This is a genomic window from Thalassoroseus sp., assembly GCF_984380535.1.
In genome coordinates this window covers 230686-346028 of sequence record NZ_CFHRBF010000006.1, presented here as the reverse complement: position 1 = coordinate 346028, position 115343 = coordinate 230686, and the positions used below count along the sequence as shown (strand labels likewise).

Sequence of the window (115343 nt, the reverse complement as noted above, 5' to 3'; positions counted from 1 at the left end):
GGCGATTGCCCTCAACTTTTACAACAACCACCTCACGATCGACGTCGACCAGGGAGACGACCTGGAAGGTTAGGACATTCGATCGCCCCGTGCGTTTCCCCCAATCCCACACCCGGACTGAACCGTCTGGAACACCGATATGAACGCCCCCGACATTATTTATCTCCTGCTGATGATCGCGTGGCTGTTGCCGCTCGTGGGCTTCGCAATTGAAGTCTTCGGCGGTTATTGGCCGGGAGCGAGGAAACGTCGGACGGCCGCCAAGATCGCGGTCGGTTGCATCGCGACCGGGTTTGTTGTCAGCGTGGCCGCGCTTGTGATCTGGGGAAATCACACTGGCTGGCAAGTATTCGCTGCCGCTGATCATGGCGAACATCACGCCGCTCATGAAGATGGCGAAGCAGAGGACCATCACGATAAAGAAGCAGGGCACGAGGAACACGATCACGCTCCGGCCGTCGCTGAGAAAGCCGACGCCCATACTTACGCTGATCCGCATGAGCCGATTACAGGTGTCATGTACACACTTGCGAAGTTCGGTTCGCTGACACTCGCGATGGAATACTACATCGACAGCCTCACGCTGCTGATGTTCGTCATGGTCACGCTGATCGCGACCTGCATTCACGTGTTCGCCATTGGCTACATGAGTGATGAACTGACCGACGAATACGTCGATCATCACGCGCACATGAAGGACGGTCACCACGTCCATCGCCCGGGCCGCTTCTACCGCTTCTTCAGTTATTTGTCGCTGTTCTGTTTCTCGATGCTAGGCATCGTGATCGCTGGCAACATCTTCCAGGTGTTCATCTTCTGGGAGTTAGTCGGAATTAGCAGTTACTTGTTGATCGGCTTCTACGTGGAACGCAAGACCGCGAACGTGGCGGCGAATAAAGCGTTCATCATGAACCGCGTCGGCGACTTTGGATTCTTGATCGGCCTCATGGTCGTGTGGACGTACTTTGGCACATTCAGTTTCGGCGGATTGAAGGATGCCGAAACCGAGAAAGCGTCCCCCGGAGTCTTCGCCATGGTGCGAGACGCGGACGGCGGATTGACAGTCGAAAAAGACGACGCTGGCAATTCAGTCGTTGTTCTGCACGACGATGTCGCCGGAGAAGAGGGCGAACACCGCACAATTCCTTATTGGTTACTGGTGGTTGTTGGTCTTGGCATCTTTGGCGGTTGCGTCGGTAAGAGTGCTCAGTTCCCATTGCAAACTTGGTTGCCGGATGCGATGGAAGGACCGACCCCGGTCTCCGCCCTTGTGCACTCTGCCACGATGGTCGCCGCCGGGGTCTATCTGGCTGGGCGATTTTTCCCCATGTTCACAGCCGAAGTCCTGTTGGTGATTGCCTACGTAGGCTGCATCACACTGTTTCTGGCCGCCACCATTGCGATCGTTGCGACCGACATCAAACGCGTGCTGGCCTATTCGACCATTAGTCAACTCGGTTACATGATGCTCGCCATCGGATTGGCCGGTTGGGGTGCTGGGCTGTTCCACCTGATTACTCACGCCTTCTTCAAGTCGCTCATGTTCTTGTGTTCGGGGAGCGTGATTGTCGCCTGTCATCACGAACAGGAAATGACGCAGATGGGTGGACTGCGGAAGAAAATGCCCATCACTGCTTACGCGATGCTGATTGGTGTCATTGCGATCGCCGGATTAGCGATCCCGCCGTCTTTGTTCACCGTCATGGGGAATCCGATTGCCTTGTCCGGGTTCCACTCGAAAGACGCCATCGTCGCGACCGCACTAGCCCATACACAACTCAACCCCGTTCACTTCTTGTTGTTCTTGGTCCCGTTGGTCACCGCAGGAATCACGGCATTCTACATGTTCCGCTTGTGGTTTATGACCTTTGCCGGCAAACCGCGAAATCACCATGTTTACGACCACGCACACGAGAACCCTTGGATCATGACAGGGCCACTCGTTGTCCTCTCTGTGTTCGCGGCGTTCTGTGCGATCGGCGGGGAAAGTGGTCCGCTGTATCAATTGATTGCCGGTAGCGAACCAGCAGGTGTCCACGCTGGTCTTGAGAGTGCAGGCCGATTCGGCCAAGTCAATCTCCCGGGTCATGAAGTCATTCATTCGGTACATGCTCAAGCCGGAACATATGCGTTGATTTCCGCTGTCGCGGGTGCGGTTCTTGCTTACCTCCTCTATGGTTGGGGAATCGTCAATCCGGGTGAAATCAAACGCCAGTTGGCGGGGTTGCATCACTTCCTCGTCGAGAAATGGCAGTTCGATCGCCTCTATGATGTTCTCTTCGTCCAACCGGTGCACGTGATCGCCCGAGGAATTGCTTGGATCGATCGCACGATCATCGACGGAATTCTGCACGGTGTGGCACGAGCTGCACTCGCTGTCGCGCGGTGGGATCGCTGGTTCGATGAGAAAGCAGTCGATGGATTGGTCAATGTCGTCGGTGACACCACTCACGCAGTCGGCCAGTCATTCCGTCATGTGCAAACCGGTCGACTGCGGCAATATGTGATGTTTATCGCTGTCGGTGTGTTGGCGTTGTTCGTCCTGATGTTCGCGATGTACCCGGCTTAAGTTCTCCCCAGAGGATTCAGTCCGCAACTGCCGTCATTCAGACAATTCACAGATTAGACAACGGAACCGAAAAGTCATGGGAATTGATTTCCTTTTAGCCACCATCATCTTCTTGCCGACGATTGGTGCCATTCTCCTGTGTCTGCATGATCGAGAATCCGAAGGCACAATGCGGACCACCGCGTTGACGTTCACGATTCTCACATTCGGTGCTACGTTGCTGCTGCTGGCGGGATATTACGATCCCTCCGACCCTGGCATGCAACCCGTCGTCAAAAGCGGTGAGGACATCGTTCAACGTGGTGTGTCCTACGAATGGATCGCCAGTTGGAATATCTACTTCCGCTTGGGATACGACGGCATCAGCATGCCACTGGTGTTGTTGACGAGTTTTATCAGTGTGCTGGGCATGCTGGCATCGTGGAGCATCAAGAAACACGTTCGCGGATACCTGATCCTGTATTTGTTGCTGGAAACAGGGATGCTTGGGGTCTTTCTCGCCCTCGACTTCTTCCTGTTCTATGTGTTTTGGGAAGTCATGCTGTTGCCGATGTACTTTCTCATTGGCATCTGGGGTGGTACTCGCAAGGAATATGCTGCGATCAAGTTTTTCCTCTACACGCTAGCTGGTAGCGTGTTGATGTTGATCGCGATGTTGATGTTCTACTTCGGTTCCGATCAGAACTTTAACCTGATGGAATTGGCCGCGATGGCGGAACAAGCGAAGCCGGATACAATCTTCGCCAACCCGACGCTGCAAGTCACTGCGTTTATCTTGCTATTTATCGGTTTTGCGATCAAAGTTCCGACTTTTCCGTTCCACACCTGGTTGCCTGATGCCCACGTCGAGGCTCCCACGCCAATCAGTATGATTCTGGCCGGTGTGCTTTTGAAAATGGGTGGCTACGGGCTGCTACGAATCGCCTTCCCACTCTGTCCGTACGGAACGCAGGCGGCCGCGTGGACGTTGGTTTTCATCGGTGCGTTTAGCATCATCTACGGTGCATTTGCGGCAATGGCGCAAACCGACTTCAAACGTCTGGTTGCCTATAGTTCCGTCAGTCACATGGGTTATGTGATTGTCGGGATGGCCATTTGGAAGATTAACGAATCGACCGGTGCGACCGAGAACATGAACTTCTGGCACATGGGTATCAACGGTGCCATGTTCCAGATGATTGCCCACGGGATTTCGTCGGCCGGGATGTTCTTTATGGTCGGTGTGCTCTATGACCGGGTTCATCACCGCAACTTGAACGAGTTCGGTGGTATTGCGGGCATTATGCCGCTCTATAGCGGTCTCGCAGCCGGGTTGTTCTTCGCAGGGCTTGGTCTGCCTGGTCTATGCGGTTTTATTGGTGAGGTCTTCGTGACGCTCAGCAGTTGGAGTTACGCTCCCGGGTTGGCGGTCGTCGTAGCCTCGGGTGTGATTCTCACGGCTGGGTACATTTTGTGGACGCTGCAACGAGTCCTGCTTGGTCCAGAATACTTGGGGCCACATCGAGAAGCCTTGGTGCCGATGAATCGCCGTGAGATCTTTGTGGCTGGCGTTCTCTTGATCAGTGCCATCGTTCTCGGTGTTTGTCCTTTCCTGATGTTCGACATGATGGAAGGCTCGACCGACCAACTTGCCGAGTCGATGGCGAAGGGCTATCAAGCCGCGTTGCAATATGTCGAAGAAGCCGCCACTGCAATGACCGAATAGTCTGGTACAGGCTGACCGATTGATTTGATGAGTACTTCCTTCGAGTTGCTGTCGTGAGTTCGCGAACAACTCGGTTTCCCACACGCGGAATATTATTCGATGAGCTTTTCGGAACTGATCGATCGACTCGTATCAAATACGGTGGATCACTCGCTGGGCCTATTCGCTCCCGAGTTGATCCTCTGTGCGACTGTGGTACTTTTGCTGCTCGCTCGATTGATCGATCTTGATCGAAAGTTGCCAAGTTACTGGGTTGCGATGTCCGGCGTACTTGTGGCGTTCGCAGTCGCGTTGCTCAACTTTTGGCATTCACCGGGAACGGGGCAGACGGAACTTTTTACGGGGCTGTTGGTTCACGATCAGTTCACGCTTTTCTTCCGGTTGTTTTTACTGCTGTTCCTGGTGCTGGTGATTTCACTCACCGTTCTGAGTGGTCTTCCTGACAATGAAGACGGTCCAGATTTCTACACGCTACTGATCGGTTCTACGATCGGCATGATGCTGATGGTCGAAGCCAATCACCTACTGATTTTGTTCCTCGGCGTTGAAATGACGAGTGTGCCGAGCTACGCGATGGTCGGTTTTCTGAAAGGACGTCGTCAGAGCAGCGAAGCATCGCTCAAATATGTTGTCTATGGTGCCGGGGCGGCGGGCGTGATGCTCTACGGTTTGAGCCTGCTCGGCGGGATGCTGGGAACCGCGAACCTTCCCGAAATGGCAGCACGTTTCGCATTGGTTATCGATAGCGATGCCACCATGGGCTCACCAGAGTTACGAACTTTGGCGTTGGGCATCTTGATGGTGGTCGTTGGTTTGTCATTCAAACTTTCGCTCGTCCCGTTTCACTTTTGGTGTCCCGATGCCTTCGAAGGAGCCGCCGCGGAAGTGGCAGGATTCCTGTCGATCGCCTCAAAGGCGGCAGCGTTCGCTCTGTTGGTTCGATTCTGCTTAGTGTTTGTCGGGACCGAAACGAGTGCGTTGGGAACTCTGACGCTTGCCTTGGGAATCGGTCTCGGTGTCATCGCGATTGTGACGACAACCTTCGGCAACTTGGCGGCGTATTCGCAAACGAACGTCAAACGATTACTGGCCTATTCGACGATTGCCCACGCAGGTTACATGTTGATGGCCGTTTCGGCGATGCTCGTTGTGCTCTACGGAAACAAGGCAGATGCAACGTTCGAGGCCACTCGGGCTATCGGTGGGCTGCTGTTTTACTTGGTTGTCTACCTGTTTATGAATCTTGGGGCTTTCGCAGTTGTTGCCTTGATTCGGAACCAGATCTTTAGTGAAGAAATCGAAGACTATCGTGGTCTGGCGTGGGAAGCACCGGCCTTATGCGTTTGCATGTTGATCTGCTTCTTCAGCCTGGTCGGCCTGCCACCGATGGGTGGCTTCTTCGGGAAGTGGTACATCTTTGCATCACTCTACAAAGCCGGTTCTGTGCACTGGTCGATGTGGGTGTTGCTCGTGGTCGGTGGATTGAACACCGTGTTTAGCCTGTTCTACTACCTGCGGGTGTTGAAGGCCATGTTCATCGAAGCCCGTCCGTCACACGCTCGCTCGGCAAAGGTTCAATCGTTTTCCTCTCCCGTTTTCTATGTCGGCATGGTAACCGCACCGGTGATCTTGCTCGGCACAATCGGTTGGTTGATGGATGGCCTGAGTAACAAAGTCCGCGAAGTCGCCGGTGTCCTGTTCTAAATTCTGCGGCAACGGGCAATATCGCTCGTCTTAGTTTCACTCTGCTGAAATGGAATTGCTGTTCATGGCCAATTCGGAACTTTACGCTCACGTCAACCGCTTACTGATCGATTTGAATCGAAGCCTGTTGCAATACGTCGGCGAGTGTTATCCTTGGACGGCCAAAAACGCGGAGCAGGAACGGGCCATTGTCGCGGATTTAGTCATTCGTCAGCGTCACCAGATTCAGCAACTTGCCGAGTATCTTCGGAGCGTCGATTGGCCCACTGATTTCGGCAGCTATCCAACTGAATACACGAACCTGCACTATGTCGCACTCGACTACCTGCTGAGCCAACTTTTGGAAAGCGAAGTCGCGCTGCTCAACCAAACCAATCAGGTGTTGGCCCAAGCGCAGTCTGATCCCGAGTTGGCACAACTTCTCGGTCGAGTGCATGCTGAAGAACAAGCGATGGTCGCCGAGATTCGCCGACTGGCTTCAAAATCGTCGACCGCATCTTGGATTCGATCCAGTTGAGTTCCGAAAGTTAGCTTGAAACTCAATGATTGAACCAATTCAGTTGATCGACACACACGCCCACCTTGATGCCGACGCCTTTGCGAAGGATTTGGACGAAGTCATCGATCGTGCAGCTAGCGTCGGTGTCGTGCAAATCCTCACGATCGGCATCAATCTAGAGACGAGTCGCAATGCTTACCGTTTAGCGGAGCGTTTTCCAGATGTCTTTGCAGTCGTTGGGATTCAACCCAACTATGTCAGCGCTGCCAAGCCAAGCGATCTCGACGAAATCGCTGAGATGTGCGCTTCACCAAATGTCGTGGGAATCGGTGAAACCGGGCTTGATCGATACTGGGACTATGCACCGATCGATCTCCAACGGGAGTACTTTCGGAAGCATTTGGAATTGTCGGCGACCATGAATTTGCCTTTTGTCGTGCATTGTCGGGAAGCAGAAGACGACGTCGTCGAAGTGCTTCAAAGCTTTGCAGGTGGCAATTCTCTTCAGGGGCTAATGCATTCGTTTTGCGGAAATCAGCAGACAGCAGACGCCTGTCTAAACCTGGGTCTACATTTCTCGTTCTCCGGCATGTTGACGTACAAGAAGAATCGCGAACTGAGGGAAGTCGCCGCCAGCATTCCTCGTGACCGGCTGCTGATCGAGACCGATGCTCCGTATCTCGTTCCCACGCCGAAACGCGGAAAAGAGAAGCGGAACGAACCCGCCTACGTCACTCACACGTGCGAAGTTCTTGCCGAGACGCATGGAACATCACTGTGGGAGATGGCGGAGCAAACCACGGTCAATGCGCGATCGTTGTTCAAACTTCCGGCGATGTAACCCGTCTGGAGTCTGTCGCAGTCCTCGTTCTACTGAAACTGTCGGAACTTCCAGATTCCGACACTGAAGAACGCCACTGCGTACAGCACAAGGACACCGCAACACTGCGCGACAAGGGCTTGGTTGGCTGTCGCTTGTGTCAAGATATTGTCGTAGGCAATCAGCGCCCATCCGTGAGGTGTGAACAGGCTGACGATTTGCATTTCCGGCGACAGCCAATCGCGTGGCAGGAAGCAACCACTCAGGCTCGCCAGGAGAATCACAAAGGCCGTCGCATACGCAGAGACTTGCGAATCGCTACGAACGAGCGTGGCAATCATCAGCCCCAAAGCCGTCGCCGACAGCGAGGTCGTTAACAAGATCGGCAGAATCAACAGCGGTTGCGGTCCCCACGACATATTGAACAGTAGACGACCGAACATGAACAGCAAGAGTGTCTGAATAATCGAGAGCAGAAAGAACGGCAGAGTCTTGCCTAGTAAAACTTGGATCGGCGAGACCGGCGCCAGTCGCAGTCGACGCAATGTGCCCAATTCTCGCTCGTCGAGAAACGACCGAGCCATAATGTTCACGAGGAAGAACACAAACATCACCGTAAAACCTGGCACGATCTCATCGTAAATTCGACTGGAATCTGAATCGACAGGCTCGAGTTCTTCCGGCGGGAGGCGTTCGATGAGTGGCTCGTTCAGTTCGGCTTTGAGCTCATCACAGGGCAACTGACCGCTGATGACTCCGCCTCTCTCGCAGATCGCATATCCCGCGGTTTCTGCCCGTACAATGTCCCACACAAACTGTTCGATCAAAGAGTGTCGGCTGGAATTTTCGGCGTCGCTCGTCAATGTGATGTCCATACGAGCAAGTTGTTCCGCGGGCGTGGCGGAATCGACTCCCAGAAAAACGCTGGTTTCCACGTCCATCATTTTGGTGTAGAAGTTGGGGCCGAAGACAATCACCATAGCCGCCTTTTCGTCGGCATCGTTTTTAAGTCCTTTCGAGAGCCGCTCGATTGCTTCGGGATCATCCTCCGGGATCAGTCGCACGCCTTCACGTTTCTGGAATGAATTGACAATCTTGCTGACGATATTTCGAGCCTGGTGCTGAGCCTGAGCATCGCGTTCGTCATCGTCATAGATGGTTTCAATCGAGTCGTAGTCCACCTGATCGCTGTAAGCGACCGTGAGCATTTGATTCTTGTTCTGCCATCCGAGCATTTTTCCGGTCGTCAACCCGATAATCGTAATGAAGATCATCGGGAAAACCAGCAGCACGACCAATGCCCGCCGATCCTGCATCAGCAGATGAATATCTTTGCGAGCGATGTGCCAAACCATGATTTGTCGACTTTTCAGGTAGCGAGAGAATCGGAAATTTGATGAGTGGAGGGTCTTTCGGGACGCGATTTCCAAGAATAGCACGCGTTCCGAAGCGGGTAACCAGAGTTAATCGCGAAGTCGTCGCCCGGTGAGATCCAAAAACAACCGTTCCAAATTCGGGTCTTGAGTTTCAACCGCGCGTAACGGGATTTTGTGATGGTTGAGCGACCGCGTGATTTCTAGCAGCGTATCGTTAAGCCGTTCGTTTTCCCGCGAGACGACTAAAGTCATCTCCCCGTCATCGCCGGAGCTTGTGTCCACCACCTCGGCGAGTTGCTGAAGTTCGTGTGGGATGTGACTATCGATGGGAAGTATTCGAAAGCACAAATCCGCACTCATCCGAGAGAGAAGTTGTCGAAGGGTGTCGCAAGCGAGAAGTTTGCCTTGATCGACAATGGCAACTCGGTCGCACAGGGCCTGCACCTCTTCCATGTAATGGCTGGCGTAAATAACCGCGACGCCTTCGTCACGCAATTGGCGTATGCAGTCGAGCAGGTGAGCACGTGACTGGGGGTCCACCCCCACAGTCGGTTCGTCGAGAATGAGCAGCTGCGGCTGATGGAGCAGGGCGATTCCGAAATTCAGCCGACGTTTCATCCCGCCAGAGAATTCGTGCGATTTGCTATCAGCACGGCCCGTCAAACCTGTCCGTTCCAATGCCGACGCGATTCGGCGTTCTAACTCGGCACCTTTGAGACCGTACAACTTCCCGAAAAAGGTAAGATTCTCACGTGCGGTGAGTTCGGGATAGACAGCCAAGTCTTGGGGAACGACTCCCAGGGTCGCACGAAGTTCACGGGCTTCGGGAACCAACGGTTGACCGTTCAGGCGGACCTCGCCCCCATCGGGCAGGAGGAGACCTGCGATCATCATCATTGTGGTGGACTTCCCGGCACCGTTTGGCCCGAGCAGTCCGAAGATCTCACCGGCATCGACATGAAAACAAATGTCGTCGACGGCCAGCAGATCCCCGTATCGCTTCTGCAGATGTGACACTTCCAAAAGGTGCATCGATTCGCCTTCAAAGACTTGAGTTGGCAGGCATTCTAGAGCGTGCGACGTGAATCTGTCGAGACGGCGGCAGGCTTTGCCAATGCTTTTGTCAGCGTTCGTCTGCACCGAAGAGAAGCACCCGTGACGCTTTCTTCAGCATGCCATCCGTTATACCGGACAATACTGATCATTAAAATGGAAACACGAGTGTTGATTCTAAGATGAACAAAGCCAATCACTTCTAGCGAATCGCTGGGAGACCTTCGCGGCCTGAACTTCCTTTTGGCACGGGTTCTGCACATGCCGAAGTTTCGTGATATCTCGCGATATCCTCAAGACGCATCACGATTCGTCGATTTCAAAAATGGCACCGGAAAAACCGACAAACTCGCAGGTTCCTCGGATGATCGACGTCGCTCGTCGTGCCGGCGTTTCACGGATGGCCGTCTCGGCGGTGTTGATGGGCACTGGCGAAGGGCGAATTCGCGTGTCCGCCGCAACGGCAGCCCGTATTCGTGCCGCCGCTGACGAAGTTGGCTACCGCCCGAACCGAGCCGCCCAACAATTGGCAGGCAAGAAAAGCGGTGTGGTGGCCGTGATTGCACGGGACTGGAAGAACTTCCTCACCCAAAAAGCCTTGGCCTGGATGCAGACGTTCGCGGAGTCATACGAACTGCGTGTGCTGGCAGTTCGAGCATACCCGGAAACCGACGCGATCTACCGCACGTTGGAAGAACATCGCAGCGGTTGGATTGATGGCATCATCTACCTTGCCCACGAGAACGAATCGCAGTGGGCAGAGTTGAAGGATCGACTCCCAGGCACAGCGTGCTTCGTGACTGCCGTCGGGTCATTGGCGATCGAGGGGATTCCGCGGGTATCGAACAACGTGCAAATCGGGGCAGCACAAAGCCTGAGACATTTGCACGAGCGAGGATGTCAACGACCGATTTTCGTCACGGAACAACTCAAACTACGTTCCGTTCCCGCCCGGCTTGATGCCTATTTCAGGACAGCGAAGGAATTGGGCATCGAGTTCGGCACCGATCAAGTTGTGGTGTCCACTCGGAACTGGTTGGTGGACGACCCGAATTTCTATCCGCATTTCGATGAGTTGGCCCGCGAGCTGATCGCCAATCGACAGGCAGACTCCATTCTTTGCGATACCGACTTTACGGCCGTCGGACTGCTCAAGGCAATTCGCCGGTTAGGGCTCCATGCCCATTCGAATTGTGCCGTCATCGGCTGGGGAAACTTACAGTTCTCCGCGTTGACGGATCCCGCCCTGACTACTGTCAGCTATGACCTGCCAACTTTGCTCGAACGAGCCATGAGTTACCTCAGAAGCCTGATCGACCAAACCCCTTTGGATTGCGACTCCAGCGACGTCGCCACGGAACTTGTAATCCGCGAGTCCGCCTAATTATTTCCCCTATTCGAAGCTGCGCTCACCAGCAGGATGTCTATTCTATTCGGAGTTTTTTCATGGTAACTAACAGACGACACGGATTTACCTTGATCGAGTTGTTGGTGGTGATCGCCATCATCGCGATTCTCATCGCATTGCTGCTTCCAGCGGTTCAACAGGCTCGCGAAGCGGCTCGACGGACCCAGTGCAAGAACAATTTGAAGCAGTTGGGTATCGCTCTACATAACTACCACGATACATACCAAACATTTCCCCCCGGCAATTTGGATCCCAATGCCAACGACGAACGTGCCGCCAGTTGGCTGACGCGAATTCTATCCAATATGGAGCAGGGTGCTGCCGCCGGCCAGATTACTTACAACGACACCGACTGGACGATGCAGTCGGACCGTTTGAATCGCAACTGGGCAGTCACGAATTCCTTGCGAGTCGCCAGCTTGAACTGTCCCTCGAGCCCGCTGCCAACCACACGGACTCAAAGTACCAATAGTTCGACTCAAGGACTGGGAGCCCCACCGGAAATCGAATATCAACTCGTGAATTACGTGGGAATCAACGGATCGTACAATCGTGGCGGGACATCATCATGTTGTCCGACCCCATCGTCTTGGACGGGTTATGCTCGCTCGAATTACAACGGGATGATTGTTCCCGACAACTCCAAGGGTAAAGCAACTCGCATTGCGGACGTGACCGATGGAACAAGCAACACGGTGATGGTGGGTGAACAGTCCGACTATTACATTGCCGACGATGGAACCAAACAGGATCTTCGTGCATGTCGTCATGATGGTGGACCTTGGTCGGGCGGAGCGGGAGGCGATACCGGATGGTGGCTCAACATGACCGCCATTCGTTACGACATCAACGCCAGTCGAATCGACAGCGGTTTCGGTCACAAACAGCCGTACCACCGTCATACGCTCATCAATTCGGCCCATCCCGGCGGAGCGCAAATGTTGTTGGGCGATGGTTCGGTCCGCTTCTTTTCCGAAAACATGAACCGGCCCACTCTCGAAGCATACGCAGACCGGGCCGACGGTACCGTTATCAACGAGTTGTAACGATAACGCTTGGCATGCATTCCCTCCAACCGCAGCCAGCCTCTCGCCGGCTGCATTTTTTCCCCAAGGATTTTCCATGAAGAACACCATCTATTCTTTGTCAGCGACCTGGCTACTTATGACCGTGCTAGGTTGTGGTGGCGGTGCCAGCGATCAACCGGACGTCTACGAAGTGCAAGGCACCGTGACGCAAGACGGCAAACCAGTTGTCGGAGCCCGCATCGAGTTCATTCCGCAAGAAGGTCGACCATCGCAAGCCACCACGAACGACGCTGGGGAATTCACGCTGAGTTATCTCGACGGGGTGAACGGCGCAGTTGCGGGGACACACACTGTGCGAGTCAATCCAAACCCAATCACAACGGCGGACGCCGGCGGTGGTGAGGAAGTTGCAGTATCCGCTCCGCCAGAACCCGTATTGTTCAACAACCCCGACCCGGTCGAGGTGAAACCCGACGGCGAAAACACGTTCGACTTCGACATCTCCAGTTGGCCGAAGCAACGCGGATAAGTAGTTTCGACGGCAAAACTTGGAATCCATCAATAAACGTTGAAAAGTTCTTGAGCAATCGACCAAACGACGATATGGTGTAAGGACGTCTCTAAAACAGCACGCGCTCCTACGATCGTCACTCTTGCTTCCCAAGAGCGTTATGTATTCTACGATCCGTTGCGGTTACGCTTGGCGAACCAACACATCGCATATCCCGCTGATGACCTCTTCCAACGAGGTACAGCGGGATTTTTTGCGTTTCGCCGGATCGAGTTTGCCCTTTGAGAAAAGCGTTTCAATCGATTGCTATATTTCTCCGTCCGAGAAAGGGTCATGGCATGTTACGGGTTCGACGTCTTGGATTCACACTCATTGAGTTGCTGGTCGTGATCGCCATCATTGCGATTCTGATCGCGTTGCTATTGCCCGCGGTCCAAAATGCTCGAGAAGCGGCTCGCCGATCTCAGTGTCGCAACAACCTGAAACAGTTGGGGTTGGCGTTGCACAACTATCACGATGTGTACCTCAAATTTCCGAGTGCGTCGCAGTCCTCGGCTACGTTCGGCCCGTCACCATTTGTTGCGATTTTGTCGTACCTCGAACAGAACGCGATCGCAGATGCCTACCAGTCAGGTGGCCACTCAGGAGCGAGCGGTTCCGGGAACGATGTGATCACCATTCACCTCAATGTCTATCACTGCCCGTCCGACCCGAATGACCGACGAGACACAGTCGTCGGCTGGACGAACTACCACAGCAACCATGGGACTTGGGTAAACATCAGCGGCTGGGATGGGGCGTTTGCGCCGAATTTCTCGGCTGGCGGTGCCTCGTCGCCAGGTTTCCTGGGGCTTCGAGACATGACCGATGGTACCACGAACACAGCCGTCTTCGCTGAGGTTGCGAACGGGCCAGCCGGTGGCCCAATGCGACCAGTGACCGATTGCTTCGAGTTTGGAACCGAGTCTTCCGCGACATTGCCAGCAGCTCGGAGTGCGTTTCTTGCCCGAGACTGGAAAACCGCTTCGTCCGCAGGCGGTTGGAATCCGGATTGGCGTTGGCGGGGTTATCCTTGGCGTGAAGGTTCGATTTGGCGAACCGGCTACAACCACTTACTGCCTCCGAATAGTCCCTGTTGGCGCCCCAATGGGGATTGGTGGCAACTCGTGACGCCCGCCAGTAGTTGGCACTCGGGAATTGCAAACGTCGCAATGGGGGACGGATCGGTCCGTGGAGTTTCCGAATCGATCGACGGCCTGGTATGGGAAGCTGCTGGCTCACGTCAAGGCGGAGAAATCTTGGTATTGGAATAGCCAATGTGCCCCAAGTGGCCAATAGCCCACACACAAGCGAATCTGGCGAGTGACAGCTAATACGTAAGTTCTTAGAACCAGAACAAGTTCCAAGGTGACCGATGAGACCAAAATTGCCGTCCCGGCTTCTCGCAGTTACGGCGGTGGTACTGCAGTGCGTGACAATTTTCGCCTGCGGGTGTGGGTCCGAACCGCCCGCTCCGACTCAAGAAGCCATCGACCAAGAACTTCAGCAACTCAATCAGCATCGCGAACGGGAGTGGAACAACCAATAGCAAAGCCGCAGCAGTTTGAAACGGTTGGTCCTTAAAGGTTGTTCCAACCCACGAACACGGTCTGCGCTGCTGCCATCGAGGCCACGGCGCAGACACCAACACGGATATTATCGTTCAGCCGAGACGGAATCGATTCCGCAATGGCAGCCAAAATTGCGGCGGACCCGACGACGGCGTAAGCGGTTGCAAAGTCGATTTCGCGGTACTCGTTGGCTTCGACATTGAACCAAGTCTCCCCCCAATACCACAACGCACCGAAGAACGAGCCGAGTAGAACAAAACAGATCAGCCCACTCCACGATTTTTCTGCATTCCAAGGCAGCCGCCACCCTCCCAACAGTTTTCCTCCCAAGGTCGCGCTGCCGTCTCCGAATGCCAAGATTCCGAGCACTGCCATACCGATTTGCGGAGCCTGAGGGAACATTACAAACGCGGCGAACACGCTCAGAACATACCCCAATACGGCAGCGCCCCGTGCGTTATCACCACTCCTTTGGATATGGTGATAACGGATAAAGATGTGTAGCGACAATCCGGCCGCCACCAAGAGAATGATACTCGTCGCAAGCCACGATAGCGGGTCACGGTGAGGAATCAGCCAAAGCATCGGTGGAAGGAAGCCCGGCGACATATGCCATAATCGACGCCGCCACTCATACGGTTCCAATCGCGAAAGGAACGTTGTCGGTTGATTTCTGGTTGTTTCGAGCACACTCGAATCGGCATTTCGCGATGTCATGTCCGCCCGTCTCGCATACGATCCACAAGTTGATTCATATATCCCAAGCCTTCCAATCACACTAATTTAATAGAAACCAAGATCCGTCGAAAGTTCACCAAGTACATGCAATTCTGGTCAATTGCTTTGCAAAAACGCCGTTTACGCGGGCTCGAAGGCCGTCGGACGCCCCCCGCAAGACGTCTGGTGAATTTGAACAGATCTTGACATTGATATTGCCTCCATGCAAAAAGATGTGATAATGCAAGTAGCTTACCCCACCGGCGGAATTTGCGGAGAATTCCGTTCGCCATGCTGAATTCTGCTAGCTCGGCATGGGTTTGCGTAATTCGTTTTCTCACAATTTGATTCATGGCCATGGACGGTCGTTATTCACCTCACTTTTCAATCGGTTTTGTTTTTTCACCGATCGGGTCGTTGAGGAATTTAATTCTGCGCGGAGGTTACTTCCGCCGCGTTGACCATCAAACCCGATCTACTGCCGGGCACGCGCACATCCCTGGCGGGAGGGTTCGATAGCCGAGGAGCCTAATCATGGGAACTGGTCGCGACTTACTCAATCGTTTCGCTGAGCGTCAAGACGCCGACGCTTATCGCCAAGAGCACTGGCAAGGGAGCTTCGACGAATATCTCGATATCGTCAAAGCCCGACCCAAAGTCGCTCGGACCGCCTACCAACGTTTGTACGACATGATTATGTCGTACGGCTCCTACACGGCAGAAGGTAGTCGCAAGCGAGAGGATTTGATCCGGTTCCGCTTCTTCGACGACCCCGAACGCGGCGGTCGTGATGCCATTTTCGGCCTGACCCGCACACTCATGGAACTGACGAACGTCTTCAAAAGTGCCGCTCTGAAATACGGCACGGAACGACGTGTTATTCTGCTTCACGGACCGGTCGGTTCGTCGAAAAGCACAATTGCCCGGCTGCTGAAGAAGGGGATGGAACACTACACCTACACCGACGAAGGGGCGATTTACACCTTCGGTTGGCAACAAGACGACGGTTCCATTCTTTGGGACCCCATGCACGGCGAACCACTGCAATTGGTGCCGGAGAAGTATCGTGAAGAACTCTGTTCGGTGCTCAACGAAGGCTTAGACGAAGCCGATCCGAACTATCACAAAGTGGAAATTACCGGCGAAGTCTGCCCGCTCTCACGGTACATCTTCCAGGAGAAACTCGAGCAATACGACGGCGACTGGACGAAGGTCGTCGGCGATGTCGTGATCAAGCGGTTCTTCTTCAACGAACAAGACCGCATCGGCATAGGTACGTTCCAACCCAAAGACGAGAAGAATCAAGATTCCACGGAACTCACCGGCGATATCAACTATCGAAAAATCGCCGAGTACGGCAGCGATTCCGACCCGCGTGCATTTAACTTCGACGGGGAATTCAACGTTTCGAACCGGGGAATCATCGAGTTCATCGAAGTGCTCAAGCTCGATGTCGCCTTCTTGTACGATTTGTTGGGAGCCTCGCAAGAACACAAAATCAAGCCGAAGAAATTCGCACAGACGGACATCGATACCGTTATTCTCGGCCACACCAACGAACCGGAATATCGAAAGCTACAAAGCAACGAGTTCATGGAAGCGTTGCGTGACCGGACGATCAAAATTGACGTGCCCTATGTAACCAAACTGTCCGACGAAATCCGAATTTACGAAAAGGACTACAACGCCGAACGCGTTCGGGGCAAACATATCGCACCGCACACGCTCGAAGTGGCAGCGATGTGGGCGGTGCTCACACGGCTTGAGCAATCGAACAATGCCGGGCTGACTCTGCTCCAGAAAATGAAGCTGTATAACGGCAAAACACTGCCCGGCTTCACACAGGACAATGTCACACAACTCAAACGCGAAGCCCGCAATGAAGGGCTCATTGGCATTAGTCCGCGGTATGTACAAGACAAGATTTCCAATGCACTTGTCGTGAACACTAACAGCACCTGCATCAATCCGTTCATGGTGTTGAATGAACTCAGCGAAGGCTTGAAACACCATTCGCTGATCCAGAACGAAGATCTTCGCGAGCACTACAATCACCTGATCAGTGTCGTCAAAGAAGAATACACCGACATGGTCAAGAACGAGGTGCAGCGAGCGATTGCCGCCGATGAGGAAGCCCTCACCCGACTGTGTGGCAACTACATCGAGAATGTCAAAGCCTATACCCAACGGGAGAAGGTCAAGAACAAATTCACCGGTGAAGACGAAGAACCGGACGAACGCTTGATGCGGTCGATCGAAGAGCGGATCGATATTCCGGAAACTCGCAAAGACGACTTCCGTCGGGAGATTATGAATTACATCGGAGCATTGATGCTCGACGGTCGCACGTTCAACTACCGCACCAATGAACGACTGCAGAAAGCCCTTGAAATGAAACTTTTCGAGGATCAGAAAGACACCATCAAACTGACTAGCCTTGTGTCGAACGTCGTCGACGCCGACACGCAGGAGAAAATCGACATCGTGAAAAGCCGACTCGTTCGCGACTTCGGCTACAACGATGAATCGGCGACAGATGTGCTGCAATATGTTGCCAGCATCTTCGCCCGAGGAGACGCTAAGAACGAATAGACTTAACTCGCGGCCAGCGACAATCGGTTTTCCGAATCACCCGGCCGTCATTCGCGGTCGGGTTGTTTTCTAGAGTAGCACCAATGACTTCAACCACAGACACCCAACTGAATCCGGTCGAGACGCGACCATCCCAGCGGGGCGAACCCACTTGGGAGTTGGCCGAACTCTACCCGAAACAAGGCGATTGGACCGAAGACGCATACTTAGCCCTCGACACCAACCGGTTGATCGAACTGTCACAAGGCTGTCTGGTGTTCCTGCCCATGCCCACAATCTTTCATCAGCTCATCGTCGAATTCCTGTACGCGAGTTTGAAGGCTTTCGTTGTCGAAAGAAACGTCGGGCGGGTGTTTTTCGCACCACTACGCGTTCGCATGTGGCCGGGGGAAATTCGAGAACCGGATGTTGTCTTTCTTCGGCCAGATCGCATTGTGAATGTGCATCGTCCGCCACGAGGTGCCGATCTGGTGATGGAGGTCGTAAGTCCTGGTGATCAAAACAGCGAACGAGATTGGGAAACGAAGCGTCAAGTCTATGCGGAAGCACGTCTTCCGGAATACTGGATTGTCGATCCGCAACGTCGAGTGATTTCCGTGCAGAAGTTGGTCGGCGATACCTACGAAGAACACGGCGAGTATCGACCAGGACAAATAGCCGAGTCGGTCACTTTAGACGGATTCCAAATCGCAGTTTCCGACGTTTTCGCAGCTGGCGAAATTGAACAGAGCGGGGCAGAGGACTCATGAGTCGTAGTATCGACCGAGATCAAAAACGGTTCAACGAAATCGTGCGAGGACGCGTGCGGAAGAATCTCCGTAAATACGTCACGCACGGCGAGATGATCGGTCGCAAAGGCCGGGAGTTGGTTTCGATTCCTGTTCCCAACATTGAGATTCCTCACTTCCAGCACGGACAAAAAGGTTCGGGCGGTGTCGCTCAGGGTGATGGCGAAGTCGGTCAACCGATCGGCAAAGGACAAGACGACGCTGACGGTCAAGGTCAAGCTGGAAACGAACCGGGTCGGCACATTCGCGAAGTCGAAATCACACTCGATGAACTTGCTGAGATGCTGAGTGCCGAGTTGGAACTACCGAATATTCAACCCAAAGGCAAAGACACCGTTAAAAGTCGGAAGGACCGTTACTCCAGTATTCGCCAAACCGGTCCGGATTCGCTCCGGCATTTCAAGCGAACATTCAAACGCGCACTTAAGCGGCAAATCTCGACGGGCAGTTATAACCCGATGGATCCTCGCGTCATCATCGAGCGGGACGACGAACGCTTCCGCAGTTGGAAGACGATCGAAGAACCACAGGCGAATGCGGCGATCATCTACATGATGGATGTCTCGGGCAGCATGACCGACGAGCAAAAAGAGATCGTGCGAATTGAATCCTTCTGGATCGATACTTGGCTGAAGAAACAATACGACGGCGTTGAGCGTCGCTACATTATTCACGATGCGGTCGCTCGCGAAGTCGACGAGGAAACGTTCTACCGCACCCGCGAGTCCGGCGGCACACGAATTAGTTCTGCCTACCGTGGGGCGACGAAAATCATCGAACGCGACTTCCCGCCTGCCGATTGGAACATCTACTGTTTTCATTTTTCCGACGGCGACAACTGGGGCGAAGACAGCGAGAGTTGTCTCGACATCCTTAAGACTGCGTTGTTGCCGATTTGCAATTTGTTCTGCTACGGGCAAGTCGAAAGCCCTTATGGTTCCGGTGATTTCATTCGGGACCTCAACCGCATTCAAGACAATTACGAAAACCTCATTCTGTCAGAAATCGAAAACAAAGACGCCATCTACGATTCCATCAAAGACTTCCTCGGAACCGGACGGTAACGACGGTTCATCGCAGACTGGCAAACGACATCCTTTTGAACATCAACCTCAAACCAATTTGGAAATGAGGATCGAGGATAGCAAATCCATGAGAGGTTAAGGTTAGCGATCCTCGACTGCAGCATACGGTTGTCAGTATTCGCAACATGATCAACTTCGGACATTGAAAACGCGTGCGTTATGCCCATTAGCACACATCGCCCACTTCCGCCGGAAATCAAAGTGATCCAAGACGACTTGGAAGCGAAAGCGGCAGAGTACGGACTCGACTTCTTCGAAACCATCTTCGAAATGGTGGACTACGAAGAGATGAGCATGCTCGCGGCTTACGGGGGATTTCCGCTGCGATATCCGCATTGGCGGTTTGGGGCTCAGTACGACGAGTTGATGAAGTCGTACTCGTACGGGTTGTCGAAGATCTACGAAATGGTGATCAACACGGATCCGTGTTATGCCTACTTGCTCACCGCGAACGAACTGCTCGATCAAAAACTCGTCATCGCTCACGTTTACGGCCACTGCGATTTCTTCAAGAACAATGCTTGGTTCAGCCAGACGAATCGGCGAATGCTCGATCAAATGGCGAATCACGCAGCTCGCATCAATCGGTATGTGGATCGCTTCGGCTATGAACGCGTCGAAGAATTCATCGACGCCTGTCTGTCGGTCGAGGATTTGATCGATCCGCATAGCATGTACATCAAACGGCAAAACGGAAACAACCGATCGGCGAAACGGAACGGTGATGCGGAATCGTCTGATGGCGGAATGCGATTCCCGTCAAAAGGCTACATGGATTCATTTATCAACCCGCCTGACGTGCTCGCTGCCGAAGTGGAAAGCCAGCGTCAAGAAGCCGAGCGGAAGGAAAAAAGCCGGTCATTTCCTGAACAACCACAGCGGGACGTCTTGCAGTTCATCCTTCAGAATGGTGCGTTGAAAGATTGGCAACACGATATCTTGTCGATCATTCGCGATGAAGCTTACTACTTCGCCCCGCAAGGCATGACGAAGATCATGAACGAAGGCTGGGCCAGTTACTGGCACACCACCATCATGACTCAACATGCCCTGACGGATGCGGAAATTGTATCCTACGCCGATCACCACTCCGGCACCGTTGCGACGCAACCGAATCGGCTGAACCCGTACAAACTCGGTCTGGAACTGCTCCGGGATATCGAGGAACGTTGGAACAAAGGTCAGTTCGGCCCCGAGTGGGACAACTGCGACGATCTGCACAAAAAAGACACCTGGGACCGTCAATTGGGACTCGGACGAGAGAAAATTTTCGAAGTCCGACGGATTCATAACGACACGACGTTCATCGATACATTCCTGACACCGGAGTTCTGCGCGGAACACAAGATGTTCTCGTTCGCCTATAATGACTCGAGCGAGTACTACGAAATTGCCTCGCGAGAGTTCTATGCGATCAAGCAACAGTTACTGCACAGTTTGACGAATCACGGTCGCCCGTTCATCTACGTGATCGACGGCAACTACCGTAATCGCGGCGAACTATTCCTAGAACATGAGTACGCCGGCAGCCCGTTAAAAATGGACTACGCACGTGACACTTTGATCAATCTCGAGAAACTCTGGCTTCGTCCGGTGCATATCGCCACGGTCATTGACGATACACCGTCAGTGATTTCTTGGGACGGTCGCTCGCATGAGATCAAACCACGTCGTAAAGCCTCTTAGAGCGATCTTCCAGAAGGAGGACATGGAATATGAGTTTTACACCATCCATCGACGATGCGTTGAACGGATTACCGACCGGTACCGGTTCGCAGTCCGTCTCGATCTCCCATAGCAATCCTTCGGCCGACTTTACGTTGACGCTCTCTGCGATCGACATGCTAAGTTGCTCGCTGCGGTCGATCCGTGCCGATGTTCCTAGCGTTGCATCGGCGGGTTCGACTCAGCTGAAAGATTGGGCCGACGCCTTGAGTTCACGTTTGACGTACTTGCTGGAAGATATCGGCCCGGTTGAGTTCGACGCGAATGCGGGTCAAGCGTTGCTCCGGTCGACGAAACCGAGTGACGATGGAACGACGAAACGATATTACGAACTGATCCTGTCGGCCACGCAGGATGGATCGTTCGAGTTCGCCCGGTATGAGTCTGTCACGGGACAACCAGGACGAAATCCGGTCGATATGCAACTCACCCGCGAAGTCGTGAGTCGCTTGCTGAAAGACCTTGTCGATACGATCCCATAAGAAGTTGGCACACCGACGAATCCCAAAAAACCGGGCCATGATTCGCACATGGCCCGGTTTTTTGTTTGATCGATAACAGTGAATTTTTATCGCTGTTGATTCAAGCTGCGTTGCAATAGCTCGAAATTCGACTTCAGTTGCTGGAACTCGGCTATCGTGTACTGGGTAATTCCGTTCGTCCGTTGCAAGGCTCGTTCGAGGCGTTGCCAAGATTCCCCGGCCGCGCGCGAGGCGTTACGCACCAAGTCAGATCTGACGTTGTGGTCATTGATTCGGTCGGCAAGTTGACCGGCTTCGCGTTCAAAGTCTTCCGCGAGATCGATGATGCCACCGCGTTGCTGACGAAGGTCATAGCGAAACTCTTCGGACAACTCCGCGGAATCGCCTTTGATCTTGCCTGCCAATTCGAGAATCTGCTGCCTGGTCGTAAGGATCGGCGTTTCCAATCGCAGTTCACGATGTAGCGCGGCATCGAGTTGCGACAACTGCCCCTCGGCGTCACGGACACGTCGATTGACTCGCGTACCACGAACGGCCTCGGAGAACCCGTGAAGATTCCGATCGAAGTTTTCGTATTCACGAACCAAAAGCCGAAGGTGATTTCCGTTGTCAACCAAACGCTGTAGTGACTGGGCGGAACTCAGGGTCCGTTCACACTGACGAAGAAGCTCGGCCATGCCGCGTCCGCGTTCACGGCGAAGATCATCGCGAAGTTGGTCAAGCGTCCGAACAATCGAGTTGAGCAACAAAGCAGCCCGTGGACGATCATAACCGTGCCGGGGAGCACCGTCTGCCATATTCAGCATCCGATGCAAATCCTCGTCGGCTTCGGAAGCCCGTTCGATCGCTCGTGCCAATCGCTCGTCCACGCGATCCGAACGCTGCAAGTCATGCACCACATGATGCCAACTTTCATCGAAGGCAGCATATCTTTGCTGAATTTCCGGAATCGCTGTCCGTCGGTCGAACTGCTTCTCGAGATCCCGGGCTTGCTCGTGAACGCGGTGGATGTCGTCACTTAGCGGATGATCGATTCGTGAGAACCGATCGTCAACTTCCTCTAAGCCTTCCCGAAGTTCGCGGGCGATTTTCTCCGCTTGCGAGTAATCTTCGCGTTCCCAACGGCCTAACCGAGGACCGTCCTGTTCGCTGCGTTGAATCTGCATGCGAACGGTTTCGCCCGTGGGAAGTTGCACATCGTAATATCCCGGTGCGGCCGTCGCGTCCTCCACAACGAACCGGCGACCATCGTAGGAATCTCGTGGCTCGACGGAATGTGACTGGTATTCATTCTGACGCTGTCGATACCAGTCACGTTCTCGCGACAAGTACTGTTGTCGATTCCGTTGCAAATTGCGGTAATAATCTTCCCAGTTCCCCGACTGCGCTTGTGCCGACTCAAGACAGGTGACTGCAAGAACTGTAGTAATCGCAAGCCGCGTGGGTGAAAAAGTAAGTGGTTTGAGCATATTTGATTTCCATCGCGTGTGGAGTGAATCCCAAATGTGAATCAAGAGTGTTAGCCCATCTCCACTATATGCGGATCTCAAGAATTTCGGAGTCATATTTTCCGAATTCTTCCACGCTCCAGATCAATCCGACACGACAACGGTCAGGAATCGGCAAGCGGCACGTCCAAGTCCCGGACGTCCAGCAACGCCCGATAGGGCAGGTTCTTCCCGCCGAACGTTTCCGCACCACCTTGCAATCGGTCGACCACCCCGACGACTTGAACGACTTCACAACCGAACTCTTGAATTCGTTCGACCGAGAGCAGGGCACTTCCGCCGGTGGTCACGACATCGTCCACGATGACGACCCGTTCGCCGGGTGTCACCGGGCCTTCGACATAGCGTTTTGTGCCATGCCCTTTGGCTTCTTTGCGGACGAGGAACCCTTTTAAATCGCGGCCGCGAACCGAAGCCATTGCGATGACGGCTCCGATGATCGGGTCGGCACCAATCGACATCCCGCCGATGGCGTCGTACTCGACGTCGGACAGAAGATCCAAGAGTCCCTCGGCCACAAGTCGCAGTCCGTGAGCTTCGAGTGTGACTTGTTTGCCGTCGAGGTAGTAATTCGATTTCTGTCCGGATGCGAGTGTGAACTCACCAAACTTCAGGGCTTGGTTCTTAAAGGCTTCGATCAGTTGTTGTTCGTCGTATCCGCTCATCAATATGGCTCCAAGTGGTGTCGTTTTCAGGCGTGACACACGAACCATACAAGAAACGTGCGGAAAAGAAAAAGCCCCGAGGAAATCCCCGGGGCAGTGTTTTTCAGATTGTCGAGCTTCGGACGATCAGGCGGCGGCAGAATCGTTACCGGGGAACAGGCGTTGTTCTCCGCGGATCATTTCTGGCGTGACCACATACTTTCGTCCCGGTTCTTGATCGGGAAGTTCGTACATGATTTCGAACATCGCGTCTTCAACGACACTTCGCAGGCCGCGAGCACCGGTTTCTTTGTTCTTTGCAATCTTGGCGATCTCGGCGAGCGCCCCTTCGGTGAATTCGACCGTCGCGTTCTCCATTTCGAAGAACTTCTCGAATTGTTTCACCAAGGCATTCTTTGGCTCGGTCAAAATGCGAACGAGATCGGGAACACCCAGCGGTTGCAACGAACTGAGTACAGGCAGACGTCCGACCAATTCCGGAATCAAACCGAACTCGAGAACATCGTCGACGGAGGCGTCTTTGAGAAGCGAACCTTCGCGTTTGCGTTCTTCCCGACGGGCGTCGGTCGCACCACCGAAACCGATGGACTTATTGCCCAACCGTTTAGCGATAATATCTTCGATTCCCACGAACGTCCCGCCACAGATGAACAGAATGTTGGTGGTATCAATTTGGATGTATTGTTGCTCGGGATGCTTTCGGCCACCTTGGGGAGGCACATTGGCCACGGTGCCTTCGAGCATTTTGAGCAACGCCTGTTGCACACCTTCGCCAGAGACGTCCCGCGTGATGCTGACGTTCTGACTGGTCTTGCCGATCTTGTCGATCTCGTCGATGAACAAGATGCCGCGTTGAGCCGCTTCGATATCGAAGTCAGCCGCGTGCAACAATTTGAGGAGCAAGTTTTCCACGTCTTCGCCGACATAACCCGCTTCGGTAAGCGTAGTCGCATCGCCGATCGCAAAGGGAACCTGCAGCATCTTGGCGAGAGTCCGAGCCATCAACGTTTTGCCGCAACCCGTGGGGCCAATCAGCAAAATGTTCGACTTGTCCATCTCAACATCGCTGTCCATATTCTCTTTGAGAATCAACCGCTTGTAGTGGTTGTGGACAGCGACCGCCAAGGTTTTCTTGGTATGGGTCTGACCAATCACGTATTCGTCAAGATAAGTGACGATTTCGCGTGGCGTGGGGACATTGGTGAAGAGTTGCTTCGAAGTACCACGCCGTCGTCGTTCTTGGTCGAGAATTGACTGGCACAGCTCGATGCATTCACCACAGATGTAGACGTCTTCGGGGCCTTCGACAAGAGGGCCAACGTCACGGTAACTTTTCCGACAGAAAGAGCAGTTTGCATTTTTCTTGCCGGTTGAACCACGCTTGGTGGGTCCGAAATCTTTACTGGAGGCCATATTCTTCCTTCATCGCAGCCGATCGCATTCGGGGGATCAAGTCCTCTCCATTCCTTGTTTGCCTCCATGCAAACCTAATTGTACGGCATCGGAGCGGACATGCCGCCACCGATCCCTTTCAGCGAGGTGGATTTCGTTAAAAACCCGCTCGCTTGCAGGGGTATTCGACAAGGTCACCGTAACGAGTCGTCATCGTTAGAGTTTTCCAGGTCGTCGCCTGCCTCCTCGTCCGCAACATCCGATTCGGCGGAAACTGCCGATTCCGACGTTCCATCCGCCTGCTCAGGCGGGTGGGGCGCGGACGATGAGCCGTCCAGTCTTTCGACCAACCGACCCTTGATGGATCGGTATTCTTCGTCCGTCAATTTACCTTCTCGTCGCAATTCACGGATTTGTGTGAGCATTGAATGAGGGTTCGTGTCAGAATCCGCATCATCCCTGAATCGGGATCGGATCCAAAACATGACCATAATGCCGAGCGAGATAACCGCGCCCAATCCGAGCAATTGCCAAAGTGAATCGAAAAACTCCTCATAGAGCTGATCTAAACTTCGTCCACCGCGTCCTGGCATAACTCTGGTTTCGATGAAATCTGGGAAATGTGCTCCCCACCAATTATCACCAATCCTTCGCATGCCGGCAAGTTGCGGCTGAAAATTGAGGCGTTGCATACGGCGTGCCAGAAAGATCAAACAATCGAATCTGTGCAAGGCTCAACCGTGGTTTTCCCAGGAAAAACACCAGATAATAAATTTCCATTGTCATATTTTGCCAGAAAGCGTTTCGAAATGTGGTGCAGGTCTTGCTCTGTTTTCAACGACACGTTGTAAAAACGACAACGAAATCATTCCGCAATACGCGTCATTCTCATGCAGTTTCCAAGAACACGAATTTGACCTCGCCCTGATTGCCGATCTAAACTATAGATACCCCTGAAATTTTCGCCCGCCGAATCCACACGACAAATCGGCTTGGGTTTATCCACAAATCCCTCTCTCGCGCTTTCATCACGAGGACTATTTTTCGCCTATGTAAAGGAGATGTGTATGAAACCGGTGCTAGCTGACGCCGAAACGTTGCGAAACCTGTTTGCCGGGTTGGTCGAAGACACGTTCCAAGTCGAATTGGGAGTGGCCGACCCCACGCTGACAGACTATCTTTCCAACCTTCTCGTGCGATTTGTAAGATGCGACGCGATCTACCGCATCCGTAATGCCACCGGTCAACGTCTCTATGAAGTGGCGGAAATGCTGCTTGAAGCCGAGGAACGCGAAGCTCGGCCGCAGCACGAAATTCATCGGCACGTGGGCGATTTTACGCTGTTCTGGGCAGGCGTGTTTCCCGAAGCGCTGCGGCGAATGCAAAGCAGCGAACACAAAGATCATCTCCTCGACTACTGCCAGCAGGGTAAACGCGCTTACTATCTGGCCAGTACCTGCAAGGAAGAACCGTTCCGCAGTCAGTCGGAAGTCTTGCGACGACTCAGCGAGGAATTCGAACTCTGCAGTTTCGGGCTTAATCGCGTGCGAAACGAATGGGAGAAAATGCCGCAGACGTTGCAATCCCCGGAGAGGAACTAGCAAACCATCGGCAGTTTCCGTCCGCAGGAATCTTTGGAGATCCGTTAATCCCGTTTCGGCGTTGGTCCCAGTAGTTCGCTCACAGGAGATTTGACGGATGAAGAAAACTGGGATTTGCCCGAAGTGTGATGGTTCAAACGTCATCGCGGATGCGAAAGTGCTTGATCGTGGTGAGTCGCATTTGCAGTACCATCTAACCATTGCCACCTTTCGCAATCCCGATGCTTGGATCATGAAAGGGCAGCAATCCACGAAAGTGTCCGCATGGGTATGTGGAGACTGCGGATTCATTGAGTTCTACGCGGAACGTCCGCTAGACTTAGTGGTACCGTGAACCGCGTCATTGTGATGTAATTGCGGAGCCCGAATCGCCATCCAGTTCAAACGTATTAGCGTTCAAATTGTCTATTCGAACGGAAAGAGATGACACCAACGAATCAGTCGCAATCCTTCCGCCATCCGCTGGGTTTGCCTGCAGGCAGTGTGCGGGCCGCGTTGACATTGATGGTTGTTGCCTTCATCGTTTATCAAACGGCCACTAAACACGAAGTCGGCTTGTTGTGGTCGGAAACGTTGATGATCGTGCTGGCTCACTACTTCACATCGCGACGGTTCGTGGAGTTGCCGAAGGAAGTCAAAGAAGACTTGATCGCACGTGGTGTCTACCCACACGACGAGCAACCGCTCTATCTGCCACGTCATACGATCCGTAGTGTGATCATTGTGGCGTTCGTCGGACTCGCGATTTATCTCTTCCAAAATGGACGCCTGCTTGAGCGACAATCGATCGCCATCGTCGGCACGGTCGGTGCGTATTTTCTGGGTTTGCTCGTCAATGCGATCGTGCGGTGGTGGCGAGGCGATAAACGCGGAGCCGGTTGGTGGGAAGACACCAAAGCCGTTATCACGCTGCTCATTGTGGGAATCACGGTCGTTATCGAACTCACCGGCCTGAGCACGGCACTCCCGATTAAACCTGAAGACCTGCAGAACGCGACGCTCGGTCTAATTCTGTTCTACTTCGGTTCGCGTTGAGACTTCTCGGCTCGTTTCTGTTTGTACGCGTCGACGAAACTGGCTGGATCGTCATCGAATGCCTGTTTGCACCCTGTGCAGCACACGTAATACGTGTCGCCTTGATAGCTCACTTTGATCGTGCCCAAACCGCCAGTCACGATACACTCCGGCCCGCTTGGTCCGGCGGCAAGTCGGGTGCCCTTGCGTGTATAGCCGACCTCTGCAACTCGCGTCGTGAAACTTTGCCCCGGCGTTTGCGTCTCGAACAAGGCCAACATCCGCTTTTCATTCAACGCTCGGAACGAAACTCGATAAACAAGTTCGTCTTCGACCGGTGACTCCATCACCAACTCATCGTCCGAGAGTTTTCCCACATAGGTTCGTTTAGCGTTGTTGGGCAACGAAACCATGAGACGGTACGTTTGCCCCTTCGCGTCCCAAGTCAGTCGGGCGGATTCGACGAGTTTCCCCTTAGAGACATTCCACACCAGGGCGGGTTCGGGATCGAAGTCCCAAACCCATTCTGCGGTCTCTAACCAAGCTCCGCGACGAGAACCACGTTGCGGTTGCCCGACACCCCGCCATTCACCGACCCAGTCGTTGAACTTGGCGAGTGCGTCCTTCGCGGCCGATGCCTCAGCTGGCGTTTTCTTGGCTGGTGGCGCGTCGGCAAAGAGCCCCATCGAACTCAATGAGACGGACAATATAAGCACAACGCAGCCGGTGAACACAAAACGCATCGGGCATCGACCTTTTCAAAACATACTTGCTCACGGTCTCTAATCAGTTTAACCCCGCTGCATCGGAATCAGACCGCTTCAGTGAGATCTCGGAACAGTTTTAGAAGTTTTTGCGTGATTGGCCCAGGTTCGCCGTTGCCGATAGTTCGGCCGTCGAGACCGACAACCGGAATCACTTCCGCCGCCGTTCCGGTGAGGAAACACTCGTCAGCCACGAAGATATCGTGACGTGTCATTTCCGTCTCTTCGACGGTGATACCGGCCTTCCGCGCAAGTTCGATGACCGAGTTCCGAGTTACACCCTCGAGAATACCGGCACTCGTTGGTGGCGTGATGAGGACACCTCGTTTGACGATAAAAATGTTGTCACCCGTACACTCGGCGACCTCACCCTTATGGTTCAGCATCAATGCTTCGAGTGTGCCAGCGTCGATCGCCTCGATCTTAGCGAGAATGTTGTTCAGGTAGTTCAGCGACTTAATCCGCGGACTCAATGCCCCCGGATGATTGCGAATCGTGCTCGCTGTGACGAGTTGCAAGCCGTTCTCGTAAAGTTCTTTCGGGTAGAGCGAAATCGTATCCGCGATGATGATGACTTGCGGATTGCTCGTTCGCCGAATATCCAACCCGAGCGAACCAGCACCTCGCGTGATCACCAATCGCACGTAACCGTCAGTAATCTCGTTCGCCTTCACCGTCTCTTCGGTGGCGTTCGACAACTCCACAGGCGTCATCGGGATCTCTAACCGAATCGCCTTGGCGGACTCGTACACACGTTCGATGTGTTCGTCCAGCAGGAACACCTTCCCGCCATACACCCGAATCCCCTCAAACACGCCATCGCCGTAAAGCAGGCCATGATCGTAGACGCTAACTTTCGCGTCGTCCTTCGGAAAGAGTTGGCCGTTGATGTAGACCTGATTCGGCATTGGAGTGGACCAGTCGGTATCGTAGGGTGCGTCGCGACGCACCGTCAAAAATTAATCTGTCAGTGGTGCGTCGCGACGCACCCTACATTCCCTTATTGCTGTCGAAGAGTGTCAACAGTTCGACGACGTGCCCATCAAAGTCTTTCACGACAGCTCGACGGCCCCATTCGGAATCACTCGGCTGAGAAACGACCGTCACGCCGTTCGTTTGCAGCGATGAAACCAAATCATCGACGCGATCGACTTGGAATCCCAGACGGACACTCGTTGTTGGCATTTGGTTCTGTCCCAGAGGATAGATTTCGAGCGTCAACCCGTCTACCGTGGCAGCAAAATGTTCCGGCCCGTGTCCGTGAGATTCCCGGACGAACTCTAGCCCCAGCGTCTGGTAGAACTCCATCGCCTTCTGAATGTCTGCCGACCGGATCACGAGCAGATTCAGACAGGGCATTGGTTTTGCCTTTTGTTTCGCACGGGTCGCGGCGAAAGTCCATCAACTGCCCGCCGGTGGGTCCAAGCGAGTTTGGAGGAACTTGAAATACCGTTTTGGCTCGTCATCGAAAATTTCGCGACCAGCCCCCATATAGGCACGAGTCAACTCGTCGGCGGCTTTATCGAGGTCGTTCAACTCGAATAGGCATTGCCCAAGTCGCAGATGCAGGAACGGGTTTCCAATCGCATCGGGGCAGTGCATTGCCAGGGAGAGATTATCGCGACCGGCTTCGAAATCCCCGCCGAGGTAATTCGCATCGCCGATGGCCGCAAGAATCCAGGTGGCGGCTTCGTAATCGGTTTGCGGTTCGGGAAGCAAGTCCCAGGCTTGCCAGTACTGTTCCAAGGCGGCGATGTATTCATCGTCGCCCGCGAAGTCATCACCGGCTTCGCACAACGATTGAATTTGCGCTAGAACATCACTTGCCAATTCCGTCATGTTGATGACTCGCTGACGGAAACATATTCCGCGTGTTTCAAAAATACTCCCGGATGGAATCGAACCATCGACACCCGCTTTATAAGAACGGCGCTCTCACCACTGAGCTACGGGAGCGTGTGTTTGCTCGCCGTGGCTGCATATTCGATGGTGGATGTTCTTGCGGATCATGGTTCAAGCCGTTCCGTTCTTCAGCGATTCCAACTGCCCTTCGCGAAGCCTCACGATGCGGTGAGCTTGCTTGGCGATGGCGTCGTCGTGGGTGACCATAATGATAGTCAGGCCGTTTTGCTCGTTCAAGCCGGACAATAGCCCCATGATTTCCTGACCGGTGCTGGAATCCAAGTTGCCGGTGGGTTCGTCGGCCAACAACACCTGCGGCTGCCCGACGAGTGCCCGCGCGATGGCCGCTCGCTGCATTTCACCACCCGACAGTTTGGACGGCTTGTGTTTCGTGCGGTGTTCCAGCCCGACTTTCTTGATGATGTCGGCCGCTTGCTCGCGGAACTGTTTGCGTTTCTTCCAGTAGTCCCACAGGGAATGTCGAATCATCAGCGGAGCGAGGACATTCTCCTCCAGCGTGAGTTCCGGCATGAGGTGGTAGAACTGAAAGATAAATCCGAACACGCGATTGCGAATCGCATCTCGGGCTTTGGTCGAGAGGTCATCAATGCGTTGGCCATCAAGTCGGACCTCACCGATATCCGGCGTGTCGAGCAACCCCAGCAAGTGGAGCAAGGTACTCTTGCCGGAACCCGACTGACCGACGATCGACACAAACTCGCCACGCTTCACGGACACGTCCACGCCTTGCAGCACTGGCACGGGGCGAGCGGCGTTCTTGTAGGTTTTTTCCAGCGTGATCGCCGCCAAGTGAGGCGTGGATTTCTGCTCCGTCGCCGACAACTCGCAGCTGTCGGTGTGCGGATCGGTGGAAAAATTCTCGGATCGGGCTGACATCGTTGGTGTCGTCATTCTCGGCCTCCCTTGCCGATGAACTGGGAATGGGCACTGTCTCAATGGATGGCGACTTCGTGTTCGTCACCGAGTGTTATTCGTAACGCAGGGCTTCCACTGGTCGCAACCGTGACGCCCGCCGAGCCGGCAACACACTGGCAAGAACGGCAATCGTCATCGCACCCAACGCGACCCAAACCACCATCATGGGGTTCACGAGCGTGGGGATTTCCGGGAAGTAGTAAATCGTTTCATCGAAGACTTTCCGACCGGTCAGTTTGGTTAGCCAGTCTTCGATGGTGTTGATGTTGTCCACAAACAGCAGCCCGATCACCACACCGACACCACTCCCGACGATACCCAGTGCCAAACCGTATGACAGGAAGATCGTCATCACCCCTTGAGAACCGGCTCCGAGAGCTTTAAGGATGCCGATGTCGCGGGTTTTCTCGACGACGATCATGAAGAAGATCGCCAAAATCCCGAAACCGGCAACCGCAATGATGAGGAACAACAATACATTGAGAATGGCCGATTCGATTTCCACAGCGGCCAATAGCGGCCCTTGTTTTTGTTCCCAGGTTTTGACCGTGAACACACCTGGCGGAAACGCAGCCTTCAACCGGGCGACAACTTCGTCCGCGTTGTTGAAGTCGTTCAGGCGAATTTGAATCGATGTGATCGAACGCACGACAGGCTTCACTTCATTCGCACTGACCGTGAGCGTTCCTTGTTCCCGCTGAGCCGGATCAAGCTTCACCTTGACCATTCCGGTCGCGGGATCATGTTTCTCGATCACGCCGGAGAGTTGACGACCGACCGAGCCAATCAACACGGTCTGACCGATGTCCAACCGAGAATCCGGGGTGGGATAGACCATGCCTCGGATTTTCTGAAGATATTCCAGGTTGCAGAAAATCAGGTTCGAGTCGTATTCGCTCATCCCGCTTTTGAACACATCACAGATCGTGGCATTGAAATGCCGTACTTCCGGCGGACGGCCAGCGGACACGGTGCCGATTTTCACATCGTCACCAGGCTGGACCATCATCACGGTTTCGACATGGCCGTCACCTTTCTCATCGTAAGGAAAACTGACGAGACCAATGCCGACGTACAACCGACCATCTAGCGGAGCGAACGGATCATGATCGGGGTCTGATTCCGTCGGGCTGGTTGGAAACGGGTTTTCGGTGGCACCCGGTGTCGATGCGAATGGATCAGCGGGGAGCGTTTCTTCGGATGTTGCGAACACCGGCAGATCGTTCGGTTTGGCGGCGACCGCTGGTCCCGGTGTCGTCGATTCCTCAAACGGCGGCGGTTCCGTGGTGGCGAACGGGGGTGGTTCAACCGGTTCGGGCACGACGTTTGGACTCACCATTGGCATCGGCGTTTCGGCGTTAAACATCGCCAGCATTTCTTTTTCGCGAGCGAGCCATTGTCGCCGATAATCAGCGGCTTCGTTGGTCAGTTCCCAATTGGGAGCCTCGTCTTGGCCTCGCAACGGCGCCCGCACGACCTCGCCGTGTTGCCGGAGTTCGTTGTAGCTATCGAGATAATCCTTCAGCGGCCCGACCGACGCTTTGCCTTCCGGACGAATACCAATGAGCGTGACCGGTCGCGTGATGTACTGGCCGGAGTACGGAAAGGTCAGCATCCCGTAGACTTCGACAGTCGCAGTCATCCCGGCGATATGATCACCCGCGACGTCGCGAATCTGCTCCATCTGCGCTTCCGCATCGGGGACACCGTCGAGGCTAGTCGTTTCGACGATCACGTCGGCGAGCAGTCCGTGAATGCGGTCGCGCATCTCCGAACTAAAACCGGCCATCACGCTGTTGACGACTATCATCGTCGCCACCCCAAGCATCACGCTAATAATGCACGCCAGCGCAATGTAACGTGTGCGGAGATATCGCAGGCAAAGCAAAATCTTGTACATAGGGACGTCCTTGTCCGGGTCGTTCTGTTATTGATTCACGAATGTTGCGTTATGTTCAGAGTCCAAACACGCTCTACGCAACAGCTAAATCCTGATTGATCTCGTTGTAAATATCAGCCCCAGTAGGGCGAACTTCTGCAACCTCATAACCGGCTGTTTGGACATCAGCAATTGCGGAGAGAATTGCCACCTTTAGTGACTCGGCTTCCCGGGCAAATCCGACGATGACCACTCCGCAAGAGATGCCCGGCATCGCATCGTCACACCCGGCTTCATAAAGTTCATTCGCCCAGTCATCAAAGTGCGTACCACTGGTGTCCGCGAGAATGTCATCGCAATTCTTCAAAATCAGATCAAAATAGTAGGTCTCGTTCATTTGGTCACGACTCATTTGCCTCATCAGTGCCGGATTTTGGTTTCAAGTGCGGACAAGCATCGACAACCCTTCGAATAAGTCGAGCGTGATTCTCCGGAACACGAGGCGTGGAATAAATGCTTTGCAAGCAACCACCACGCTCATGCAATGGGCAGCGTAGCCGCCCCCAAACATGACCGCGGGATGAGCAAAACACTTCCCACCCATTTAACTCCGCATACACTAACGCAGCTTCAATCTCCTTATTAGGATGTCGCGATCTCGGCATACGTTTAATATTTTACACTTCTGGTCGTAACAGTGGGAAGTAAATCACGTCACGGATGGATTGGCTGTTGGTCAGCAGCATCACTAACCGATCGATGCCAATTCCCAATCCGCCCGCGGGAGGCATTCCCACTTTGAGGGCCTTGATGAAATCGGTGTCCATCTTGGCCATTGAGTCTTCTTCGGAAAGCCCTTCGAGTTGCGTGCGGAACAGCTCTTCCTGCAACCGAGGGTCGTTCAATTCGGTGTAGGCGTTTGCGACTTCCATGCCCTGGATATACAGCTCGAACCGCTCGGCGATGTTGGGATCGTCGGCTTTGCGTTTCGTCAGCGGGCAGATGCTCGCGGGGTAGTCGATCACGAACACCGGGCCGATGAGATTGTCTTCCACGGTCGCTTCGAAAACTTCCTGCACGATCACGTCGGGATGGACTTCAGTCGTTTCGATGCGGTTCAAAAAGTCCTTGGTGATTTTGCCGGACTTCGCCAACTCGACCGCTTTCGCACGGACGGCGTCGGTGTCGCTCATTGCACAACCGGCGTACTCGGCGAAAAGATCTGCGTATTTCTTGCGGGGCCAAGGTGACGTCAAATCGATCGTCGTCTCTTCCCAGGGCAGGGTGACTTGATCGGAATCTGTGTTCTCACACACCGCCCGAGCAGCATCGACGATGATGGCTTCGGTGAGGTCCATCATCGTTTCATAGTTGCCGTAGGCTTGGTAGATCTCGATCATCGTGAATTCGGGATTATGCGTGCGGTCGATCCCTTCGTTGCGGAAGACCCGGCCGATTTCGTAAACCCGTTCCACACCACCGACCATCAGACGTTTGAGGTGAATCTCCAACGCGATCCGTAGGAACAACTCCATATCGAGCGCATTATGATGCGTCTTGAATGGTCGAGCGGCGGCTCCCCCGGCAATGCCATGAAGGACCGGCGTTTCGACTTCGACAAACCGATGCTTCCGAAGCGTTTGCCGGACGGAATCGAGAATCGCCGACCGTCGCAGCATCTTGTCGCGGACGCCATCGGTGTAGATCAAATCGATCTCGCGATGCCGCAGCAGCAACTCGACATCTTCGACGCCGTGATATTTCTCCGGCGGTTGGGCGAGTGATTTACACAAGATGGTCAGGTTCTCGACCATCACGGAAATTTCGCCCGTGTCCGTCCGCTTGAGTTTCCCGTCGATACCAATCAAATCGCCGAGATCGAGTTGGCCCATGAGTTCCCATTGCTCTTCGGACAAATCGCCGCGAGAGAATAGAAGCTGAATCTGGCCGGAGTAGTCGGCAATATCATAGAATCGCAGCTTGCCCGCCTTGCGACGCAACATGATCCGCCCCGCGACACGAGTCGTCTCGCCGATCTGGCCCGGTTCCGATGGGGCGTTCTGGCGAGCTTGGGCGATTTCAATGTGGTCGTCGAAGCGGCTGCCAAAGGGATCTTTGCCGAGTTCGACGATGCGGTCGAGCTTTTTCAGCCGTTCCTTTTCAAAGCGATCGGGTTTGCCGGACATTGGAAGCGGTCTTCGTAACAAAACTTGAGTCAATCTTGGAAGTTTGCGGAATAATCGAAGAATTTCCTCGCTCCGTCAATGGCAAAGCCGAACCGCAGAGCATTTCGTCCGGTCCAAGAACGCATTCCAACGACGAAAACCATCCGAAAGAATCATCAAATGTCGACTGAAACTGATTGGCTGGACGATGCCCCTTGGCGATCGCTCCGTGAACAGTGGCTATTGCCGGAGGACGTCAGTTACCTGAATCATGGTTCATTTGGGCCGTCGCCGAAACCGGTCCGTGACGCGAGACAAAAGTGGTGCGATGCCCTCGAACGCGAACCGATGGATTTTTTTCTGCGACAGTCGGAAGACGAATTGGCGGCTGCTCGCGAGTCATTGGGAAGATTCATCGGCGCGTCGGCGAAGGAATTGGTTTTCGTCGACAATGCCACGTTCGGTATGAACATTGTTGCAGCCCAGGTGGAGCTTGCCCCAGGCGATGAAGTCGTCCTGACTGACCATGAATACGGCGCGGTGTTCCGCATTTGGCGGGACATCTGTCAGGCGAGCGGAGCAGAGTTGAAGGTGGCTCGGCTGCCATTTCCGCTGACCGATCCGACAGAAATCGTGGACGCGGTTGCAGATACGCTTACGGATCGCACGAAAATGTTGGTGGTCAGTCATGTGACATCCGCAACGGCCACGAACTTTCCGGTCGAAACAATCTGCAAGTTGGCCCGGCAACGGGGCGTGCGGATTTGCGTGGATGGGCCGCACGCAATCGCCATGGTGCCGCTCGACTTGAACGCCCTGGGTTGCGATTACTATGTGGCAAGCTGTCACAAATGGTTGTCGGCCCCGTTCGGCACGGGTTTTCTGTACGTGGCCAAGCGTCACACGCAGAAGGTGCAGCCGGTTGTGCGGAGTTGGGGCGGCAGTTTGGCGGGCATTCCGACCGGCTGGCAGGACGAATTCCAATGGATCGGCACCCGAGACCCGAGCGGTTTTCTCGCGGTTCCGGCAGCGATCGCGTTTCTCGAAGAAATCGGTCTTGAGAAATTCCGTCAGCGAACACACGCACTCGCACGATATGCGCGGCAGAAGATCGAAGCGTTCACTGGCTTACCGACTTTTCTGCCTGATTCGATTGAGTGGTACGGATCGATGATTTCGCTGCCGATCCCTCCCTCGAACGATCCCGATGTGGGCGGCGTGTTACGTGATCCGTTGCAAACAGCACTCTGGGAACGCGAACGCATCGAAGTCCCGGTGTTCCATTGGCACGAACGACGTTTTATCCGCGTTTCTTGTCATCTATATACGTCGACCCGCGAAATTGATCGCCTTGTCGAATGTCTGCAGCAACATTTACCGGAGTTCTCGACAGGATTTAACGTTTGACCTCCGGCGTGTTCGTAGTTCGGAAAAGTCGGATTCCCGCAGGCGGGGACTTCCGATACACTCGACGGTTCCGCCCGCTCGAGAATTAAGCTTCTATGTGGACGCCGACACAGATCGATCACCAAACCGACTGGACCGAACCGCAACAGACCAGTCATCCGCCTGCTTTCGGCCGGACTACGCCCGCATCGGGTTCGTTCCGTTCGATGGCCGAGGCCGTGCTGTGTCTGGTGATCGCGGTGATCCTGTTTCGATCCTTCTTGGTCGAAGGTTACATGATCTCGACGGGTTCGATGGCTCCGAGTTTGTTGGGTTTCCACAAACGTGTCGTTTGCCCGAGTTGCCAACACGAGTTTGCGTATGGGGTGCCGTGGAACAAGGAACTCCAATCTGGTCTGCCGGAGGATGCGAAAGGCCAAGACATTGCAGGCACAATTCCCGCCGATCCGCTGATGTGCGTTTGTCCGAACTGCGGGCAGAATCGGATCGATATCGCGCGGGTTCCCCGTAACCAGGGTGACCAACTGTTGGTGCACAAGCATGCCTACGTCATCCGCGATCCGCAGCGGTGGGATGTCGCGGTGTTCCGAAACCCGTACGAGACCACTCAGGCCTACGTCAAACGAATTGCCGGGCTGCCAGGCGAGACCATGACGATCTACGGTGGCGACGTGTACGCTGACGGGTTGCTCTGTCGCAAGGATATCGAAGCTCAACGGGCGCTGCGTTTACTCGTGTACGACGACCGCTCTCGACCGACCGACGAAACATGGAAGCCCCGCTGGATCGCAGATGATGGTTGGAAGGACCACGGAAGTTCATTCGAAGCTCTCGATCGATCCCCGACGACACGTGACCCGTCTGAATCGTCCACGAACGCCGGTTGGTCGTGGGTGACGTATCGTCACTGGCTTCGTGCTGGTGGAAGTCATCAAACTTCCGTGCCGTTGCCGATTTCTCAGCATCAGATTCAGCTGGATGAGAACTTTGTCCCCGTCCGCCGGGATGCCGATACGCGTGAACTGACATGCGTTGGTGTGATGCCGGACGATGTCCTCGTCCGATTGTTGGACCTGTCCACCGATTTGGAGTTTCAGGCGGCGGTTGCTGAGTTATACGAGAAATCGCACATTGCACCGATCACCGATCTCTACGGCTACAACCCAATCGAGTACCGCTCTCGTGAAATCGCCGTCCGCGACATCATGTTGACGGCGACTTTGAATTTGGGGCGTCCGAATGGTGGTCAACTCGGTCAATTTGCTGTGGAAATGACGGACGGTGACCGACGATGGCGATTGCTGATCGATTCACTCGTACGGGAGACGCAACTCTGGGAGATCGATATCCGTACCGGTGAGCCGGTGACGCAGTTGCGGAAATCAACACTTCCCGCTGGCGACCTGATGAAACCGATCGAATTGGAAATGTCGCTCTTCGATCGGCAAATTACGGTCGCATTGAACGGAGCCCTGCCGTTTGCATCTGTCCCGTTGAATGAACTTCCCGATGAGACACCACCGCCGCTAAAAGCGGTACGCTTCGGAGCGAACGGACTCAATGCCCGAGTTGCCGATTTGGTGCTCTATCGTGACGTCTATTATACGCACCGCGATACCGATCGGCCGTGTCGACTTGGCGAAGCCGAGTATTTCATGCTAGGCGACAACAGCCCGATCTCACTCGACAGCCGTCGCTGGCCCAACGGTGCGGTCCCGGAACGTCTCTTCCTTGGCAAGCCAGTAGTGGTTCATTTGCCCTCGAAGCAGGTGGAGTTCCATCTCTTCGGGCGAACACAGACGATCCGCGTACCGGACTTCTCACGGATTCGGCCAATTCGTTGACCCGGTCTCCCCAAGTTCACAAGTCCGGTCATTTTCCGCAACTTGTGTGGGAGAAATGCTTTACCAATCGGACGTTCAGTTAGATTTTCTGGGGAATCCGTATTGACCGGTTTGGGGAAACGCCGTATTGTTCCGCCCGCATCGGACGGGGGAAACCCCGGGCGACGCACTATCACTCTTGGGTAAATTCCTTTGCCGAAGTGGTGATTTCTCTACCAACTTCGAGATCGCAGAATCGACACTTCAACGCTTCAATGAAGTGAAAAAGTGGCGTGGGTTGTCACGGATGACGACCGACCATTCGATGATCTACGTTTCGGAGACGGTAGGATGACCACTCCACGAGTCGTCATCGGGAGCGAACTGTCCGCAAGGATGCAGACGGTTCGGTAACCTCCCTCGCTGCCAAATATTGGTCGCGAACATTCATTTGAATCGCCCCCGGAAGCAGATGATGTCCTCCGCCCCCCTGGGACTCGCTGCTTCCGGGTTTCTTTTTGCGCGGTTATAACGATCAGATCGGCTGAGGAAATTTAGGAAGTTTTGGCAAGGCAGGCAAACCGATAGTGTTTGAGTGGGTGACTCCACACAGTTTCACCCTAACACACGCTCGCTCGTATTGCCCTTGCCGAGAGATCCATGCCGGACATCCTGATCGTCGATGACTCGAAGTTCGATCGTGAGTACGCTGCAGAAATCCTGATGATGCAGTTGGACCGTCGATGCGTGTTTGCGCACGATGGCGTCGCTGCACTCGAGCGGATTCGGACACGGCAATTCGATTTAGTTGTCACAGACATGCAGATGCCCCGTATGAACGGGCTCGAACTTCTGCGTGAGCTTCAAAAAGAACACCCGCACATACCGGTCATCGTGATCACATCGCGGGGGAACGAAGAAATCGCCGTCGAAGCCCTCCACTGCGGTGCATCGAGCTACATTCCGAAACGTCAGCTCAGTGCCCGTCTGGCGGAAACGGTCGATGAAGTTCTCCGAAGTAGTCAAAGTGATCGATTGCTGCAGTCCCTCCTCGGAAATCGGCGTTCCGAGGAAGTCACGCTTCAGCTTCAAAACAATTGCGACTTAGTGGGCAGCACGGTGCGGTTTCTGGTCGACAGTGCCGAGCAATTTGGCATTGTCGAAGGCTCGGAAATTGTGCGGGTGTCGGTGGCATTAGAGGAAGCTTTGGTGAATGCCATCGTGCATGGCAATTTGGAAGTCAGTTCCGAACTTCGCGAGCGAGCTGACGACTCCTTCGAACAACTGATCCGCCAACGACGACTGACGCCGCCATACTGTGATCGCCAAGTCTCCGTAACTGCAACCTACGGGAAGAACGCGGTCAGTTACCTGATCGAAGACGAGGGTCCCGGTTTCGATGTCGCGGCATTGCCCGATCCCACTGATACCGAGAATCTTTTGAAGTGCAGCGGACGCGGCATCATGCTCATTCGCGCGTTCATGGACGAAGTCTCATTCAGCGAGAACGGCTCAAGCGTACGAATGGTGAAGTATGCATCAGCGGACAATGTCCCGAAAAGATCGCAGACTGCCATCGCGGGCTGAACGGCGACCTCGTTTCCCAGAACATAACCTCAAAGACGTTGCTTCCCGACAATTTTCCACCGCGAGCACCGAGGACCGCGGTTCCGTCTAGGAGAGACCAACACACTGCCCGAGTTTCTACGAGTCTGATGCATGATCGGCTACCTTCATAACATGACTCGTCGATTGTCGGGGTTCGAACACCGAATCGGTCGAACACCTCGGTGGCTGCTTCTTCCGCAAACGATGAGCGTTGCCGCGGCGACATCGTTAGCCATGTACGCATCCGCGATCCCGCAACAGGCGACTTGGTTCGCATCCGCCGGGGTCGCAACTCTGCTAACCGCAGCCACTTGGCGACTCCGCACACTGGCCCATTCTTGGCATGCATTAGTTGTCGGACGTCACGCACTGCGAGCGGAATTCTGTCGGCGAGAAGTTTCTGAAGCTCGCCAGCAACTTTCGTTCGAACAGCAAACCAATCAATGGCTACGTCGGCTCGCAAACTGTGAGACATTCAATCAAGCCTTGATTGAAGTCATGCGGCAACTCATTCCATCGACAGGGGACGGATTTGTAGCGTGGTTAGACTGCACCGCACAACCAACCGAAGTGACGCATTGTCGTGGACTCTCCTCGGATTCCAAACGGCGAATGCGTTTCGATCATGATTGGCAGACGCAAACCATCCACAATGGAGCGTGTATATTACAAGGCCACCAACTTCGCGAGAACGCACTCTACGATGCACTCACTCGCGAAGACCGGCGTAACATCGAAGCCGTCTATTTGTTCGAACTCACCACGCCTCACGGTCGCGGCGTATTAATCTCCTCCCGACTGTTACCATTCGAGAATCCATTCAAAACCACTCGCGATATCGTATTCGGACTTCAACGCCGGGCGATCGAGGCCGAACAACTCGAAGCTATACCATTTGAAGCCTCGCAAACCGAAACACCGAATCACCGCACGCATTCTCAAGTCGAAACACCACTCGATTTGCTCGAAGATTTCATCGACGAGCTTCGCGAAATGACCAGCGTCGATCGTGTCGCGTTGATCGTGGGAAATTTTACGCATTCGAATCAATTGCTCTCGGTGGCGACGTCATCGCGTGATCTTCCTCCGAACGTGCACGCCGAATGGACCCGAACGGAGCAAAAGATATGTCGCAGCGTCAACACGACCAACCAGTCTGGTGACACTCGCAAAAGCACTGGCGAGATCGTCTCGGTGGACTCGGCCGGTCTGCAGAAAATCGGCATTAACATACTCATTGGCCACGCTTGGTTAGTCCCGATTCGCTACGAAGACCAACAGTTCGGCGTGCTATGTCTGACAAACCAAAGCAAGCGATCGCTGTCCGAAACTCAGCAGCGGTGGGCCATCGGCTGTGCGACGTGCATAGCGGGACTATTCAACGGACTCCGAAAACAATCGGTCTCACAACCTCCAACCGAGCATCTCGAAGATTCGAAACCAGACTCTTCATACCCAACACCCATTGATTCAGTCGATGAACTGGCGGTCCTCAGTCACGAGATTCGCAACCCGATGAACGGCGTACTGGCGATGGTCCGCTTGGCATTGCAGACGGACCTCACCGCGGAACAACGCGAGTATCTCGACATTGTCCGCATTTCCTCGGAATCTCTCTTGGAAACCGTCAACGGCGTTCTTGAACACGCGACTGACTCGGATCATCCGCCCACAACGTCGGAGGTCAATCTCGATCAACTCCTCAGCGAAGTGTTGAAGACGTTTGCCGCCAAGGCAGCGGAGAAGGGCATTGAACTCATTGGGCATCGTCCGCCAAATGTGCCTGACACGATTTCGATCGACAGGCGACGACTACGACAAATCTTAATCAACCTGGTCGCGAACTCCGTAAAATTCACTGAGTCCGGCGAAGTGTTGCTTACGATTGCTGAAGCGGAACGACACGACGACCCTGGTATGCGATTCATCGTCCGAGACACCGGCGTCGGGATCCCATTGGAAAAACAGCAGCAAATCTTTGAACCCTTCGTGCAAGCCGAAGACGACACAAAAGCTCGTTTCGGAGGCACCGGATTGGGATTGGCTGTGTCACGCGATTTGGTTCGAGAGCTAGGTGGCGAAATTCGTCTTCAAAGCCAACTCGGTCAAGGCACCACCTTCGAGTTTTCGGTCCGCATGGCTGAAACAGTATGTCAGCCGCCATCGGCAATTTCTCCACGTGGCTCTGTCGCTCTACGAGTCGGCAACAAAACGCTTGACCGCTGTCTAGCACAGTCCTTGGAAGCCGACGGTTGGAGTTTGACATCACAATTCAACGAGCCCTGCACATGGGAGATTTCCGACGAATCGGACGCCAGTCGTCCGGCCATCACCCGCGCTGAAAATCGTCTCGTATTGCGAAGTCCGAACTCGGCTGCGTCAAAGTCAGAACACCCCGCAACGATCGTGCTCCTCAAACCAGTTCTACCGGCGGTCATCGTCGAAGCCCTTCGGAAAACTGCTCATCCAGAACGGCCAGCAGTCTGCTCTTCCGTGGTGTCAGACTCAATAGCGAAGCAAAACTTGCGAGTTCTCATTGCGGATGACGACCGGGTCAACCAGCACGTGAACCGCGCCATTCTCGAACGGTTGGCAACAACAGTCGACACTGTCGAAAGCGGGGAAACAGCAGTCTTGGCTTTCATGCAAGACGAATACGATGTGGTCGTACTTGATCGAAAAATGCAGGGGATTGACGGATTCGAAACTGCTCGCAAACTTCGGAGTTATGAAGAGCAAACAACACGAACACCCGCCATCATCGTGCTGCTATCCGGTTTCATCGGCCCTCATGAACAATCTCTCGCAAGCACTGTCGGGATTGATGAGTGTCTCGTCAAACCGCTAGATGAATCCCGAATCGCGGCGATCCTGACCACGCGAAGTCCAGTCATCGCCGATAACGATCAGCGTTCTGTCGAACCACCGACGTCTGGACCAAAAGGTCTTACACCGAAGTTAGCACAATTACTGCAAGCCAAGTTTTTGGAGGATTGGCCCGAGCTCAAAGATGCCGTCGAAAACCAAGATTTCCCTCGTTGGGAAGCCAAAGCCCATTCGCTCAAGGGTGCAGTCACGTGCATTCAATGGGACGCTCTAGAAGTCCTGCTTCATAGTCTCGAAATGCAAGCTCGCGTTGAAAACCCTGAAATCCCAACGTCTCAGATCGAAGAAATTGACCAGCTAATTTTGGCTTTCATCGAACCCCAAGCGGAACCGGCGACTCCATCGTCTTCTCATTAAAATGAATCCTAGCTCCCCAAAATGAGATGACCTCGCAAAAGGTTAAATTCTCGAGCGCCCGGCAAGGCGGTTGAATACCGCATTGCCTCTCGAGGGCGTTCCACGCCGCATGAAACCGGTTGAACATCAAAGTGCGTGTGTCAACTGGTCGGTCCGTTTCTATGCGGGCTTAGCAAGCAGCGACTAGTCCGTCAAATATTCGTTGCTATTCCTGAGATTCTCCAGAGCATCGCTATGTGTGTCACGTGCCGATCGACGCGTTTTCATTTCACTGCAAGAAGTAAAATGTCTTAAACGCTGCATCTTGTGAGTTGAAGTACGCATTAAGTCGTTTTTTGAGAATCTTGCTGCATTGCGAGAAAACTCGCGCTTCGTGTCATTCGACTTGTCGCCTTAGAACATACAGCATGAATCATGCATTGGTTCGGTCGGCGATTGTCGGGAAACCTACGATGCTAGTCGGTCTCAATACTAAGAGTTGCCTGGCTATCTTGTAGTTCGAATGACTAGTTCGCCGGGCCTATAGGTGGTTCCTCTCTCCATCTAGTGGTTTCTGCTGTAACTCGTTTTGATCACAGATAGAACGATGGCAGCATCGAATTCCGATCGTCATTGTCTTCTCCTCAGCTTCCAACTGTCACAGGAGAGAATCCGATGTCCCGGAGTTGCAAACGCGGGTTTACGCTCATTGAACTCTTAGTCGTCATCGCGATCATTGCAATTCTGATTGCCCTGTTGCTGCCGGCTGTTCAGAAGGCTCGCGAAGCGGCTTGGCGGACACAATGCAAAAACAACTTGAAGCAACTTGGGCTAGCAATGCACAACTATCATGACGTGCATAAGATGTTCCCCCCAGGTTACCGGTTCATGCCAAATTCGCCGATCGAGGCGATGGGCACGCCAAATGTCTCATTGTTGCCATTTCTCGAGCAAGCGAATCTTCAGAAACTTGCCGATGCGGAAATCCCCTGGTATTTGCAAACTCCCTCGACAGCGCAAACGATCGTGCCGGTCTTCGTTTGCCCGTCGGATGTTGCGGCGAATCCCACAGCGTATCCCTGGATCGCGGCGATGGGAGTACCTGTGGGAGATACGTTTGCAAACTCGTCATACGCTTACAGTTTTGGCTACCGCGATGCATTCAGCTTTAGTGCTGGGTTTAACGCTCCGCCGACCACGCCGGAGTCGGGGGTCTTTGCGTTTCATTCCCGCACCCGGCTGGCGTCAGTTACCGACGGAAGTAGCAATACATTTGCGATCGGCGAAGCGGCATCCGGCTTTCGAATTTGTGAAGGAATCGGATGTGACACCCCGGTCACCGGGCCAAATGGCGAAAGCGGATCGGCTCATGGTTGGCTAGTCGGTGGAGCCGGAGCCGAGCCGTTCTACGCGACTGGCCTCCGTTACACCGGTCATGCCGCTAGTACTGTCGAGCGAATGAATAAGAGACCTGTTACTGATTCCTACGCGGGCATTTCGGGATCACAGGCTTTCGACAATAGAGCAAGTTGGGAAGGCGGTCCGCATTGGATGAGCCATTTCCGCAGCTATCACGATGGCGGTTGTCACTTTCTGTTTTGCGACGGATCGGTCAATTTCCTCAGCGAAAACATCGACATGGCAACATACCGGAATCTCTCATGCATGCAAGACGGCCAGGTCGTTGGCGAATACTAAGTAGTCCACTTCGTGTCGGCGTGAATATGTAAGTGGGAACCGTGAGCGACGTCAGACAGGCTAATCCGTTCGAGCAAATTCAATCGCTGTGTCGGGACTTTCGACGACAGCTCAAAAACGGTGCGTCGATAACGATCGAAGACTACCTGGAACGCATCGAACCACCATCGCGGGAGATGCTGTTTCTGAACCTATTGCATGTCGAGATCGAGTTTCGACGACGACAAGGTGAGCAAGCGACGTCGGATCAATACGCCAAGCGGTTTCCTGAGATGATGGGACTCGTCCGCCAGGCATTTTTCGAATCGACAATTTTGTCGATGAGTTCGCACGTCGATACACCCGCGGACAAAAAGACCGTTCTCAACGGAATGCCCGCCGCTCGCAAATTGGGCGACTATGAACTCCTGCGAGAACTCGGACGGGGTGGCTTTGGAGTTGTCTATGAAGCTCGGCATTTGCAACGTCATGATCTGGTAGCATTAAAAACTTTGCCGACACTGATGGATGGCCAACCGCAGCCGCTCGAAGATGCCGGGCGGCTCCACCGATTCCGACGTGAGTTTCGTTCGCTTTCGGAGATCAATCACCCGAACCTTGTGGGCATGCAGTCGCTGGAAGTTGAAGGTCGGCAATGGTTCTTCACGATGGACCTCATCCGAGGCACCGACTTTATCACGTATGTCAGACCTCAAGGGGAGTTGGAAGAAAGTCGCCTGCGTCATGCGATGACTCAATTGGTAACGGGCGTGTTGGCACTTCACCGTAACTACATTATCCATCGTGATCTCAAACCTTCGAATGTGATGGTCGATGAGGACGGTCGGGTCGTGGTGCTCGATTTTGGGCTTGTACTCGAGCAACAACATACGTCGTTGGCCGAGACGGAAGATGGCATCGCCGGCAGTCCTGCGTATATGTCGCCTGAGCAGGCCATGTCGAACACCGCGACAGCCACCTCCGACTGGTACTCCGTTGGAGTTATGTTGTACGAGGCGTTGACCGGCAAAGTTCCGTTCTCGGGAAGCGTATTGAAGGTTTTGCAGGACAAGCAGCGGGACCCCGCACCGTCATTGCCTCGCGACGGAAACTTGCCCGACGATCTTTGTGACCTGTGTGAAGCCTTGCTGGCAACAAACCCCGAAGATCGCCCCGATCCTGCCGAGATTGCCCGTTCGGTGGCATATGCCGATGTGGCTACCAACTCTGTGTCTCCGACTCGTACGCATGGTTTAATCGGTCGCGAAACCCACCTGACAGAACTTCGAACCGCACTGACCGAGTTCAACGATAGTGGTCAGCCGATTGCAGTCTTTGTCAACGGACGCTCTGGGGAAGGCAAAACGTCGCTATGCGAAGCGTTCTTGGGACAAGTCCGCCTACAGTCGCAATATGCGCTACTGACCGGTCGTTGCTATGACCGCGATTCCGTGCCCTTCAAAGCGTTGGACACCGTCATTGATGCAATCTGTGGATATCTCAATGGCCTGCCCTCGGAGACCGTCAGCTCAGTCCTCCCACGCGATGTTCAAGCGCTGCAACATACATTCCCGGTCTTTGGTCGAGTGAAGGAGATTCGTGCCCTTCGATCAGGCAATTTCGATGAACTCGATGACCATGAAGTGCGGAATCGAGCGTTCCTGGCGATGCGAGAATTGCTGGGTAGAATCAGCGATCGACAACCCGTGATTCTGTTCGTCGACGATCTCCAATGGGGAGATACCGACAGTGCTGAAGTTTTGATGCAAATTCTGCGTGGCCCTAATCTACCGCGTGTGTATTTTTTAGGCACCTATCGAACGGATGAGGCAGACGATAGTCGATTCCTCAAGGCATGGCAGACAATCGCCAAGCAACAGCAAATTGTGGTGGATACGCGGTCGCTCAGTGTGGGTCCGTTGACGGCTGACGAATGTCGACAACTCATGATCGAGATGCTAGAGACCGACACGGAGGTCGTCCGCCGCCGAGCTGTGGAGTTCTTCAGCCAGACGGCCGGGAACGCGTTCTTGTTCATCGAACTGGTGGGCTGTTTCGATCCCGAAGCGGATTCGTTCCATCAGATTCCCGTCAATCAGATCATCGACAACAAACTCCGGGATTTGCCACCGGAAGCGACAATACTCTTACAACTGATCAGCGTTTCCGGACAAGCGTTGCAAACGAGTGAGGTTGCTATAGCGGCAGGTCTCGATGCCGTTCCCATGGCCACGCTAACACGAATGCGGAATGCCCGGTTAATTCGCTTCGTGGGAGACGAGACCACCCCAGTCGTCGATACCTATCACGATCGAATCCGGGAAACGGTGTTGGCTGAACTCGACAAGATACGTGAAGTCGAACAGCACCGTTTGCTAGGTCAAGCCATCGAACAGTTACATGGCGGATTGACGGAAGAGCAGGTTACGACCATCGAGCAGGGCAACTTCGAACTGAACGACGACGCAGCCCTGACACGTCTATTTGACTTGTCGTTTCATTTCTCCATGGCAAACGATTCGCGGAAGGGATTTGCATATAGTGTTCTCGCCGCTGAGCAGGCGCGTCGACAGATGTCATTGGAAGGTGCCTTGCCGAAGTACGAGGCGGCGCACACGCATTTTGGTCATGCCAGTCAGTCGGCTCAGTATCAACTGTTACTGCGACTTGGCGAGACGCTCAGACTTCTCGGCCACTATGCTAAGGCTGAAGAGACATTGTCCGCCGCGTTGCCACTAGCGAGAGACGTGGTCGAACGTGGTGCAGTTGAGAATGTGCAAGCGGAAGCTTGTCGTCAGGCGGGGCGCTACGAAGAGAGCGCCAAACGTTTCGCAACGAGTCTGCGGTCGATGGGAGTTGTTGTACCAACTTCGATGCCGGGGCTGATTTTCGGGATCGCGAAACAAGCGACGATTCAGGGGTACCACTCACTAAGAGGATACCCACGACCAAACAGCAAACCGGCGGATCGGCGTGAACGACTCATCACAAAGTTGCTAACGGGTTATTTCACGTCCGTGTGGTTCCGGAGTACGCCTAGTGTGCTCTGGACAAATCTTGCTTCCTTAAATCGTGCCGAGCGGTTCGCGCCTTCTCGTGAACTCATCCTAGCCCAGAGCGTACACGCGGCAATCTGCTTCGTCACGAAATTCGAAACGCGTGGTCGTCGTTATCTGGATCGTGTCTCCACAGCAACCAGCGACGATGATTTCGGCACACGTTTGCTCCACCACTTCCATGCGTCAGTCGGTCACTATACCTGTACGCGATTCGTTGAAACACAACAACATGCCGATCAGGGACTGGCTATCCTCGAACGGAGTGGCGACGTCTGGCGAGGATTACTGCTGCGACTTCATTCTCTACTAGCTGAATTTCGACTAGGCAATTTGGAATCGGCTCTCACTGGCGCTCTTGATGGTTTCGCGGAAAGTGTACGTCTGGGTGATCCCAATACTGCTCACGACTACATCAACTTAGTAGCGATGATCACGGACGGACGGTTTCGCTTTGAGGAAATGAACTCCGCGTTAACGCCGATTCCCGACAACTTCCAGGCAACGAATCAAAAACTGCAAGCCGAAGCCCGTTGGCATTTACATCATGGCCGCATCGAAGAAGGGTACCGAATCGCTGAAGAAGCTTTTCAGTTGATGAAGAGGAACGTCGTGATCAACCACATCACGAATCCAAACTTTCCGTTGATTCTCAAAGCTATCCGACTCTACGCGGATGAGATTCAATCGACAGACCCTGCGGCGGCCCAGGCGGAATTGAAGAAAGGTTACCGTCGGGCCAAGTGGGCTAGTCGTATCACCCGCGGCGGGGCAGATCACGCCGCCACGTTACGCGAACTCGCCGTCTATCACGAACAACGTGGCCGGGTCCGCAAAGCGATCAAAATCCTACGGCGGAGTTATGAGATCGCTGAACAGTACGGGATGAAAGTCGAAGCAATCGAGTCACGTTGTCTTCACACACGCTTGAGTGCCGAATGTGGTCTGGCTACGCAGGCTGAGTGCGACAAGGCTGCTGAAGCATTATCGCAACTACGCTCGCAACTCGATGAATCGTTCAAGACACAACCCTTTTTACGCGATGTGTAACCACTCCAATTCCAACTCAGTGGCAACGAGTTTCGACCGGCCTAGATCAAGACACTCTTACAAAAGTTCTTTGTTACCACCGATTGCGACCCTACGTGCATTCGGTTTTCGGGAGCCCCCTTAAACGGGGCTTGTCTCAAATCATCAACGAATCGTAGTCCGACGAATCCGCTTATGAACGACCTCGAACGGAACAACAGTTTTGAGCAAATCCAGACGATTTGTCGGGACTTTCGGCGAAAGCTGAAAAGCGGTATGCCCAAGCGGATCGAGGATTATCTCGATCGAGTTTACGAACCCTCCCGCGAAATGCTGTTTCAAAATCTGTTGCACGTTGAGATCGAGTTTCGTCGGCGAGGGGGCGAACAACCGGAGTCGAATGAGTACGTCGCTCGGTTTCCGGATCTCACACGACTCGTTCGTCAGGCGTTTTTCGAATCGACAATGATGTCGATGAGTCCGGAAGTTGAAACTCCCGCGGACGAAAGGACGATCCTTTACGGAATGCCCGCCGCACGCAAGTTGGGTGATTACGAATTGTTGCGGGAACTCGGTCGCGGCGGGTTCGGCGTGGTGTACGAAGCCCGACATTTGCAACGTGGCGATGTCGTCGCGATCAAAACTTTGCCCACGCAATTCGACGGTCAAACCCATCCGCTCGACGACGCCGAACGTCTGCATCGTTTTCGCCGGGAATTTCGATCACTCTCGGAGATCAATCATCCGAACTTAGTCGGAATGCAGTCGCTGGAGGTCGATGGACGACAGTGGTTCTTCACCATGGACCTCATTCAAGGCGTCGATTTTCTCGAATATGTTCGACCGCAAGGCGTGCTCGACGAAACACGGCTGCGGGAATCGCTGGTCCAACTCGTTACGGGAATCCTCGCGTTGCATCGCCAGGAGATCGTACACCGCGACCTCAAACCCAGCAATGTGTTTGTCTCCGCCAATGGGCTAGTGACGATTATGGACTTCGGGCTGGTCGCGGAACTTCAACTGCGAGCCGACCAAACGATTTCCATGTACTCGAAGCAATTCGCCGGGACGCCACGTTATGTCGCTCCTGAGCAAACACTCGGGGTACGTTCCACCGCGTCTGACTGGTACGCCCTGGGCGTGATGCTATATGAAGCCTTGACGGGTGAGGCTCCGTTTACAGGTTCGCACGTCGACCTGATTCTGAAAAAAAGAACCGAGGACGCGCCTCAACTTTGCGAGCGCGAAGACATCCCGAAGGATCTCGCGGAATTAGTCGATCAACTGCTGCTACGATTGCCCGAAGATCGCCCCGAAGACGACGAGCTTGCCGCACGTTTGGGAATCGCGTTGGACGCGCAGACGCGAGAACCCATCGATAGTAATCTTTCCAGTCTCTCCGGCCATTCCGGATTTCTACTCGTTGGCCGAGAGTCTCAACTAGCGAGATTGGAACAGACGCGACGAGAACTTCTTCAGACGCGGCAATCGTTCGTCGTCTTCATCAAAGGTCGTAGTGGTGAAGGGAAGACGTCCCTGGCAGAAAAGTTCCTGAGAAATCCCCGGCTTAGTGATGACCTGCTTGTGCTGTCCGGGCGTTGCTACGATCGCGAGTCGGTGCCGTTTAAAGCAATCGACTGCCTCATCGATGCGTTGGTGGCCTATCTCCGCACGCGACCGACTGATGAAGTGCATCCGCTGCTACCAGACGACATTGTAATGTTGGCTCAGTTGTTTCCTGAACTGCGACGGGTCGAAGTCATTGCCGCCCATCCGACTTTCAATCTGGCCGGGATCGACAGCCGGCAAATTCGCTTCCGCGCGTTCGCCGCACTTCGCGAGTTGTTGATCTCGATTGGTCAATCGACACCATTGATCTTATTCGTAGACGATCTGCAATGGGGGGACGCGGACAGTGCGTCGGTGATGGCGGAATTGCTTAAACCGCCCGGTGCTCCTGCGGTGATGTTTCTGGGCACCTACCGCAGCGATGAAGCCGAATCGAGTCCGTTCCTCACAACGTGGCAGCGGAACCGACCGGAGGTGCAGGAGTCGACCGTCGAAGTGACGCCGCTGTCACAAGACGAATGCACGGCGTTGTTCGCTGCACGTTTGGGGGTGACTGATGAATCTTTGCGACAGCATGCGGCGAAACTTTATCAGGCCGCACAGGGGAACCCTTACTTTCTGGAACAACTGCTCGAAGGCTTCGACCAGGAGACAGGGGAATTCCAGTCGATCCCACTGCAGGACGTTATTTCACGTCGACTCGGTCGACTTCCGCAGGATGCTATGCCTCTGTTGGAAGCGATTGCGATCGCCGGACAGGCGGTGCGGATGGATGAAGTTGCCCACGTCGCTGGTGGGCTTGATCCGGCGTTCGCGACGATCATGCACATGCGAAGCGAACGCCTGGTGAGGTTGATTGGCTCCGAAAACCAGCAACTCGTCGACACGTATCATGACAAGATCCGCGAAACGGTGCTGATGGCAATGGAGCCGCAACGGCATCGTGACTTGCACTTACTGTTTGGCGACTACCTGGAACAAACCGAGAAGCTGACCGCAGCACGAGTGCTTGAACGCTTGAATGTCGATCCTGTCGATGACGAGACCACCGAAACCATTGCATCCGATCGCATCGTGGATCTTGCCTACCACTTCCACGCAGCCGGAGATTCCAGGGCTTTCGCGTATCAATTTCTGGCGGGGGAGTTAGCCTACCGCGCTTACTCCACAGAAGAAGCATTGGAGTTTCTCAAAACCGCGCAATCATTGCTGCCAGTCGATGCAAGCGACGCCCTGCGTTACCGCCTGCTCGACCGTCTGGGCAATACCCTAATCCGACTGAAGTCATTTGCGGATGGGCTGAATCTGTTGCATCAGACGATTGAATTAACGCCTTCAAACCTTTCTCGGGCGCATACGTATTTTCGAATGGGTTTGGCTACGGCAACAATCGCCAAATACCGCAAGTCGCTCGAGTATTTCGACCAGGCCCTTGCGGAAATCGGTGCCTACAGACGGCAGGGACTCAGGGCAATGATGACCATCCCTTTCATGGCCGCGCGAGTTTTTCTGTTTCCGCACCGTCGCTGGTCGCATTCACCTCCGACCCCGAAGCAGAAACAAAGAGCAATGGAGCAGCGGATCCATTTTCAGCTTGTGAATCTGCTGTTCGAATCGTCGCCCATGGGACAATACTACTCCATGTTTCGACTCGCGCGGTTGGCTGCTGACTCGGGGAATCAGGAACTCCATGCCGAAGGGTCAATCGAGCTTGCAGGATTTCTATTCATTGCTGGACTACCACGGTTTGGGAAGTGGCAAGTCCGAAAGGTGGACCTTTCGTTGCTGGCTCGAAATTCTCTGGAGAGCCGGGGAGAGTGCAGTAAACTGCGTGGGCTCTATTACAACGCAATTGGAGAATTACAGCAGGCTAGAGGCGACTTTGAAGAATCGTACTCGGTTCTCTCGAAAGTCGGTTTGCATTGGCAAGCATCATTCGCGATTCATTTGGCTCGTCACGTGCTTCAAATTGCTGGCACCTCGACCGAGGAAGCGGATGCCGCCCGTGCGGTAATTTCTCTCGGTGAAACAACCGGGGACGCCAGAGGCCAATGTTGGGGGCACTACGATCTCGCTAGCGGATTAGCCCGAGCTGGACAAATCAAAGCCGCGAAACAGCGGATCGATAAGGCTCGTGTTTTGATGTCCGAATGCGAGGCATCGGCGAGTACCGAGACGATCTTTCTAGCGACCGAAGCCTACGTATTGCTGCAGGCCTCGGAATATGAATCGGCCCGAGCGGCTGCGGAGAACTCGTGGCGATTGACCAAACGCTTGATGCTCTTTATGGAATACAACCTGTTTAGCCTACCAGTCTTGATCGCGAGTATCACCGGGCCGGAATGGGTCAGAACGCCGGCCACTGAAAAACGGGTTTTGAAACGGCTTATGCGAGCATCGTGGACGCCGATGGCAATGCATCCGAATCTGAAACCGCACATTTATCGAGCCCATGGAAGAGCACTATGGACGCTCGGCAAACATCGCAAAGCCATCCGTAGCTTTCAAAGGGCCATTGAACATGCGGAAAGAATCGGTGCCGACCACGACCGGGCCCGCTGCTTGCTCGATCTAGCGGCCGTCCAAGAGGACGAGCGGAACGAAAGACGTCAGACAGCGATTGAACTGCTCAAGAAACAAGAGTCTGTCCTCCCCTGGGCCGAGCGTTGGCTTTTGGGAGATCACTTCGACGAAAAGTGCGTGGCTCCACCACCATAGATTCCGCCGGACGAAGTGGGATCCGTTGCGTATTTACAACTTCCGACAGGTCATGATCAAATGCTGTTTCCAATCTGCACGCAAAAAGGGTACAACTGTTTCATGCCTCCGCTAGTCGTGGCAACCCGTCCGCCAACATTTGCACGCTTGACTGGCGTGGAAAACTCTGATGAGGCGGAACCTTGTTGCGGGAGAATCAGTTTAACGACCTCCCTCAACTCGCGTCGCCGACATCGGTGGCAGACGGATTTTCCGCAGTCGTTTGGCCGAATGAATCGTCGACATGCAACACGCCGATGTGGCAGAACTGATCGACCGTGTCCGGATGGGCGACGAGGATGCGCGAGAGCAATTGTTCGGGCTGTGTCGAGTTCAACTCAGGCAGTGGGCGACAGCGGTTTTCGCCGGTCAATTAGGGCCAGTCTGGGATCTGTCCGACGCGGTTCAGGAGTCGCTCGCCGAAGCCAGCCGCGACTTCGCAGCGTACCGCGGTCGCAACGAGAACGAACTGTTTGCGTGGCTCCGGCAGATTCTTCATCACACAATCATGGATCGCCTACGTCATCAAAGTCGGCAGAAACGACATGGCGGTCCGCTCCAATCACTCGATCTCAGCCACGCTTTTGGTACGTCTCTGAAGGATATCGTCCCCGATGCCGGCTCGTCGATCAGTCATCGCATCATTCGCGACGAACAAACCGAGACACTCAGCCAGATGATCAATCATCTCCCCGAGGATCAAGCGACAGTTGTACGGCTCCGCCACCTGCAGGGGCTCTCCGTTGACGAAATTTCCGCGCAGCTCAATCGCTCGGCACCGTCGGTGGCTGGACTATTGATTCGGGCAATGCGGCGGTTGCGGGAATTGATGGCCAACCAGGATTCTTGACCGATGCTCGATTCATTCGCCCCAGACGATCGCTCTCACCGACTTGAACAGGCGGTTCTTGAATGGTTGCGAGCCGAAGATCGAGGCGAACCGCTGGAGCCGGCACAACTCCTCTCGACCTATTCCGATGTCGCCGACGAGTTGCAGGATTACTTCACAACGCTCGAGGCCTTAGGCAGATCAGGCAGTCGCTCGACCCGATTTCCCAAGCGCAACGGAAATGACAGCACAGTTGACGATCTGCGGGTGCAAGGGCCGGCAAATTGTCCCGTTCCACCGACTGTGGATCTCCAGCTCGCGCCCGATACTCTGGCTCCGGAATTCGACTTGCTGGAAGTAATCGCCTGCGGCGGAATGGGGGCGGTCTACAAGGCCCGTCGGGTTTCCCTCGACCGTATCGTTGCTTTGAAAGTGGTCCTGTTAGGAGACTGGGCCGCGGCTGACCATCGGGATCGATTTCAAATCGAGGCACGGGCGTTGGCCAAATTGCGACATCCCGCAATCGTCACGGTCTACGGAGCAGGGGAGTTGAATGGGCGGCCGTATCTCGAGATGGAGTTTGTCGAAGGCCGGACTTTGCAGGTAGTCATCGACGACGGCCCGTTGGAGGCCCGACAAGCGGCGGACATTCTGGCCAAGGTCGCGGTTGGTATTCAAGTGGCGCACGACAACGATGTGCTGCATCGCGACCTTAAGCCGTCAAATGTTCTTCTCGACAAGCGAGATCAACCGCACGTCGCCGACTTCGGTCTGGCGAAGATTTTAAGTGAACGCGACGACCTGACCCTCACTGGCCAAGTCATTGGCACTCCCAGTTATCTGTCGCCCGAACAAGCAAGTGGTTCCCGCGAGGTAGGCCCAGCAACCGACATTTACGGTTTAGGAGCAATTCTCTATGCCGCAATTACGGGACGACCACCGTTTCGGACTGCAAGCACCGCTCAGACACTGCGGCTCGTCCACGAGATGGAACCGCCCGATCCACGTTTGCTCAACCCTGCCGTGCCATGTGACCTGGCCGTAATTTGCCTGAAATGTCTTCGCAAAGAACCGCGTGCCCGTTACGCATCGGCCGCCGAGGTCGCCCAGGACTTGCGACGGTTTCTTGACGGCACACCAATCCAAGCGCGCCCCGTCGGACGACTCGAACGCACTTTGCGATGGACGTACCGGAATCAGCTGCTCGCGACGATTCTGGCCTTGCTAAGTCTCTGTATTGTTGTCGGCGTCGTGGGGCTTCTCGTCCATGTGAATACAATCGACGATCTCAATTCGCGATTGTCGAACCGAAACGACAAACTCAAATCCGCACTCAACACGGCTGAATCCTTGCGACAACGGGAACAATCGACTGCCGATCGCATGCGACAATTGAGCTACGCCGCCGACATGCGGCTAGCGGTCGAAGCCCGGCAGCGAAACGACATCCGACAGGTCGCCGATTTGCTCGACAATCACAAACCGCAAGCCGGGAGCCGCGACGTGCGGTGTTTCTTGTGGCGATACCTAAGCCGCGTAACGCCGCAACCGTTACAAACTTTTGGCCGATTTGACCGGCCGAACTACTATGCCCAGTGGTCACCCGATGGTCGACGGTTTGCAGTCTGCGGGGCAGACGGTTTCGTGCGTTTTTTTGACCCGAGAACGGGAAAAATGATCATCGAAACAGACAGTCAGCAGAAAGAAGTCAACTCCGTCGCCTTCCATCCGGAATTACCCATTCTGGCCACTGCCGGGGATGACGGTACGGTTCGGTTGTGGAAGTTGCCGGACTTCGACCTCACCGGTTCAACTGTGGGGTTAATCGAGGACGGCACGCTGGAGGTCTTTGACGGACGCCCCGTGTACGGCGTCGCATTCACCCCGGATGGGCAAACACTAGCGGCATGTGGAGACAATCCAGACGTCCAGATTTGGGACGTCAACACCCGGACTTGCCGCCGTGTGCTCAGTGGACATCACGTCCGAAGGGTGGAAGCATTGGCGATTTCCCCGGACGGTCGCTGGCTCGTGACGGTCGGGTGGGACCGCTCTTTCGTCATTTGGAACTTGGAAACGCAATCAGTCCAGCTACAACGAATAGTCGGTCCATACCCTCTAACGTGCGTTGCGTTTCTCAGTGATGGAGAGCATTTCCTCGTCGGTGCGGTCGACGGAAGCGTTCGGATGTGGGACTTAACGCAGGCCCGACAGCGAGCCCGTTTTGACCGACCCGACGGAATTCAACAAGTCGCCAACGTCGACCAAAACCATATGCTCATCAGTGACCGTGGCGGAACGGTGTGCCTGCTGAAGTGCACGACTGGGGACGAAGCAGGGGGAATTGATGTCGTCACCGCCTGGCAAGCAGACAGCGAGCGCATTTATGGACTAGCGGCGGAACCCAGCGGCGAAACTTTCATCACGGCATCGAGGTCCGGTCGAGTGAATCGATGGATCACTCACCACGTCGAGCCTGCGGTCATACGTCTGGGCGGTCAGTCGGAATGGTACATGAGCCGGAATTTTCCTAGCAAAAGCCTCAACAACGGAAGAATCCTCATCTGCTCGTCAAGCAAACTGGTCCGCCACCATCTGACAACTCAGCATTCAGAGAATGTGCTTTCAACCGACAATGGCGTACTTGTCTCCTGCGATGCCCGACCCGACGAAAGCTTAGTTGTCGTTGCGGAACATCCAAATCTCGTGCATGTAGTAGCTAAAGGCCAAGAAGTCCACACAATCTTGGCAGGTGACGCCAACGACGAAATCCGAGCGATACGGCTCATGCCCGCTTCCGATACCGCCGTCATCCAACGCAGACATGGTGCTCTCCAAACACTGGATCTCCACACGAGTGATTTGCAAAATCGCTTCTCCCCATGCGATGCGCTTTCGTCAATGTCAGGTGCTGACTGCATGTGGATCGCCGAGAAACAGACAAACTCACTCGTCGCTATCGACTGTCAAACCTGGAGGCCGATTCGTCGCATCCATGCCCATCGAGATACGATCTTCGCCGTCGTCGAATCACCGGACGGCAGTCGGGTGGCCGCCACGGGAGCCGATCGCAGCCTCTCCCTTTGGGACACCACAAACGGAGAATTGTTGCACCGCTTCGAATCGATGCCGACAACGCCTACAGCTTTGGGGTGGTCGCCGGACGGCTTGACAGTCGCCGCTTGCACCGAAGGAGGCACAGTCCACCTGTTCCAGGCCGCAACGCTGCGAGACATGGGACAGGTGTATCAAACGGAAAGCCCGTTGACTCAAGTGACGTTTGCACCGGACAATCAATGGATGTCGGTCGTCGATGATCAAATGCGAATTCACGTATTCGAAGGGCAGCGGACCGATCGAGAATCCATACCTCCAGAATGAATGTTGGCGAATCTTCGGTACCGCTCATGCCAGGGTTCGCGACCAGACCAGCGAGCTTGCACTGCCCACGATCTCGCGTCCCTCCTAAGCAGAACGTTCCGTTGAATCCTGTCTCACGCACGCAACACTTTGTATGTAGACTCTGGTTCCCGTCCAGAAATCCGCCTTACTATTCGTCCTGTATCAAGATAGATCGAACGGTCCTTGCGTAACGAACTTGGTAGCGTTGTCAGTCCATAGACGAGGCCGTCTCTGGTGTAGACGCATCCACGTTACCGTCGAACAGGGCACGTTAACACGATTACTTGACCGGACGCCAAATCGGACTTGAAGGAATTTAATGGTCTCGTAACCACGAACTCCGGACTGGATTGACTGCAAAACCGCAGAAAGTTACGATTTCCGCTGAGCCGTCATCAGCGAATGACAGGTCCGGAGAGGTGGCAGAGCGGCCGAATGCACTGGTCTTGAAAACCAGCGTCGGGCAACCGACCGGGGGTTCGAATCCCCCCCTCTCCGCTTGATGCTCGAACTTGATGCCGCTCGCAAGTCAAGGAATCAGAGGCACTTGCGAGCGGCTTTCGATCTTATGGGTTTTGCGTCTCCGGATTGGCACTATTGACCAAAACGGAACACACGTGAATCCGGCAAGTTTTTCGGCAAGAAATCGGAACGAGCATCATCGGTGCCCGTCGCCTTGGCCTTCTGCGGCTCGCTGTGGTCATCTGACGGCCGGACGTCGGGAACCGCACCGATGGCCGATGCGAGGTCGTACATCGTCGCGTGAGTGTACCGCATCGACATCGCGGCCGTTGTGTGACGTGCGAGGTACATTACCTCTCGCGTCTTGGCACCGGAGTTTGCCAGCCGAGTACAGAACGTGTGCCGCAACGCGTGGAAGTCGATCTTCCCGGCATCGGTGCGGAACGGAATCCCGGCCGCTTCCAGGTCAAATTTGATGAGCTTATTCCCGTAGCTGTTTTCTGCCCACCGGCCCGGCCACAACCGATCATCGGCTTCGAATTATTCAATCCACTTCCGCAGCTCGGCGTGCAAGGTTGGATGCAATGGAAGCACCGCACCGCGACGAGCTTTCTCATCGGCCGCCTTGATGGTCACCGTGGGGACTTCGCCGGATAGATCGAAATTCTTCGGTGTCAGTGCGGCGAGTTCCGATGCCCGCAAGCCGATGTAGGTCGCGGTGAGGTAGAGCATCGCACGTGATCGACCGTCTAAGTTGTACCGAGCCGGCCCTGATGCCGCCGTGATGATCAACTTTTGCAATTCGGCGTCGGTCAACGCTCGGCGTTCGTCCTTATCGGTCACTTTCACGCGGCGAATGTTCCGGCCCGCATTCTCGGTTGCCCGGTCTGAATCGACCTTCCACTTGCAAAACTGTTTGATCGCTTGCACGTAGAAGTTGTGCGTTTGGTGACGTTAGTGTTCCTAATAGTTATCTCCGATTCGATTTTGGATAGTTTGAATCTATAGTCGCAACTCACGATGAGCTGCCGAGACAGTTTCTCACTAGAACTGTTTGCAAGCCAAAGTATGACTATTTCACGGCCTTGTGTTTGCGCAGTAACTGGGTGATCTTTGGTCGTTGTGCTTGAATCCGCTCAAGATCAATTTTGACGCCAATTGCACGACCAAGCCCCGTGTAGAAGCTTGCGAGTTCTTCGCTCCATTCGCCGGAGACGGAATCGATCGCACTATCGCCACGGTCGTTCTTTTGATGCGGTGAAGCTCCCTGTTCAAGTAGGAGTTCGACAATTTCCGTATGACACATGAAGGCCGCGACGTGCAGGGGCGTGTTGCCATCTTGGTTGGTGGCAGCGACGTTGGCTCCGCGGTCGAGGAGGTATTTCACGATCTCGATGTTGCCACGCAGGGCGGCTCCGCTCAGTGGTATCGAGCCACTCGCACCACGACCGTTGACCGGTGGTGAACTGCCGAAACCGGCGCTTGCTCGATCGAGAGCTTTCTTTACCTTTTCGACATCGCCACTAGCGATCGCCTGGGAAAGAGCTGCGCGATGATCGACTTGTGCGTCTGCGAACGACCGTCTCAATTTGGAGGCAGCGTCCGCGTCAGCCGTCACGTGGAATATAAAATCATTGCTGAACATGCCATGCTTTGTTTGAACCTGCAGCGTGTGCATTCCATTGGCTGGCAACGTGGCTAGGTCGATGATCACTTCCTCGTTTTCATCGTCATCGCCGTAGGCCACACTACCTTCAACGCGACGTCCATCGACATAGACTGCTGCGTCTTCCTCAAAGTTTCGACCGCTGACCGACATGCTCAAATTGCCTTCGTGGAGGATCGGAAATTCTTGGTGGCCGCGTTGTTTCTCAATTGGGCCGAGCGTCCACAACGCGGGTTGCGGGTGTTTGATGTCGGCCAATTCACCGTGTCGACCGGTGAATGTTCCCACGAATTGGCCTTGCTTCGCCAGCTCTACGAGTTCTGTGCGTGAGTAGTCGGCACGGTCTCGGCTGGCCGAACGACGACGACGTTTTCCTGAGTCATCCGGTTTGGCAATGTATGAGCCGCCGTTGAAATTCTCGTCGAACTGCAACGCCACTGTGTTTGACTCACCCTCTTTGATGAAGACACCGTCCGCCTCCAAGACGATTCCTCCCTCGCTGGCTGACAGTTCCAACGCGTCCAGCAGATCGACGGTGAGTTCATCGTCGACGGTCGTCTCGGAGAGCGTCACCTGCCTTGCGAATGAGCCGGAGAAACCGGTGCTGCCTTCGACGACCATATTCCAGACGGGGTTAAATCGGCGACGGCCTCCCCACGAGAAACGCCAGATTTTCTCTTCGGATTGTCCACGCTGAGCCACGTCGCGATAAAATGGGAACTCGATGATATTGAGTCGCCCTTGGGGCAGGATAAGGAAGCGGTCGTAAGCGCCGCGCCACGTCGGTGCTTCCATGCCGGTTCCGGGAGTGTTCGTGCTGACGAAGAACGGCATGCGGTGACAATCGCCACAAACATTGGCCGCCGTTTTCGACGGGTCGAGATCCCCTTCGATGTGGAATAGCTTGTAACCTTCCTTCGCGCGGTCGGTCAGGACGTTGTCGTAGGCGCGTCGTTGTGCGGGAGGGAAGGACACACTCAAGAGATACGTCGCCAAGTCGTCTCGCTCCGCGGCTGTAAATCCGCCGGGTTTGCCTTCGTCGTTGACGGTTTCATCGCCGTGCGTCAAGAGGATTTCGGCCATGCTGATGTCGACCAAATGCCGTGTGCTCGTGCGTTGATCGTAGGCGTCGGCAACCGGCTCGATGGCCTCGTAAATGTGGGCCGTGTTGTTGCCGCCGTAGGGGTCGCCGAGGACGCCATCCCAGTGAAACGGGGCCGTATCGCGTAAGCCACGCACCGGCATCGTTGAACGCGGCATGATTTGATCGCCGCCGGTGGCAATCGGCGTTTGCAGAACCCACAGCAATTGATCGGTGTTGTTGTCCGGATGGCAACTTTCACAGGAGAACGTGCCGGTCGAAGACGCATCGGCGTCGTTAAACCAGGTCCGACCGAGTTTGACTTGCGGATGAGTGGGGTCCTCGAGTTTCACAAACCCGGCAACTGTTGGCTTGGTCGCGTCTGTCACATCGACCACGGAAACCGTGTTCGCTACTGCGTTGTAGACCCACGCTTGATTCAAGGTGCCGTTGACGGAGTTCTGTAGAGCGACGCCTCGGGGAACGGCACCGACCGCAACGCGGCCCAGCACTTCGCCACTGGCGGCATCGACCGTCATTAGCTTGTCTGAACCCGCTGCGGTCGCCACGATCACGGAGTCATCGGCACTCACCTGGATCGCATAGGGCGTCGCCAACGCCATGCCTTTTTCGGGATGTGCCGGTGGCAACGGTTCCAGGTCGATGAACTGCGGCTTCTCGGCCGATCCGTCCTTGAAGTCGATTCGCGTAATCTGATTCAGAAACGCTCGGTTCTCCAACTCCTTCATGCCGTGCTTCTTGGTGCCCGCACGACCGTTGGCATCATTGCGTGCATCGGTCTGAGCAATGAAGACGTTGCCTTGCGAGTCGACTGTGATCCCATAAAGCAGTGTGCCCAGCGTGTCGACCGATTCGACAAGTTTGTCCGTCGTCGTGTCGAAAACAAACAAGTCCCGATCCGGGACATCCGGATGTTTGACGATGTCGGTGACATGCCCTAGCGAGAGCACATTGTTGACCGCAATCGAATGTTGCCAAGCGTCGAACGTGACGAGTTCGCCATCGATAGCGTCACGCGAGCCGCCGGAAAGTTGCGTCTTGTTGTTGGACTCGAAGGGGATGACGTAAAGACGATCGCCTTGAACTGCAATCGCTCGCGGGTCTTGGGCGGGAATCCGCAGTCGCTTGGTGATTTTCCGCGAAGCCACATCAACAACAGCGATCTGGTTCTCGGAAGACAGGGCCACGTAGGCTTTTTCGTTTCCGGCAAATGCGATCCCGACCGGTTCATCGAACGTCGTCGCCTTCGTCTGCGGGTCGAACTCTTGAATCGTTGCGATGACGTTCTGGTATGTGGGACTGCCGGGATCATTGTCGATTACGCTGACCGAATCGGAAACGTGGTTCGACACCCAAACTTCTTTGCCATCGGGACGGATGGCGATGCTGACGGGATCAATGCCGACAGGGATGCGAGTGTGAATTTTTTGCGACTCGGCATTGATCACATCGACCGTATCCGCCGGCGTGTTCACGACAAAGACGAAGTCGCCGCTAATCCCGATCGGAGACGCATGCGGGCTGGCGAAGGTGGGATGCCCGACCTCAAGCGGCTCACGCGGCGAAGTTTCCGTTGCGACCGTTTCCGCGGAGGCCAACTCTGTTCGGCTAGGCGGGAATACAAAGTCAAACCCGATGCAAATTACGATTCCAACGACAATAAGAAGGTAACCCGATCTGAACATCGTGATGTCCTCGATTGATAAAGACTGCTCCGGTTGCGTCCACAGCAACGAATGCGACTTGACGCAACAGCTAGTGTACGAATCGAATTCGAAGACTTCAGTCGGGAACGTGTATTGTTTTGTCGCAAATTGTAGAGGGTAGTTAAACGAGTGATTGTTGATTGACGCCCGGCCTCAAGGTGTGTTGTCGACTGGAAGGCGGATTTGAAATCTCGCTCCACCGAGCGGGCTCGTATCGACGTCTACATGACCGTCCAGACGACGACAGATACGCCGGACGATTGCCAGCCCCAAACCAGAACCGGGGTGCTTGTCATTAGCGATTCGTTGGAACGGCTCGAAGACGGTTTCGCGATTGCATTCCGGGATACCGACACCATCGTCATCGACCGTGACGGTCACTTGCTGATCCTGCACCGACAAGCGAATGTCGACTTGAGACTTGGCGTACTTCGCTGCATTGCTCACCAAATTATCAATCGCATGCAGGAGATCCGACCGGTGTGACATCAATTGAACGTCTGGGGATGAAGCTGTAAAGCGGAAATCGATTCCATGACTCAGCGGTGCGTGGAGTGCGATCGTTTCATTGATCAAACCGTTGATAGAGACAGATTCCTTGACTATTGCTTCGGTTCCTTCACCTAGCCGCATGTAATCCAGCAATTCACCCACCAGATTGTCCAGCTTGTCCGTCGCCTCATCGATAGAGTCGATTCGCAACTCTCGCTTTTCGTCATCGTCCGATGAGCGGACGAGTTCGGTCGCAAACTTGATTCGGGCTAACGGGGTCCGCAACTCATGTGAAACAGCTTGCAACAGTTCCTTTTGTGACCGAAGGAGTGTTTCGACGCGGTCGGCCATTTTGTTGAAGGCCCCAACGATCGGTATGGTCTGCCGGGGATTCTTCTCATCAATGCGAGCCGTCAAATCGCCATCAGCGATTGCGAGGGCAGTTCGCTCGACCGTGCGGAATTGGCGGGCAATGGGTCTGAGCAAAAATGCGATGGCGGCGGCTGCCAGCAGAAAAACACTGCCTAAACCAACCAGCAAATCTCGTTGACTCGGGCTGACGAATTGGGGCAATGGACCGAGTTCGACCAACCACGGGGTGTCGGGGATCGCGACGAGCATGCGGTCAAAGTAGAGGACCGACTCGCCTTGGTCGATCCGGGCTGACGTTTCGGGCGACATCGGTCGATCGGCTCTGAGAACGACATTCACCGGATAGGCAAACCGCGACCGCACTTCGGCGATCGTCTTTTCAAACCCTTCCTCACCCCCCGCGATGATGTCGTCTCGGGCAGACAACGCGCCTCCACTAAGGGCGTCTTCGACGACCGAGACATTGGCGGCTTCGGTTGTCCCCTGAAAGACGTACGCCTGAATCAACCAAGCCACGAACAGAACGGCAATGATGCCCAGATAAAAATGGATGAAGAGTCGCGTCATTTCGGCTTGGCCATCAGGTAACCGACTCCCCGGATCGATTTGATCCGTGTCGGTTGAGTGGGGTCGTCGTGAAGCTTGCGTCGCAATCGGGAAATCCGCAGGTCGATCGACCGATCAAATCCATCGTAAGGAATCTCCAGCAACTCGATGTAGACATCCTTGCGTTCGACGATGGTTCCCGCACGCTGGGCCAGATACAACAGCAGGTCATACTCCGCAGTCGTCATCTCGATGGTTTCACCCGCGAGCAACACAGTCCGACTGGAGGGCTCAATCCGTAGGTCTCCCACAATAACGTCATCCTCACACGTCTCTTCGGTTGTGTTCGCAGCCAGTGCGTTGCTTTTTCTGAGGTGAACTTTCAACCGCGCCAGCAACGCTCTGGGACGAACTGGCTTGGCCATGAAGTCGTCCGCACCGACTTCCAAGGCAATGACTTCGTCGATTTCTTCTCCACGAGCGGTCAGTACGATGACGGGCCCATCGAATTGCGGACGAATTGACCGGCACACCTCGAATCCATCGGCTCCAGGCAAACCGATATCGAGGACAAGCGCGTCGAAAGACTCTTGCCTTATCAAATCGATCGCCGCTTTGCCGTTCTCCTCGATCGTGACTTCAAAACCGTGTTCCATCAAGAAGTCACGGACCATTGAGGCCAAAGGTGCATCGTCTTCAACGATGAGCACGTGGTGATTCATGGAGTCCATCGTATCTGAATCCGATTTCGATTGCTGCTTCGTAGAAGCTGACGTCTCGCTTGCCAAATTGAGAAAGCGACTTTCGACGATACCAATCATTTCCCGATAAACTTGCGATAGGCTTCGATCGCGTCGTCGCCCCATACAGCCTGGTTGAGTCGCTGTGCGAATTCTGGGTCTGTCGCACCGGTGTTGAAGACGACAGCGGTCGCACCGTAATCGAAGTGGCGTTGCAGATACTCACGCATCGATGTGCCACCCGGTCCGAAGCCGGTCGGGGTTGCTTCGGTACTCGCCCAAGGTGGGTTGTCATGAGCGGAGAGGGCCTCGTAGAGAACGCCAAAGTCATGCTGCAATGGGCCGACGGGGTATGTTGTCCAACCGGGACGACAGGACTCAGCAAATGCAATCGAGATGGGAGCGTTCGTAAACTCTACGCCCGGTGAACCGACGACTCCCGCTCCCGCCGCCACATGGCTATACATTTTGTTCGAAGGCACGCCTCCCTTCGCAAGATGCCGCGCCCAAAGCGAGATATAATCCTGATTCACTTTGGCCAACGCCGTAGCGAAGTCTTTGGGCGGATTGTCCTCGCTGTAGCCGAGGTTCGTCAACGCGTTGTAACCAAGACGCTTTCGAGGCACTCCGTCTTGGTCCATCTTCTCAGCGATCCGAGGATTGACCTTCCCGATGACGGCGTAGTTCGGCAATGCGGGCTCGGCGCCGACAGTCACTCCGGCAAAGAGATGCGGTTTGCCGGCGTCCGCAAGTTTCTTTAAGCCAGCGGCAATCGGCGGGCCGATGACCTGCTCCGCAAGCCGCGACACTTCCTGGCGGACAGTCGGACTGTTGTAGCAAATCACCGGAGACATCTGCTCGGGGCGCCCCCAGTCACGATAGCGATGCGGATGCGGCGTGCCGTCCCAATCCATCCACTCCACGTTCTGCACGTTGTCGGGATCATAGCCCGGTCGGTCTTTATCATGAAAGTTCCACAGATCGGGGCGGTTCTCCCATTCCAGATTTTCGACTGTGATGTAGACGGCAACGTCGTGCTTCAATGCGATCTTAATCGCGCCGTCCACCGCCCGCTCGATGATATTCGGGCTGGCTTGGTCGCTGAAAAGATGTTCGGGATCGAATCGCCACGCGGGTATTATCAGGTGAAAACCCCAGTTGCGTTTCGCGGGATCGTTAACCGGACCGAGTTGCTGTTTTGTCCTCACAATCCCTTTTTCGAACGCCTCAATGTTCCCGCCGTGTAAGTGCCCGGCTTCCGGGACGGGCAGCACCAGATACTGGGTTTCGTTCGTCTGCCTGCGAAACTTCTGGAGTCGCTTGGCGACTTGTGGGTCCGTTCCGGTTTCAAGGACACTCAATGCTCGCTCGATTAATTCCTCCGCGTGGGTAAACTGACCCGCTTTCATCAGCGGCTCGAAGTCCCGCATGATTTCACTGACCCGATGCCACCGCTGAGCGTGTAACTGAAATCGCTCCGTTTTTTGCCGAAGCGACTTGGGTGGCCGCTCCTGTGCCGATAACAACGACGCCGAACCGAAGAGAACGGCAAGGCAGACAGCGATCATCAAAACCACGTGCCTGCCCACAGGGAGCACGCTGCGGTGGCCACCTTGCCGAATCCGCAATGGAGTAACCCTGAAAGCCGATGCTTCAGTGGCAATCACATCGGAGGCCCATCGCGCCGATTTTGTACTTCTCACGAATTCATCCCTGTTGTTTTGTCTTGGCTTGAACACGCCGGGCTAACCGAGCAGCTTCGATCACACGTAGCTTGTGGGTTCCGCGTGCGATCTGTTCGTGCTCGTCATGGGCGATGAGTTGGAACGTCATCAATGGTCCGTCCACATAAATCACTTTTGCACTGCACACGACCTGTGCGCCGATAGGTGTCGCCGCAAGATGCTCGACATTCACAACGACGCCGACTGTGCTTTCGCCCGGTTCCAACTGCGGCAAGACGGCGTTGCGGGCCGCGTGTTCCAGAAACCAAATGAGCCACGGCGTCGACAGGATCTGCGGCATTACCTCATCAGCGAAATCAATCGCGTGCTGCTGGGCAACGACAAAACGTTCTTCACCAACCGTGCCGATTTTCATTGAGCCTTGCATATCGCTATTGCCCGTCAAAGAACTTGATCCCACCAGCACGCACCGGAGTTGGCAACACGCACAATCGTCGACAATCCTGTTGAATTCCTCGCCAGTAGATCATGGTCGTTTGGACTCCATTTGCTTTCTGAAACCAGCGAGTTTTGCGTCGTTGTCGAACAGGAACTCCTGCTGAGCACGGTAGGCCGCGGCTCGTTGGTCGGTTAGATTCTTGTAGGCAAGGTCACGTTTGATTATTTCGCGTTGCTGGGCACGACGCTTGTTGAACGCTTCATCGCTGACGAATAATTGCGGGTACGTCTTTTCCAAACGCTGCTGTGCTTCGTCGCGAGCGGCGACCAGTTTCAAATACTCGGGATCGTGCTCGTGTCGCCTGCGGAGCTGTTCCAGTTCCCGCCGACGCCGACTATCAGGCAAGTCCGCCGAACCGGGTTGCTGAGCGAACAACCAGGCATCGATGGCACGGTCAGCCCGATGAGTCGCAAACAGCAGTTCTTTGTAATGCGGATCGTCTTGAAGCAATTTATTCCGCAAGCTAAGAATTTCTTGGTGAAATTCCTTGTGCGTCTGAAATGCGGCGGGAAACTGTTTCTTTAACTGCTCGTCGAGATGATCGACTCGTTCGACCAATTCGCGATACTCAGTGGATCGTTGATAAAACCATTCGTGTGCGTTGCTTTTCTGAATGTCGAATTGTTCGGTCAACGATTTCCGGACGGGGTACTTACCGGATGTTTCGAGGATGTGTTTGAGGTTTCCTGCCTGAGTCGAATGAGGACGCGCAGTCAGAATCTGGATGTTGTCGAATGCGGCGGGGTGTTCGTCGACCTGAAACGCGAAATACGTTCGTTCCTTATCCAGAATCGGATGTTTCGCATACGCAAGGTGCTCCCGATCGACATGCGCAACGAGTTGATTACCGATGAACTCGACGGTCATCGTGTACCAGCGGTTCGGATCAAAGTCGTATGCGCATTCGCCGTGACGATAGGAAAAGTACGGTCCTGAAGAGTCTTTCGCGGTCTGCACAAAAAAGTGATCGGGATGAATATGGATGACTGCGTTGTAGTGCCCGTTGCTGCCGGTGACGAGTCGAAGGTCTTGAGACTTTTGCATCCGGAAGTCGAAACGAATCACGACGTCGCGATATGCGGCATCCCGAAGAAAAATGCGAGTCGTGTTCGTTCCGTGTTCGCCCCGTTTCAGAATTCCATCCGCCACGGACCAATCGGCATTGAACCACCAACGCTGGCTGGCTCGATTCGAAGAAAAATGATCTGCGAAATCCAGTTGACGTGTCTCAGTCAATAGCGGCGGTGACGGTTGTGGGGCGTTGACAGAGACTCGCCAGTCCGCCAGCTTTTGTTTCAGTGTTCGCACGACTCTCGGGTGTTGAGCAGCAACGTTATGTTGCTCGGAAGGATCATCGGCGAGTGCATAAAGTTCTTCGTGGCCGTCGTCAAAGAACTCGATCAGCTTCCAATGGCCATCACGAATCGCCCCGGATGAAACGCCACCTAGAAAATGCGGTTGATCGAGCGGGTAATGCCAATAGAGGGAATCGCGATCAATGGCAATCGAAGGATTCCGCCAGGTTTTGAGTGTCGACACTCCATCGATTTTCTGTTGAGGCGATGTCTCGATGCCAGCGGCTTCGAGCAACGTCGGGAAAAAATCGATATTCATCGTTGGCTGTTCACAAACGGCTTCGGTCGGAACACCCGCTGGCCAACGGACAATCATCGGGACTCGAATTCCGCCTTCATACAGTTGACTCTTTCCACCACGCAATGGCATGTTCGAAGTGACATTCGTCTCGCCGCCGTTGTCGCTCGTGAAGATGACGATTGTGTTGTCCGTCAGACCATGTTCATCAAGCTTTTCCATAATCCGACCGACCCCCTCATCAATGCTCTCTAACATCGCAGCCAGATGCGGATTGTGATCACCGGCCCAATGGTGCAGTGGATCGCCAACAAGCCCGTGATCCTGACACAGATAACACTGTGTTCGGGTACTTTTCCCAGGTACATGTTTGCGGCGATACTTCTCGACAAGTTCGGGGCGACCATTGAGAATTGTGTGTGGCGCGTAATGGCTGAGGTACAAGAAGAATGGTTGATCCTTGTTTCTCTCAATGAAATCAACGGCTTCAAGATTCAGGCGATCGGTGAGAAATTTCTCGTCTCCCAGGCGTTTCTCAGGAATATCAAGCCAGCGAATCGATTGGTCGCGAAAGACATAGGGCCAGAAGTTCGCTCCGTTGCCCACTCCTTTGACCTCACTGGCGATGTTCCAGTCGAAGCCATGGTCCGTGGGGCGAATTTCGTATTCGGCGTCATGATGACGGTAACCGGTTAAATGCCATTTGCCGATCATTCCGGTCTGGTATCCCGCACTGTGAAGCATCTCCGCGAGTGTCGTGTATTCGGTTGACAACGCGTTCGCAGAATTCGGTCGCAAGTAATCCACAATGCCGACCCGAGCCGGATACTGCCCGGTCAAGAATGCAGCTCGATACGGGGAGCAGACCGGAGCCGCAGCATAAGCTTGCGTGAACCGCATTCCCTGCGAGGCGAGGCGATCGAGATGCGGCGTTTCGTTGAATTGGTTGCCGTAACAACCGAGTTCCGCCCAACCGAGATCATCCGCGAGCACGAATACAATGTTCGGTGGTTCGACGGCAGACACAGGCACATCGAAGGCCGTGGCAATGAGAACCGCGATGTGAAGGACAGTCTGATTCCAGAATCGAAAGACGTTCACGATTTGTTCTCCAAGAACTTCAGTTACATCATCTCTTCAATCGCACCAGTCCAACCGTGTTCTTCACCGAAGACCTTTAAGTCGATTGTGTCGTCGTAGTCGAAGCAGTTGTCAAACTATGATCAATTGCTCGCCGAACTACATAAGATTGTACGATGACAATGCAGTTAGTGGTCCTTGATGTTTGGTTTTTTCGTCGGAATGAGCGTGTCTATTACTCACTCGATTCGATGCAGTAGAGATGCCGGGCCCCACGCAAGAACAGAGACTTTCCAACGAGTGCGGCCGAGGCATCAAAGCGTTCATCCAAAGAGTTGGTCGCGATCGGTTCGAACTGACGGGAGCGTCTGAGAACGAGCGTTGTACCATTTCTCCCGACAACATAAACCCGCTTGGCGGCACCCACCGGTGAGGCATAGATGTTCGAGACGCTGTCAAGTCTCTTGGGACCGAACTGAACCTCGCCTGTCTTGGAATCGAGGCACCGGAGGATTCCCTGATTCGATTGATTGAAGTAGAGCAGACCGTCGTAGAGCAGGGGGGAAGGCACATACGGGGTGCCACGATCCATCGTCCAAAGCAGTTTCTCAGAACCGGAAATGTCACCGGTTTCCGTGAGTGGAATCGCCAGGGCTGCGTGTCCCTGGTAGCCGCTCATGCAAATGACATAGTCCCCCTCGATGACAGGACAGGGAGTGACGTTGCCGGTGAGACCACCGCATTGCCAGATGATCTCACCGGTGTCGAGGTCATAGCTGCGAACGAAATCGGAAGCGGCTGTGATGACTTGCGTCTTGCCACTGTGTTCAACAATGAGCGGAGTGGCCCAGGCATTGTCTTCGTCGCGGTCTTTGCGCCATTTTGTCTCGCCCGTGTTGGCATCGAGGACTTCAATCGCCCCCTGATGACGCTGATCGCGGACAATGACAAGCCGATCCTCATGCAGGACCGGGGAACATCCTTCGCCAAGACTTGAGCCGACACGAACCTCACCCAGGTCACGTTCCCAAAGTCTATGTCCCTGGAGGTCATAACAGAACAGTCCGGCCGACCCGAACCAGCAGTACAATTTTTTGCCATCGGTCGTGGGAGATGCGGAGGCAAAATTGTTGTCGTGATGAGCACCTTCGTGTGGGATCTTTGTAGTTGCGACATCTCGCCAGATCTCTTTCCCCGTTTCTCGATCAAGGCAAATGACAACAAACGCATGAACCTGATTGGGCCGCTTGATGTCAAAAAAGTTCGTCTTGGGTTGATCCTGAGGGTCCGGAATGGATGTGTCTTTTTTGTCCGTCTGGATTGCCGTCAGAACGAAAACTTTGTCTTCCCAGATGATCGGGGTTGATGTCCCTTGACCGTCGATGGCAACCTTCCACTTGATGTTCTCGGATTCGCTCCAGGTCACCGGCGGATCGGCTGTGTGGGAGACACCAGTCGCAAGCGGGCCACGCCATTGATGCCAGTTCGTCTCGAACTTGTCAGCAGCGACGCAGACCTGCTGACAGAACACGGATAGGAACACACTCGTCAAAAGTCTTGATTTCATGGATAAATACCTAGCTCGCAATGGCTACGACAAATTCAAGTGATTCGAAAAATGCTACGAAACGTCGAGCGTTCCTGTGCTTATGCCGAACTCGTGTGTTTCGATGCCTATGCCTAGCAAATTGATGAAGAGATTACGGAGCGGAGAGTTATCGTTCTTATTGTATTGCCGAACGACGGGAGAGCCATGGGGCAATCGGGAGTCATCAAAATTCAAAGCGACATGAATGATCTGTGGATCTTCGGCACCGGCCCCATTCAATGGGGATCACTACCCGATGGCATCGAATGGACTGGCGGCACATTCTCTTGAGAAATTGACTTTGCATTTACGAAGATCGGAGACTTGACGAAAGTCAACCTAATACGCGGCGGGACTGTGATACTGTCCCTGCTCTTTCTCACAATCGGCACTGTTAAACTCCCAAGCCTGGAGTGGGCCGCTGCTATGTCCGAACACGAGGTTCCGAATGTCATCCGGAATTTAGGGAGTTTGATGCAACTCGTTGGAGCCGGTTTGCTCCTCGGGACTCGGACTACGATTCCCGGCGTGCTCTTGCTCGCTACCGGTACCTACGGCACGCTGCTGACTTATTGGATTCTCGGACATCCGTTCCCTGTTGGGTTTGCTAGCTTCGTCTTTACTTTTCTCGGACTCCTCGCGTGGGACCGGTTTCACAAAGTTCGCCACTCAAGACGTTTCCTGTTCGCAATAGATGAGTTCGCCGAACGCGAATTAGCGGCGTAGCTGTCTTGGGACGTGACGACATTCCCGCCTTGCCGATCGCCGGTTTGATCTGGACACCCAATGACGACACGCGAATTGAGATCGCCGCCCCGCGTCCACGGTTTTCTCGTCGCATCATTGCCAACGGCACAGGACTGTTCGCCGGAGAAAACTGGATCTACGTAGCGGGTGAATTCGGCGGTGGCACCTGAGTGATCGAACGCGACTCGGGTCGAGACGTTGAAGTCACTCTCCGCGATTTCCAATTGCTGGTCGCCTGGGAAAACAAAGCGACTCATCAACCGGATTGGCAAATTGAAGCTGGCTACGTTTTCGGCCGAGAAATCGAATACGAAAGCAACACCCCAAACATCGAACCGGCGGACATCTTGCTATTAAGCGCCGGCCTCAGCTTTTAAACTCGGTCAAGGCGACCCTCTGATTCTCATTCATTCAATCGCTGATAATTGACAAGTCAAAACCGTTTCAAGGCCAGTTGATGATCGCGAACATGGCAGCGAGTTATACGAAGCCGTGGAACAGATAACTATGGTGTTCGTATCGCATTGGAATTCAGAGCTTGCCAGTCAATGGCTGCATCAGACGAACTTCGTAACAATCGTTGGACGAACAACGGCACAGCTGTCATGCTACTTGCAGAGCTATGTCTCCACCTGGACCTGTTAAGGCCAACGCGGTCGGCGTCGGAGATAATTCATTGCGAGGAGAGAACCGAAGATGAGCTTTCGGCAATCGTGCGGACTGTTGACTGGGCTACTTTGCGTCATTGGAGTTGGTGGTGCCGATGATGTGCTGGCAGGGCATTCGTTGGTATTGTCCATTATTGATGCCGAATCCGAGGAGCCACTGGCTGCTCGCATTTATCTGACGGCAAAAGATGGGACGCCCTCCTATTTTGAATCGGCTGATCCGGCGGGCACTGCAGTCAGGTACGAGAAGCAAAGCTGGATCAATGCGGACGCAGTCGAATATCACACGACGGTTTCCGCGCATTCCTGCAAGACAACTCTCGAACCCGGTTCTTATTCGCTCACCGTCGAAAGGGGAAAAAACTACTTTCCGGTTCAACAGGCGATCACGGTCAAAGATGCGGACATCACGCACACGGTGAAGTTGAAGCGGTGGATCGATTTGGTGGAACGCGGTTGGTACTCCGGAGACATACACATCCATCGAACGGTGGACGATCTTCGCAATATCGTGCTCGCCGAGGATTTGAACGTCGTCTTCCCGCTCACATCTTGGGTCACGAATTCGGACAGTCCTCCGGCGACTGGTGACATACCCAACCAACTCGTGAAAGTCGATCCAACTCATGTGATTTGGCCACGAAACACCGAGTATGAGATCTTTCGAGTCAACAAGCAGCGACATACACTCGGCGCGTTGTTCGTCCTGAGACACGATGACACGCTCAAGAAGACGGTGCCGCCCTGGCGACCTGTCATCGAATCTGCCCGAGCGGCCAAGCCGTCCGTCCTGTTTGACATGGACAAACTCGATTGGCGGTTTGCAATGGTGCTACCCGTGCTCGCTCCGGATTCACTGTATGAACTGTCGAATAACCATCTGTGGCGAACGGAGTTCGCGTTTACAGATTGGAATACCGCAGCACCGCCGTACATGCTCCCGCCATACGGGACAGCAAGCGGGGGGGAGCGGCAATGGCTCGACTATACGTTGGGAATGTATTCGACATTGCTCAATTGTGGTTTCCGACTGCCCCCGTCTGCCGGAACCGCCAACGGCGTGCATCCCGTGCCTGCCGGGTTTGGGCGTGTCTATGTCCATCAGCCAGACGGATTTAATTACCAGAAGTGGATTCAAGGGCTTCAGGCCGGACGATCCTTTGTTACAACAGGTCCGATGCTTCTAGCGACGGCGGACTCACGCGATCCGGGACACGAGTTTCGCTTGACGACAACCGACACAAACACGCTTGAGATTGCCGTCGAAATGGAGATCACCTCCGAGACGCCGCTCTCCTATGGAGAGATCGTTATCAACGGGCAACCGAAACATTTACTTCGGCCGCAGAACCAGCCGACTCCGGCCGGAGCGTATCGGTCCAAAATCAGTCAATCGATCAAACCGACCGAGTCCGGCTGGTTTGCGGTGCGAGTTTTCGAAGAACGTGACGGCGGGCGAATTCGTTTCGCGCAGACTGCTCCCTGGTATGTGGTCGTGGATGACCAGCCGGTTCGTCTACGGCATGAGGAGCAACGCTATCTCATCCGTCGGATGCAAGACGAGATTCAACGAAGCCAAGGAATCGTCTCCGCGGAAGGGATGGCGGAATATCGTGAAGCTCTCCACTTCTACCAATCGTTGCCGTTTCAAGATGATTCCGAATCCGTTCGACGCACAGCCCGTCAGTTATCGGAGGAGAATCGAGAACGGTGGTTGAAAAATATGATTGTCCACCATCGCTTTACCCCTGAGGAAGTTCGTGCCGCGACGGGCCTTTCCATTGCTGATGCAAACGCGGTCATTCAGGAATACCAGGACCAGATACAGAAAGAGACAGAGGAGCCGCCCTCGATTCGGATCCTCCCGTATCCCGGGGGACGGCATCCGCGTCGTGGTTTTCTCGACGGGGCGATCCATCCACAACGTGAGACGAAGGTCAGCATCTTCCCTCCTTGGAAGAACGGTGGCTACATCGTTGTCGACGTCCCCGAAGCAATCTTTTCCAACCTCGGCCTGACGTATCTAGCCCATACCCATATTCCGACCCTTTGGTCCGCTGCCGGGATCGAACTGCCTCCGCTGGAATGGCATGAGCACGATGGGGCACTTGATTGCGAACGAACTCTTCCGAATGGAATCAAATTTTCGAGTTCCGTTTCCGCAGGCGTGCGAGCCGTCGACATGAACATGACGCTGACCAATGGGACATCGAAACCTTTGAGCGGATTGCGATCGCAGGTCTGTGTTATGCTCAAAGGGACACCGGGATTCAACAACCAACAGTCGCACGACAAAATCGTTAGAAAACCCTTTATCGCCATTCGCTCGGAAACCGACGATCGATGGATCATCACGGCATGGACACCTTGTAATCGCGTGTGGGCAAATCCACCAGTGCCTTGTGTCCACTCCGATCCTGTCTTTCCGGATTGCCCTCCGGGTGAAACGGTGAGTGTTCGCGGAAAAATGTGGTTTTACGAGGGCAACGACATCGAACAGGAGATCAGTCGATTGACTAAAACGTGGGGCCGCTGAGCAGCGAATTTCCGAGATCCACGGCTCCCATCCGATGCGAAACTCGCTCATTCTGGATCGCTGTCCGCGGGAACATCCTGCGTTTTGAGCAAGACTTTTCTCGGCACATAGTAATTGACATGCCCCAAGAGCATCTCATCGTCGGTATGTGGTCCTCAGGTCACCGTCTCCGATGGATCGGGATTGGCGAGATTTCCGCTGCTGTTGTCGAACCTTCCGGTCACAGCAATCTGTGAGCACAGCGATCTGAGAGCCTTTGAGAACCAGAATCGGTTCGACAGGCCGGTATTCCAACTGCCAGTTGAAATCATCGTGCGGCACATTCAGAAGCGTTTCCCGCTGTCCATCTTTATGGATGAGCCCATAGCGAACGGGAGACGCACGCAACACTACCGAATTCGAATAAGCTCTCGCCTTGAATCGACTGTCCTAATTCAATGTCATATGGGCGACGACCGACGATGACATCGGCTACGTGCAAACGGGATAGGCCCCGTTGCGCCCGGAAAGTTTCGACTGGAACAAACTCGTTCCGGGACGGACAAGTGCGGTGGACTACCTGGGCGATGTGCCTTTCGAGGGGCATCTGCAGGTCGAGAATCCGATCACCGGCTTTCTGCAGAACTGCAATGTAGCTGCGAATGTCGTCACACCAGGATTGACGTTCACGGCGGACGACTTTCCACCGGAGGTGCTGTTCGCACACTACGGAGAGAATCGAGCACGCAGAGCGCGCTTGGAGCCAATCGGCCCAGGCATGCCAGGTGGGAATGCGACGATGGGTTGAGCGGGGAGCGGTTTGGCCGGATTCTTGCCGCTGCTGGTTGATCCGCCGCCCCCATGACTCCTAGACACCGAATCGTGTGGCTGTGGTTCGCTGTGGTATCTGATGGTCGAACGTCGGGAACCGCTCCGATTGCCAATGCGAGGTCATACATTGTCGCGCGGGTGTACCGCATCGACATTATGGCCGTTATGTGATGAGTGAGGTCCATGACCTCTCGCGTCGTCGCACCGGAGTTTGCCAGCCGCGTACAGAACGTGTGCCACAATGCGTGGAAGTCGATCTTCCCGGTATCGATGCGGAAGGGAATTTCGGCCGCTTCCAAGTCGAATCTGATTAATTTGTTCCCGTAGCGGTACTCTGCCCACCGGCCCGGCTATCGGATGGGTGAGCATCTTTTGGCCAACCATGAACACGGGCGGGTTCTCGCCGATCGTGAGTCCGTAGGCAGTTCTCTGGAAGCAGCCGTCGGGTGCCATTCTTTTAGGAAATTGAGCCGAGCATGGAGAGCCAGACATTGCCGCAGTTTGTCGTTAATCAACTGCGGGTTACTGACGGTTGACAGACTTGCGTTGATCAGTCAACACGGACCTAGGGGAGAGCGTTACAATTGAACTCGTCGGTTATTTCCGGTGGTTGCATCCCAAAAGTAGAGGTCTTCGGCTTCGCCTGCGGTGAAGGCACTGTCGACAAGCCGGGCGAGTTGTTCGAAGTCGTTTCCGTTGATAATCGTTGGATCGACCACGTTGTCGACGAGTTGCGGTAAGGCTTGCGGACCGAAATCGGTCAGAGCGGTGCGATCGTTTCCGGTGGTTGGGTCCCAGAGGAAGACATCATCCAAGCCATCGCCATTGAGGTCGACGACTTGCACCATGCGATCGTCGGAGTCGTTGAAGATCGATTGCGACGCGGGGTTGCCGGTTGTGATGCTTGCGACTCCACTTTCGATACCTGGTGTGATCGTCGAAAACTCGATGCGGCGGTTGGCTCCGGTAGTTAGATTGAGGAAGAAGAGTTCATCCGAGCCGCCGTCGACGAACTGGCCAACGTAGACCTCTTGGAAATCGTTGCCGTTGATCTCGGTCATGTCGACGACATCGGTTTGAAAGTTGTTCAATACAGTGTTGCTGCCGACGGTGACGGTCTCGAAATGCATCAAGCGGTTGCGACCGTTTGCCGAGTTCCAGAAGAAGATGTCGTCCGGGCCGGCTCCATCGAAGTTGCCGACGACTGCAGCGGGGAAGTCGTTGCCGTTGATGGCTGTTGGAGGCACGACGTTGGTCTCGAAACTCGTGCCGACGTTCCCGGTGCCGCCGGTGAAGTGCACCAGCCGGTTCTCACCGGTTGTCGGGTTCCAGAAGAACAGATCGCTGGAGCCGTTTTCGTCGAAGTCGCCCACGAGCATTTCCGGATAGGCACCGCCATTGATCGCGGTCGGATCGAGTGGGTTGTTTTGGATGCTACCGTCTGCAAAGACGATTCGGTTGGCTCCGGTTGTCGGATTCGAGAAGAACAAATCATTCTGCACATCGCTCGCCGTCGGCGTGCCATCGAAGTTGCCGCTGGCGAGGAGTTCAAAGTCGCCGTTGATCTGAATCGGTGAGACGGGTTGTTCTTCAAAGGCGGCAAGATCGGCAGTGAGGTCGTCGTTGATGATCGTGCCGGTTGCCGAGGCGTCGGCCAATGTCACGTTCAGACCGGAGGCTTGCACATTCGCGAGGTTGACCAGGAACGTTTCATCCTCTTCGAAGTCGATGTCGCCAAAGACTTCAACCGTCAGCGTCTGAGTTTCCCCGTCCATGCCGGAGAATTCGAGTGTACCGCTTGTGGCGATGTAATCGCCGGCGTTGACGGTAGCCGAATCGTCCGCTGTGCTAAAATCGACCATCACGGACGTCGCAACCTCGTTGGTAAGTGTGACGGTGAAGGTCACCAATTGCGACGCTGCAGTACGTTCGATGACGGTCACATCGCCGATGGAAATCGTCGCCGCGTCGTCGTTGGTGATCGTGCCGCTACCCTGATCGTCGGCGATGGTCACGTCGCGACCGTTGGCTTGCACGTTGGAAAGATCGACGAAGAACTGCTCATCGAGTTCAGTGATGTCGTCGGCGGTGATGTCGACGGTGAGTGTGGCGGACGTCATCCCGGCGGCAATCATTGCCGTGCCGGAGTTGGCGGCGAAGTCGTTGCCGTCAGCGGTGTCGTTTGCGGTGGCGAAGTCGACGGTTACGTCGGTATCGACCGGTCCCGAGAGCGAGACGGTGAATGTCATCGTACCGGCGTCTTCGTCCTGTATGACGTCGTCGATGGAAATCGTGGCTGTGTCGTCGTTGGTGATCGTGCCGATGCCCTGGCTGTCGGCGAACGTTACGTCGCGACCGCTGGCTTGGACATTGGAAAGATCGACGAAGAACTGCTCATCGAGTTCAGTGATTTCGTCGGCGGTGATGTCGACGGTGAATGTGGTCGAGGTCATTCCGGCGGTGATCGTGACGGCGTCGGAGTTGGCGGTGAAGTCGTTGCCGTCAGCGGTGTCGTTTGCGGTGGCGAAGTCGACGGTCACGTCGGTATCAACTTCTCCGGAGAGCGAAACGGTGAATGTCATCGTGCCGGCGTCTTCGTTCTGTGTGACGTCGTCGATGGAAATCGTGGCCGTGTCGTCGTTGGTGATCGTGCCGATGCCCTGGCTGTCGGTGATGGTGACGTCGCGACCGCTGGCTTGGACGTTGGAAAGATTGACGAAGAATTGCTCGTTGAGTTCGACGATGCTGTCGGTAGTGACGTCAATGGTGAATGTGCCAAAGGTCATTCCAAGCGGAATCGTCGCCGTGCCGGAGGTGGTCGTGTAGTCGCTGCCGTCTGTGGTGTCGTTTGCGACGGCGAAGTCGACGGTCACGTCAGTATCGACTGGTCCGGAGAGAAAGAGGGTAAATGTCATCGCGCCGGAGTCTTCGTCTTGTGTCACATCGTCAATTGTGATCGTGGCAGGATCGACGAAACCGGAGGTTTGGGAACCCACCCGGACGATTCCGCCGCCTTCCTTCAAAAAGGGACCGAAGAAGTTGCCGTTGACATCGTCGACGACGACGTCTTGCAGGATGGTATTCGCTTCAAGTCCGAACACACTGTTGAGGGAATTGATTTCACCGTTGACACCGTTTGTGCCATCGCCGAACGTGACCGCCCCCGCGTTCGTTAGCATCCCATTGTCCCAGGAGCGACTTGCAACCACGTAGTTGCCGTTAGACAAGGCCTCTACACCGGCAGAACCAATTAAGTCATCGGACGTCGTCCCGACGAGGCTATTGGCAGTGGAGACAGGTCCGCTGATGCCGGTCATGCCGTTGCCGAATGTGACCGCCCCCGCATCTTCTGCGGCTCCGTTGTCCCAGCGTGTGCTGATAACCACGTAGTTGCCGTTCGCCAGGGCCGTCACACCATTGCGACCGACGTTGTCAAAGGGCATGGTCCCGACGAGGCTATTGGCGGCGGAGACTGCCCCACTGATACCGGTCGTGCCGTCGGCGAATGTCACTGCCCCCGCGTTTTCCGTGGCCCCGTTATCCCAGTCGCGGCTGATGACTACGTAGTTGCCGTTCGTCAAGGCCGTCACACCTTCGTCACCGACGAAGTCTTCGGTCGTCGTCCCGACGAGGCTATTGGCGGCAGAGACGGCCCCACTAATGCCATTCATGCCGTCACCGAATGTCACCGCACCCGCGTCGATGGTGGCCCCGTTGTTCCATCTTGAACTTCCGACCACGTAGTTGCCGTTGGTCAGGGTCTGCACGCCATTGATACCGATACGGTCTTCAGCCACGGTTCCGACGAGGCTATTGACGGCGGAGACGGTCCCGCTAACGCCGGTTAAACCGTCGCCGAATGTCACTGCCCCCACGTTCATCACGCTACCGTTGTCCCATAACGCACTTGCGACCACGTAGTTGCCGTTGGTCAGGGCCGTCACGCCACCGCCACCGACAAAACTGTCAGCGGTGGTCCCGACGAGGCTGTTGGCGGCGGAGACGGCCCCGCTGATGCCATTGGTCCCATCGCCAAATGTCACCGCACCTGCGTTGCTTGCAGCCCCGTTACTCCACGATATACTTCTGACCACATAATTGCCGTTCGTCAGGGCCGTCACACCACTAAGGCCGACTAAGTCATTAGTCGTGGTCCCCACAAGGCTGTTGGCGGCGGAGACGGCCCCGAGCAATCCCACCGATCCATCAACGAACGTCACCGCGCCCGCGTCGATGGCGGCTCCGTTGTCCCAATTTGGGCTTTTGACCACGTAATTGCCGTTCGCCAAGGCCGTCACACCCTCAAGGCCGACGGAGTCGTTAGCCGTAGTCCCCACGAGGCTGTTGGCGGCGGTGACGGCTCCGCTCGTCCCGCCGAGCCCATCACCGAGCGTCACCGCACCCAATCTCGTCCCGGTCCCGTTGGTCCAATTTGGACTCGAAACCACATAGTTGCCGGTCGCCAGGGCTGTCGCAGATAACAAACCGACATTGTCACTGTTCGAAGTTCCGACGAGGCTGTTAGTGTCGGAGACAGCGCCGCTAATACCGTTCGTTCCGTTGCCGAAGGTCACCGCCCCGGCGTCGGTGACGGTCCCGTTGTCCCAAAAGGCACTCCTGACCACGTAGTTGCCGTTCACCAGAGCCGTCACACCAAATGAACCGACTTCGTCAAAGGTTGTGGTCCCGACGAGGCTGTTGGCGGCAGATACGAACCCGCTGACCCCGTTGGTTCCGTCGCCAAATGTGACCGCGCCCACATTCTGTGTGGCCCCGTTATCCCAACTTGGACTGTTGACAACATAATTGCCATTGGCCAGAGCTGTCACACCGAATGATCCGACAAAGTCATTGGATGAAATCCCGACAAGGCTGTTGGCGTCGGAGACAAAACCGCTGACGCCGCTGACGCCATCGCCGAACGTCACCGCCCCCACGTTTGAAGCCGCCCCCCTGTCCCATGATGTACTTATAATTACATAGTTGCCGTTCTCGAGGGCCGTTACCCCATTGGATCCAATTCGGTCGAAGTCGTTGACACCGAACAGAGAACTGATGAGCGAACCGTCCTCACCATCGAACAGATAGACGGCCCCCGCGTCGATCCCACCACTGGTATCGTCACCTGGAGAAGTAATCACGACATTGCCGGTACTCAGAACGACAATGGTGTCACCGAAATCGTTGCCATCCGCGGGATTCGGGTCCACGAACTCCGGAAATGCCGCCGCCAGCAATGTGCGATCTTCGAGGACTTCCACGGCCAACGGAACGGCCGTGCGTGATCGGCGTCGTTCTTACGGCTTCCAGGACATGCGATTGTGAAGCAACTCGCGGACACGCGTCGCCAGGGAATTGTTCAGCTGAGTGATTCGTGTCATGGGGTGCCAGATTCGCATAACGACGACGTCTTTCAATGATCAAGTGAATTCAAAATCGTCTGTCGATGAGTCGGCTTGCTCAACGCCTGGTTGAAATAACACAGACATTTCGCCGATCAGCACGATCCGAAATGCTGACACGAAACGATTCGACAGACCTACGAGTGGGTGAGTTGAAAAGCGAGCGGAAACCTCAAACATTCGAGAACTGAATGGTCGAGAATTGAGCCCAGGTTTCCTATCCGACGGTGCGAGCGGAAATTCGCAACACCGCAAAAATTGACTAGTTTGCCCATTGTGCAGGCGACGGTAGGCAAAAACAAGCACAAAGATACACGGTCCACTCAAAGGACGGTTTGGACCGCGTCAAGCCAGACTCGAACCCGTCGACGGAGGGCCCCCAAACATTCCGAAGACGAACCCCTCGAAATTTGCCAAGCAATGTGCGTCGCCAATCATGGAGTACACATTGCATCGCTGTCAGAGAGAATCGGCCACGCCTCGACCACACTTTGCAATGCCGGCGTTCTGGTTCCGTGATAGTCAAGCGATTGTCGCAACTTTCCGTATCACACCGGTGCAATTGCAGGAGTGGATCGCGGGCCATCTGTCTCCGTTGCTCGAATCTACCGATTGCCTGTTGACGTGGTGGCGGAGTAATTCGCTTCGAGCGTTCCGCTAAGGCGGTGTGATTGTGTCCGTCGGGTTTCTTCCACACGCACAGTTGAGACGTTCGGAACGATGATCGTCGATCGTAGGACTTAGTCTTTGATCTGGCACATTGGCAGCTTTTCTTTCAGCTGTTCGACACCGTTCTGTGTGACCTTTGTCTGACGCAGATCGAGTTTTTTCAACTGTTCCAGCGATGACAGTTGCTCAATTCCTGCATCAGTGATGGCGGTTTTCGAAAGGTCTAACTCTTTCAGGTTGGTGAGTGTGCTGAGGTGTTTCAGTCCGGCGTCGGTGATGTCAGTGTCGTACAGCCAAAGACGTTCCAGTTCGGACCAATCTGTTAGCGTAGCTAGCACGGCATCGGTGGTGTTCGTACGGTTGAGAGACAGCAAACGCACTCCCGAGAGCTGAGAAAGTTGTTCCCATGCTTTGTTGTTCAATCTGTTATTGCTTAGGTCCAACTTCTGGAGATGGGGTAGGTTGGAAAGGAGCGTCAGAGTCTCATCGTTGACCCGACCTGTGGAAAGGGTCACGGCGATTGCTTGATCGTCGTCTCCCATCCCGACGAATGCCTTATGTTGTCGCAATGTCTTGATGGCTTCCTTTTCGTCAATACGATTTTCCACGGTGATGGCGATGTTAAATGGCGAGGAGACCGTGTTGTTGAGAGAGACGAAATCGATACTGCCAATTTTGACGTCTGGATTCGGGTTTTCCCAACTGCGTACAAACAATCGCAACTTAACACGTTGACCTCGGAAGTCTTTCGAAGCGTCGTTGACGCCGGTCCATGCGGTCTCGGCACGTGTGGCCAGTGAGGTATCAGCAAGTTGCCACCAATCACGAAGGTCCTCGCCATACACAATGGGAATTTGCTTTGAGGTTTCGTCCTCGTAGTTTACGGTGTAGTGTCCGAGGACGGTCCCGTCGGCTACGCCCGGAGACCCCCAGCCGGTTCCATGAAGAAAATGGATGTGCGTTGCCTTCTTGCCGACTGGTATTCCTTCGACAGCCTCCGGCCATTCAGGGGCTCGCTTGCCGGCCAATTGAATCATGCCATCGCCGACATGAAACGGAATCTCCGCGAACGTCTGCTTTCCTCGCGGTAACGGTTTGAGATTATTGCCCTCGTATCCGTGGAAGTCTTCAGACAACTCCTGATTTGTCCGCTTGGCAAGATCAACGAAGTGGAACTGTCCTTTATTCTTGGCGGTTATTTCGCGTGCCTTGGAATCGTCAGCTGATGTCTGGATCGGGGCGAAGAACGTCAGCATTGCTAACACAACGAAGTTGACACCGGCGACATGTTTCAAGGAAAGACAGGCCATGTTCGTTCTCCTTTCGTGGGACGAGAGCAACGACTAGATGATCGAACGGCCTACGATAGCAACAAATCGGTTGTGACTGTCGAACGAGGAACCTCGTGCCGTTCGCATCGTTTCGCTGGTCGCAACATTCCGGACACAACATCGAGTCAGGAATAGAGGCGACAGATAGGCGAATAGCCACCTAAACAGATCATCCCTAAAGTTTTCTAAGCTGTCCAGCGACTTCGTCTAAGAGAATGGACGGCGTTGTGCTCGTCACATGAGCCGCGTGACTCGGAAGAAACAACTAGCAGCACCCGTATGCCGGTCAGCGGTGACCGAGTTGGTTAGCAACCCCTCAAACTCTGCGCGACTTATCTGTGTGATCGTTCGTCATACAAGAGATGCAGTTTTCTGCAGACTTTGCATGTGACTTTGTTCTCCATCTAGCGTGGTCTGGAAGGCGAATTTTGATAGGTGCTGGGCGGCTGCGTGTTCGTTCTTGAGTGAAACTTCCCGTCCGCGAAAAAATACCTAAGAGTAAGTGGCTGAGCCTCGCGGATCAGGAAGAAACATGGCGAGTCGGCTGACCTGCTGATCTCGCACTGCACTCGCAGTCTGCCCACCGTCCCGGAAACCGCTATCCATTTCCTCTCACCGAATCTTTCTCTCCGTCAAGTTTTGCCAAATGTGGTGTAAGTCAATCCTGTTGAAACGCAACACGAGCCAGTCGTGCGCACCGACCGAACGTGGGTGCATCGTTATTCCGTTTTATCACGATCTATCCGGGACAAATCTGCTGCTAGCGTTTAACAGAGGGTGAGTTCCGTCGGCGTTTCTTCAGTTCCTTTTTCGCTCTCAATGACAATTATCACAAACAAAGCTCAGGGCTCCTACCAGTAATGTTTCTTACCCATTGGCTGAACTTTTTGCGTCGTCCCATCAGTCGGAAATCGGTTGTGCCAAATCGCCGTCGCGTTCCGGTCCAACCGATGACATCGCAAACCGAGCAATTAGAAATTCGACAACTGTTAACGAGTGACCCCTTACTCATCACAGTTGACTTGGCTGACGATTCGACGAACGGCAACACTGACGAAGGTGATATCTCGCTTCGTGAAGCGATTCAACTAGCGAACGATAATCCCGGCGAAGATCGCATCGAGTTTGCGGAGTCGCTAAGAGGTTCGACGATCATCATTGATGACGGCGAACTATTAATTAGCGATGACGTAACCATTGTCGGTCTTGGTGCAGACGAACTGACGATCAGTGGTGCAAACGCAAACCGAGTTTTTCGCGTCGACAATGCGAATGTCTTGTTCGCACACTTTAGCGTTGCTGATGGATATGCACGCGGCGGCGATGGCGGAGACAGTGAGTTCGGTGGTGGCGGTGGCGGCGGTACCGGAATGGGCGGGGGAGTCTTCGTCAATTCCGGTTCCAATGTCGTCGTTCAAAACATGATCTTCCTGAATAACCAGGCCGTTGGTGGTGACGGCGGCGATAGCGGCGTGCCGGGTGCTGGCAACGACGGTGGAAGTGGTGGAGACAGTTCCCTCAACGAGCTCGGAGCCAACACTGAAACCGACGCAACCAACTTCGGCACGGGTGGCGGTGGTGGGAACGGTTCCGCTGATGGCACGACCTCGACCAATGGTGGTGCAGGGCTTGTCGGTGGCGGTGGCGGCGGGGGTGGCGGTTCGACCGGACTCGGCGGACTGCGTGGCACCATCGGCACCACGTTCGACTATGACGAAGGCGACGAACCATACGGAGTTGGAATTGGTGGGGATGCCAATGATGGGACCATTGGTGGGGATTCCGATTCGCTAACGATCACCTCGGCTCCAGCCGCAAGTGGTGGCGGTGGGGGCGGTGGTGCCGGCTTAGGCGGGGCGATCTTCGTTCGAGATGGTGGTGGCTTGTCGGTTGTCGACACGCACTTCGCACGCAACTGGGCGGTCGGCGGACAAGCCGGTCGTCACTCGACGGGAATTGGTGCCGGTGTTGGGGGGGCGATCTTCGCGATGGATGGCGTTGTCGTCGACGCGGTTGGCATTACGTTCGGAAACGGTTCCGATCAAGCCAACTTGCAAAGTACCAACCAAACGCATGCATCAAACCCCAACACTCAGGCATTCCAGTACGATACTTCGACGGCAATCTCAAATAGTGCCGTCTACGGACAGTTCATCGATGAACTGCCAGAGACCAGTCTGATCACTGACGTCGAATCGCCGACTTACTTGGGGCGGCCGTACTTGAATTTTGGGGTTGTCGGTCAGAAGTATTCCGACGGCAACGAGAACGGCACGTCGGTAACCGGAGTGCACACTCTCCTCGAACGCGTGGGTCGTGTGGGTATCCGCGAAGAAGTCTCGGAGTTCAAAGGGATCGCAGTAACTGGCGTCGATGATGCCAACGGTCTGTGGTACGCCCTCGTGGATGGCGAACGCCAACTCGTGTCGTCCTCATCGACAATCGACCTCAATGAACTGCTTGGTGTTCCCGCGATTTTGAAGACGGACTACACACACTTCCGCTTCGAAGCCGTCGTTACCGATTCGCAATTGTCTTACGAAACTGGCGTCCGTTGGGTCAGTGGTAGCACGATCCGCGTTTACATCAACACGCACTTCGGAACGACGATTGGTAACGTCCTGAATTCGCTCGAATCGTTCACGAATATCTATGACTATTTCGCGATGCAAATCGTTCCCGGCCAGTTGAGCGAGTTCGCGGACTCGGCGGACGTCGACGCATTCTTGGCAACCGAGTTGACCGAGGGAGTTGCATCAACGAGCTTCACGCGAGCGGTTTCGCCTAGCAACGCGTTGCTACTAAGTGGCACTGACGAACTGACGTTTCTGCCGAATGAATCGCAAAGAATTTGGGAGCATTATTCTTATCATTATGGTCGAAAGGCTGAATACGGCGAAGACTTTGCAGCGAATTTCGATTACTCACCGTTCGAAACCCTGACCCGTCCACAACCGACAATCGCCTTCCGTGCTTGGGACGAAACCGGCGGCTCTGCTGGCGACTTCGTCAATGCCTCTTCCGGCGGTGGCAGCTCTCCTTATAGTTCTGCGACGGATGTTGCTGTTGTCGATGTGGTTGATCCATTGTTCTTTGCAAGCAACACACAGAATGGCGTCGATGGCGGCGTCACTGTGTACCTAACACCCGACACGCACGTTCCGGTGATCGTCCCGACCGACCTCATCCCCGTGACGGGAAATCGACAGTTCAGTTATATGCTGACCAGCCCTGGAGCCTTCGGCCCGCACATCGATGATTTCGAGCCCAACGCGATTACGCTGACCTACCGAAACCTATTCGATTATGGTCACGATCACCAAATCGACGGCAGCCTAAAGTTCACCTCGCTTGACAACAATGTGCACCAGGGGCCGTCGAATGATGCAACGCAATCGGCTAGCGTGAAGTTCGGTTACTATACCGTTCAAGGACAGGACACCGGGCCAATTGCGTTCATTCGTAGTAAAGCGTCGACTGATGCAAGCATCACGCATTTCTCGGTCTCTAATCTCGAAGGCGGCACATTCTATAAAGATGCCGAGTTCACGCAAGAAGTCACCACGAACGAATTCATTAGTTATGGAAATGGGAACACCTATCTATACTTCCGACCGAACGAAGATTTCACCGGGACCGCAAACTATCGGGTGATCGAATCCACGAACGATGACTTCACCGGAACCGCGAATCCTGCTGCATACACGGAGGTCGATACCGACGCTCCGATCTTCCTGGTCCGTACACTGGCTGCAAGTTACGCCAATGCGAATCAGGTCAAAATCACGAACATTCAAAACGGCAGCCTATACCGTCTGGATGGTGAGACCGAAGTTCCAGTGACCGATGGCACGACACTTGATTGGGAAATCGTCGGCTTGAACGGTTCCTTGGAATTGTTCTTCCGCCCGGCTGAGGGATTTGTCGGCAATGCCACGTTCGATATTCAAAGCGTGATCGATAACGAAGGCACGCCGGAATTGTTCGGCGATCCGATCACCAAAACGGTTAGTGTGCTTCGCGTCGAGAAAATTCACGTTGTCGACAAACCGACCATCCACATCCAAGAAATTGACAGCTTCGAAGGCACTGACGACGAAAGTTTTGCGACGTTCCTCGTCAGCCGCATCGGTGATCTCAGCCTGATCGGTGAAACGACAGTAGATTACGCTGTCAGTCTGGAAGAAGGCGACACGGCCGAAGAAGACGACTTCGCCGACGGCCTCGTCACCGGCACAATCACCTTCCGACCCGGTGAAAACTATCGCGTCATTCGCATTCCTATCGGAACCGATACCGAAGTCGAAGCCAACGAATCCTTCACGGTGACGCTGTCCAACGCATCGGACAATGTCGACATTGAAGACGATTCCATCCAAGGACGGATTTGGAACGATGACTTCGCCGACTTCATCGTCGAAGCCGCCCCAACATCGATCGCGGAAGGCGACGGCGAAGAACAAACCGTGCAGTTCACGGTAACGCTCCGTAACAAAATTGACGGCGGCATTGTTGTCGATTACGAGACGTTCTTGTCATCGTCTTATGAGGGAGAACACGAAGAGAAGACAGGACAGTTCACGTTCGAAGGAAACATCGGCGAGACCAATCAGATCACGGTGACCTTCACCGGCGACGACGTCTACGAACGCTATGAACGACTCTACTTGGAACTTTCATCGCCCGAATACAACAACGAAACCGTCCCGTTCAAGAACCTCGACGACTACGTTCGCGGTTCGGTAGAAATTGTCAATGACGATATCGCAATTCTGACGGCGAATAACATCAGTGCGAACGAGGTGATCGGATCGAACGAGAACCCGAACGATCGGGTCATGCGGTTCTTCGTCAGTACGAATGACTACGTCGAGAAGGATATCACCTTCGATTACACGACCGTCATCCAGACCAATGCCGACAATCCAGCCACCGCTAACGAGGACTTCACGCCGGTAACAGGAACGGCAACGATCTCGGCCTACAGTCGCTACATCTATATTGATGTGCCGGTTCTCGACAATGATCTGGTCGAAGGTGTCGAGACTTTCGGATTGCAGTTTTCGAACGTCCATGCCGACGGTTTCCAAGTGCGGTTGGAGAACGCCGAATTCGTAACCCTGGATACGGCGACGATCGACAATACCTCGCAACCGCTGGATATCGTCACCGATGGCGATTTCACTTATGTACTCACCGAGGACGCATTGCGAGTGTTCGGTACGACCGTTGTCGAAGACAACGAGGTCTACACGGAATTGCTCAGTCTTCCATCTAGCAACTATGGCGGCATTAGTTCGTTCAGTGTTTCGGATGGCGTGTTGCTCATCGCGGATGGTGAGAATGGAGGTTTCGCGAAAGTCACTCTGAACGCAGAACGCACCGCGATCGAAAGCACAGTGACAACAACTGTAGACCCTGATTCACATTCGTTGCCGGTTTACAACTTCGTGCATGAGACCTACGGGCCGATCGCAGCCGCGAATGCGACGGGTTTGGAACTCTTGTCCCCGGATGGATCGGGTAACTTGAGCGAACCGAATTATCGCACAATCACCTGGACCGAATTGGGCTTGGCCGCACCGCAAGACATTCAAGTTGATCTTGACAATCCGAACGTCGTGTATGTCCTCGATACGAACGGCAAATTTGCCGTGGTCAATATCTCGATACCGAGCAACATCCACGTCGATGGCAGTCTTGAAACGAATAGCACATCCACGCAATTGGAAATCGAAGGCTCAATTGGCTACTTGCTGGGTGACACGGTTTCCCCGCTAATCATGCTCGACTTCAGCGATGCCGAAGAGATTGCGGAACTCGTTCGCAATCCGGACGTAAGTGGCGAACGCATCGAAGTCCGCGATCACATCGCCTATGTTGTGCAGGCCGACGGTTCGGTGGACGTTTACGATGTCTATAAGCCAGGCAACATCCAGAAAATGGATACCATTGCAGCCGGAAACGGTGTAATTACTGCGGTTGCGGTTTCCAACGGAGTTGTGCACGTCGGGGAATTCAACACCGAAACGATGACGGCATCGGTCGTCAAACATACGGCAGTCGAAGAAGTCGCTACCGGAACCATCTGGGACAACGATTCCGCGTCAGTGAATATCAACGATATCACGATCACCGAATCCGACAGCAGTGATACTTCGAAGACATTCGTCGTCTCCCTGACTGAACAGGTCGATCGAGATGTTACGATCAGCTTCTTCACATCCAGCAACACGGCGGCGGGTGGTGTCGACTACCGAACGAAGACCGGCGAACTGACGATTACCGCTGGTCAAAAGAGTGGCACCATTACACTCGAAGTGATCGGAGACACAGTCGTCGAAGACAGCGAAACTCTGAATCTGATCCTGACCAACGTCCAGGCGGATGGCCTAAGCGTCTTCCTGGGTGATAGTGTTGGTTCGGCAACGATTCAGGATAACGACGCTGCTCAAATCTCCGTCGAAAATGTGTCGGCGTCGGAAAGTACGGGAGCCATGCAATTCGTGGCCAGCTTGGATCACATCGTCGATCGTGACGTGACCTTCCAGTATACCGTCGCTGACGCCACGACCAACGGTTCGAGCGATTACACCGCAACCACCGGCACCGTCACGATCAACGCCGGACAATCTTCGGCCACATTCTCGATTCCGCTGGTCAATGATGGACAGGTCGAAGCCAACGAAACTTTCAACGTGAGCTTCAGCAACCTGAATACAAATGGTCGCGATGTCAGTCTCCCGACTGGTTCAGCAACCGGCACGATTCTGAACGATGACTCGTCCACACTCGACTTTGTCGGAATCGAGCAAACCGAATCGGTTGGCGGTCAGGCGACGTTCCAATTCGAATTGTCGGCTCCGCTCGATCACGATGTCCAATTCGATTACACGACCGTCGATGGCACCGCTATCGCCGGGAGCGACTACACATCGAAGTCCGGCACCGTCACGATTGCGGCTGGCGATACGACCGCGAGCGTCACAATCGACTTGCTCAACGATTCCGTCGTCGAAAAGTCAGAAGCGTTTTCACTCTCCGTGAGCAATCTGCAATCCGGCGGTCGTAGTGTCGGGTTTGCAAAGCAGTCGACTTCGCTGACCGTCACCGATGACGATCAAGCGACGGTGTCGATCGACGACCTGGCAAGCGTCGAACAAGAAACGACGAAGACGTTCACAATCAGCCTAGACCACGCGGTGGATCACGACATCACGCTCGACTATACGACCGTTGACGGCACCGCGGTAGCCGGTACCGATTACGTCGCCACGTCCGGCACTATCACAATTTCCGCCGGTGAAACGACTGCCACCGTTTCCGTCGAGTTGCTCAGCGACGACATTGTGGAGACCAACGAGGCCTTTGCCTTGCAACTCTCCAACATCCAAGCCGACGGAGCGAACGTCGTTTTCGAAACGAGTCGCGGAGAATTCAGCATCGAGGAAGATGATGCTGCTCAAGTAACGATTGCGAACGTGACGAAAAGTGAAACCGACGATACCGCGATATTCACCGTCACACTCGATCGCGTCGTCGATCACGATGTGCAGATCGACTACGCAACGAGCAATGGAACGGCAACGGCGGGTACCGATTTCGAATCGGCCACGGGAACTTTGACGATTGCGGCTGGTGAGACCACCGGCAGCATCGTTGTCACGCTCTCGGACGATCAATTGGTGGAGTGGGACGAAACATTTGGAATCCAACTCTCGAACCCGCAATCGGGTGGTCGAAACGTCAGTATCTCACAGAATTCCGCGACCGGTACCATTCAGGACAACGATTCCGCGACGGTTTCAGTCGGCGACGTTTCGGTGGCGGAAGTCGCCGACGGTCAAGCGAACTATGTGATTTCGCTTAGTCAGCCCGTCGACCATGATGTCACTATCGACTTCACTACTGTAGACGACACCGCCAAAGCGGGCAGTGACTACACCGCGAAAACCGGTCGTGTGTCGATCGCCGCCGGCGAGACCTCTGCGACGGTTTCGGTCGACTTGCTTAATGACAACATTGCGGAGAACGATGAGTCGTTCTCGTTCGAGATCAGTGGTGTCAGTGCATCGGGTCGTGCGGTGAGCATTGGCGATGCAACAGCGACGGGCATAATCGCGGATGACGATCAGTCACTGATTCGAATCAACGATGTGTCGGCAACGGAAACCGCTGACGGCACGGTTGAAAAAGTCTTTACGGTGACGTTGAGCGATGCACTCGATCGAGACGTCTTGATCGACTTCGCAACCGTCGACGGCACCGCCAAAGCAGGCAGTGATTACACGGCAACATCCGGCACGTTGACCATTTCCGCTGGGCAAACTAGTGGAACGATTTCCGTCACCGTACTCGACGATCAGGTCGTCGAGATCAACGAAGCCTTCTTCGTAGAGTTGTCGAATGCTCGTGCTAACGGCCGTGGCGTAGCGATCGAAGATAGCCGAGGAGAACTGACGATCTCTGATAACGACCAAGCAACGCTGTCGATCGCCGACGGTCGAAGTCAAAAGGTTTCTGGTACACAATCGATGGTGTTCAATGTCACGCTGAGCCAGCCGAGCGACGCGGATGTCGTCATCGACTACGCCACCGCCGATGGTACCGCTGTGGCTGGTGAGGCCTACGAAGCGACCTCCGGCACGCTCACTATCGCTGCCGGTCAAACGACGGGGCAGATCACGGTCAACACGATCAACACCCGAGTCAATACGACGAAGTTGACGTTCACGGTTGCCCTTTCGAACTTGGAGTCGAATGGTCGGAATGTGACCATTGATGACAGCGAAGGCGAAGCCGTTATCCAAGCGGTGTTGCAAAGCGTTGTGACCAGTACGATTGATCCCGAGTCGATGGCGGTCGACTACCCGCAATCCGTGTCGGGCAACTTCGATGGCGATGCATCACAGCGGAAAGATGACCTGTTGTTCTGGGATCCTGTCACCGGTGAGAACCTGTTGGTGCTCGAAGACGGTATTATTCAGGTCAATCCGATTGCTCAGACGATTGTCAACGATGCGATGTTCCGCCAAGTCATTGCGGGCAACTTTGATGACGGCGGTTCGGACGACCTGTTCTTCTGGGATCCGGTCCAAGGAACGAACCGACTTCTGCACTTGTCGTTCAACGCAAACACGAATCAAGTCCGTGTTGAACTACAGTCCGATGCCATCGACCGAACTGCGATCAACAATAATGACTTCTCCGAAATCGTGGTCGGAAACTTTGATGAAGGCGGGTCGCAAGACCTGTTTTTCTGGAATCCGACAACTGGAGCGAATCGCTTGATTCATCTGGAGGCTAGCACTCCTGGCGAATCGACGGCTGTGACCGCAATCCAAACCAACTTGGTGCCACAAGCTGCTGTGAACGGCAATCTCTTCGAGAGCGTCTTCGTGGGCAACTTCATCGATGGCGGGCCGGACGAATTGATGTTCCTCAATTCCGATACCGGTGCGAACCGCATGGTTCAGTTCGCGACCGAAACTCCGGGTGCGAGCACAAACTTCGTCTCCGTCCGCGTGAATGCGATCTCGCCGTCAGCGATCAACGGAAACATGTTCTTGAAGACCGCCGTGGGAGACTTCAACTCAGATGGCCTAGACGAACTCTTCTTCTGGGATCCAGCCACAGGTGCAAACCGGTTGGCGATCGTCGACGACACGTTCGCAGAACTCGAATTCGAAGTGCTCGATAATCCGGTGAGCCCATCGGCAATCAACGGCAACGAGTACACAAATCTCGTGTCACGAGCCGACGGTGGCGAAGGGGATGAGTTGTTCTTCTGGAACGCAAACGATGGAAGCAACCGTGTGGTGTCCTCCAATCTACCCACGCTATAACCCATCTTGTTTCAGTAAAGTCGCTTCAACTCTATGAGGCGACTGCGAAGTAACGATCGAAAGTGCGGAGAGCCTAGTGTTCTTCGCACTTTTTTTGTTTCAGACGAAATCCTCATGATGCTTATCTGTAGCAACTGCGTTGTGGACGGTCGCGACGAGAAGATGGTCGCGTTTGATTCTTCCGAACGAACCTGATGGCTGCCGACGACTTAGACCGGTGTGTCTCGTCGCGGTCCCTGCATTGGCTCTTAGTCGCTAGTGAGAATTCGAGTTGTCTAGTCTTGCATCGAATGGTGGCATCAGGAATACTACATAAGCAATCGCGATTCAATTGCAGTTACGGACGGGGTTTCCTATGCGGGCTGATCAACAACGTCACGTTCGACACGCCGGTTTCACTCTCATTGAATTATTGGTTGTCATCGCGATTATCGGGGTGTTGATTGCGTTGCTTTTGCCAGCGGTGCAGTCGGCAAGATCGGCAGCTCGCAGAACGCACTGCGCGAATAATCTGAAGCAATTGAGTCTGGCAACGCTTGCATTTCATGACACTTTTCAAGCGTTTCCGCCGGCCCGTTTGATCTTGGACATGCCACGATTTCCTGATAGCAAGGGCGCACTTCGTGGATTGGACGAACCGAGTTGGCTCATACGAACATTGCCCTTTTTGGAACAGGCGACCTTGCACAACCAATGGGACGAGTACCAGCCATATGGTCTCAACCCGGCGTCGGCGCGAAATCAACCGGTCGCGGTTTTTCTTTGCCCGGAGCGGCATTCTGTAACGACAGCGGTTGTTGAAGACGAAGAAATCACTCTCATTCAACCATGCGGTTGCCCCGCTGGTAGACAGGTTGTTCCTGGCGGAGCATTAGCTGATTACGCGGCCAACCATGGTGACCTGTCGCCGGGTGCAACGAACAGCAGTACCGATTTCTATTGGGGTGGCAACGGGACCGGGGTGATCATTTCGAGTCGCCCGCTCGGTACGCAAACCGAAATCGAACGCGGTTGGCGGGATAAAGTTCGCTTAACGGATGTGACAGATGGTACCAGTCAGACACTATTAATTGGCGAAACTCATGTCCCGCGTGGGCAAGAGAACCAGACTCCCTTTAATGGACCTGCTTATTTTGGTCGGCATCTCACGAACTTCGCTCGAATCGCCGGACCTGGCGTGCCATTAGCCCACCACCGAGATGATCAGCGGGCCGATCTCTACAATTTCGGAAGTGCCCATCAAGGTGTCGTGCAATTTGCTCTTGTCGATGGAAGCGTCCGGGGAATATCCACGTCGATCAGCACCCGTACTCTCGGCCATCTCGCAAATCGACACGATGGACAAGCCGCCGGAGAATTCTAAATTCATGCGTACGATCGCAATGGCCATTCTCATTGGATGTTGGTCCGGCTGTGATTCCTCACAGGTGGCGACGTATTCGGTTTCCGGACGACTAGAGTTTGCCGATGGCGAACCCGTCCGCACCGGAACGATCGAACTTGAGTCCCAAGAATTTGGCACGACCGCCACCGGCACGATTCGTGAAGATGGCACGTTCGTCCTTGGAACCTACACGCCGAACGATGGGGCAGCGGCGGGGGAACATCGCGTGATTGTCGTGCAAATCATTGTCGGCGATGGCATCTCGACGCACTCGTTGGACCACGGTCGTCCGGTGCCAATGCACTTTGCGAGCTATGAATCATCGCCGCTGACCGTCCATATCGCCCCCATCGAAGACAATGTCATCGTGATCACGCTGCCCGACAGTCAATAATCTCTCCACGCCAACAGGTTCCAAACGGAACCGATCATCTGCAAATCATCGCCAGTAGCGCACGTTCCAATTGCATTCAATTACGTTATGCAAATCGGAACGAATCTGAATTGTGCTGCTCACTCGCCAATCACGGTCGAGTTGATGTCGCGAACGTTGAATCGTTCAGGACTTATCGACTTGGCATCTGCCGATTGAACACTTCACGCCGGCCGAACGATCGTAACTAACTGCTGGCAAGCTCCCAAAAATTTCCTCGTCAATCGCTTGACCGCCAAACCACGCTCGCTTATCGTGTTTATCTGCACTTCTTATGCATTTGATTATCTAGTGTCTTTGAATTCAGATGACTAATACTAGACACGGCTCCATGTGTAGATTCTGGTCGGCAGTAACCAATTGAAGTCGTCTTCAGCACTAGGTTGCTGTCGGACATTTTCGTGTTCAATCGGATGAGGCATTTTCGTGACGATGAAGATTATCGACGGTTGGACTCAGCGGTCTGCGGGAAAATCAGGGTTTACGCTGATTGAATTGTTAGTCGTGATTGCAATCATCGCCGTGTTGCTGGCATTGACGCTTCCGGCCGTTCAGCAAGCGCGTCAGGCCGCACGACGAACCGAATGTGCGAACAATTTGAAGCAAATTGGAATCGCCATTCATCAGTTCTGTGAAAACAACAAAGGTGCCTTCCCGATTTCAGCGCACGGGACTTACGACCTGGAATCGACTTGGATTTACACACTCGCACCATACATGGAGAACGTCGACAAAATTCGCATCTGCCCTGAAGACCCGAAAGGGCAGGAACGCTTGGAGAACAAGGGGACGAGCTATGTCCTCAACGAATACCTCTGCGTGCCGGGAGACAATGCAGCGTTAAAGCTGGGCCATCTGCAAGCGACGTCGCACACAATCATTGTCTTCACGGGTTCCGATGCGAAAGGGACGGCGACCACCGAAGACCATACTCACTCGAGAAACTGGTTCAAGACGCCCACCAGTCAGACATGGAATCGAATTCTGGCGGACATCCAACCGGATCGATTCGGCGGAGGTGCGGCCGGTGTGTCTCCTGCGCAGCGGACGTCAGGCTATGCGAACTACTTGTTCGTGGATGGCCATGTGCAATTGATTCCCGCCGCCACCGTCAAACAGTGGGCGGATGAGCAACGAAATTTCGCGCTCCCTGATCGGTGTCCGACGTTGCAGTGACTCAAGATCGAATGGAACTCGCTGAACCGCAGGATGCCCGAAAACGCTGAGGATCTGAATCACAATCAAGCTGACTGGACGACGGTCTGCCTATTGTGAATCCCTTTTAAGCTTTGAACTACAGACAACTAGGATTTCGAAAATGTTGAACGGTTTCAGAGAGTTTTTGCGTGACCTGCGGAGCACTCCCTTAAGCCGCCGATCGAGCCGACCGAAAAGTCGGAATCGACGTCGTGCTGGATATCGTTCAGCAGTCGAAGCGCTCGAATCCCGAGTTCTTCTGACTCCCACGCTTGTGGAGTACGTGACCACCGAGCATGTTGATATCAATCTTCAGTGGTCGGGTTCCGAGTGGTCGTTGGGACCGCGGAACTCGGATGCGTTTCCGGCCATTCAGTATGCTAACGATGAAGCCGTCCTCTACGCAGGCGGGCCATCAGCCACGACACGGCCGTCTGGGACACAGTTCGATTTTATCGGTGTCGATGCCGGCGAGACGTTTCACCTGTTGCCGCAAAATCAGGATCCCGAGTTGTTGTATCTGGGGTTTGCAGGTTACGGACTCGACAGTTCTCTTGATCGTTACAATCCAGCCGCAGAATCAAAGGGACGTGTGTCTGGCAGTGCTCGTTTCGCCAAGGCGACTTTGACCGATGTGCGACATACCACTCCGGGTGGTGCGTCCGGCAACGGCGAATTCTCCCTCTGGCAATCCGGCATATTCGGGGATTCGGTGGTCTTGATGTCGTCTTACGATGATGGCGTCACGAATCCAAATCTCGATGGATTGGATGTGACCGATGGCATCTCGGCCGATGACGCAATGTGGATCGTTGCCGGGGGACACGCGCACTTCAACTATGGTTTCACGCAACCAGGCCGTTATGAAATCGATCTGAAACTGTCGGCCTATTTCGGCGATGACGGATCGACAAACACTGCTACCCCCAATCTCGCGGGCTACAACGAGAGCGACGATATCACGATCTATTTTTCGGTCATAAGTGTCGGACAGGTACAGTTTGAAGCCTCTTCGTACGCTGTGAATGAGAACGCAGGAACGGCCTCCATCGATGTCATTCGCACCGGCGGCAGCGACGGTCGAATCGCCGTGAATTATTCCACCAGCAACGGAACCGCGACAGCGGACAACGACTATACATCAACATCCGGCACTATCGAGTTCTTAGACGGGGAGACTCGCAAAGCCATCACAGTTCCCATCTTGGACGATGTCCTCGTCGAGGGAGACGAGACAGTCAACTTGGTGCTCTCGTCGCCATTGCCCAAGAACCTCGATGAATACGTGCAAGTTGTCGAACTAGACGCCAATGGGCTGATTGGAACGAATGATTCCACCGTCTTGACGATTCTCGAAAACGATGCTCCCCCAACGATCTCTGACATCCCAAACCAAACGACAACCGAAGACACACCGACCGCAGCGATCACGTTCACTGTTGGAGACAATGCAACGCCAGCCGAATCGCTAGTTGTAACGGCTGTTTCCTCGAATCCCACGCTAGTGCCGAATGAGAACATCGTCATCGGCGGCGGTGGCGCGAATCGAACTGTTACCGTCATACCCGCAACGAATCTATTTGGTGTTACGACGATCACTCTGACGGTAACGGATGGCGACGGTTTCACCGCGACCGACAGCTTTGACCTGACTGTCACGGCTGTCAACGATCTGCCGACGATCTCTAATGTCAGTGATCAATCCATCAACGAAAACACCTCGACCTCCGCGATCACTTTCGCCGTTGACGATGTCGAGACATCTGCCACCGCACTCTCGATAACCGCAAGTTCCTCGAACCAAACGCTAGTCCCCGAAGGCAACATTGTACTCGGTGGCAGCGGAGCCAATCGCACGGTGACTGTCACACCGGCGGCCAATCAAACGGGTAGTGTCACGATTACATTGTCAGTCACCGACACCAATGCCGGTTCGACTAGCGACACCTTCGTATTGAACGTCAATCCCTTTAACAACCGACCGACGATCTCTGACGTTGGTGATCAGTCGATTGACGAAAACACCTCGACGACGGCAATTCCTTTCACCGTTGGTGATGTGGAGACGGCATCGGCTTCCTTAATTTTGACGGCGACTACATCGAACACCACTTTGGTTCCAAACTCGAACATTGTGCTGGGCGGTAGCGATGCAAATCGCACAGTGATCATCACACCAGCCGCGGATCAGACCGGCTTGACAACAATCACACTCACAGTCAACGACGGCGAAGGAGGCACGGCGACCGACACGTTCGTGTTGAACGTCGTTGGCGAAAATACCGCGCCGATAGCGAACGACGATCATTATTCAGTCAACGAGGATGCAACGTTGACCGTTGGTGGAACAGGGGTTCTTTTCAACGATTCAGACCCCGATGGCGACACGTTGAAAGCGGCCGTCGTGTCTGGGCCTCAAAACGGTTCTTTGGAACTCAACGCGGATGGGACATTCACCTACGTTCCCTACGCGAACTTCAACGGCAGCGACACGTTCACTTATACGACGACTGACATTCAGTATGAAGTCACTGCCCTTGGAACCCTGGGTGGCAACACTAGTTTTGCGTTGGATATCAACAATCGAAACCAAGTCACCGGCAACTCGGGCATCGTCAGTGGTTCGAACAATCCGTTACATGCGTTTCAATGGACTGATGGAACGCTAGAGGATCTGGGCGTCGTCGATGGAACCGGAAGCAACAACTTTAGTCGTGGCTACGCATTGAATGACTCAGGCGTGGTGGTCGGAGAAAGTGACAACGACGCTTCAAAAGCATTCCGATGGGAGAATGGCGTTATCGTCAATATCGGAACTCTCGGCGGAAGTTCTGCCGTTGCTAGCGACATCAATGATCATGGGGAAATCGTTGGTAGCAGTAGCGACGGGACTGCGACAAAACCTTTCATCTACGTCGATGGAACAATGCTAGCGTTGCCGACGATCGCAGGAAACGACACCTCGTCCGGACGTGCGTGGGGAATCAGTCCTGATGGGCGGTATATCGTAGGAGTGACACGGGCCGACGATGCAGAATTTCTCTCGCATGCGACGATGTGGGAACGACAATCGGACGACAGCTACACGGTCGTCGATATGGGTGCCTTGATCGACGAACACAACTTTAGTCTAGCCTATGCCGTCAACGATTCCGGCAACGCGGTCGGGGCATCGGTCGTGGGAACCGTTTCACCGACGAGTTCGACTAGTTTATACCACGGCTTTGTGTATCACGATGGTCAGATGATCGACATCGGTTCTCTAAGCAGCGAGCCGACCTATATCCATAGCCAACTGAATGATATCAATGCGACCAATCAATTCGTCGGCTCGGCGACGAGGTTCTATAACTTCGCAACTTTCGGAGGAGCTGCGATTCTTGGAGAGATGGTTGCAGGGCAAACAGCGATTATCGATCTCAACCAGCTTGTCACCAACGGTTCTGACTGGACCTTCTTGAGTGCCGAAGGGATCAACGACGGTCGCAGCATTGTGGGCTACGGCACATTCAACGGAACGACTCAAGCGTTTCTACTCACACCCGTGTCGAAGTTCGCTGATGGAGATGTGTTTGGTAATGTGGCGACGGTGACCATTGAAGTTGTCCCACAGCCCGACGCACCAGTGGCGTTTGATGATGCCTTTGTCGTCGGACTTGGCAGCTCGGTACATGGCAACGTTCTATTCAACGATTCTGACGCCGATGGAGACACGCTGGTTACGGAATTGGTAACAACGCCGATGAATGGTGAACTTCGATTAGCGCCAAACGGATCATTCGTCTACACGCCGTCGCCGAGTTTTAACGGGTCCGAAAGCTTCGAGTATTCGGTTAGCGATGGCGATAGCGCATCAACTGGGACAGTAACGATTACCGCTGCGGCCGATCGAACTTTTGAAGTTATCCTGAGCGAAGGACACGCGGACATTGGGGTGGCATTCGGTACCCACGACCATAACGACGAAGATGACGACGGTCATAACTATGGTGGACACGACGAAGATCCCGAATGGGACCTCCATGTCCACGATGGAGAGAACGACGTTGAATACGAACCGGACGAAGCGTTGTTCTACGTTGGCCCTGAATCCGAGATGACACGTAGCGGCGAGGCAGGGGATTCCGCCTATGACTTCCTCGGGGTCGCAGCAGGTGAGACGTTCTTTGTACTGCCTCAGAGCGAGAATCCGAACTTGCTATTCCTGGGGATTGGCACGGAAGAGTTGGAGTCGGGAGCACTGACCAGTGACACCGCCAGGTTACAGCTCGCTTCGGTTACGGGACCGGGAGAGTTTTCCGTTTGGCAGTCAGGTCTGACTCCCACGACGCCGAGTCTGTTGATGGCGACCTCCGACGGGATCGATGAAAATGATGTCTTCGAGTTGACCGCTGGAACCCACGCTCACGTGAACTTCGGCTTCACGCAAAAAGGTTTCTACGCGGTGACTATCGTTGCCTCAGGGACCGACTCCGAAGGGCACCCGACCGACAGCGGAAAAGTGACATACTACTTCCAAGTTTTTGATCGATTCGGTATTGCGAACGAACTCGTACCGTTCGGTTTGCCGGAGTACTACGGCGGCGAGATCGTGTCGTACTCGTCGAACCAAGCCACCGGCGACTTCAACGGTGACGGCAACGTCGACTTGATCATGGCAGGTAATACGTTTAGCGATCTGGCATTCTTGGAAGGCAACGGTGATGGCACTTTCCAAGCAGGTCAAGTCTTGAACGCCGGGTTGGATACGAGAGCTTCCTCCCTGAGCGTCGTTGATTACGACAACGACGGCGATACCGATTTCATCGCTTACGAGTACAACCAAGCGACTTTGGACGGTACCGCCGCTGAGGGAACAATCACGCTCTACCGCAACGATGGTGATGCGAACTTCACCCGGGAAGTCTTGATCAGCGATTTGGTTCAAGGTTTCTGGACCGCGACCGGCGACCTCAACAACGACGGTCTCGCCGACGTAGTGTACGCCACGTATCGGTATAACTTTGAAACTCAAACCGTCACGGCAGAGAAGGCGTACGTTCTGCAGCAGCCGGATGGGTCACACGGCGAGAAGACAATATTTGCCGATTACCACGGTGACATTATCATCGAAGACGTGGACGGTGATGGGAACTTTGACATCGTCTCGAGCGGCAGCGTCTTCGATTCGAGTACGTTTACGAGCACCAACTATCTGCAAATTTTCCCGGGCAACGGTGACGGCACGTTTGGGGCCGCTCAAGATGTAGATTCGGAAGCTGCTCCGGAAATCCATCAAGCCGTCGATTTGAACAGCGATGGCTTGAAGGATCTGCTCGTTTATGACCGGGCCAGTGAAGGTCATCTTGGCTACTATCCGCAGCTAGACGACGGAAATTTTGGTGAGCGGGTGCCGATAATGGCGGGTCACTTGTACTCGCAACACAACCTTGCGACGGACATGAACGGCGACGACGTCCCGGATATCGTGAGTTATTCGTATTTTGGCGGCGGCTACCGGGTGAGCTGGGCACCAAACTTGGGAGCCGGCGAGTTCGGAGCACCGATTCTCATCACGCAGGAATCTGCCCAGGGCGGTTTTCAGGTTGCCGATCTCGACAACGACACCTATCCGGACCTCATCATTGCTAGCAGTACCTCCGAAACCCGCTCGGGACCGATTGGTGTCCTCCTGAACAAGACCGAAGAAGATCCGATAGTCTTGTTGCCACCGGAAGCGCGAACGCGTGTCGAAGGTGATCCGATCGATCTGCAAGTTTACTTTGGCTTCCCGATCGAAGTCACCGGCACGCCACGTATTGAGTTGCAAGTTGGTGATAATACGGTCTTCGCGGATTACCACAGCGGCTCGGGGACGCCGTTCCTGACATTCCGCTACACGGTTACCGGTACCGATCTCGATCTCGACGGTGTGCAACTCGCGAGCAACATGATCGACCTCAACGGTGGTACGCTGACCGATCCTATTGGTGGCGATGGTGTGCTGGAGTTCCCCGACACGTTATTCGATGGCGTGTTCGTCAACGCGGTCGGCCCGTTGGTCGACGGCATTACGCGATTAGATTCCACACCGACCGATGTCGAAACCGTCCGCTTTGAAGTCACGTTCAATGAAGACGTGATGGATGTTGACGCGGCCGACTTTGAAGTTGTGATGAACGCTGGTGACCTGTCTGGAGCGACGATTGAGTCGGTCACAGGTTCGGGGAACATATACGTTGTGACCGTCACCACGGGAACCGGCAGCGGTGCATTGGCTATGAGCGTGAAAGACGATGCCAGCATCACGAACGACGGCGGATTCCCGCTCGCGCGGGGCTACTTCGGTGGTGAGGTCTACACCTTGCGACGCGGTGAAGCGACACCGATCAAGCACTACTTCACCGACGGTCACGCCGACTACCATTCGGTTTGGGATGACGGCGAATTGACGTTGGCAGTCAGAGGCGATGGCGGTGTGGAATTCACCAGCAACGAGATTGCGATGTATGCCGACACGAATGCCATCGAGGAACGGCCGGATGACGCCGCCTATGATTTCATCGGTGTCGCTGCAGGTGAGCCGATTTACGTTCTGCCGAGTTCGCAGGTGCCAGGCGTGCCATTCTTGGGCTTCAGCTACGGGATCATTCCCAATGGCTTGTTCGCCAGCTATGTCCCTGACGACCCACGGATCACGTCCAGCACGCCGCGACCGTACATCCGATTGGAATTGGCCGACATGCGGACGGACTCCGGCGGTGAGTTTTCTTTGTGGTCGACGCCGAGTTCCGGTCCGCGGGTTTACATGACCACCATCGACGGCATCTCCAGCGAAGACTCTCTATGGATTTCCGGCCATCTTCACCGCAACATCGCGTTCACGGAACCGGGGATTTACGAGATCGATGTGTTTGCGAGTGCATACCTCGATGTCGACGGGAACGGTGTCTACGACGAAGGGCTCGATACTTACTACGAAAGCGGCATTCAGACGATGGTGTTCCACGTCGACACTCTTGGCGCGGTCGACGATGCAGTTACCATTCACGGTTCCCATCCGCTCTACGGGAATGTCACTCTGAATGACGAATGGCATGACGATCTCGGGACGTATTCAGTCAGTGTCGATAGCACGACAACACACGGTACGCTGACGTTAGAAGCGAACGGTGCATACACCTATATTCCATCTGCGACGTTCGAAGGTACCGACAGCTTTGTGTATCGCTTGACCAACGAACGCGGCGGATTCACGACCGCCACAGTAACGATCACTAGCATGGACCAACCGGAGTTCGAAGCAGTCCTGACGGAAGGACATGCAGACATCGGAGTGGCAATCGGCGATCATGAACACGAAGACCAGCACGACGAACATGATGACGACGATGTGCACGAAGACCCAGAGTGGGACCTCCACGTTCATGATGGCGAAAACGACATCGAATATCATCCAGATGAGGCGTTACTCTACGTCGGCACAGATGCGATGACGAACCGCCCCGCGGACTCGGCGTTCGATTTCACTGGTGTCGAAGCTGGCGAAACCTTCTTCGTACTGCCGCAAAACGAGAATCCTAATTTGCTGTTCCTCGGATTCGGCACAGAAGAAATCGCTGACGGCACGTTCCTCGACGGCTCACTGACATTGCGTTTGAAATCTGTCAGCGGTCCAGGTCACTTTTCGGTTTGGAAATCCGGACTGGACGGCCCGGAAGTCGCGATGGCCACCGCAGATGGCATTACCGAAGCCGATCTTTTGACTTTGCTCGAAGGGGGACATACGCACGCTAACCTTGGTTTCACCGCGAAGGGATACTATGAGATCACCTTCCAAGCCATTGGAACCCTCGCTGACGGCGACATGGTCGTGAGCGAAGATGTGACCTACTTCTTCAATGTCGGTGGCACAGCCGACCTTGCGGTGAACACGAGTACGAACGCCAACGCAATCACGACTCATGGAACAACAACCTACACGGTCACAATCACTAACAACGGTCCAGACGCAATCACCGCAGCAATTCTCAATAACACGCTGGATTTCTTGGGTGGCACATTTACGGTCTCGAATACAAGTCTGACCTTCTCGGGCAACGGTAGCGGCATGCTAACTTTGCAAGCTGATGGTCCGAGTATAACCGACCTAACGCTTGCCAGCGGAGAATCTGCGACACTGACATTCGACGTCACCGCCGACACCGGCATCGGCACAATCACCAATACGGCGACGGTTTCGGGTGGCACGCTCCCCGACGACAACACCGCCAACAACGTAGCTATCGAAACAATAACCGTCGAAGCCTTGCCGATGGCCGACCTGGAAGTGATTCAGTCCGTGAACACCGATCCAATCATCGAAGGCGGCACAACGACCTACACAGTGACTCTCACCAACCAAGGCCCCAACGATGTTACCGATGCCGTACTGAAGGACACGCTCGAATTCTCAGGCGGCACATTGACCGTCTTGAATGCTAGTCTCAACTTCTCAGGGAACGGGAGTGGAACATTGGCATTGGAAGCCGATGGTCCGAAGATCACGGTTCTCGTGCTAGCCAGTGGAGAATCGTTAACGTTAACATTCGACGTGACCGCAAACAGCGGAACTGGCACGATCACAAACACAGCAACCGTCTCCGGCGGTACGCCAAACGATAACAATTCCGCTAACAATACGGCCGTCGCGACGACCACGGTCAACGTAGTCCCGGTAACTGCCATCGTCGAATTTAGCACAGCCACGACGGGCGGCCGCGAGAACTCTGGTGAGAATCTTCCGGTTCTGCTTATCAACGGCACGCTTTCACAGGATGAAACTGTTGTCGTCACATTAGTCGGCGGAACGGCCACGCACGGTACTGACTTTACCCTGACCGAGACCGTGACGATTCCAGCCGGAGTCTACGACGGAACGAACGCGACGGCGGTGCCAATCAATCTGACGATTACTGATGACGACATTGTCGAACTCGACGAAACGATCGAATTGATACTCACTCGTCCTTCTGGCAGTCTGTCGATCGACGATGCTGACGGGGACATGACGATTCAGGAGTCTAGCGAGTACACAATCATCAATGACGACTCAGCCACGCTGACAATCAGCAATGCTCGTGGATTCGAAGGTACAAGCGGCACACGAACTTTGACGTTCGTCGTGACCCTCACTGGAGAAGTCGATTCCGGCTTGACTGTCGATTACAACACCCTCGGCAACACCGCCACCGTAACTGACGGCGACTATATTGCGAACATCGGCAACTCGCTGGCCTTCAGCGGAACGAGCGGCGAGACGCAAACCATCTCGGTACAGATCAACGGCGATACCAAGCGAGAAGATGACGAATACTTCTTTGTTCAACTCTCGAACGTGCTCTCGGATGGTCGCAATGTGACTATCGCAGCGGGCCAAGGCCTGGGCGAAATCTCCAACGATGATTTATCGCCCCAGACGGCGAGAGTGATCGACCAAGGGATGGACAGCCACGCGATCAACGGTACCTACAGGCACGTTGTCAGTGGGAACTTCGATGCATCGCCAGGTGGCGGAGTAGCGGATGACATGTTCTTCTGGGACCCGGCGAGTGGCCAACACCGAATCGTCTTTGGAGACGGCACCGTTCAAGACAATCCGTTCTGGACGATCATGCTCAACGGCAACGACTTCACCCACGTCGTCGCTGGCGATTTCAACGGTGCCGGCGGAACCGACCTGTTCTTTTGGAACCCAGGTCCAGGAAACAACCGCTTGATCCACGTCAACGGTGGAACCGGAAGTTTGACCCGGACCGTGGAATCGAACGTAGTGCCGTCTTCCGTGGTCAATGGCCACGACTTCGCCTACCTCGTTGTCGGCGACTTCGATGGTAGCGGTGTCGATGATCTATTCTTCTGGGATCCGCTCACCGGTCGAAACCGCTTTGTGCATTTCGATGTAGTTACTCCCGGATCCGACACTGATTTCCTCAACCAGCAGACCAACGTCATCCCGACCGAGATGATCAATGGCGACTATTCCATCGTCAAAGCCGGTCAGTTCCGAAGTGGTGGACCGGATGAATTGCTCTTCATCGATTTAGAAAGCGGCAAGAACCGAATTGTGTCGCGGTCAGCCCAAACTATTGGCACATCCCCGGCGTTCGATGATGTCCTCGCAAACTACTTCCCAACCACGCTCTTCAATGGCAATGATTTCGATCGTTTTGAACTTGCCGACTTGAATGGCGACGGACTCGACGATGTATTCGCTTGGAATAGCGGCACCGGGGCGAATCGGACCGCAGCTACCAGCCTCGAACTAGATACACCGCCGGTCCCCGTCGACAACGTAATTGCTTTCCAAGCGATCAATGGCGATTACGACGTTGTTGCTCGACTCACCGAAGACGTTTTCAGCGATCCGAATTCCGACGAGCTGTTCTTCTGGAACCCGTCGACCGGAAACAACCGAATCGGTTATATGCCAAGCTGACGCAAGACGAAACAAGCCGTCTGCTAGTTCTAAACTGAGCTTTGATTGCCGGGACAAGAGAACAACGAGTCCCGGCAATTCTTCGCGAACTCTATAAGGACGACCAAGAGACCGTAAGGAACAAACAATGACATGCGATTTCACAGCACTCGAAACGACTTTATCCGACTCGTTGAGTTTACCGAACCAGCCAGAGGGTTTCGCATTTAAAGCCTGGCGGGATTGGGCAGGAATCATAGCGTCAACGGGATGCGCAATCCATTGTGCTATGATGCCATTCGCGATCGCCTATCTGCCCACGCTCGGACTTAGCTTCTTGGCGAACGAGTCATTTCACAAGTGGACCGCATTGGTTTGTTTTGCACTTTCATTGACCGCATTCGCACCTGGACTTCGCAAACACAGACGATTGATACCAGTCATCGTTGGCAGCATTGGATTAGCGTTGATCCTCGTTGCGGCATTTGGTTTCGATGACAAATGTTGTGTCACTCTACCAAGCAACGCGGCCGCATATGGCACGAACTGTGTTGATACCTGCTGCACGCACATTACAAAGAAAACGTTGCCACGAGCAGGGGATCGCACAGACGCTGCGGACTCGCCCTCGAATACAGAGTCTGCTATGACGTCATCTGGGTCAACAATATTCGCTTCATGGCTAACTCCGTTTGGCAGCCTCGCTCTCATAGGCGCCCATTTACTCAATCGACACTACAGTTGTCACTGCCCTTGTTGCAGTAGCGAAGCTTCCGAACCGACGGTTTGATGGTCATCGCCGCCAACGATAAGATCACTGATGAAATTTAACTATTAGGTCGATAAACTTCACCGTGCCTAGTGAAGTATCGCCCCCAGCTGGACATCCCCTTTAGGACACCTAAGCCGAGTAATTCTACGACCTAAAGCCCCAATGTTGTAGTCCTCGTTTCTCTAAACAAGTAGACGAAACACCAATTGGAATCATTCATAATGGTGAGTGATGGGTTGCAAATGGTACCGCGAGACGACTTGCGAAGATCTTGTTCGACCAGCAGATAGAGTGTTTCGGCTGTAACGTGCGGCCTTTAAAACCACATGCTTTACTAGAATGAAGATTTAAACGATAACACAAACTAAGTATGGTATGCCTATCGAAACTATGTCGTTTCCGAGTGGTTGACAAAACATAATACTAGTGTACCCGTGGAGACGCTGCCGATTTTTTGAAACGCACTTCATTCGGGAAACACCGACCGATTCTGTACCTAAAGACGCACCAAATGATCAAACAGACAATGCTCTTTGCCCTCGTCCGCGGAGGAGTCCAAGCGAAATCCCATGATCAAACCAGAGAATTGCTAAGAGGCCGGGCAGATATCATCTTGGATTGCAGCCTAGTCGATTGGTGTGGTGTATCGACAACAGACTTGAAGCGATAACACGTTGTTCCTGATCTTACTTCAATTCGTAGTCGCGTCGCAGTTGAACTTGGATCCGGATAATCGGATACTCAAGAGCCGACTTGTCACGTAACCTGATACGCCACCCGATTGGAGTCCTGCCCGTGCAAAGCTGCAGACAACGACCGTATCCCGATTTCACAACTCGAACATCATCGGTTGGCCTTGCAATATCGATGCTGATTTTCGCAGTTTTCTCGGTCAAAACCGGCTTTTCTGCCGAGGCGACAAACGCGCCGAACATTGTGTTAATCATCTCAGACGATCAAGGTTGGAACGACATTGGCTATCACAATGATTCCATCAAGACACCTCACCTCGATCAACTAGCCGCCCGTGGTGTGAAGCTCTCGCAGCATTATGTCAATCCGACTTGCTCTCCCACTCGGGCGGCATTGATGGCTGGGCAATACGCCAGCCGATTCGGCATTCTGACACCGCTCGCCGATGCGAAAAAACTGCCAACCGATCAGACACTTCCGAAAAGTCTTGGATCAGCCGGCTATTCAACGCACATCAGCGGCAAATGGCATATCGGAACAGTCCCCGAAGCTCGTCCACTCCAATATGGATTTCAAACCTCTTACGGTTATCTCCGGGGACAGATTGATCCATATACGCATCTCTATAAAAACGGCAATCAAACTTGGCACCGAAATGATGAATTGATATCCGAAGATGGACATGCGACAGACTTAATCACGGATGAGGCTATTCGTGTCATTCAAGCATCCGCTAGCAACGCTCAACCGTTCTTCCTATATGTCGCCTATAGTGTGCCTCACTACCCGCTGAAAGAGCCTGAGGAATGGCTATCTATCTACGAAGAAGACACGTTTAACGATGAATGGCGACGACTCTTCGCCGCTAGTGTCTCGCATATGGATGATGGAATCGGTCAAATTGTCGATGCAATTCGCGACTCCGGGCAGGAACAAGAGACTGTTATCGTCTTCGTCTCCGATAACGGAGGCCAGAAGAACTGGTCGGCTCCTAAGAGTCAATACGATGGGCAATACGCCAATCATGAAACCCTGGGAAATAATGAACCGCTGCGAGGGTGGAAGACGGATCTTTTCGAAGGGGGCATTCGAGTTCCGGCCTTTGCCGTTTGGCCGAAGAAAATCCCAGCGGGGACAACCGTGGATACGCCGACCCATATCGTCGATTGGTTCCCAACTCTTCTAGCACTTGCTTCGAATCAGAAAAAGCCTGAGAACGCATACGATGGCCAGAACATTTGGCCGCTGCTTACAGGCACTCAAAAGACTGATCAAAGCAAACGGACATTCTACTGGCGAACACCGAACGAGTTAGCAATCCGTGTCGGCGACTGGAAGCTAATTACCAATCGCGACTTTCAGAATACAAAGCTGTTCGATCTGGCAGACGATCCCAATGAGAAGCAAGACCTAGCCAACCAACAGCCGAAGCGACTCGCGACACTCCTTCAACAGCTAAAGCAACAACGTTCGATGGACTGAATCAATTGCTAGTTATTTACGAAGCTGGGTGAAGCATTCGTTTCACAGAGTGTATTCGGGGCTGGTCACGCCTCGTCTGCAAGTCGCTTTTGAATGGCGACCACCTCATCACGTTTTGAAACGAATGCTTCAAAAACTTGCGGGTCGAAATGAGTCCCGACCTCGTCTTTCATGATGGAAAAACAAGCGTCGACGGGAACTGCGTCTTTATAACAACGTTTCGTACTAAGCGCATCAAAGACGTCGGCAACGGCCGTGATGCGTCCTTCAATTGGAATATCCAACCCTTGAAGACCAAGTGGATATCCCGTGCCGTCCCACCATTCATGATGCGTCAGGGCAATACTCGTCGCCATTTCGAGTACAGGAGACTTCGCTGCTCCGAGAACCTTTGCACCAATGTCAGCGTGTAAGCGAAGTGCCAGTTCGTCCCGGGGCGAGAATCGTTGCAAGATGCGTTTACCGATGCTCGCGTGCTTTTGCATTAGATCAAACTCATCTTCCGTCAGGCGTCCCGGTTTCTTGAGAATGTCATCGGAAATTCCAATTTTCCCGACGTCATGCAGTTGGGCTGCCTGCTCGATACAATCCACATATACAGAGTCGAAGCCAAGAGCTTCCGCTGTAATCCGGGCATACCGCCCAACACGTAGAATGTGGTAACCGGTGTCGTCATCGCGAAATTCCGCTGCCTTCGCGAGACAATGCAGAATGTCACGCCGCGAAGCTTCCAGTTGAGCTGTCCGTTCGTAAACTTCAGTTTCAAGCTGTTTGGAGTAATCGCTCAGTTGATTCTGATGATGTTTAAGCGTCAACAGATTTCCGACCCGCGGTGCAAGTTCGCTCGGATCGATCGGCTTGTTGAGAAAATCGTTCGCCCCACCTTTAAGGGCAGCAATGCGAGTTGGACGGTCCGTCGAGGCTGTTAGAATCACGACAGGCGTATGGACCATCCGCGGATCTTGCCTCATTTCCGTCAGGATTTCTTGACCACTCACATGGGGCATCATTAAGTCTAAGAGAACCAGGTCCGGAGATTCGTAACGAATCAAATTGAGCGCCTTGCGTGCGTCACTTGTTGATTCAAAATGAGTGTACCCTTCGATTCTGAGAAGTCGCGTCACAACCTTGATGTTGACCGGTTCGTCATCCACAACGACGATCTTCGCGTCAAGAACGTTACTAGGACAAAGACCACCTAACGCGTTTGGCCCGATCGCATGCTCGGATTGAGTGACTGTTGGCTCACAGGTCAGAATATTCATGAATCAGTGATTCCTACGTTCGTATCGTTTATCAAAGGACTAACCGCCCTTTGAGTTCGCAAATCGTTCTAAGCGGCCCGGCCACTTCCCCATAGATTCCTCGATCGACAATGTCTTCCAAGGTGGTGGCGGGTTCGGTAAAGCATCCGAATCCTACAGTCCCTGCCGCACCTCTAAGCCAATGGGCTAGCTCTCGCAGTCGGTTCATATCGCCATCATCACAGGCATGCTTCATCTTTGTGATGTTGGTATCTAGCTTCTCCATAAACTCTGCGACAATCTCTCGGATCTCTACGTCATCCGTTGGCAGTAGCGAATGGATCGGCCTTGTGTCGAACTCTTCAGGTTTAGTGGTCTTATGCAGTTTTCCTAAGACCTCATAGAGTTCATCGGCATCAACCGGTTTGGCAAGATATCCTGTGCAGCCGGCGTTTTGGCATTTTTCCTGATCGTGTTGCATCGCATGAGCGGTTAAAGCGACAATGGGTCCCTCAAATCCGAACTCGCGGATTCTTCGCGTTGCCGAGTAACCATCGAGGACTGGCATTTGCATATCCATTAGGATGCAATCGAATTCGGTCTTCGACACTAAATCCACTGCAACCTGACCATTCTCCGCCATCCGCGCTCGCGCTCCTGAGCGTTCGAGGAGGAGACGAATCAGCTTTCGATTCGTGTCTCCATCGTCTACAACAAGCACGCTAAGACCAGTTAGGTCTCGTTCGACAGATGTCGTGGCCCTAAGGTCGGCACCTGGCAATTCCCATGGTTTTTCAAGTTCATTGATCTGAGAGATCTCCCCAGTCGGCACGCGAATTGAGAATGTAGTACCTTGCCCAACAGTGCTAGTCAGGGTGAGACTCCCGCCGAGGGCTTCCACAATTTTCTTGCAGATTGTAAGACCAAGTCCGGTACCGCCGTATCTTCGCGTCACGGTTTCGTCGGCTTGCACGAACGGACTAAATATCGCTTCGAGTTTCTCAGGCGGAATACCAATGCCTGTATCCCGAACTTCAATAACCAACTCCGCATCATCATCAAGATTCTCGACGCGGGCAACAATTAGCACGGATCCTTGATCCGTGAACTTGATCGCATTGCCGACCAAGTTCATTAGTAACTGTTTCAGTCGATAGCTATCACTGGTGATCGTTTCAGGAATTGCGCTTTCCCACCGATAGTCGAGACGAATGCCTTTCTCGACGGCGCCGACCCGAAGGACGGAAACGACGTCTGAAAGTATATGTTGCGGCGAGCAGGGGATACTCTCGACAGTCATCTTGTCGGCTTCGATCTTTGAAATATCGAGAATATCGTTGATCAAGTTGAGAAGATGTCTTCCGCTGCCTTGGATCGTCTGCAAATGTTCTTCGAGTTCTGCACGAGGCACTCGGTCGCGAAGCAAAACTTCGGTAAACCCAAGAATCGCATTTAACGGCGTGCGAATTTCGTGACTCATGTTGGCCAAAAACTGACTCTTGGCTAGATTGGCCGACTCAGCTTCTCGCATGGCGTTTTCTAGGTCTTTGGCGCGTCTTCTCCGTTCGGTGATATCCGCCTGCGTTGCAATGAAATGTGTTAGTTCGCCGGTCTCGTTGCAGACGGGTTCGATTTCTAAACTAATCCAATAGGGCTGACGATCTTTATGATAGTTGAGAATCTCGACACTGACACTTTGCTTGCTCCGAACACGTTCGCTAATGAGTCGAACAGTTTCTGCGTCGGTCTCAGGACCTTGAAGCAAATCACCCGGTTTGCGACCGATGGCCTCCTCCGATGTGTAGCCAGTGAGATTTGTGAACCCCTCGTTGACCCACTCGATCTTGCCATCCGGCCCGGCGATAATGACTGAGTGGCGGGTCTTGCTGGCGACGAGAGACAGCTTTGCAATCTGCTCTTGATTCGTTCGCTCTTCAGTAATGTCTTGAGTCGCTGCAATTAAATGGTCTGGTTGGCCTTGATCGTCAAATACTAGTGAAAGCGTTAGTCGCCCCCAGACTTGGTGGCCAAGCTTGTGCAGATAGCGTTTATCAATTTGAAAACTCGACTGTTTGCCCGACATTAGTCGCTTCATTGCTTGCTGATGTAGCGGGATGTCATCAGGATGAGTGATGTCTTGGAAGCGTTTGGTGACGAGTTCTGTTGGACTATATCCAGTAATCTCGCAGTAACGATCATTCACTCGAAGATAGGAGCCATCCAAATTCTTGACTGCCATTCCCATGGCGGTTTGCTGGAATCCTTCCTTGAACAACTTTTCTCCAGCTTCGGCTCGCTTTCGGGCGTCGTCCAACTCGACAGCCTGTTCGGCTTGAGAGACCATTTCCGCAACACTTTGCCGAATGATGATCATCAACAAAATGACTTCAAAGAACACCCACGCAGCATGTTCCAGCCAACGCCATTCGGACGCTGTGGCGACACCAAACACGGATTCTGGCCACCAGACGCCTCGAACTAAGTGATCGACGGCGACAATGACAGTCGCAGGTGCCAGCACATAAGGGTCCCGATACGCGGCTAAGAACGCCAAAGACCCAAAGACATGAAAATGCGTTTCGATGCGGCCACCACTGAGATGAATGAGCAGCGTCGAGAATAGAACCTGGCTACAGGAGATGATCAGCCGTGTGACTCGTTGCCCTGGTATGAGAATCGCCATTGCGATCGGTAGAGATGCGAGCAGAGCACCGCCGAACACAGCCATCATGACATGCGGGTGCAGTTCACTCTGCGAACCATTCCAGGTCCGCGGTGAAACATACAATGCCATCAGGATTCCGCCCAACCATTGGATCAGCATTAGGCATGCAAACATCCGATCGGTACGAGTGTGAAGCGAACGAAAATGTTCCGCGAGATGACAGCGAACGTTTTCGTCTTTGAGAGAGCTATTTTCGGCTCGCCCGATGAGGAATGACTTCATTTGCAGACGGACTCCCTACAGCATGGAATTTTCTGCTTCGGTTGATCGTCGCTCGTTACTTGAGGGGTCGCCCCCAAGACACAACCGACAGCCAAACGCCGGTGTCGATTCCAGGGGGACGCTTACCTCTTGAGACAATAGTGATCGCAGGCGATTCCCACCTGTGCTTGCCCCCTCGTGTCCTCGTGAAACGGTGACTCCGCCGGCGAAGAGTTGCTCTCCGTCCGCGTCGTATAGAATCACAAATCCGCTTGTGCGAACTTGAAAACACCGCGATTCCCGGCCGTCAACGTCCCATACAACTCGGCTTCTTGGCAGTTGGGATGCAAGTTGCATGACATCGGTCTCGCGCCAATCTTTACCCGCATCCTTAGGCAGCGTTGCAACCACGAGGATGTTTGGTTGTTGAGCTGAAGAAATCCTTCGGGTTCCTAGTAGTCGCATTAGCTCGTGCAATGTCGACCGTGTACATGGACAACGGGGGTGCACAAAGACCAATAGCGTCGGCCGGTCTTTTGCGGGGACAAGCGTTGGTGTCGACGGCCACTTTGCAGAGTTCATCCGCACTTGATTGTCTGTTGAGAACTCGTAGCTAGTCGTACACCAGGCCGCTCCTGCAACGGCGAACGCCCATATCGCAGCCACGATCCCCCAAGCTACGCGTGGAACATATGACTGCAATTGCATCACAACGGCGTCCGAACAGGTCTACATGACTCGGGTGATTTTTACGTACGAAATATAGATTCTTGTTGTCAGATCACATCATCGAATGAGACAAAAAAGCAACTGGGAGACGTCCCTGGGTTGCGATTACGCAAAAGGAACGAGTTATACAGGCACAATGCAATCTGCAGTGGATCGCATTTACAGGTCCCTGGCGTACGCGAAAGACTCCATGAAACTCTGTACGCTAAGAACGCGTGTCGAGACATTCAGGTGGAACGGGGCGATTTTGCCGACGATACTTATGACTGCGACAGTCACCGAGGTAATAAGAATTACCCACTCGACAGAAACGAAATCGCGTACTTAGAGACAAGCGCATCTAGCGATGCTGTTTGGACCGGGAATTCCGAGCCTTCAATAGCGCGTGAATCTAGAGCGATCGGATTGCTTGCGGAACTTTCACTCCATGTGAAAGCTCAACGCGGACTAGATTTACTGTGTGATGGACATGGCCGTTTCGGCAGCATGGTCCCAGAACCGGGCTTCGGCATCCCAACCGAGACTTCGATATAAACTGGCAATGTGCTTGCGAACTTTCACATCGGCCGGTCGTTGTGCCGCCACACGTTCGAGGCGATTCAGCTCAACTTTCGTGTCAAGCAATTCGCGAT

70 protein-coding genes, 2 tRNA genes and 1 pseudogene (2 of these 73 only partly in view) are annotated in these 115343 nt (G+C 54.2%); 41 read left to right on the top strand and 32 right to left on the bottom strand.

Going from position 1 to position 115343, the window contains the following annotated elements:
* From nuoK to AC5DDB_RS10500, 6 genes are all read left to right on the top strand, one after another.
* A protein-coding gene (nuoK, locus tag AC5DDB_RS10525) for an NADH-quinone oxidoreductase subunit NuoK (RefSeq protein ID WP_491739674.1) crosses the window boundary here: on the top strand, window positions 1-73 show its final stretch. Its footprint begins 242 nt before the window's first position; the window shows 73 of its 315 coding nt (coding positions 243-315); its start codon lies beyond the left edge, outside the window; the stop codon is at window positions 71-73.
* Between the two features lie 66 nt (window positions 74-139).
* Window positions 140-2569 (top strand): NADH-quinone oxidoreductase subunit L, encoded by a 2430-nt coding sequence (gene nuoL / locus AC5DDB_RS10520; RefSeq protein ID WP_491739673.1) that lies wholly within the window; start codon window positions 140-142, stop codon window positions 2567-2569.
* Window positions 2570-2645: 76 nt separating this feature from the next.
* Window positions 2646-4274: a complex I subunit 4 family protein gene (locus tag AC5DDB_RS10515; protein WP_491739672.1), complete on the top strand. Its 1629-nt coding sequence runs from the start codon at window positions 2646-2648 to the stop codon at window positions 4272-4274.
* Between the two features lie 99 nt (window positions 4275-4373).
* Window positions 4374-5978: an NADH-quinone oxidoreductase subunit N gene (locus AC5DDB_RS10510; protein ID WP_491739671.1), complete on the top strand. Its 1605-nt coding sequence runs from the start codon at window positions 4374-4376 to the stop codon at window positions 5976-5978.
* A gap of 64 nt (window positions 5979-6042) precedes the next feature.
* Window positions 6043-6495 (top strand): hypothetical protein, encoded by a 453-nt coding sequence (locus tag AC5DDB_RS10505; protein WP_491739670.1) that lies wholly within the window; start codon window positions 6043-6045, stop codon window positions 6493-6495.
* Between the two features lie 25 nt (window positions 6496-6520).
* Entirely contained in the window at window positions 6521-7318 is a 798-nt protein-coding gene (locus AC5DDB_RS10500; protein WP_491739669.1) for a TatD family hydrolase, read from the top strand.
* 29 nt (window positions 7319-7347) lie between these two features.
* Here AC5DDB_RS10500 and AC5DDB_RS10495 read toward each other — a convergent pair whose 3' ends face one another.
* Complete coding sequence (locus tag AC5DDB_RS10495) at window positions 7348-8652, bottom strand: ABC transporter permease (RefSeq protein WP_491739668.1); 1305 nt, start codon at window positions 8650-8652, stop codon at window positions 7348-7350.
* Between the two features lie 108 nt (window positions 8653-8760).
* Complete coding sequence (locus AC5DDB_RS10490; protein WP_491739667.1) at window positions 8761-9705, bottom strand: ABC transporter ATP-binding protein; 945 nt, start codon at window positions 9703-9705, stop codon at window positions 8761-8763.
* Between the two features lie 346 nt (window positions 9706-10051).
* Here AC5DDB_RS10490 and AC5DDB_RS10485 point away from each other — a divergent pair, with 346 nt between their 5' ends.
* The 5 genes from AC5DDB_RS10485 (at window position 10052) to AC5DDB_RS10465 (ending at window position 14261) form a co-directional block, all read left to right on the top strand.
* On the top strand, window positions 10052-11110 hold the full coding sequence (locus AC5DDB_RS10485; RefSeq protein WP_491739666.1) for a LacI family DNA-binding transcriptional regulator: 1059 nt from the start codon (window positions 10052-10054) through the stop codon (window positions 11108-11110).
* A 62-nt stretch (window positions 11111-11172) separates the two neighbouring features.
* Window positions 11173-12180, top strand: coding sequence for a DUF1559 domain-containing protein (locus AC5DDB_RS10480; protein WP_491739665.1), 1008 nt, complete (start codon window positions 11173-11175; stop codon window positions 12178-12180).
* A gap of 76 nt (window positions 12181-12256) precedes the next feature.
* Window positions 12257-12691, top strand: a complete 435-nt coding sequence (locus tag AC5DDB_RS10475) for a transthyretin-like family protein (RefSeq protein ID WP_491739664.1) — start codon at window positions 12257-12259, stop codon at window positions 12689-12691.
* A 320-nt stretch (window positions 12692-13011) separates the two neighbouring features.
* Window positions 13012-13986, top strand: coding sequence for a DUF1559 domain-containing protein (locus AC5DDB_RS10470; protein ID WP_491739663.1), 975 nt, complete (start codon window positions 13012-13014; stop codon window positions 13984-13986).
* 101 nt (window positions 13987-14087) lie between these two features.
* Window positions 14088-14261 (top strand): hypothetical protein, encoded by a 174-nt coding sequence (locus AC5DDB_RS10465; protein ID WP_491739662.1) that lies wholly within the window; start codon window positions 14088-14090, stop codon window positions 14259-14261.
* 31 nt (window positions 14262-14292) lie between these two features.
* On the opposite strand, the gene AC5DDB_RS10460 is transcribed toward AC5DDB_RS10465, so the two are convergent.
* Window positions 14293-15000, bottom strand: coding sequence for a hypothetical protein (locus AC5DDB_RS10460; protein WP_491739661.1), 708 nt, complete (start codon window positions 14998-15000; stop codon window positions 14293-14295).
* Window positions 15001-15534: 534 nt separating this feature from the next.
* Between AC5DDB_RS10460 and AC5DDB_RS10455 the strand changes: the two genes are divergently transcribed.
* The 5 genes from AC5DDB_RS10455 to AC5DDB_RS10435 all read left to right on the top strand — a co-directional run bounded on the left by AC5DDB_RS10455 (window position 15535) and on the right by AC5DDB_RS10435 (window position 21672).
* The gene (locus tag AC5DDB_RS10455; RefSeq protein ID WP_491739660.1) at window positions 15535-17592 is read left to right on the top strand and encodes a PrkA family serine protein kinase; all 2058 of its coding nucleotides are present in this window, start codon (window positions 15535-15537) and stop codon (window positions 17590-17592) included.
* An 83-nt stretch (window positions 17593-17675) separates the two neighbouring features.
* Window positions 17676-18341: a Uma2 family endonuclease gene (locus tag AC5DDB_RS10450; RefSeq protein WP_491739659.1), complete on the top strand. Its 666-nt coding sequence runs from the start codon at window positions 17676-17678 to the stop codon at window positions 18339-18341.
* Complete coding sequence (locus tag AC5DDB_RS10445; RefSeq protein WP_491739658.1) at window positions 18338-19444, top strand: DUF444 family protein; 1107 nt, start codon at window positions 18338-18340, stop codon at window positions 19442-19444. The genes AC5DDB_RS10450 and AC5DDB_RS10445 overlap by 4 nt, the downstream gene beginning before the upstream one ends.
* A gap of 180 nt (window positions 19445-19624) precedes the next feature.
* On the top strand, window positions 19625-21151 hold the full coding sequence (locus AC5DDB_RS10440; protein WP_491739657.1) for a SpoVR family protein: 1527 nt from the start codon (window positions 19625-19627) through the stop codon (window positions 21149-21151).
* A 29-nt stretch (window positions 21152-21180) separates the two neighbouring features.
* Window positions 21181-21672 carry a hypothetical protein gene (locus AC5DDB_RS10435; RefSeq protein ID WP_491739656.1) on the top strand — a complete coding sequence of 164 codons (492 nt, stop codon included), beginning with the start codon at window positions 21181-21183 and terminating at the stop codon, window positions 21670-21672.
* Between the two features lie 86 nt (window positions 21673-21758).
* Here the strand turns inward: AC5DDB_RS10435 and AC5DDB_RS10430 are convergent, their stop codons facing one another.
* From AC5DDB_RS10430 to AC5DDB_RS10415, 4 genes are all read right to left on the bottom strand, one after another.
* Window positions 21759-23141, bottom strand: coding sequence for a hypothetical protein (locus AC5DDB_RS10430; protein ID WP_491739655.1), 1383 nt, complete (start codon window positions 23139-23141; stop codon window positions 21759-21761).
* A 143-nt stretch (window positions 23142-23284) separates the two neighbouring features.
* Window positions 23285-23845 (bottom strand): orotate phosphoribosyltransferase, encoded by a 561-nt coding sequence (pyrE, locus tag AC5DDB_RS10425; protein WP_491739654.1) that lies wholly within the window; start codon window positions 23843-23845, stop codon window positions 23285-23287.
* Window positions 23846-23971: 126 nt separating this feature from the next.
* A complete protein-coding gene (gene clpX / locus AC5DDB_RS10420) occupies window positions 23972-25258 on the bottom strand; it encodes an ATP-dependent Clp protease ATP-binding subunit ClpX (RefSeq protein ID WP_491739653.1) in 1287 nt (428 codons plus the stop codon).
* A 173-nt stretch (window positions 25259-25431) separates the two neighbouring features.
* Window positions 25432-25662 (bottom strand): hypothetical protein, encoded by a 231-nt coding sequence (locus AC5DDB_RS10415; protein WP_491739652.1) that lies wholly within the window; start codon window positions 25660-25662, stop codon window positions 25432-25434.
* Between the two features lie 642 nt (window positions 25663-26304).
* On the opposite strand from AC5DDB_RS10415, the gene AC5DDB_RS10410 reads away from it, so the two are divergent.
* The 3 genes from AC5DDB_RS10410 (at window position 26305) to AC5DDB_RS10400 (ending at window position 27873) form a co-directional block, all read left to right on the top strand.
* Window positions 26305-26838 carry a hypothetical protein gene (locus AC5DDB_RS10410; RefSeq protein WP_491739651.1) on the top strand — a complete coding sequence of 178 codons (534 nt, stop codon included), beginning with the start codon at window positions 26305-26307 and terminating at the stop codon, window positions 26836-26838.
* 97 nt (window positions 26839-26935) lie between these two features.
* Window positions 26936-27172 carry a hypothetical protein gene (locus AC5DDB_RS10405; RefSeq protein ID WP_491739650.1) on the top strand — a complete coding sequence of 79 codons (237 nt, stop codon included), beginning with the start codon at window positions 26936-26938 and terminating at the stop codon, window positions 27170-27172.
* A gap of 89 nt (window positions 27173-27261) precedes the next feature.
* On the top strand, window positions 27262-27873 hold the full coding sequence (locus AC5DDB_RS10400; protein ID WP_491739649.1) for a hypothetical protein: 612 nt from the start codon (window positions 27262-27264) through the stop codon (window positions 27871-27873).
* Here the strand turns inward: AC5DDB_RS10400 and AC5DDB_RS10395 are convergent.
* The 9 genes from AC5DDB_RS10395 to lysS all read right to left on the bottom strand — a co-directional run bounded on the left by AC5DDB_RS10395 (window position 27855) and on the right by lysS (window position 35519).
* Window positions 27855-28595: a YHS domain-containing protein gene (locus tag AC5DDB_RS10395; protein ID WP_491739648.1), complete on the bottom strand. Its 741-nt coding sequence runs from the start codon at window positions 28593-28595 to the stop codon at window positions 27855-27857. The two genes, AC5DDB_RS10400 and AC5DDB_RS10395, sit on opposite strands and share 19 nt — an antisense overlap.
* 68 nt (window positions 28596-28663) lie before the next feature.
* Window positions 28664-29524 (bottom strand): branched-chain-amino-acid transaminase, encoded by an 861-nt coding sequence (gene ilvE / locus AC5DDB_RS10390; RefSeq protein ID WP_491739647.1) that lies wholly within the window; start codon window positions 29522-29524, stop codon window positions 28664-28666.
* 82 nt (window positions 29525-29606) lie between these two features.
* Window positions 29607-29975, bottom strand: a complete 369-nt coding sequence (locus tag AC5DDB_RS10385; protein WP_491739646.1) for a VOC family protein — start codon at window positions 29973-29975, stop codon at window positions 29607-29609.
* Between the two features lie 42 nt (window positions 29976-30017).
* A complete protein-coding gene (locus AC5DDB_RS10380) occupies window positions 30018-30455 on the bottom strand; it encodes a tetratricopeptide repeat protein (protein ID WP_491739645.1) in 438 nt (145 codons plus the stop codon).
* Window positions 30456-30499: 44 nt separating this feature from the next.
* Window positions 30500-30572 (bottom strand) — tRNA-Ile (locus tag AC5DDB_RS10375).
* A gap of 57 nt (window positions 30573-30629) precedes the next feature.
* Window positions 30630-31430, bottom strand: a complete 801-nt coding sequence (locus AC5DDB_RS10370; protein WP_491739644.1) for an ABC transporter ATP-binding protein — start codon at window positions 31428-31430, stop codon at window positions 30630-30632.
* Between the two features lie 76 nt (window positions 31431-31506).
* The gene (locus tag AC5DDB_RS10365; RefSeq protein WP_491739643.1) at window positions 31507-33354 is read right to left on the bottom strand and encodes an ABC transporter permease; all 1848 of its coding nucleotides are present in this window, start codon (window positions 33352-33354) and stop codon (window positions 31507-31509) included.
* Window positions 33355-33427: 73 nt separating this feature from the next.
* The gene (locus AC5DDB_RS10360) at window positions 33428-33745 is read right to left on the bottom strand and encodes a hypothetical protein (protein ID WP_491739642.1); all 318 of its coding nucleotides are present in this window, start codon (window positions 33743-33745) and stop codon (window positions 33428-33430) included.
* A gap of 265 nt (window positions 33746-34010) precedes the next feature.
* Window positions 34011-35519: a lysine--tRNA ligase gene (gene lysS / locus AC5DDB_RS10355; RefSeq protein WP_491739641.1), complete on the bottom strand. Its 1509-nt coding sequence runs from the start codon at window positions 35517-35519 to the stop codon at window positions 34011-34013.
* A gap of 159 nt (window positions 35520-35678) precedes the next feature.
* On the opposite strand from lysS, the gene AC5DDB_RS10350 reads away from it, so the two are divergent.
* The 10 genes from AC5DDB_RS10350 to AC5DDB_RS10305 all read left to right on the top strand — a co-directional run bounded on the left by AC5DDB_RS10350 (window position 35679) and on the right by AC5DDB_RS10305 (window position 58375).
* Window positions 35679-36905, top strand: coding sequence for an aminotransferase class V-fold PLP-dependent enzyme (locus AC5DDB_RS10350; RefSeq protein WP_491739640.1), 1227 nt, complete (start codon window positions 35679-35681; stop codon window positions 36903-36905).
* A gap of 95 nt (window positions 36906-37000) precedes the next feature.
* The gene (locus tag AC5DDB_RS10345) at window positions 37001-38749 is read left to right on the top strand and encodes a S26 family signal peptidase (protein WP_491739639.1); all 1749 of its coding nucleotides are present in this window, start codon (window positions 37001-37003) and stop codon (window positions 38747-38749) included.
* 639 nt (window positions 38750-39388) lie between these two features.
* The gene (locus AC5DDB_RS10340) at window positions 39389-40315 is read left to right on the top strand and encodes an ATP-binding protein (RefSeq protein ID WP_491739638.1); all 927 of its coding nucleotides are present in this window, start codon (window positions 39389-39391) and stop codon (window positions 40313-40315) included.
* Window positions 40316-40447: 132 nt separating this feature from the next.
* Complete coding sequence (locus tag AC5DDB_RS10335) at window positions 40448-43579, top strand: ATP-binding protein (protein ID WP_491739637.1); 3132 nt, start codon at window positions 40448-40450, stop codon at window positions 43577-43579.
* Between the two features lie 654 nt (window positions 43580-44233).
* Complete coding sequence (locus AC5DDB_RS10330; RefSeq protein ID WP_491739636.1) at window positions 44234-45256, top strand: DUF1559 domain-containing protein; 1023 nt, start codon at window positions 44234-44236, stop codon at window positions 45254-45256.
* Between the two features lie 41 nt (window positions 45257-45297).
* Entirely contained in the window at window positions 45298-49341 is a 4044-nt protein-coding gene (locus AC5DDB_RS10325) for a protein kinase domain-containing protein (RefSeq protein ID WP_491739635.1), read from the top strand.
* 174 nt (window positions 49342-49515) lie between these two features.
* The gene (locus AC5DDB_RS10320; protein ID WP_491739634.1) at window positions 49516-53607 is read left to right on the top strand and encodes a protein kinase domain-containing protein; all 4092 of its coding nucleotides are present in this window, start codon (window positions 49516-49518) and stop codon (window positions 53605-53607) included.
* A gap of 283 nt (window positions 53608-53890) precedes the next feature.
* The gene (locus tag AC5DDB_RS10315; RefSeq protein WP_491739633.1) at window positions 53891-54496 is read left to right on the top strand and encodes a sigma-70 family RNA polymerase sigma factor; all 606 of its coding nucleotides are present in this window, start codon (window positions 53891-53893) and stop codon (window positions 54494-54496) included.
* Between the two features lie 3 nt (window positions 54497-54499).
* On the top strand, window positions 54500-57856 hold the full coding sequence (locus tag AC5DDB_RS10310) for a WD40 repeat domain-containing serine/threonine-protein kinase (protein WP_491739632.1): 3357 nt from the start codon (window positions 54500-54502) through the stop codon (window positions 57854-57856).
* A gap of 434 nt (window positions 57857-58290) precedes the next feature.
* Window positions 58291-58375 (top strand) — tRNA-Ser (locus tag AC5DDB_RS10305).
* A gap of 96 nt (window positions 58376-58471) precedes the next feature.
* On the opposite strand, the gene AC5DDB_RS10300 is transcribed toward AC5DDB_RS10305, so the two are convergent.
* From AC5DDB_RS10300 to AC5DDB_RS10260, 9 genes are all read right to left on the bottom strand, one after another.
* Window positions 58472-58861: a tyrosine-type recombinase/integrase gene (locus AC5DDB_RS10300; protein ID WP_491739631.1), complete on the bottom strand. Its 390-nt coding sequence runs from the start codon at window positions 58859-58861 to the stop codon at window positions 58472-58474.
* Window positions 58862-58879: 18 nt separating this feature from the next.
* Window positions 58880-59188 (bottom strand): hypothetical protein, encoded by a 309-nt coding sequence (locus tag AC5DDB_RS10295; RefSeq protein WP_491739630.1) that lies wholly within the window; start codon window positions 59186-59188, stop codon window positions 58880-58882.
* Between the two features lie 223 nt (window positions 59189-59411).
* A complete protein-coding gene (locus AC5DDB_RS10290) occupies window positions 59412-62792 on the bottom strand; it encodes an ankyrin repeat domain-containing protein (protein ID WP_491739629.1) in 3381 nt (1126 codons plus the stop codon).
* 174 nt (window positions 62793-62966) lie between these two features.
* Window positions 62967-64244 carry an ATP-binding protein gene (locus AC5DDB_RS10285; RefSeq protein WP_491739628.1) on the bottom strand — a complete coding sequence of 426 codons (1278 nt, stop codon included), beginning with the start codon at window positions 64242-64244 and terminating at the stop codon, window positions 62967-62969.
* Window positions 64241-64945 carry a response regulator gene (locus AC5DDB_RS10280; RefSeq protein ID WP_491739627.1) on the bottom strand — a complete coding sequence of 235 codons (705 nt, stop codon included), beginning with the start codon at window positions 64943-64945 and terminating at the stop codon, window positions 64241-64243. Before AC5DDB_RS10280 ends, AC5DDB_RS10285 begins: the two co-directional genes overlap by 4 nt.
* Window positions 64946-65040: 95 nt before the next feature.
* Window positions 65041-66531, bottom strand: a complete 1491-nt coding sequence (locus AC5DDB_RS10275) for a hypothetical protein (protein ID WP_491739626.1) — start codon at window positions 66529-66531, stop codon at window positions 65041-65043.
* Window positions 66532-66670: 139 nt separating this feature from the next.
* Window positions 66671-67063, bottom strand: coding sequence for a thioesterase family protein (locus tag AC5DDB_RS10270; RefSeq protein WP_491739625.1), 393 nt, complete (start codon window positions 67061-67063; stop codon window positions 66671-66673).
* 111 nt (window positions 67064-67174) lie between these two features.
* A complete protein-coding gene (locus AC5DDB_RS10265) occupies window positions 67175-69841 on the bottom strand; it encodes a sulfatase-like hydrolase/transferase (protein ID WP_491739624.1) in 2667 nt (888 codons plus the stop codon).
* A gap of 214 nt (window positions 69842-70055) precedes the next feature.
* The gene (locus AC5DDB_RS10260) at window positions 70056-71387 is read right to left on the bottom strand and encodes a PQQ-binding-like beta-propeller repeat protein (RefSeq protein WP_491739623.1); all 1332 of its coding nucleotides are present in this window, start codon (window positions 71385-71387) and stop codon (window positions 70056-70058) included.
* 447 nt (window positions 71388-71834) lie between these two features.
* Between AC5DDB_RS10260 and AC5DDB_RS10255 the strand changes: the two genes are divergently transcribed.
* From AC5DDB_RS10255 to AC5DDB_RS10235, 5 genes are all read left to right on the top strand, one after another.
* A complete protein-coding gene (locus AC5DDB_RS10255; protein ID WP_491739622.1) occupies window positions 71835-72134 on the top strand; it encodes a hypothetical protein in 300 nt (99 codons plus the stop codon).
* 5 nt (window positions 72135-72139) lie between these two features.
* Complete coding sequence (locus AC5DDB_RS10250; RefSeq protein ID WP_491739621.1) at window positions 72140-72325, top strand: hypothetical protein; 186 nt, start codon at window positions 72140-72142, stop codon at window positions 72323-72325.
* Window positions 72326-72532: a hypothetical protein gene (locus AC5DDB_RS10245; RefSeq protein ID WP_491739620.1), complete on the top strand. Its 207-nt coding sequence runs from the start codon at window positions 72326-72328 to the stop codon at window positions 72530-72532. It abuts the gene before it with no gap.
* Between the two features lie 319 nt (window positions 72533-72851).
* A complete protein-coding gene (locus AC5DDB_RS10240; protein WP_491739619.1) occupies window positions 72852-75359 on the top strand; it encodes a CehA/McbA family metallohydrolase in 2508 nt (835 codons plus the stop codon).
* Window positions 75360-75855: 496 nt separating this feature from the next.
* Window positions 75856-76146 (top strand): hypothetical protein, encoded by a 291-nt coding sequence (locus AC5DDB_RS10235; protein WP_491739710.1) that lies wholly within the window; start codon window positions 75856-75858, stop codon window positions 76144-76146.
* Window positions 76147-76309: 163 nt separating this feature from the next.
* Here AC5DDB_RS10235 and AC5DDB_RS10230 read toward each other — a convergent pair.
* From AC5DDB_RS10230 to AC5DDB_RS10220, 3 genes and pseudogenes are all read right to left on the bottom strand, one after another.
* Window positions 76310-76468 (bottom strand): annotated as a pseudogene (locus AC5DDB_RS10230) (hypothetical protein); the annotation flags it as partial.
* 279 nt (window positions 76469-76747) lie between these two features.
* On the bottom strand, window positions 76748-81430 hold the full coding sequence (locus tag AC5DDB_RS10225; protein WP_491739709.1) for a beta strand repeat-containing protein: 4683 nt from the start codon (window positions 81428-81430) through the stop codon (window positions 76748-76750).
* An 881-nt stretch (window positions 81431-82311) separates the two neighbouring features.
* Window positions 82312-83550: a leucine-rich repeat domain-containing protein gene (locus tag AC5DDB_RS10220; RefSeq protein WP_491739618.1), complete on the bottom strand. Its 1239-nt coding sequence runs from the start codon at window positions 83548-83550 to the stop codon at window positions 82312-82314.
* A 938-nt stretch (window positions 83551-84488) separates the two neighbouring features.
* Here AC5DDB_RS10220 and AC5DDB_RS10215 point away from each other — a divergent pair.
* From AC5DDB_RS10215 to AC5DDB_RS10185, 7 genes are all read left to right on the top strand, one after another.
* Window positions 84489-93416, top strand: a complete 8928-nt coding sequence (locus AC5DDB_RS10215) for a Calx-beta domain-containing protein (RefSeq protein ID WP_491739617.1) — start codon at window positions 84489-84491, stop codon at window positions 93414-93416.
* 355 nt (window positions 93417-93771) lie between these two features.
* Window positions 93772-94779 carry a DUF1559 family PulG-like putative transporter gene (locus AC5DDB_RS10210; protein WP_491739616.1) on the top strand — a complete coding sequence of 336 codons (1008 nt, stop codon included), beginning with the start codon at window positions 93772-93774 and terminating at the stop codon, window positions 94777-94779.
* A gap of 4 nt (window positions 94780-94783) precedes the next feature.
* Window positions 94784-95194, top strand: a complete 411-nt coding sequence (locus tag AC5DDB_RS10205; RefSeq protein ID WP_491739615.1) for a carboxypeptidase regulatory-like domain-containing protein — start codon at window positions 94784-94786, stop codon at window positions 95192-95194.
* 471 nt (window positions 95195-95665) lie between these two features.
* The gene (locus tag AC5DDB_RS10200; protein WP_491739708.1) at window positions 95666-96409 is read left to right on the top strand and encodes a prepilin-type N-terminal cleavage/methylation domain-containing protein; all 744 of its coding nucleotides are present in this window, start codon (window positions 95666-95668) and stop codon (window positions 96407-96409) included.
* A gap of 142 nt (window positions 96410-96551) precedes the next feature.
* On the top strand, window positions 96552-106886 hold the full coding sequence (locus AC5DDB_RS10195; protein ID WP_491739614.1) for a choice-of-anchor M domain-containing protein: 10335 nt from the start codon (window positions 96552-96554) through the stop codon (window positions 106884-106886).
* Window positions 106887-107013: 127 nt separating this feature from the next.
* A complete protein-coding gene (locus tag AC5DDB_RS10190; RefSeq protein ID WP_491739613.1) occupies window positions 107014-107655 on the top strand; it encodes a MerC domain-containing protein in 642 nt (213 codons plus the stop codon).
* 849 nt (window positions 107656-108504) lie between these two features.
* The gene (locus tag AC5DDB_RS10185) at window positions 108505-109812 is read left to right on the top strand and encodes an arylsulfatase B (protein WP_491739612.1); all 1308 of its coding nucleotides are present in this window, start codon (window positions 108505-108507) and stop codon (window positions 109810-109812) included.
* 65 nt (window positions 109813-109877) lie between these two features.
* On the opposite strand, the gene AC5DDB_RS10180 is transcribed toward AC5DDB_RS10185, so the two are convergent.
* From AC5DDB_RS10180 to AC5DDB_RS10165, 4 genes are all read right to left on the bottom strand, one after another.
* On the bottom strand, window positions 109878-111077 hold the full coding sequence (locus AC5DDB_RS10180) for a response regulator (protein ID WP_491739611.1): 1200 nt from the start codon (window positions 111075-111077) through the stop codon (window positions 109878-109880).
* Window positions 111078-111108: 31 nt separating this feature from the next.
* The gene (locus tag AC5DDB_RS10175) at window positions 111109-114003 is read right to left on the bottom strand and encodes a PAS domain-containing hybrid sensor histidine kinase/response regulator (RefSeq protein WP_491739610.1); all 2895 of its coding nucleotides are present in this window, start codon (window positions 114001-114003) and stop codon (window positions 111109-111111) included.
* Between the two features lie 15 nt (window positions 114004-114018).
* Window positions 114019-114690: a thioredoxin domain-containing protein gene (locus AC5DDB_RS10170; RefSeq protein WP_491739609.1), complete on the bottom strand. Its 672-nt coding sequence runs from the start codon at window positions 114688-114690 to the stop codon at window positions 114019-114021.
* Between the two features lie 474 nt (window positions 114691-115164).
* Window positions 115165-115343, bottom strand: the final stretch of a protein-coding gene (locus AC5DDB_RS10165) for a tetratricopeptide repeat protein (protein WP_491739608.1). The gene runs 1078 nt beyond the window's last position; only the last 179 of its 1257 coding nucleotides appear in the window; its start codon lies off the right edge, out of view; it ends in the stop codon at window positions 115165-115167.

Excerpts from the sequence above, each read along its gene's own strand:
- nuoL (WP_491739673.1), top strand. The coding sequence starts at position 140 with ATGAACGCCCCCGACATTATTTATCTCCTGCTGATGATCGCGTGGCTG.
- AC5DDB_RS10515 (WP_491739672.1), top strand. The coding sequence starts at position 2,646 with ATGGGAATTGATTTCCTTTTAGCCACCATCATCTTCTTGCCGACGATT.
- AC5DDB_RS10510 (WP_491739671.1), top strand. The coding sequence starts at position 4,374 with ATGAGCTTTTCGGAACTGATCGATCGACTCGTATCAAATACGGTGGAT.
- AC5DDB_RS10505 (WP_491739670.1), top strand. The coding sequence starts at position 6,043 with ATGGCCAATTCGGAACTTTACGCTCACGTCAACCGCTTACTGATCGAT.
- AC5DDB_RS10500 (WP_491739669.1), top strand. The coding sequence starts at position 6,521 with ATGATTGAACCAATTCAGTTGATCGACACACACGCCCACCTTGATGCC.
- AC5DDB_RS10495 (WP_491739668.1), bottom strand. The coding sequence starts at position 8,652 with ATGGTTTGGCACATCGCTCGCAAAGATATTCATCTGCTGATGCAGGAT.
- AC5DDB_RS10490 (WP_491739667.1), bottom strand. The coding sequence starts at position 9,705 with ATGCACCTTTTGGAAGTGTCACATCTGCAGAAGCGATACGGGGATCTG.
- AC5DDB_RS10485 (WP_491739666.1), top strand. The coding sequence starts at position 10,052 with ATGGCACCGGAAAAACCGACAAACTCGCAGGTTCCTCGGATGATCGAC.
- AC5DDB_RS10480 (WP_491739665.1), top strand. The coding sequence starts at position 11,173 with ATGGTAACTAACAGACGACACGGATTTACCTTGATCGAGTTGTTGGTG.
- AC5DDB_RS10475 (WP_491739664.1), top strand. The coding sequence starts at position 12,257 with ATGAAGAACACCATCTATTCTTTGTCAGCGACCTGGCTACTTATGACC.
- AC5DDB_RS10470 (WP_491739663.1), top strand. The coding sequence starts at position 13,012 with ATGTTACGGGTTCGACGTCTTGGATTCACACTCATTGAGTTGCTGGTC.
- AC5DDB_RS10465 (WP_491739662.1), top strand. The coding sequence starts at position 14,088 with ATGAGACCAAAATTGCCGTCCCGGCTTCTCGCAGTTACGGCGGTGGTA.
- AC5DDB_RS10460 (WP_491739661.1), bottom strand. The coding sequence starts at position 15,000 with ATGACATCGCGAAATGCCGATTCGAGTGTGCTCGAAACAACCAGAAAT.
- AC5DDB_RS10455 (WP_491739660.1), top strand. The coding sequence starts at position 15,535 with ATGGGAACTGGTCGCGACTTACTCAATCGTTTCGCTGAGCGTCAAGAC.
- AC5DDB_RS10450 (WP_491739659.1), top strand. The coding sequence starts at position 17,676 with ATGACTTCAACCACAGACACCCAACTGAATCCGGTCGAGACGCGACCA.
- AC5DDB_RS10445 (WP_491739658.1), top strand. The coding sequence starts at position 18,338 with ATGAGTCGTAGTATCGACCGAGATCAAAAACGGTTCAACGAAATCGTG.
- AC5DDB_RS10440 (WP_491739657.1), top strand. The coding sequence starts at position 19,625 with ATGCCCATTAGCACACATCGCCCACTTCCGCCGGAAATCAAAGTGATC.
- AC5DDB_RS10435 (WP_491739656.1), top strand. The coding sequence starts at position 21,181 with ATGAGTTTTACACCATCCATCGACGATGCGTTGAACGGATTACCGACC.
- AC5DDB_RS10430 (WP_491739655.1), bottom strand. The coding sequence starts at position 23,141 with ATGCTCAAACCACTTACTTTTTCACCCACGCGGCTTGCGATTACTACA.
- pyrE (WP_491739654.1), bottom strand. The coding sequence starts at position 23,845 with ATGAGCGGATACGACGAACAACAACTGATCGAAGCCTTTAAGAACCAA.
- clpX (WP_491739653.1), bottom strand. The coding sequence starts at position 25,258 with ATGGCCTCCAGTAAAGATTTCGGACCCACCAAGCGTGGTTCAACCGGC.
- AC5DDB_RS10415 (WP_491739652.1), bottom strand. The coding sequence starts at position 25,662 with ATGCTCACACAAATCCGTGAATTGCGACGAGAAGGTAAATTGACGGAC.
- AC5DDB_RS10410 (WP_491739651.1), top strand. The coding sequence starts at position 26,305 with ATGAAACCGGTGCTAGCTGACGCCGAAACGTTGCGAAACCTGTTTGCC.
- AC5DDB_RS10405 (WP_491739650.1), top strand. The coding sequence starts at position 26,936 with ATGAAGAAAACTGGGATTTGCCCGAAGTGTGATGGTTCAAACGTCATC.
- AC5DDB_RS10400 (WP_491739649.1), top strand. The coding sequence starts at position 27,262 with ATGACACCAACGAATCAGTCGCAATCCTTCCGCCATCCGCTGGGTTTG.
- AC5DDB_RS10395 (WP_491739648.1), bottom strand. The coding sequence starts at position 28,595 with ATGCGTTTTGTGTTCACCGGCTGCGTTGTGCTTATATTGTCCGTCTCA.
- ilvE (WP_491739647.1), bottom strand. The coding sequence starts at position 29,524 with ATGCCGAATCAGGTCTACATCAACGGCCAACTCTTTCCGAAGGACGAC.
- AC5DDB_RS10385 (WP_491739646.1), bottom strand. The coding sequence starts at position 29,975 with ATGCCCTGTCTGAATCTGCTCGTGATCCGGTCGGCAGACATTCAGAAG.
- AC5DDB_RS10380 (WP_491739645.1), bottom strand. The coding sequence starts at position 30,455 with ATGACGGAATTGGCAAGTGATGTTCTAGCGCAAATTCAATCGTTGTGC.
- AC5DDB_RS10370 (WP_491739644.1), bottom strand. The coding sequence starts at position 31,430 with ATGACGACACCAACGATGTCAGCCCGATCCGAGAATTTTTCCACCGAT.
- AC5DDB_RS10365 (WP_491739643.1), bottom strand. The coding sequence starts at position 33,354 with ATGTACAAGATTTTGCTTTGCCTGCGATATCTCCGCACACGTTACATT.
- AC5DDB_RS10360 (WP_491739642.1), bottom strand. The coding sequence starts at position 33,745 with ATGAGTCGTGACCAAATGAACGAGACCTACTATTTTGATCTGATTTTG.
- lysS (WP_491739641.1), bottom strand. The coding sequence starts at position 35,519 with ATGTCCGGCAAACCCGATCGCTTTGAAAAGGAACGGCTGAAAAAGCTC.
- AC5DDB_RS10350 (WP_491739640.1), top strand. The coding sequence starts at position 35,679 with ATGTCGACTGAAACTGATTGGCTGGACGATGCCCCTTGGCGATCGCTC.
- AC5DDB_RS10345 (WP_491739639.1), top strand. The coding sequence starts at position 37,001 with ATGTGGACGCCGACACAGATCGATCACCAAACCGACTGGACCGAACCG.
- AC5DDB_RS10340 (WP_491739638.1), top strand. The coding sequence starts at position 39,389 with ATGCCGGACATCCTGATCGTCGATGACTCGAAGTTCGATCGTGAGTAC.
- AC5DDB_RS10335 (WP_491739637.1), top strand. The coding sequence starts at position 40,448 with ATGATCGGCTACCTTCATAACATGACTCGTCGATTGTCGGGGTTCGAA.
- AC5DDB_RS10330 (WP_491739636.1), top strand. The coding sequence starts at position 44,234 with ATGTCCCGGAGTTGCAAACGCGGGTTTACGCTCATTGAACTCTTAGTC.
- AC5DDB_RS10320 (WP_491739634.1), top strand. The coding sequence starts at position 49,516 with ATGAACGACCTCGAACGGAACAACAGTTTTGAGCAAATCCAGACGATT.
- AC5DDB_RS10315 (WP_491739633.1), top strand. The coding sequence starts at position 53,891 with ATGCAACACGCCGATGTGGCAGAACTGATCGACCGTGTCCGGATGGGC.
- AC5DDB_RS10310 (WP_491739632.1), top strand. The coding sequence starts at position 54,500 with ATGCTCGATTCATTCGCCCCAGACGATCGCTCTCACCGACTTGAACAG.
- AC5DDB_RS10290 (WP_491739629.1), bottom strand. The coding sequence starts at position 62,792 with ATGTTCAGATCGGGTTACCTTCTTATTGTCGTTGGAATCGTAATTTGC.
- AC5DDB_RS10285 (WP_491739628.1), bottom strand. The coding sequence starts at position 64,244 with ATGACGCGACTCTTCATCCATTTTTATCTGGGCATCATTGCCGTTCTG.
- AC5DDB_RS10280 (WP_491739627.1), bottom strand. The coding sequence starts at position 64,945 with ATGAATCACCACGTGCTCATCGTTGAAGACGATGCACCTTTGGCCTCA.
- AC5DDB_RS10275 (WP_491739626.1), bottom strand. The coding sequence starts at position 66,531 with ATGATCGCTGTCTGCCTTGCCGTTCTCTTCGGTTCGGCGTCGTTGTTA.
- AC5DDB_RS10270 (WP_491739625.1), bottom strand. The coding sequence starts at position 67,063 with ATGAAAATCGGCACGGTTGGTGAAGAACGTTTTGTCGTTGCCCAGCAG.
- AC5DDB_RS10260 (WP_491739623.1), bottom strand. The coding sequence starts at position 71,387 with ATGAAATCAAGACTTTTGACGAGTGTGTTCCTATCCGTGTTCTGTCAG.
- AC5DDB_RS10255 (WP_491739622.1), top strand. The coding sequence starts at position 71,835 with ATGTCCGAACACGAGGTTCCGAATGTCATCCGGAATTTAGGGAGTTTG.
- AC5DDB_RS10240 (WP_491739619.1), top strand. The coding sequence starts at position 72,852 with ATGAGCTTTCGGCAATCGTGCGGACTGTTGACTGGGCTACTTTGCGTC.
- AC5DDB_RS10220 (WP_491739618.1), bottom strand. The coding sequence starts at position 83,550 with ATGGCCTGTCTTTCCTTGAAACATGTCGCCGGTGTCAACTTCGTTGTG.
- AC5DDB_RS10210 (WP_491739616.1), top strand. The coding sequence starts at position 93,772 with ATGCGGGCTGATCAACAACGTCACGTTCGACACGCCGGTTTCACTCTC.
- AC5DDB_RS10205 (WP_491739615.1), top strand. The coding sequence starts at position 94,784 with ATGCGTACGATCGCAATGGCCATTCTCATTGGATGTTGGTCCGGCTGT.
- AC5DDB_RS10200 (WP_491739708.1), top strand. The coding sequence starts at position 95,666 with ATGAAGATTATCGACGGTTGGACTCAGCGGTCTGCGGGAAAATCAGGG.
- AC5DDB_RS10195 (WP_491739614.1), top strand. The coding sequence starts at position 96,552 with ATGTTGAACGGTTTCAGAGAGTTTTTGCGTGACCTGCGGAGCACTCCC.
- AC5DDB_RS10190 (WP_491739613.1), top strand. The coding sequence starts at position 107,014 with ATGACATGCGATTTCACAGCACTCGAAACGACTTTATCCGACTCGTTG.
- AC5DDB_RS10185 (WP_491739612.1), top strand. The coding sequence starts at position 108,505 with ATGCTGATTTTCGCAGTTTTCTCGGTCAAAACCGGCTTTTCTGCCGAG.
- AC5DDB_RS10180 (WP_491739611.1), bottom strand. The coding sequence starts at position 111,077 with ATGAATATTCTGACCTGTGAGCCAACAGTCACTCAATCCGAGCATGCG.
- AC5DDB_RS10175 (WP_491739610.1), bottom strand. The coding sequence starts at position 114,003 with ATGAAGTCATTCCTCATCGGGCGAGCCGAAAATAGCTCTCTCAAAGAC.
- AC5DDB_RS10170 (WP_491739609.1), bottom strand. The coding sequence starts at position 114,690 with ATGCAATTGCAGTCATATGTTCCACGCGTAGCTTGGGGGATCGTGGCT.